At 55.2% G+C, this 113,822-nt stretch carries 115 protein-coding genes, 1 other RNA gene and 1 other annotated feature (2 of these 117 running past the window's edge); of the genes, 99 read left to right on the forward strand and 17 right to left on the reverse strand.

Features of this window, described 5'->3' with window-relative positions; translation table 11 throughout:
* A protein-coding gene (locus AB1S56_RS10560) for a DEAD/DEAH box helicase (RefSeq protein ID WP_340867915.1) crosses the window boundary here: on the reverse strand, window positions 1-1,108 show its 5' portion. 539 nt of this gene lie to the left of the window's left edge; 1,108 of the gene's 1,647 nt are visible here — the first part of the coding sequence; its start codon is at window positions 1,106-1,108; its stop codon lies off the left edge, out of view.
* A gap of 139 nt (window positions 1,109-1,247) precedes the next feature.
* Here AB1S56_RS10560 and AB1S56_RS10565 point away from each other — a divergent pair, with 139 nt between their 5' ends.
* From AB1S56_RS10565 to leuS, 4 genes are all read left to right on the forward strand, one after another.
* Window positions 1,248-1,433, forward strand: a complete 186-nt coding sequence (locus AB1S56_RS10565) for a YwbE family protein (RefSeq protein WP_340868020.1) — start codon at window positions 1,248-1,250, stop codon at window positions 1,431-1,433.
* A gap of 38 nt (window positions 1,434-1,471) precedes the next feature.
* Window positions 1,472-1,774, forward strand: a complete 303-nt coding sequence (locus tag AB1S56_RS10570; RefSeq protein ID WP_340867914.1) for a hypothetical protein — start codon at window positions 1,472-1,474, stop codon at window positions 1,772-1,774.
* A gap of 36 nt (window positions 1,775-1,810) precedes the next feature.
* Entirely contained in the window at window positions 1,811-2,593 is a 783-nt protein-coding gene (locus AB1S56_RS10575; protein ID WP_340867913.1) for a GNAT family N-acetyltransferase, read from the forward strand.
* Window positions 2,594-3,001: 408 nt separating this feature from the next.
* Window positions 3,002-3,232 (forward strand) — a binding site (T-box leader).
* Window positions 3,233-3,296: 64 nt separating this feature from the next.
* Entirely contained in the window at window positions 3,297-5,735 is a 2,439-nt protein-coding gene (gene leuS / locus AB1S56_RS10580) for a leucine--tRNA ligase (RefSeq protein ID WP_340867911.1), read from the forward strand.
* A gap of 42 nt (window positions 5,736-5,777) precedes the next feature.
* Here the strand turns inward: leuS and comER are convergent, their stop codons facing one another.
* Window positions 5,778-6,617: a late competence protein ComER gene (gene comER / locus AB1S56_RS10585; protein ID WP_340867909.1), complete on the reverse strand. Its 840-nt coding sequence runs from the start codon at window positions 6,615-6,617 to the stop codon at window positions 5,778-5,780.
* A gap of 112 nt (window positions 6,618-6,729) precedes the next feature.
* Here comER and AB1S56_RS10590 point away from each other — a divergent pair, with 112 nt between their 5' ends.
* The 7 genes from AB1S56_RS10590 (at window position 6,730) to holA (ending at window position 15,154) form a co-directional block, all read left to right on the forward strand.
* Window positions 6,730-7,350, forward strand: a complete 621-nt coding sequence (locus AB1S56_RS10590; protein ID WP_340867908.1) for a helix-hairpin-helix domain-containing protein — start codon at window positions 6,730-6,732, stop codon at window positions 7,348-7,350.
* Between the two features lie 81 nt (window positions 7,351-7,431).
* Entirely contained in the window at window positions 7,432-8,724 is a 1,293-nt protein-coding gene (locus AB1S56_RS10595; protein WP_340867907.1) for a homocysteine synthase, read from the forward strand.
* Window positions 8,725-8,778: 54 nt separating this feature from the next.
* Window positions 8,779-9,309: a deaminase gene (locus AB1S56_RS10600; RefSeq protein WP_340867906.1), complete on the forward strand. Its 531-nt coding sequence runs from the start codon at window positions 8,779-8,781 to the stop codon at window positions 9,307-9,309.
* A 119-nt stretch (window positions 9,310-9,428) separates the two neighbouring features.
* Window positions 9,429-12,068 (forward strand): ComEC/Rec2 family competence protein, encoded by a 2,640-nt coding sequence (locus tag AB1S56_RS10605; RefSeq protein WP_340867905.1) that lies wholly within the window; start codon window positions 9,429-9,431, stop codon window positions 12,066-12,068.
* Between the two features lie 165 nt (window positions 12,069-12,233).
* Window positions 12,234-12,782 (forward strand): sigma-70 family RNA polymerase sigma factor, encoded by a 549-nt coding sequence (locus tag AB1S56_RS10610; RefSeq protein WP_340867904.1) that lies wholly within the window; start codon window positions 12,234-12,236, stop codon window positions 12,780-12,782.
* Complete coding sequence (locus tag AB1S56_RS10615) at window positions 12,779-13,909, forward strand: zf-HC2 domain-containing protein (protein ID WP_340867903.1); 1,131 nt, start codon at window positions 12,779-12,781, stop codon at window positions 13,907-13,909. The genes AB1S56_RS10610 and AB1S56_RS10615 overlap by 4 nt, the downstream gene beginning before the upstream one ends.
* 213 nt (window positions 13,910-14,122) lie before the next feature.
* Complete coding sequence (gene holA / locus AB1S56_RS10620; protein ID WP_340867901.1) at window positions 14,123-15,154, forward strand: DNA polymerase III subunit delta; 1,032 nt, start codon at window positions 14,123-14,125, stop codon at window positions 15,152-15,154.
* A gap of 66 nt (window positions 15,155-15,220) precedes the next feature.
* Here the strand turns inward: holA and rpsT are convergent, their stop codons facing one another.
* The gene (gene rpsT / locus AB1S56_RS10625; protein WP_340867899.1) at window positions 15,221-15,493 is read right to left on the reverse strand and encodes a 30S ribosomal protein S20; all 273 of its coding nucleotides are present in this window, start codon (window positions 15,491-15,493) and stop codon (window positions 15,221-15,223) included.
* Between the two features lie 178 nt (window positions 15,494-15,671).
* On the opposite strand from rpsT, the gene gpr reads away from it, so the two are divergent.
* The 17 genes from gpr (at window position 15,672) to AB1S56_RS10710 (ending at window position 32,203) form a co-directional block, all read left to right on the forward strand.
* Complete coding sequence (gene gpr / locus AB1S56_RS10630) at window positions 15,672-16,676, forward strand: GPR endopeptidase (protein ID WP_340867898.1); 1,005 nt, start codon at window positions 15,672-15,674, stop codon at window positions 16,674-16,676.
* 198 nt (window positions 16,677-16,874) lie between these two features.
* Window positions 16,875-18,101, forward strand: a complete 1,227-nt coding sequence (spoIIP, locus tag AB1S56_RS10635) for a stage II sporulation protein P (RefSeq protein WP_340867897.1) — start codon at window positions 16,875-16,877, stop codon at window positions 18,099-18,101.
* Window positions 18,102-18,107: 6 nt separating this feature from the next.
* The gene (locus tag AB1S56_RS10640; protein WP_340867895.1) at window positions 18,108-18,512 is read left to right on the forward strand and encodes a hypothetical protein; all 405 of its coding nucleotides are present in this window, start codon (window positions 18,108-18,110) and stop codon (window positions 18,510-18,512) included.
* Between the two features lie 73 nt (window positions 18,513-18,585).
* Entirely contained in the window at window positions 18,586-20,403 is a 1,818-nt protein-coding gene (gene lepA, locus AB1S56_RS10645) for a translation elongation factor 4 (protein WP_340867893.1), read from the forward strand.
* Between the two features lie 62 nt (window positions 20,404-20,465).
* Window positions 20,466-21,641 carry a radical SAM family heme chaperone HemW gene (gene hemW, locus AB1S56_RS10650; protein WP_340867892.1) on the forward strand — a complete coding sequence of 392 codons (1,176 nt, stop codon included), beginning with the start codon at window positions 20,466-20,468 and terminating at the stop codon, window positions 21,639-21,641.
* A gap of 126 nt (window positions 21,642-21,767) precedes the next feature.
* The gene (locus AB1S56_RS10655) at window positions 21,768-22,244 is read left to right on the forward strand and encodes an N-acetyltransferase (protein WP_340867891.1); all 477 of its coding nucleotides are present in this window, start codon (window positions 21,768-21,770) and stop codon (window positions 22,242-22,244) included.
* A 157-nt stretch (window positions 22,245-22,401) separates the two neighbouring features.
* Entirely contained in the window at window positions 22,402-23,427 is a 1,026-nt protein-coding gene (gene hrcA / locus AB1S56_RS10660) for a heat-inducible transcriptional repressor HrcA (RefSeq protein ID WP_340867890.1), read from the forward strand.
* A 31-nt stretch (window positions 23,428-23,458) separates the two neighbouring features.
* Window positions 23,459-24,031 carry a nucleotide exchange factor GrpE gene (gene grpE / locus AB1S56_RS10665; protein ID WP_340867889.1) on the forward strand — a complete coding sequence of 191 codons (573 nt, stop codon included), beginning with the start codon at window positions 23,459-23,461 and terminating at the stop codon, window positions 24,029-24,031.
* 44 nt (window positions 24,032-24,075) lie between these two features.
* Entirely contained in the window at window positions 24,076-25,911 is a 1,836-nt protein-coding gene (gene dnaK, locus AB1S56_RS10670; protein WP_340867888.1) for a molecular chaperone DnaK, read from the forward strand.
* 104 nt (window positions 25,912-26,015) lie between these two features.
* The gene (dnaJ, locus tag AB1S56_RS10675) at window positions 26,016-27,143 is read left to right on the forward strand and encodes a molecular chaperone DnaJ (RefSeq protein ID WP_340867887.1); all 1,128 of its coding nucleotides are present in this window, start codon (window positions 26,016-26,018) and stop codon (window positions 27,141-27,143) included.
* A gap of 98 nt (window positions 27,144-27,241) precedes the next feature.
* Complete coding sequence (locus AB1S56_RS10680) at window positions 27,242-27,409, forward strand: YfhD family protein (RefSeq protein WP_340867886.1); 168 nt, start codon at window positions 27,242-27,244, stop codon at window positions 27,407-27,409.
* Window positions 27,406-27,615, forward strand: coding sequence for a hypothetical protein (locus AB1S56_RS10685; protein WP_340867884.1), 210 nt, complete (start codon window positions 27,406-27,408; stop codon window positions 27,613-27,615). Before AB1S56_RS10680 ends, AB1S56_RS10685 begins: the two co-directional genes overlap by 4 nt.
* Window positions 27,616-27,733: 118 nt before the next feature.
* On the forward strand, window positions 27,734-28,714 hold the full coding sequence (gene prmA, locus AB1S56_RS10690; protein WP_340867882.1) for a 50S ribosomal protein L11 methyltransferase: 981 nt from the start codon (window positions 27,734-27,736) through the stop codon (window positions 28,712-28,714).
* A gap of 10 nt (window positions 28,715-28,724) precedes the next feature.
* Window positions 28,725-29,411, forward strand: a complete 687-nt coding sequence (locus AB1S56_RS10695) for a site-2 protease family protein (RefSeq protein WP_340867880.1) — start codon at window positions 28,725-28,727, stop codon at window positions 29,409-29,411.
* A 62-nt stretch (window positions 29,412-29,473) separates the two neighbouring features.
* Complete coding sequence (locus tag AB1S56_RS10700; RefSeq protein WP_340867879.1) at window positions 29,474-30,253, forward strand: RsmE family RNA methyltransferase; 780 nt, start codon at window positions 29,474-29,476, stop codon at window positions 30,251-30,253.
* Window positions 30,254-30,258: 5 nt separating this feature from the next.
* Complete coding sequence (gene mtaB, locus AB1S56_RS10705; RefSeq protein ID WP_340867878.1) at window positions 30,259-31,659, forward strand: tRNA (N(6)-L-threonylcarbamoyladenosine(37)-C(2))-methylthiotransferase MtaB; 1,401 nt, start codon at window positions 30,259-30,261, stop codon at window positions 31,657-31,659.
* Window positions 31,660-31,768: 109 nt separating this feature from the next.
* Window positions 31,769-32,203: an NUDIX domain-containing protein gene (locus AB1S56_RS10710; protein WP_340867877.1), complete on the forward strand. Its 435-nt coding sequence runs from the start codon at window positions 31,769-31,771 to the stop codon at window positions 32,201-32,203.
* A gap of 14 nt (window positions 32,204-32,217) precedes the next feature.
* On the opposite strand, the gene AB1S56_RS10715 is transcribed toward AB1S56_RS10710, so the two are convergent.
* Window positions 32,218-33,198 carry a Na/Pi symporter gene (locus AB1S56_RS10715; RefSeq protein ID WP_340867875.1) on the reverse strand — a complete coding sequence of 327 codons (981 nt, stop codon included), beginning with the start codon at window positions 33,196-33,198 and terminating at the stop codon, window positions 32,218-32,220.
* A 60-nt stretch (window positions 33,199-33,258) separates the two neighbouring features.
* On the opposite strand from AB1S56_RS10715, the gene AB1S56_RS10720 reads away from it, so the two are divergent.
* The 29 genes from AB1S56_RS10720 to rnpB all read left to right on the forward strand — a co-directional run bounded on the left by AB1S56_RS10720 (window position 33,259) and on the right by rnpB (window position 65,820).
* On the forward strand, window positions 33,259-34,668 hold the full coding sequence (locus AB1S56_RS10720) for a class I SAM-dependent rRNA methyltransferase (RefSeq protein ID WP_340867874.1): 1,410 nt from the start codon (window positions 33,259-33,261) through the stop codon (window positions 34,666-34,668).
* Between the two features lie 39 nt (window positions 34,669-34,707).
* On the forward strand, window positions 34,708-38,208 hold the full coding sequence (gene addB, locus AB1S56_RS10725) for a helicase-exonuclease AddAB subunit AddB (protein WP_340867873.1): 3,501 nt from the start codon (window positions 34,708-34,710) through the stop codon (window positions 38,206-38,208).
* A 4-nt stretch (window positions 38,209-38,212) separates the two neighbouring features.
* On the forward strand, window positions 38,213-42,055 hold the full coding sequence (gene addA / locus AB1S56_RS10730) for a helicase-exonuclease AddAB subunit AddA (RefSeq protein WP_340867871.1): 3,843 nt from the start codon (window positions 38,213-38,215) through the stop codon (window positions 42,053-42,055).
* Window positions 42,056-42,083: 28 nt separating this feature from the next.
* Window positions 42,084-42,701, forward strand: coding sequence for a hypothetical protein (locus AB1S56_RS10735; RefSeq protein WP_340867869.1), 618 nt, complete (start codon window positions 42,084-42,086; stop codon window positions 42,699-42,701).
* Window positions 42,702-42,775: 74 nt separating this feature from the next.
* Window positions 42,776-43,084, forward strand: a complete 309-nt coding sequence (locus AB1S56_RS10740) for a hypothetical protein (RefSeq protein ID WP_340867868.1) — start codon at window positions 42,776-42,778, stop codon at window positions 43,082-43,084.
* A 116-nt stretch (window positions 43,085-43,200) separates the two neighbouring features.
* On the forward strand, window positions 43,201-43,554 hold the full coding sequence (locus AB1S56_RS10745; protein WP_340867867.1) for a histidine triad nucleotide-binding protein: 354 nt from the start codon (window positions 43,201-43,203) through the stop codon (window positions 43,552-43,554).
* Between the two features lie 85 nt (window positions 43,555-43,639).
* Window positions 43,640-43,813: a 30S ribosomal protein S21 gene (rpsU, locus tag AB1S56_RS10750; RefSeq protein ID WP_005547957.1), complete on the forward strand. Its 174-nt coding sequence runs from the start codon at window positions 43,640-43,642 to the stop codon at window positions 43,811-43,813.
* A gap of 15 nt (window positions 43,814-43,828) precedes the next feature.
* Window positions 43,829-44,272 (forward strand): GatB/YqeY domain-containing protein, encoded by a 444-nt coding sequence (locus AB1S56_RS10755; protein ID WP_340867866.1) that lies wholly within the window; start codon window positions 43,829-43,831, stop codon window positions 44,270-44,272.
* Between the two features lie 457 nt (window positions 44,273-44,729).
* Window positions 44,730-46,121, forward strand: a complete 1,392-nt coding sequence (gene ltrA / locus AB1S56_RS10760; protein WP_340867865.1) for a group II intron reverse transcriptase/maturase — start codon at window positions 44,730-44,732, stop codon at window positions 46,119-46,121.
* 521 nt (window positions 46,122-46,642) lie between these two features.
* Entirely contained in the window at window positions 46,643-46,921 is a 279-nt protein-coding gene (yqfC, locus tag AB1S56_RS10765; RefSeq protein WP_340867863.1) for a sporulation protein YqfC, read from the forward strand.
* An 87-nt stretch (window positions 46,922-47,008) separates the two neighbouring features.
* Window positions 47,009-48,202, forward strand: a complete 1,194-nt coding sequence (gene yqfD / locus AB1S56_RS10770) for a sporulation protein YqfD (protein WP_340867862.1) — start codon at window positions 47,009-47,011, stop codon at window positions 48,200-48,202.
* Between the two features lie 6 nt (window positions 48,203-48,208).
* Window positions 48,209-49,180 carry a PhoH family protein gene (locus AB1S56_RS10775; RefSeq protein WP_340868018.1) on the forward strand — a complete coding sequence of 324 codons (972 nt, stop codon included), beginning with the start codon at window positions 48,209-48,211 and terminating at the stop codon, window positions 49,178-49,180.
* A gap of 17 nt (window positions 49,181-49,197) precedes the next feature.
* A complete protein-coding gene (locus AB1S56_RS10780) occupies window positions 49,198-51,450 on the forward strand; it encodes an HDIG domain-containing metalloprotein (protein WP_340867860.1) in 2,253 nt (750 codons plus the stop codon).
* Window position 51,451: 1 nt separating this feature from the next.
* Window positions 51,452-51,949, forward strand: a complete 498-nt coding sequence (gene ybeY, locus AB1S56_RS10785; protein ID WP_340867859.1) for an rRNA maturation RNase YbeY — start codon at window positions 51,452-51,454, stop codon at window positions 51,947-51,949.
* Complete coding sequence (locus AB1S56_RS10790; protein WP_340867858.1) at window positions 51,949-52,314, forward strand: diacylglycerol kinase family protein; 366 nt, start codon at window positions 51,949-51,951, stop codon at window positions 52,312-52,314. Before ybeY ends, AB1S56_RS10790 begins: the two co-directional genes overlap by 1 nt.
* A gap of 14 nt (window positions 52,315-52,328) precedes the next feature.
* Window positions 52,329-52,766, forward strand: coding sequence for a cytidine deaminase (gene cdd, locus AB1S56_RS10795; RefSeq protein ID WP_340867857.1), 438 nt, complete (start codon window positions 52,329-52,331; stop codon window positions 52,764-52,766).
* Between the two features lie 3 nt (window positions 52,767-52,769).
* Complete coding sequence (era, locus tag AB1S56_RS10800) at window positions 52,770-53,696, forward strand: GTPase Era (RefSeq protein WP_340867856.1); 927 nt, start codon at window positions 52,770-52,772, stop codon at window positions 53,694-53,696.
* A 103-nt stretch (window positions 53,697-53,799) separates the two neighbouring features.
* Window positions 53,800-53,952 (forward strand): YqzL family protein, encoded by a 153-nt coding sequence (locus AB1S56_RS10805; RefSeq protein WP_340867855.1) that lies wholly within the window; start codon window positions 53,800-53,802, stop codon window positions 53,950-53,952.
* A gap of 34 nt (window positions 53,953-53,986) precedes the next feature.
* A complete protein-coding gene (gene recO, locus AB1S56_RS10810; RefSeq protein ID WP_340867852.1) occupies window positions 53,987-54,730 on the forward strand; it encodes a DNA repair protein RecO in 744 nt (247 codons plus the stop codon).
* Between the two features lie 329 nt (window positions 54,731-55,059).
* The gene (glyQ, locus tag AB1S56_RS10815) at window positions 55,060-55,947 is read left to right on the forward strand and encodes a glycine--tRNA ligase subunit alpha (RefSeq protein ID WP_340867851.1); all 888 of its coding nucleotides are present in this window, start codon (window positions 55,060-55,062) and stop codon (window positions 55,945-55,947) included.
* Window positions 55,940-58,021, forward strand: a complete 2,082-nt coding sequence (glyS, locus tag AB1S56_RS10820) for a glycine--tRNA ligase subunit beta (RefSeq protein WP_340867850.1) — start codon at window positions 55,940-55,942, stop codon at window positions 58,019-58,021. Before glyQ ends, glyS begins: the two co-directional genes overlap by 8 nt.
* Window positions 58,022-58,070: 49 nt before the next feature.
* Complete coding sequence (locus tag AB1S56_RS10825; protein WP_340867849.1) at window positions 58,071-58,892, forward strand: pyruvate, water dikinase regulatory protein; 822 nt, start codon at window positions 58,071-58,073, stop codon at window positions 58,890-58,892.
* An 81-nt stretch (window positions 58,893-58,973) separates the two neighbouring features.
* Window positions 58,974-59,447, forward strand: coding sequence for a YaiI/YqxD family protein (locus AB1S56_RS10830; RefSeq protein WP_340867848.1), 474 nt, complete (start codon window positions 58,974-58,976; stop codon window positions 59,445-59,447).
* A gap of 65 nt (window positions 59,448-59,512) precedes the next feature.
* Window positions 59,513-61,342 (forward strand): DNA primase, encoded by a 1,830-nt coding sequence (gene dnaG, locus AB1S56_RS10835; RefSeq protein WP_340867847.1) that lies wholly within the window; start codon window positions 59,513-59,515, stop codon window positions 61,340-61,342.
* A gap of 35 nt (window positions 61,343-61,377) precedes the next feature.
* Entirely contained in the window at window positions 61,378-62,508 is a 1,131-nt protein-coding gene (gene rpoD, locus AB1S56_RS10840; RefSeq protein ID WP_340867846.1) for an RNA polymerase sigma factor RpoD, read from the forward strand.
* A 105-nt stretch (window positions 62,509-62,613) separates the two neighbouring features.
* Window positions 62,614-63,456 (forward strand): hypothetical protein, encoded by an 843-nt coding sequence (locus AB1S56_RS10845; protein ID WP_340867844.1) that lies wholly within the window; start codon window positions 62,614-62,616, stop codon window positions 63,454-63,456.
* Window positions 63,456-64,214: a class I SAM-dependent methyltransferase gene (locus AB1S56_RS10850; RefSeq protein WP_340867843.1), complete on the forward strand. Its 759-nt coding sequence runs from the start codon at window positions 63,456-63,458 to the stop codon at window positions 64,212-64,214. Before AB1S56_RS10845 ends, AB1S56_RS10850 begins: the two co-directional genes overlap by 1 nt.
* Window positions 64,205-65,326 carry a Nif3-like dinuclear metal center hexameric protein gene (locus AB1S56_RS10855; RefSeq protein ID WP_340867841.1) on the forward strand — a complete coding sequence of 374 codons (1,122 nt, stop codon included), beginning with the start codon at window positions 64,205-64,207 and terminating at the stop codon, window positions 65,324-65,326. The genes AB1S56_RS10850 and AB1S56_RS10855 overlap by 10 nt, the downstream gene beginning before the upstream one ends.
* Window positions 65,327-65,411: 85 nt before the next feature.
* An RNA gene (rnpB, locus tag AB1S56_RS10860) (RNase P RNA component class A) lies at window positions 65,412-65,820 on the forward strand.
* Window positions 65,821-65,903: 83 nt separating this feature from the next.
* Here the strand turns inward: rnpB and AB1S56_RS10865 are convergent.
* Complete coding sequence (locus AB1S56_RS10865) at window positions 65,904-67,754, reverse strand: S8 family peptidase (protein ID WP_340867839.1); 1,851 nt, start codon at window positions 67,752-67,754, stop codon at window positions 65,904-65,906.
* Window positions 67,755-67,926: 172 nt separating this feature from the next.
* Between AB1S56_RS10865 and AB1S56_RS10870 the strand changes: the two genes are divergently transcribed.
* The 6 genes from AB1S56_RS10870 to helD all read left to right on the forward strand — a co-directional run bounded on the left by AB1S56_RS10870 (window position 67,927) and on the right by helD (window position 74,707).
* The gene (locus AB1S56_RS10870) at window positions 67,927-68,427 is read left to right on the forward strand and encodes a YpuI family protein (protein ID WP_340867838.1); all 501 of its coding nucleotides are present in this window, start codon (window positions 67,927-67,929) and stop codon (window positions 68,425-68,427) included.
* A gap of 55 nt (window positions 68,428-68,482) precedes the next feature.
* Window positions 68,483-68,695, forward strand: a complete 213-nt coding sequence (locus AB1S56_RS10875) for a DUF1540 domain-containing protein (protein ID WP_340867837.1) — start codon at window positions 68,483-68,485, stop codon at window positions 68,693-68,695.
* Between the two features lie 7 nt (window positions 68,696-68,702).
* Complete coding sequence (locus tag AB1S56_RS10880) at window positions 68,703-69,143, forward strand: hypothetical protein (RefSeq protein WP_340867835.1); 441 nt, start codon at window positions 68,703-68,705, stop codon at window positions 69,141-69,143.
* Window positions 69,144-69,241: 98 nt separating this feature from the next.
* Window positions 69,242-70,036: an ABC transporter ATP-binding protein gene (locus AB1S56_RS10885; RefSeq protein ID WP_340867834.1), complete on the forward strand. Its 795-nt coding sequence runs from the start codon at window positions 69,242-69,244 to the stop codon at window positions 70,034-70,036.
* The gene (locus tag AB1S56_RS10890) at window positions 70,021-72,369 is read left to right on the forward strand and encodes a hypothetical protein (RefSeq protein ID WP_340867833.1); all 2,349 of its coding nucleotides are present in this window, start codon (window positions 70,021-70,023) and stop codon (window positions 72,367-72,369) included. The genes AB1S56_RS10885 and AB1S56_RS10890 overlap by 16 nt, the downstream gene beginning before the upstream one ends.
* Complete coding sequence (helD, locus tag AB1S56_RS10895; RefSeq protein ID WP_340867832.1) at window positions 72,350-74,707, forward strand: RNA polymerase recycling motor HelD; 2,358 nt, start codon at window positions 72,350-72,352, stop codon at window positions 74,705-74,707. The genes AB1S56_RS10890 and helD overlap by 20 nt, the downstream gene beginning before the upstream one ends.
* A 2-nt stretch (window positions 74,708-74,709) precedes the next feature.
* On the opposite strand, the gene AB1S56_RS10900 is transcribed toward helD, so the two are convergent.
* Window positions 74,710-75,606, reverse strand: coding sequence for a helix-turn-helix transcriptional regulator (locus tag AB1S56_RS10900; RefSeq protein ID WP_340867831.1), 897 nt, complete (start codon window positions 75,604-75,606; stop codon window positions 74,710-74,712).
* Window positions 75,607-76,281: 675 nt separating this feature from the next.
* Here AB1S56_RS10900 and glgB point away from each other — a divergent pair.
* The 5 genes from glgB (at window position 76,282) to AB1S56_RS10925 (ending at window position 84,115) form a co-directional block, all read left to right on the forward strand.
* Window positions 76,282-78,192 (forward strand): 1,4-alpha-glucan branching protein GlgB, encoded by a 1,911-nt coding sequence (glgB, locus tag AB1S56_RS10905; RefSeq protein ID WP_340867830.1) that lies wholly within the window; start codon window positions 76,282-76,284, stop codon window positions 78,190-78,192.
* A gap of 16 nt (window positions 78,193-78,208) precedes the next feature.
* Complete coding sequence (locus AB1S56_RS10910; RefSeq protein WP_340867829.1) at window positions 78,209-79,375, forward strand: glucose-1-phosphate adenylyltransferase; 1,167 nt, start codon at window positions 78,209-78,211, stop codon at window positions 79,373-79,375.
* A complete protein-coding gene (gene glgD / locus AB1S56_RS10915) occupies window positions 79,372-80,484 on the forward strand; it encodes a glucose-1-phosphate adenylyltransferase subunit GlgD (RefSeq protein ID WP_340867828.1) in 1,113 nt (370 codons plus the stop codon). The genes AB1S56_RS10910 and glgD overlap by 4 nt, the downstream gene beginning before the upstream one ends.
* 218 nt (window positions 80,485-80,702) lie before the next feature.
* Window positions 80,703-82,166: a glycogen synthase GlgA gene (gene glgA, locus AB1S56_RS10920; protein WP_340867827.1), complete on the forward strand. Its 1,464-nt coding sequence runs from the start codon at window positions 80,703-80,705 to the stop codon at window positions 82,164-82,166.
* A complete protein-coding gene (locus AB1S56_RS10925; RefSeq protein ID WP_340867826.1) occupies window positions 82,148-84,115 on the forward strand; it encodes a glycoside hydrolase family 15 protein in 1,968 nt (655 codons plus the stop codon). The genes glgA and AB1S56_RS10925 overlap by 19 nt, the downstream gene beginning before the upstream one ends.
* Window positions 84,116-84,236: 121 nt before the next feature.
* On the opposite strand, the gene AB1S56_RS10930 is transcribed toward AB1S56_RS10925, so the two are convergent.
* The 5 genes from AB1S56_RS10930 to AB1S56_RS10950 are packed head-to-tail and all read right to left on the reverse strand — an operon-like array spanning window position 84,237 to window position 86,049.
* On the reverse strand, window positions 84,237-84,692 hold the full coding sequence (locus tag AB1S56_RS10930; protein ID WP_340867825.1) for a spore germination protein GerPE: 456 nt from the start codon (window positions 84,690-84,692) through the stop codon (window positions 84,237-84,239).
* Entirely contained in the window at window positions 84,658-84,888 is a 231-nt protein-coding gene (locus tag AB1S56_RS10935; RefSeq protein ID WP_340867824.1) for a hypothetical protein, read from the reverse strand. Before AB1S56_RS10935 ends, AB1S56_RS10930 begins: the two co-directional genes overlap by 35 nt.
* Before the next feature lie 6 nt (window positions 84,889-84,894).
* The gene (gene gerPC / locus AB1S56_RS10940) at window positions 84,895-85,572 is read right to left on the reverse strand and encodes a spore germination protein GerPC (protein ID WP_340867823.1); all 678 of its coding nucleotides are present in this window, start codon (window positions 85,570-85,572) and stop codon (window positions 84,895-84,897) included.
* Between the two features lie 40 nt (window positions 85,573-85,612).
* Window positions 85,613-85,819 (reverse strand): spore germination protein GerPB, encoded by a 207-nt coding sequence (locus AB1S56_RS10945; protein WP_340867822.1) that lies wholly within the window; start codon window positions 85,817-85,819, stop codon window positions 85,613-85,615.
* A complete protein-coding gene (locus tag AB1S56_RS10950; protein ID WP_340867821.1) occupies window positions 85,816-86,049 on the reverse strand; it encodes a spore germination protein in 234 nt (77 codons plus the stop codon). Before AB1S56_RS10950 ends, AB1S56_RS10945 begins: the two co-directional genes overlap by 4 nt.
* 138 nt (window positions 86,050-86,187) lie before the next feature.
* On the opposite strand from AB1S56_RS10950, the gene AB1S56_RS10955 reads away from it, so the two are divergent.
* From AB1S56_RS10955 to AB1S56_RS11000, 10 genes are all read left to right on the forward strand, one after another.
* The gene (locus AB1S56_RS10955; protein ID WP_340867819.1) at window positions 86,188-86,619 is read left to right on the forward strand and encodes an Hsp20/alpha crystallin family protein; all 432 of its coding nucleotides are present in this window, start codon (window positions 86,188-86,190) and stop codon (window positions 86,617-86,619) included.
* A gap of 146 nt (window positions 86,620-86,765) precedes the next feature.
* Window positions 86,766-86,966: a hypothetical protein gene (locus tag AB1S56_RS10960; protein WP_340867817.1), complete on the forward strand. Its 201-nt coding sequence runs from the start codon at window positions 86,766-86,768 to the stop codon at window positions 86,964-86,966.
* Between the two features lie 13 nt (window positions 86,967-86,979).
* Window positions 86,980-87,204 carry a hypothetical protein gene (locus tag AB1S56_RS10965; RefSeq protein ID WP_340867814.1) on the forward strand — a complete coding sequence of 75 codons (225 nt, stop codon included), beginning with the start codon at window positions 86,980-86,982 and terminating at the stop codon, window positions 87,202-87,204.
* 86 nt (window positions 87,205-87,290) lie between these two features.
* Complete coding sequence (locus tag AB1S56_RS10970) at window positions 87,291-87,728, forward strand: Fur family transcriptional regulator (protein WP_340867812.1); 438 nt, start codon at window positions 87,291-87,293, stop codon at window positions 87,726-87,728.
* Between the two features lie 20 nt (window positions 87,729-87,748).
* The gene (gene yidD, locus AB1S56_RS10975; RefSeq protein WP_340868016.1) at window positions 87,749-87,961 is read left to right on the forward strand and encodes a membrane protein insertion efficiency factor YidD; all 213 of its coding nucleotides are present in this window, start codon (window positions 87,749-87,751) and stop codon (window positions 87,959-87,961) included.
* Window positions 87,962-88,339: 378 nt separating this feature from the next.
* Window positions 88,340-90,325 carry a methionine--tRNA ligase gene (gene metG / locus AB1S56_RS10980; RefSeq protein ID WP_340867810.1) on the forward strand — a complete coding sequence of 662 codons (1,986 nt, stop codon included), beginning with the start codon at window positions 88,340-88,342 and terminating at the stop codon, window positions 90,323-90,325.
* A 109-nt stretch (window positions 90,326-90,434) separates the two neighbouring features.
* Window positions 90,435-91,481 carry a metal ABC transporter solute-binding protein, Zn/Mn family gene (locus AB1S56_RS10985; RefSeq protein WP_340867809.1) on the forward strand — a complete coding sequence of 349 codons (1,047 nt, stop codon included), beginning with the start codon at window positions 90,435-90,437 and terminating at the stop codon, window positions 91,479-91,481.
* A 63-nt stretch (window positions 91,482-91,544) separates the two neighbouring features.
* Complete coding sequence (locus AB1S56_RS10990; RefSeq protein WP_340867808.1) at window positions 91,545-92,369, forward strand: ABC transporter ATP-binding protein; 825 nt, start codon at window positions 91,545-91,547, stop codon at window positions 92,367-92,369.
* Window positions 92,353-93,159: a metal ABC transporter permease gene (locus AB1S56_RS10995; protein ID WP_340867807.1), complete on the forward strand. Its 807-nt coding sequence runs from the start codon at window positions 92,353-92,355 to the stop codon at window positions 93,157-93,159. Before AB1S56_RS10990 ends, AB1S56_RS10995 begins: the two co-directional genes overlap by 17 nt.
* A gap of 38 nt (window positions 93,160-93,197) precedes the next feature.
* Window positions 93,198-93,914, forward strand: a complete 717-nt coding sequence (locus AB1S56_RS11000) for a cytochrome c biogenesis protein CcdA (protein WP_340867805.1) — start codon at window positions 93,198-93,200, stop codon at window positions 93,912-93,914.
* Here the strand turns inward: AB1S56_RS11000 and splB are convergent, their stop codons facing one another.
* Window positions 93,915-94,985 carry a spore photoproduct lyase gene (gene splB, locus AB1S56_RS11005; RefSeq protein ID WP_340867804.1) on the reverse strand — a complete coding sequence of 357 codons (1,071 nt, stop codon included), beginning with the start codon at window positions 94,983-94,985 and terminating at the stop codon, window positions 93,915-93,917. It lies immediately after the preceding gene.
* A gap of 209 nt (window positions 94,986-95,194) precedes the next feature.
* Between splB and mntR the strand changes: the two genes are divergently transcribed.
* A complete protein-coding gene (gene mntR, locus AB1S56_RS11010; protein ID WP_340867803.1) occupies window positions 95,195-95,620 on the forward strand; it encodes a transcriptional regulator MntR in 426 nt (141 codons plus the stop codon).
* A gap of 159 nt (window positions 95,621-95,779) precedes the next feature.
* Here mntR and AB1S56_RS11015 read toward each other — a convergent pair whose 3' ends face one another.
* Together AB1S56_RS11015 and AB1S56_RS11020 are read right to left on the reverse strand one after the other, a co-directional pair.
* Window positions 95,780-96,112 (reverse strand): hypothetical protein, encoded by a 333-nt coding sequence (locus AB1S56_RS11015; RefSeq protein ID WP_340867802.1) that lies wholly within the window; start codon window positions 96,110-96,112, stop codon window positions 95,780-95,782.
* Between the two features lie 24 nt (window positions 96,113-96,136).
* Window positions 96,137-97,126 carry a DUF1385 domain-containing protein gene (locus tag AB1S56_RS11020; protein ID WP_340867801.1) on the reverse strand — a complete coding sequence of 330 codons (990 nt, stop codon included), beginning with the start codon at window positions 97,124-97,126 and terminating at the stop codon, window positions 96,137-96,139.
* A 206-nt stretch (window positions 97,127-97,332) separates the two neighbouring features.
* Here AB1S56_RS11020 and AB1S56_RS11025 point away from each other — a divergent pair, with 206 nt between their 5' ends.
* The 5 genes from AB1S56_RS11025 to AB1S56_RS11045 all read left to right on the forward strand — a co-directional run bounded on the left by AB1S56_RS11025 (window position 97,333) and on the right by AB1S56_RS11045 (window position 101,459).
* A complete protein-coding gene (locus AB1S56_RS11025; RefSeq protein WP_340867799.1) occupies window positions 97,333-97,845 on the forward strand; it encodes a YqhR family membrane protein in 513 nt (170 codons plus the stop codon).
* Window positions 97,846-97,936: 91 nt separating this feature from the next.
* On the forward strand, window positions 97,937-98,389 hold the full coding sequence (gene aroQ / locus AB1S56_RS11030) for a type II 3-dehydroquinate dehydratase (protein WP_340867797.1): 453 nt from the start codon (window positions 97,937-97,939) through the stop codon (window positions 98,387-98,389).
* A gap of 13 nt (window positions 98,390-98,402) precedes the next feature.
* A complete protein-coding gene (locus AB1S56_RS11035; RefSeq protein WP_340867795.1) occupies window positions 98,403-99,476 on the forward strand; it encodes a Xaa-Pro peptidase family protein in 1,074 nt (357 codons plus the stop codon).
* 28 nt (window positions 99,477-99,504) lie between these two features.
* Entirely contained in the window at window positions 99,505-100,062 is a 558-nt protein-coding gene (efp, locus tag AB1S56_RS11040; RefSeq protein WP_340867793.1) for an elongation factor P, read from the forward strand.
* Window positions 100,063-100,205: 143 nt separating this feature from the next.
* Complete coding sequence (locus tag AB1S56_RS11045; RefSeq protein WP_340867791.1) at window positions 100,206-101,459, forward strand: aspartate kinase; 1,254 nt, start codon at window positions 100,206-100,208, stop codon at window positions 101,457-101,459.
* Window positions 101,460-101,539: 80 nt separating this feature from the next.
* Here AB1S56_RS11045 and AB1S56_RS11050 read toward each other — a convergent pair whose 3' ends face one another.
* From AB1S56_RS11050 to AB1S56_RS11060, 3 genes are all read right to left on the reverse strand, one after another.
* Window positions 101,540-102,001 carry a DUF441 domain-containing protein gene (locus tag AB1S56_RS11050; RefSeq protein ID WP_340867790.1) on the reverse strand — a complete coding sequence of 154 codons (462 nt, stop codon included), beginning with the start codon at window positions 101,999-102,001 and terminating at the stop codon, window positions 101,540-101,542.
* Window positions 102,002-102,087: 86 nt separating this feature from the next.
* Window positions 102,088-102,810, reverse strand: a complete 723-nt coding sequence (locus AB1S56_RS11055) for a 2-phosphosulfolactate phosphatase (protein ID WP_340867788.1) — start codon at window positions 102,808-102,810, stop codon at window positions 102,088-102,090.
* 44 nt (window positions 102,811-102,854) lie between these two features.
* Entirely contained in the window at window positions 102,855-103,682 is an 828-nt protein-coding gene (locus tag AB1S56_RS11060; protein WP_340867786.1) for a phosphosulfolactate synthase, read from the reverse strand.
* A gap of 138 nt (window positions 103,683-103,820) precedes the next feature.
* On the opposite strand from AB1S56_RS11060, the gene AB1S56_RS11065 reads away from it, so the two are divergent.
* The 15 genes from AB1S56_RS11065 to nusB all read left to right on the forward strand — a co-directional run.
* Window positions 103,821-104,087, forward strand: a complete 267-nt coding sequence (locus tag AB1S56_RS11065) for a YqhV family protein (RefSeq protein WP_340867785.1) — start codon at window positions 103,821-103,823, stop codon at window positions 104,085-104,087.
* 110 nt (window positions 104,088-104,197) lie between these two features.
* Window positions 104,198-105,250 (forward strand): stage III sporulation protein AA, encoded by a 1,053-nt coding sequence (gene spoIIIAA / locus AB1S56_RS11070; RefSeq protein ID WP_340867783.1) that lies wholly within the window; start codon window positions 104,198-104,200, stop codon window positions 105,248-105,250.
* Window positions 105,247-105,762 carry a stage III sporulation protein SpoIIIAB gene (spoIIIAB, locus tag AB1S56_RS11075; protein WP_340867782.1) on the forward strand — a complete coding sequence of 172 codons (516 nt, stop codon included), beginning with the start codon at window positions 105,247-105,249 and terminating at the stop codon, window positions 105,760-105,762. Before spoIIIAA ends, spoIIIAB begins: the two co-directional genes overlap by 4 nt.
* Before the next feature lie 15 nt (window positions 105,763-105,777).
* Window positions 105,778-105,981, forward strand: a complete 204-nt coding sequence (gene spoIIIAC / locus AB1S56_RS11080; protein ID WP_119799452.1) for a stage III sporulation protein AC — start codon at window positions 105,778-105,780, stop codon at window positions 105,979-105,981.
* 9 nt (window positions 105,982-105,990) lie between these two features.
* Window positions 105,991-106,395, forward strand: a complete 405-nt coding sequence (gene spoIIIAD / locus AB1S56_RS11085) for a stage III sporulation protein AD (protein WP_340867779.1) — start codon at window positions 105,991-105,993, stop codon at window positions 106,393-106,395.
* Window positions 106,392-107,615, forward strand: coding sequence for a stage III sporulation protein AE (spoIIIAE, locus tag AB1S56_RS11090; RefSeq protein ID WP_340867777.1), 1,224 nt, complete (start codon window positions 106,392-106,394; stop codon window positions 107,613-107,615). Before spoIIIAD ends, spoIIIAE begins: the two co-directional genes overlap by 4 nt.
* Window positions 107,616-107,736: 121 nt before the next feature.
* A complete protein-coding gene (spoIIIAF, locus tag AB1S56_RS11095) occupies window positions 107,737-108,468 on the forward strand; it encodes a stage III sporulation protein AF (RefSeq protein ID WP_340867775.1) in 732 nt (243 codons plus the stop codon).
* A 21-nt stretch (window positions 108,469-108,489) separates the two neighbouring features.
* Complete coding sequence (spoIIIAG, locus tag AB1S56_RS11100; protein WP_340867774.1) at window positions 108,490-109,119, forward strand: stage III sporulation protein AG; 630 nt, start codon at window positions 108,490-108,492, stop codon at window positions 109,117-109,119.
* A gap of 39 nt (window positions 109,120-109,158) precedes the next feature.
* Window positions 109,159-109,776, forward strand: coding sequence for a SpoIIIAH-like family protein (locus AB1S56_RS11105; protein ID WP_340867773.1), 618 nt, complete (start codon window positions 109,159-109,161; stop codon window positions 109,774-109,776).
* A 174-nt stretch (window positions 109,777-109,950) separates the two neighbouring features.
* Entirely contained in the window at window positions 109,951-110,448 is a 498-nt protein-coding gene (accB, locus tag AB1S56_RS11110; RefSeq protein ID WP_340867771.1) for an acetyl-CoA carboxylase biotin carboxyl carrier protein, read from the forward strand.
* 44 nt (window positions 110,449-110,492) lie between these two features.
* Entirely contained in the window at window positions 110,493-111,866 is a 1,374-nt protein-coding gene (gene accC / locus AB1S56_RS11115; RefSeq protein WP_340867770.1) for an acetyl-CoA carboxylase biotin carboxylase subunit, read from the forward strand.
* 117 nt (window positions 111,867-111,983) lie between these two features.
* Window positions 111,984-112,391, forward strand: coding sequence for an Asp23/Gls24 family envelope stress response protein (locus tag AB1S56_RS11120; RefSeq protein ID WP_340867769.1), 408 nt, complete (start codon window positions 111,984-111,986; stop codon window positions 112,389-112,391).
* Between the two features lie 102 nt (window positions 112,392-112,493).
* Entirely contained in the window at window positions 112,494-113,048 is a 555-nt protein-coding gene (amaP, locus tag AB1S56_RS11125) for an alkaline shock response membrane anchor protein AmaP (RefSeq protein WP_340868014.1), read from the forward strand.
* A gap of 14 nt (window positions 113,049-113,062) precedes the next feature.
* Window positions 113,063-113,293 carry a DUF2273 domain-containing protein gene (locus AB1S56_RS11130; protein WP_340867768.1) on the forward strand — a complete coding sequence of 77 codons (231 nt, stop codon included), beginning with the start codon at window positions 113,063-113,065 and terminating at the stop codon, window positions 113,291-113,293.
* A 112-nt stretch (window positions 113,294-113,405) separates the two neighbouring features.
* A protein-coding gene (nusB, locus tag AB1S56_RS11135; protein ID WP_340867766.1) for a transcription antitermination factor NusB crosses the window boundary here: on the forward strand, window positions 113,406-113,822 show its 5' portion. 27 nt of this gene lie beyond the right edge of the window; 417 of the gene's 444 nt are visible here — the first part of the coding sequence; its start codon is at window positions 113,406-113,408; the stop codon falls past the right edge of the window.

Consider the following 113,822-nt stretch of genomic DNA (forward strand, 5'->3'; position numbering starts at 1 on the left):
CGATCGACTGATGCTCCAGACGGGCGTTGATGCTGCGCTCGATCGACGCGAGCTTGGAAGCGTCGTAAGGCGTGGCCAGCGTAACCGCCATGCCGGATTGTCCAGCTCGTCCGGTTCTGCCAATACGGTGAATATAGCTTTCGCCGTCAAGCGGCATATCGTAGTTGTACACATGCGTAACGCCTTCAACGTCCAGTCCGCGGGCGGCAACATCCGTCGCCACTAGAACCTGAAGCTTAGCTTCGCGGAATCTCTTCATCACCTGCTCGCGTTTCGCCTGGGTCAGGTCGCCGTGCAGCTCATCCGATTCGAAGCCGGCGTCTTGCAGCGCTTCGTTCAGCTTCTTGGCGCGTACCTTCGTCCGGCAAAAGATGACGGCCAGATAGGGGCTGTGCTGCTCCAGCAGCTGAATCAGCGCCCGCTGCTTGCCGCGGTCTGTCGTATCAATAACAAGCTGCTGAATGCTGTCGAGCGTCACGTTCGTGCTTCGGATCTGCACATCCTCCGGCTCGTTCATATACGCGGAGGCAAGTCTGCGAATGGCATCCGGCATCGTCGCGGAGAGAAGCATCGTCTGGCGCGCTCGCGGCGTCTGTGTTATGATGCTCTCCACCTCGGGGAGGAAGCCCATATGCAGCATTTGGTCCGCCTCATCCAGCACAAGCATAGACAGCTTGCCTAAGCTCACCGTGCCTCGCGTCATATGGTCGATGAGACGCCCAGGCGTCGCTACAACGATGTGCGGGGCGCGCTGCAGCTTGCGAATTTGCGCTTCGACATCCTGACCGCCATAAGCGGCAAGCACGTTCGCCTCGAAGGCCGGAGCGAGCTTCTTCAGCTCCATCGTGATCTGAATGGCCAGCTCGCGTGTTGGCGTCAGAATGAGCGCCTGCACCTGCTCCTTCTGCGTCTGGATACGCTCCAGAATCGGGAGCGCGAAGGCCAGAGTTTTGCCCGTGCCGGTCTGCGCCTGCGCGATGACGTCGTGCCCTTTCATTAATATAGGTATGGTCTGGCGCTGAACCGGAGTCGGCTCGCTGATTCCGTTCATTCTCAATAATTCGTTCAGCTCCTGGGATATGCCGAGAGCTAGAAAGGCGTTAGACATGCTTGAAATTCCTCTTTTCCTATGTTCATATGAAAGTAAGTATAACAGTTGTTGGCGGCATGTGCATCTTCGATATGCATATGCTATGCTTGTATCCAGCATCTAGGAGAAGAGGTATGAGGATATGAGCGGTAACGGAATGAATAGGGCCGACATTGCGCCGGGCAAGGAAGTGAACATCGTGCTGAAGGCAGACCAGAGAACGGGCAAGCTGACGCGCGGCATAGTCAAGGATATTTTGACCAATTCACCCCGCCACCCCCATGGGATCAAAGTGAGGCTGCAGGACGGCCAAGTAGGGCGCGTCAAAGATATATTGTCGTAGCCGCGCATGGAACGGCTTGTATATAGGGGGCGGTGAGCGTGGCTTTTGGCATTAACCGTACAGAGCTGAAGGAGTGGAAGGCGGCAGTCGCGAGAGGCGAGATCGCCTACCTGACACATTATTGGCTGGACCCGCGATTCCCTGGCATTCGCACGGTGACCAAGGTAGGCTGCAGCGATCTAGAGAAGCTGGCGGCTTGGTGCAGGGGGAACGGTCTGAATCCGGCTTATATTCATAAGAGAGAGCAATATCCGCACTTTGATCTGATTGGCGACAAGCAAGCGGATATTTTGAGAAAAGAAGGGCTGTATCGTCACATAGAGCGGTTCCATATGCAATAAACGCTTGGGAGAGCGGGAGACGGGGAGTGCTGAAGGATGGATTTGGCCAAAAGAATCGAGGAAATGAGCTTAAACGGCTGGCCTGCGCTGCAGACCATATTGTATGACGGCTGGCTGCTGCGGCTCGCGAACGGTTATACCAAACGCTCCAATTCGGTGCATCCCATCTATGCGCATACGTATGACCTGGAGCAAAAAATCGCTTATTGTGAAAGCTTTTATGCTTCGCACGGACTGCCCAGTGTTTTCAAGGTTACGCCGTTTGCCCAGCCCGGGAATCTCGACGCGAAGCTGGAGGAGCTGGGCTATGAGCTCGTGGATCATACAATCGTCAAAACAGCCTCGCTCGAGAACATCCGACCTTCCCATTATGAAGAATTCAAGCTTGAGACGGAGCTTAGTCCTGAATGGCTGGCTGCGCTGGCCGGCATGCAAGGGTTAAGCGAGAGCCAGCAGGAGACGACCCGCCGCATGATGGAGGGGCTGCCGCTTCAGAAGGCATTCGTCCTGCTTCGCAGCCAAGGGGTCCCTGTGGCCTGCGGCATCGTCGTGCTGGAGCAGGGCTACGGGGGTCTGTACGATATTGTGACGGAGAGCCGGCATCGCGGTCAAGGCTTCGGCGAGGAGGTGGTCCGTCATCTGCTGTGGTGGGCCAGAGGGCAGGGGGCTCGTAAGGGCTATTTGCTGGTTGTAAAAAGCAACGCCGCGGCGAACCGCCTCTATGATAAATTCGGATATCAGCCCTTATACGAATATTGGTACCGGGTAAAACGGCAAGGGGGTAGCTCCTCCGCCAAACGCCCGCTTCAGGGCAAATAGACGTATGTGGCACGTCTATTTTCTTCAAACCGTCTGTCTCAGCACAAATAGACGTATGTGGCACGTCTATTTCCTCAAACCACCTACCTCAGCACAAATAGACGTATGTGGCACGTCTATTTTGTCCAAACCGTCTGCCGCAGCACAAATAGACGTATGTGGCACGTCAATTTCCTACAAACCGCCTGCCTCAGGGCAAATAGACGTATGTGACACGTCTATTTCCGCCAGACCGCTTACCTCAGCACATTTGCCGGAAGGCGGCGCTGGGTGCGATAGCGACACCACGTGTCGCTGTAGAGCGCCAGAACGCGGCGCTGGGTGCGGTAGCGACACCTCATGGCGCTGTCCGCGCTTGACATGACGGCGATGAAGCTACTATAATCGTGTATAAATGTTTGACCATAAATGGAAGCTTGGAAGAGGAACAGTACTTGCGACGTGGAGGCCTAGAGAGCCGGCGATTGGTGGAAGCCGGACCTGACGCGTGAGGAAGCTCGCCTTGGAGCTGTGCGTGCACCGGTAAGCTGGGGAAGCGCAACGTCTCGTCCGCGATAAGGACGTCAAGTGAGCGCAGGGCAAAGCATGTCTGGCGCTAACTAGGGTGGTACCACGGGAGATTGACCTCTCGTCCCTAGCGTTAATCCGCTGGGGGCGGGAGGTTTATTGTTTTTTTTGCAGAGTGAATGAGGAGGAATTAGTTATGAGTCAGGAGCAGCAGCGCCACGGCTATAATCCGCTGGAGATCGAGCCGAAATGGCAGCAACACTGGGATGCCAATAAGACGTTCCAGACAAAAGAGGAGCCGAATAAACCTAAGTTTTACGCCCTGGATATGTTCCCATATCCATCCGGAGCGGGGCTGCACGTCGGCCATCCAGAGGGTTATACCGCAACAGATATCGTATCCCGCTACAAGCGCATGAAGGGCTTCAACGTCCTGCACCCGATGGGGTGGGACGCGTTCGGCTTGCCGGCTGAGCAGCACGCGCTGGATACGGGCCAGCATCCCAGAGACATCACGTTCAAAAATATCGATAACTTCCGCCGCCAGATCAAATCGCTTGGCTTCTCGTACGACTGGGATCGCGAGTTCAGCACAACCGACCCGGATTATTACAAGTGGACGCAGTGGATTTTTATCCAGCTGTACAAACGCGGTCTTGCCTATGTTGCTGAGGTGCCGGTGAACTGGTGTCCCGCGCTTGGCACGGTGCTTGCGAACGAGGAAGTCATCGATGGCAAAAGCGAGCGGGGCGGACATCCCGTCATCCGCAAGCCGATGCGCCAATGGATTCTGAAGATTACGGAATATGCGGATAGATTGCTGGAGGATCTGGAGGAGCTGGACTGGTCCGAAAGCATCAAGGATATGCAGCGGAACTGGATCGGCAAATCGACCGGCGCCGAGGTGACCTTCGACATCGAAGGCCATGACGCTTCGCTGGTGGTGTTCACAACCCGTCCTGATACGCTGTTCGGGGCTACGTATTGTGTGCTGGCGCCGGAGCATGAGCTGGTGGCAAGCATTACAACAGCGGATCAGAAGGCTGCCGTGGAGGCTTACCAGGACGCCGCGGCACGGAAGAGCGATCTGGAGCGCACGGATCTTGCCAAGGATAAAACAGGCGTGTTCACAGGCGCGTATGCGATTAATCCCGTCAACGGCGCCAAAACGCCGATCTGGATCGCGGATTATGTGCTGGCAGGCTACGGCACAGGCGCGATTATGGCTGTACCGGGCCATGACTCGAGAGACTATGAATTCGCCAAGCAGTTCGACCTGCCTATCATTGAGGTCGTGCAAGGCGGAGACTTGTCCAAGGAAGCATTCACGGGCGACGGTCCGCATGTCAATTCCGACTTCCTGAATGGCTTGTCCAATGAAGCCGCTATTCAGGCGATGATCCAGCGTCTTAAGGAGATTGGCAAAGGCAAGGCTAAAGTAACCTATCGTCTGCGCGACTGGCTGTTCAGCCGTCAACGGTATTGGGGCGAGCCGATCCCGATTCTGCATCTGGAGGACGGCACGATGAAGCCGGTGCCAGAGGAGCAATTGCCGCTCCGGCTGCCTGACGTGGACGCGATTAAGCCGTCCGGAACAGGCGAGTCACCGCTGGCGAACGTGACGGAGTGGGTCAATACGGTTGATCCGGAGACAGGCATGAAGGCGCGTCGCGAGACAAACACCATGCCGCAATGGGCGGGCAGCTGCTGGTACTACCTGCGGTTTATCGACCCGAAAAACGCTAATGAAATTTGTTCGCCGGAGAAGCAGAAGGAATGGCTGCCGGTTGACCTGTATATTGGCGGTGCGGAGCACGCGGTGCTTCACCTGCTGTACGCTCGCTTCTGGCACAAGGTGCTGTACGACATCGGCGTTGTGCATACGAAGGAGCCCTTCCACAAGCTGGTGAACCAAGGCATGATTCTTGGCACGAACAATGAGAAGATGTCGAAGTCGCGCGGCAACGTCATTAACCCGGATGACATCGTCAACGAGTTCGGCGCGGATACGCTTCGTATGTACGAAATGTTTATGGGCCCGCTGGAGGCAACTAAGCCATGGAACACGAACGGAGTGGAAGGCACGTACCGATTCCTCTCCCGCGTATGGCGCCTCTTCGTGAACGAGGACGGCACGCTCAGCGCCAAGATTGGCGACGGTGAGACGACAGACGCGTTCAAGCGTGTATGGCACCGTTCCATCAAGAAGATTTCGGACGATTACGAGAACCTGCGTTTCAACACGGTCATCAGCCAGCTGATGATTTTTGTGAACGAGGCTTATAAGACGGACTCGCTTCCCAAAGAAGCGATGGCGCAGTTCCTGCAGATGCTGTCGCCGATCGCGCCGCATATCACGGAAGAGCTGTGGGAGAAGCTTGGTTACTCCGAGACGATTACGTATTCGGCATGGCCAGCGTATGAGGAGGCTTGGACAGTCGACCAAGAGGTTGAAATCGTTGTCCAGGTGAACGGCAAAATCGTGGAGCGCGTATCCATCGCGGCTGATACGAACGAGGCCGACATGGAGGCGCTTGCGAAGGAGCTCGAGAAGGTGCAGGAGCTGATCGCGGGCAAAACGATTCGCAAGGTCATTGCGGTCAAAGGCAAGCTGGTTAATATTGTAGCCAATTAATTGGCAGCCCGAAGAGGTGGGCGGACATTAGCTGAAGAACAGCTATTGGCCGTTCACCTCTTCGCCGTAAAATGCGGTTGTGACCTTAATCAGATCTTCCTTGTACTTGTCATGCGTGGTGCGAATGAGCGCGTTGAACACGCCGTCCGTATCCCGGCTGAGCAGCTGAAGCGCTTTGGCGGTAATGCCGCCGGGCACCGCGACGCGCTGCTGGATTTCCTCCGGCGTCATTCTTCCCTCTGTCAGCAGCAGGCCGGTGCCCAGCAGCATGTTGCTGGCTACCTTCACCGCTTGGCTGCGCGGGATACCGGTTTCTTCAACGGCGGCGTCAATAAATTGCTGCAGCAAAAATGCCATAAAAGCAGGTCCGCAGCTGGACAGATCGGATACGACGCGCGTGTAGCCCTCCGCGATGCGAAGCGGCTCGCTGATATGAGTAAACAGCGACTCCAGCCGTTTTTTGTCCTTCTCCTCCATGCTGTCTCCGTAGATGCAGAGGGAAACACCGCTCCACACCCTGTTTGTGATGCTGGGTATGATTTTGGCGATTTTGCAAGGCAGCTCGCCCTCCAGATGAGAGACGAGAACGGGGCTCGTAATGGACACGACGATCTGCTCCGGTCTGATGGCCGGCTTGATGTCCTCCACGACATCAATAAATTCGTGAGGCTTCACGCACAAGAACAGGATGTCGCTCCCGCAAGCCGTCGCCGCATTTGTATATTCGGCCCTCATGCCGGGATACCGGTCGGCTAACGCCTGCGCCTTGGCGTAAGTGCGGTTGCTGACCGCGATCTCCGCTGGCGACAGGGCGCCGGATGCCAGGAACGCTTCAATTAATAAGGTCCCCATCGAGCCTGTGCCGATAAATCCTACATTCATGATAAGACCTCCCATACTGGCGTGCTCGAATGCTGTGCTCTTACATCCTATTCCGCGGGACTTGTTTCATATGTCATGAATTACCAATCTTTTTGTGGAGGAGGGGGTAGGCATGTATACACGTTATAGCAGCTCTCACAGAAGCTCGAAGAACTTCATCATTATGGCTGGCTTGATTGGCGGCGCCGTGCTGCTGCTGGTCGCTGCTATCCTTGGAGGCGGGAAGGAAGAGGGGGAGATGAGCGGCTGGATGCCGCTGAATGAAGCGGTAGAAGAGAAGCTGCAGGCATACGCAGCTAAGGCTTCAGAATCGACAGCCCATGAAACGTCCGCAAAGGAGCGGGACGGGGGGACGGAGCTGCCGAAGATGGGAGAAGGCGCGACTACGGGAACGAACGGCTCATCCGGGGCTGCGAATTCTCCGGAAGCTTCCAGCTCATCCCCGGCGGGTCAAGCTTCGCAATCGGAGACGTTGGAGGGAGACGGGAGTCAGTCGGAGGCTGCCGCTCCTGCGACTGCAAGCCAAGAGGCTTCGGGCAAGCTGGATATTAACCGGGCTACAGCCGAGCAGCTGGACGAACTGAAGGGTATTGGACCGGCGAAGGCGAAGGCCATTGTGGAGGACCGCGAGCGACATGGAGGGTTTGCCAGCATTGAAGACTTGCTGAGGGTTAAGGGCATTGGGGAAAAACTTTTTGCCGAATTGAAAGAAAGCGTTGTCGCTCTGCCGTAAATGTGAGAGAATGTCAACAAGTATACATATCATGATAGATTCCAGGCGCAGCCTGGAATCTGCCAAGGAGGAGCTTTATTTATGTCCGATCAACCACGCTTTTCGCTTGACACATTAGCCGTTCATGGCGGCCAATCCATTGATCCTACAACGATGTCCCGAGCTGTTCCCATCTACCAAACCACTTCCTACGGCTTCCGGGATACGGACCATGCGGCCAACCTGTTCTCGCTGCAGGAATTCGGCAATATTTATACACGTATCATGAATCCGACAACAGATGTATTCGAGAAGCGCGTAGCCGAGCTAGAAGGAGCGCCGGCTGCGCTGGCTGTCGCGTCTGGCCAGGCGGCTATTACGTATTCCATTCTGAATATCGCGGGATCAGGCGACGAGATTGTTTCTGCGACAAGCCTCTATGGCGGCACGTACAACCTGTTCTCGACCACGCTTCCGAAGCTGGGCATTAAGGTGAAATTTGTTGATCCCTCGAATCCGGAAAACTTCCGCGCAGCGATTACGGACAAGACCAAAGCCGTGTATGCCGAGACGATCGGCAATCCGAAGGGCGACGTAATCGATCTGGAGGCCGTTGCGGCTATTGCGCATGAGCATGGCGTTCCGTTTATTGTCGACAATACCTTCCCAAGCCCTTACCTGTGCCGTCCGATCGAGCACGGCGCTGACATTGTCGTGCATTCCGCAACCAAATTTATCGGCGGACACGGTACTTCCATTGGCGGCGTGATCGTGGACGGCGGTACATTCAACTGGAAGGAAAGCGGCAGATTCCCTGGCTTGACCGAGCCGGACCCGAGCTATCACGGCGTTGTGTACACAGACGCGGTTGGGCCTATCGCTTATATTATTAAAGCTCGCGTACAGCTGCTCCGGGACATGGGCGCGGCGCTGTCTCCGTTCAACTCCTTCCTGCTGCTGCAGGGTCTGGAGACGCTGCACCTTCGTATGGAGCGCCATAGCTCCAACGCGCTGGCGGTTGCGGAATATTTGGAGAAGCATGAAGCCGTGGAATGGGTGAACTACCCAGGCCTGAAGAGCCACGCTTCTTATGATATGGCACAGAAGTATTTGCCAAAGGGCAGCGGCGCTATTCTGACTTTCGGCATTAAGGGCGGTCTGGATGCGGGCAAAAAGATTATTAACGCCGTTCAGCTGTTCTCTCATCTTGCGAACGTAGGCGATTCCAAGTCGCTGATCATTCATCCAGCGAGCACGACGCATCAGCAGCTCACGGGTGAGGAGCAGACGGCTGCCGGCGTGGAGCCTGGCATGATTCGCCTGTCTGTCGGTACAGAAGGAATCGGCGACATTATTGCGGATCTGGAGCAGGCTATCGCGCGCAGCCAGCAATAATACGTACTACATCGTAGAAGCAACTCCGGGGGCAGCCCGAGACGGGAGGATGGTATGACGGCCGGCGTTCATGACACGGTCCGCAAGGACTGGGACACTTATTTTATGGATATCGCGTATATGGTATCGACCCGTTCGAGATGCCCCAGGCGTCATGTCGGGGCCGTTCTCGTGCAGGGCAAGAAGCTGCTAGGAACGGCGTATAACGGTGCGCCCATGGGCGCGCATGACTGTCTGGAGGCGGGCTGTATGATCTCGGAAGAGGCCGAGGTGCAGCTGGTGGACGGCCAGGAGCTTGTTATTCGCAAGCAGCGATGCATCCGCACAATTCACGCCGAGCAGAATCTGCTGCTGTTCACGGACCGCGCCGACCGTGAAGGCTCCGTTGTATATGTGACGGATCAGCCCTGCTGGACATGCGCGAATATGCTGGCGAACAGCGGCGTGCAGGAAATTGTCTTCCACCGGGCTTATCCGAAGGACAGCGAGAAGGTGTTCGCGCTAATGGCGCAGCAGGGCATTGTGTTCCGTCAGCTGGAGCTTTATTCGCCTCCGCCCCAAGCGCATATGGAGGTCACGCAATAAGCGGCAAGAATAAATCAATAGATTCAATTCGCGAGGGAGAACCTCCGGACGCATGGCTATCATGCGCCGGAGGTTCTTTTGCGTGCTGGAGAAGCACAAATGAGATAGGAGTGTGGGCTATGCCATGGATGGATAGACGGCCGCTCGTCTGGTTCGCGGCGAGCTTCGTTACGGGGAGCGCCGCGGCGGCCGGGCTGGGCGCACGCGGCGCGCTGCTGGCTGCGGCGGCCGCTGCGCTGCTGGCCGTCGCAGCCGTGCTTGGCAAGCAGGCGAGCCGATACGTTGCGATTGCCTGCTTGATCGGGTTATGCCTGGCGGCGGGGAGCCGGCTGTGGGCGGAGGCGCGGAATGTAACCGCGCTTCAGGAGCTTGCAGCCGCCGCCGAGGCGGACGGGCCGAGAGCGGCGTACAGCGCCGACGCTCTCGGCACGATTGTGAGCGCGGTCGAGCTCGACGGCGACCGCGTCACCTTCCACATGGAGGCGCATGCCATCCATGTGGCGGGGCGACAGCCGCTCGAGCGAACGCGCGAGCGGCTTCGCGTGGTGCTCCGACTAAGCGAAGCATCGGAGCTGGAGGTCGCCGCGGCGTGGCAGCGCGGCGACGAAGTGCGCGTCGCCGGCGAGCTGTCGCGGCCGGCGGAGGCGACCAACAGCGGCGGCTTCGACTACCGCCGCTACCTGCGCAGCCAGGGGATCCACTGGCTGCTGCAAGCGAAGGGCGCCGCCGCCCTCGACGTCTCGTCTCCTGCGGCGGAACGCTTGACCGCGACCGCTCTGCTCGGCCGCGTCGACGCCGCGCGCGCATGGCTGGGCGCGCGGCTGGGCGCCATGTATCCGGATGAGCAGTCCGGATACATGCAGGGGCTGCTCCTCGGCATCCGCGAGGAGCTTGATCCCGATCGCTTCCAGGCCTTCGCCCGGCTCGGTCTGACGCATATTCTCGCCATCTCGGGGCTTCACGTCGCCGTCTTTATGTATGCCGTCGGAGGGCTGCTGAAGCTGGCGGGGCAGCCGCGCGAGCGCGTGCTGACGGCGCTTATGCTCGCTGTGCCGCTCTATGTGATGCTCGCGGGCGCCTCGCCGTCCGTGCTTCGGGCCGGCATTATGGCCCTGCTGGGGCTGATTGCTGCCAGGCTCGGCAAGCTGAAGGACGGCCTGCATCTGCTGGCGGCGGCAGCGGTTCTGCTGCTGCTCGTGAATCCTTATTATATGGAGAGCGTCAGCTTCCAGCTCTCCTTCCTCGTTACGCTGGGGTTGATTCTCGGTGTGCCTCCCGTTCGCGCGCTGCTCCCGAAGCCGAAGCGGGGAGGCTGGCTGCTTGATCTGGCTGCGGTGACGGTTGTCGCGCAGCTCGTATCGTTCCCCGTTACGATTTATTACTTTAATCAATTCCATCTCCTGTCGCTGCTCGCGAACTTCGTGCTGGTCCCGTTCATCAGCTTCGTCGTGATGCCCTCCGGTGCGGCCGCGATGGTGCTTGGCTTGGTCTGGCCGCAAGGCGGGCAATGGCTCGCCGACTTGACATCGGCGGCCAATGCTTGGTCGTTCGGGCTTGTAGACGCAATGGCTGAGCTGGACGGGCTGCTTGTCATATGGGCTACTCCGCCTCTGTGGTGGGTGGCAAGCTGGCTGCTCCTGCTGGCGCTGCTGTTCCGTTATATCAGAAGCCGAGCCTCCTTGCTGCGATGGAATGGCAGCGGAGCCGAGCAGCCTGACGATGAAGCAACCAAGCCCCTTGGCGGAGTCCAGTCCCATTCCAGCATGCCTGATGCAGCCCCAATACAATACTCGGGGACCAGGCTTCCCTGGCTCCCTCTTGCGGGCTTCTTCGCTGCGTTTGCAGCGCTTCTGGTCTACGCTGCAGACCCGCATCGGCTCGACCGCTCCGCCACGGTCAGCTTCCTGGATGTTGGCCAAGGCGACGCGGCGCTCATACGAACCCCTGCCGGGAAGCATGTGCTGATCGACGGGGGAGGCACAATCTCATTCGCCAAGCCGGGGGAGGAGTGGAGGGAACGCCGAGATCCCTTCGAGGTCGGCCGGAAGGTTGTTGTCCCTTTATTAATGCAGAGAGGGGTCAGCGAGCTGGAGCTGCTCATCATCTCTCATCTGGACAGCGATCATATCAAGGGATTGCTGGCTGTGCTGGAGCAGATTCCCGTGCAAGCCATCTGGTGGAACGGCTCACTCAAGGGCTCTGAAGACGCGCTGGAGCTGATGGAGCTTGCGTTGTCGGAGGGCATCCCGCTGTATGCGCCTGCTGCGGGAGATACGCTGCAGCTGGAGCCGGACGCAGCCCTGAAGGTGCATTGGCCAGTAAAGGCAGCAGGTGAAGGCGCTGGTGCTGGTGCGATTCCTGAGGTGAAGGAGCAGAATGAACGAAGTCTTGTTTTCTCCCTAACGATGTATGGGCGTTCGGTTCTGTTCACCGGGGACATATCAACCGGGACGGAATCCCTTATTATGGAGAATGAACAGCAAAGGGCTGATGCAGAGGGGGAGGGTGCTGGCGGCCGGGTTGACTTGATGAAGGTCGCCCATCATGGCAGCCGTTATTCCACAAGCTCGGAATGGCTGGCCTTCTGGCAGCCGCAAGGCGCCATAGCCTCGGTGTCAGCGACCAATGTATACGGGCATCCTCATCCCGATACGGCTCAGCGTATCCAAGCTGCGGGAGCAAGACTATGGCGCACGGACCAGGATGGAGAGGTCCAATTCCGTGTGACGGAAGAGGGCGAGCTGTTATGGAAGGAATGAGCGTATATACGGAATTCTAAAATTTTGGTATTCTTGAGTTTGAAGTTTATAGACTCGTTAGACTCGTTCACATAAACATATAAAAAGATAAATGTTCCAGCAAATCATGTGCAACATTCGACGCAGCCAGTTCGTCAATAAGGTTGCAGGAGAGGAGGATCCTTCGTGGTGGAGCCGGACCTGATTAAAGCCGCCCAAGCGGGAGATCGAGACGCTTTAATCACTCTGTTGCGTGAGATTGAAACCCATGTTTATCGGACAGCCTATTATATATTAAACAACGAGCAGGATGCGATGGACGCGGCCCAAGAGGCGCTCATTCGCATCTATACGAAGATAGGCTCTTACGAGGAGAAGGCCCAATTCAAAACATGGATTCAGCGTATTGTAACCAATATATGTATCGACAAATTCAGAAGAAACAAACCGACGGTTTCGATAGACGAGCATGAGCTCGTATTCCGGGAGAAGCAGAACGTAGAGGAGGAAGTATTGTCCGCTTACGCCCTGCAGGATATTCGGAGCGCTATCGACAAGCTGCCGGAGCATCATCGGACAGTTGTTGTGCTGCGATACTTGCAGGATTTCTCCTACAACGAGATTGCGGATTCATTGGATTTGCCCCTTAACACGGTCAAATCCTATCTATTCAGGGCCAGGCAGCAGCTGCAAAATTTACTTCAAGATTATCAGAAAGGTGGTGTCCGGGGATGAATTGTCAAGAGGTGATGGAGCTCATGCAGAGACAGTTGGATGACGACCTCGACGATGAGGAAATGATCGTCCTGAATAATCATACCAGACAATGTCCGGACTGCGCGGCCGCGTTCGAGCGTCTGCAGCGCTTATCTGCCGAGCTGGCCAGCCTGCCCAAGGTAACGCCCAGCTTCAGCCTGGTGGACGCCATTATGCCGGAGCTGGAGAGAATCGATCTCGCGGCGAGGGAAGCCACTATGCTTGCGGGTGCGGCCGGCACCGCTCCTGAGCCTATGAAGGTCGACGGGGCCAGCGTCTCCCGCAGGGTGAAGCCGGCAAGGAGATGGCCGTCATGGAGCGCTGTAGGCAGCGTGGTGGCGGCGGGCGTCGTCGCTGGCGTGTTCCTGCTGAATGCGCCGAATTTCGACGGAGGCTCGGGCGCATACGATTCAGCCCAATATTCGGCGGATATGAATACGGCTGGCGAGGCGAGTGCGGGAGCTTCCGATATAACGAAGCTCAAGAAGAATGAAGGCGGCGACTTGTCCGAAGGTGACATTGAGCTGTATAGGTCAGGGGCGCCATCGCAAGGTGAGGAAGCGAACGATGCTCCCTCCAGCCCCGAAGCGGGAGGTGCGGCGCCGTCTGGAGCCGCGGTGAAGACAGCTCCGAGCATCGCCAGGGAAACCCGGGATGAGTCGCCTTCCGCTCCGGCGCCCGAAGCGGCTGTCGAGCCCTCGATGCCCCCTGACAATGAAGTGAAGGAAGAAAGGGGCTTGGAGAACGGCTCCGGAGGACCATTGTCGGATGATGCTGTGAATGAATCAGAGCCGCTCGCGGAGGAATCCGAGCGTATGGACAGCGTAGACCAGAAGGGCATGGAGATGGGCATTGCTTCGGCGATCTCTTATCCGTCGCCGGATGGAGCATACGTGGCTCGCGTCGAGGACTACAGCATTGTTATTACGGCAGCGGCTACAGGCGAGCTTCTGATGGAAACCGCGCGCAAGAACGGCCATCATGGAGGGCTGGTCTGGTCCGAGGATGGCAGCGAGCTCCTGTATGAGGTGCAGCTGGACTACGGAGCAACGGTGGCATATACGATATCGACGGACCAATGGACGGAGAAGAAGGCTTCGCATTAATTTGGCGGGTATGTGCACAAGTGGAGCCTATAGGGAGTATGATAAAGCATGAGAACAGTCTGCGACGTACCGGTGACGTCGTAAGACCATCTGTGAAGGCGGCGCCATGGAGCCGTCGGCAGATGTTAATATAAAGGCAAAGGGATGGCCAAACAGGCGCATCCCTTTGTTGCCATTGTGAAGCGACTGTAGAAGCGGAGTGAAACGAGAAGAATGGAAATGAAGGAGACGCTCAAGGAAATCAAGGCGGGAGCATACAAGCCTGTATATGTGGTGTACGGCAAGGATCGATATCGGATGGAGCAGTTTGTGGATACGTTGATTGACTCCATGTTCAGCCCAGAGGAGCGAGAGATGGGCGTTATGAAATTCGATACGGGCGAGACGCCGCTGGAGGAAGCTGTCATGGAGGCGGAGTCGCCTCCGTTCTTCCTGGAGCGCAAGCTGGTTCTGGTGCGGGACGCCTCTGTATTCGCAGCCGGCGGCAAGGAAAACGCGAAGCTGGAGCATCGTCCTGAGACGTTGCTGAGCTACTTGAATAACCCGCTGGAGACGTCTGTCATGTTGTTCGCCGTGCAAGCGGACAAGCTGGACGAGCGCAGGAAGCTGGTGAAGACGCTGAAGGATCGGCGCGCCCTGATTGCCTTTCAGGAGCTGGATGCCCCTGAGCTGAAGCGGTGGATGCTTCGTCGGGCGGAGTCGCAGCGACGCCAAATGACGGAGGAGGCGGCGGAGCTGCTGCTTGTCCGCGTAGGCGTCAACATGGGACAGCTTGCTCAGGAGGTGGACAAGCTGTGCCTGCATGCTGGCGAGGGCGGCGTCATTGGGGCAGAGCAAGCGGCGCTGCTGACAGCCGCTACCGTGGAGGAGGATGTGTTCGCGCTTGTAGACGCGATTGCGGAGTTGCGGGTTGACAAGGCGCTTACCCTGTACCGCCAGCTGCTCGTGCGCAAGGAGGAGCCCATCAAGATTGCGGCTCTCATCGCTAGACAGCTGCGCATCATGCTGCAGATTAAGGAGCTGGAGGCGCAATATTCGCCGCAGCAGATGGCCGGCCAGCTCGGTCTTCATCCCTACGCGGTTAAGCTTGCCGCGGAAAAAAGCCGCAAATTCCAGACGCCAAGGCTTGGGAGGCTGCTGTCGTCCCTTGCAGAGCTGGATTACGGCATGAAAACCGGCGGCATCGACAAAACCTTTGGGCTCGAGATGTACCTCCTGTCGCTGGCACAAGAAAAAAGAGCGTAGCCAACAAAAAAACGGATGCTTCTCCGCATGGGCGGAGAGCATCCGTTTTTTACCTGATTCTATGTCTTACGCTTGCGCTGACAAAGCATTCAGACGTTTTGCAAGACGAGATTTTTTGCGGGCAGCCGCATTTTTATGAATCAGGCCTTTCGTAACTGCTTTGTCCAATTTTTTCGAAGCAGTGATCAAAGCGGCTTTCGCTGCTTCAACATCAGTGCCGGCGATTGCTTGATCAGCAGTTTTAACGGCCGAACGAAGTGCGGATTTCTGGGAAGCGTTCAAAGCACGGCGCTTCTCGCTAGTTTTGACGCGTTTGATAGCGGATTTAATGTTTGGCATGGTATTTCACCTCCTACAAATAATCAGCGGAACAACACAACTTAAAATATATTAGCATGCGAGTGCCCAAAAAGCAATAGTAACCAATCTTCGGCTAGGCGACTGGAGGTCGGTATGAAAATACACGAGCTGTGAACACTAACGGAAGATGATCTGCTGAAGGGAGATAGGACACGCGATGAAGGATTTGGATCTGGAGCAATACAATGTGAGAACCGATTTGGCGCTGGAAGCGAAGGAGCTGGCTGAGAAGCCGGGAGCGGGACCAATTCCCGGCATTCAAGTTCAAACGGAAGAGGAGGACGGCATTACCATTACGGTGCTTCATGTTCAGAATGAACAGGGCTCGCAGGCGATCGGCAAAATGCCGGGGCATTACATTACGCTAGAGGTGCCTGGCCTTCGCAATGGCGATACCGGTCTTCAGGACCGCGTAACGACCAAGTTCGCCCAGCATTTCGAGCAGTTCCTGCAGCGGCTGCAAATTCCGAAGACGGCTCGCGTCCTCATTGTTGGACTGGGCAATTGGAACGTCACCCCGGACGCGCTGGGACCGCTGGTTGTGGAGAACGTTATGGTAACCCGACATTTCTTCGAGCTGATGCCGGATCAGGTGGCGCCTGGCTATCGGCCCGTCAGCGCGGTTGCTCCCGGCGTGCTTGGCATTACCGGCATCGAGTCCAGTGAGATCGTGCATGGCATTGTGGACAAGTCCAAGCCGGATCTGATTATCGCAATCGACGCGCTCGCCTCCAAGGCGCTGGAGCGGGTCAATACGACGATTCAGATCGCGGACACAGGCATTCATCCCGGCTCCGGAATCGGCAATAAGCGCAAAGGGCTGACGAAGGAAATATTAGGTGTGCCCGTCATTGCAATCGGAGTGCCAACCGTTGTCTACGCATCAACCATCGTCAACAATACGTTTGAGCTGATGCGCAACCACCTGGAGGCTCAGAACGGCGATACCAACCAGATATTCGGCCTGCTGAACGGCATGGAGGAGACGGAGCGGCTGCAGCTCGTTCGAGAGGTGCTGAGCCCTATTGGACATGATCTGCTCGTCACGCCTAAGGAAGTGGACGAATTTATCGAGGACATCGCCAATATTATCGCCAGCGGCCTGAACGCTTCGCTCCATGATGCGATTACGACGGACAACGTGGCGGCTTATACGCATTAGCGCGAGCATAAGCGGGGAACCGCTGTGCCTGCATCCCGGCGGAGCTTGGACGCTGCTTACGCGTCCGAGCCCGCTTTTTTTGCGTGCCTGCCTAACGACTCTACCTTCCTGGTTCTATGAACCGAGCTTGTCTCATAGATTGATAGTAGCTTAGGAAAGCTTAACTATCGCTTTGCGGATAACGGGAGGTATACCTATATGTTGAATCGTAAGCCTATGCGACGGAAGGATTGGAAGGATAGCTACAAAATTCGGCAGCTGCTCGTGACGGGCAAGGCGTTTTCACTGCTTTCGCTTAGCTCCATGCTGTTTTTTGTGATGCTCGGCATTGCCGGAATCGCACATCAGCAGTCGGAAAGCTCGCCGATTCATTCCATGAAGGGCTTTGCCGCTGCAGTACCGGGAGGTTTCTTTGGCGATATGCTGGAGATGGAGATGCCATCTTTCCAGAGCGGCATGCCGTCGGACTCCTTCACCTCGCAGGAAATCAGCGCTTTCATGATGCGGACGCTGACCAGCATCAATCCGAGCACGCCTGGGGGCCTGCTGGCCGCGGAGCTTCCCGGCATGGCGAACGATTCCTTCCTCATTCGCAAAGGCGTCGGAACGGACACCAACATCGGACCCAAGGATCAGCTGCCGATCGTAGATTCGGACGGCGTCCAAGTCCCGGACAACGGCGGGAAGCCTGAGGAGCCTGGGGCAGAGCCAGATAACGGGCCAAGCGGGGAAGGCGGGGAGGAGCCCGAGGTGTCGGCGGCTCCGCAGCCGGAGGAGCCTTCGACGGGCGACGCCAAAATTGCGTTTATCTATCATTCTCATAATAGAGAGTCCTGGTATCCGGAGGTGGACGCCAAGGATGCGAACTCCAGCACCAAAAACATTACGTTGGTGGGCAAGCGGCTTGCCGAGAAGCTGGAGGAGGAGGGCATCGGCGCCATGCATTCTGATACGGATTATCCCACAGCTATAAAGGGATATCGATGGGAGCTCAGCTACAAATATTCCAAAAAAACGGTGCAGGAGGCGCTCGCCAGCAGCAACGACTTAAAGTTCATCTTCGACATTCATCGCGATTCGCAGAAGCGGAAATATACGACGGTAGACATTAACGGCGTGAGCTATGCCCAGGTTTATTTTATCATCGGCCACAAAAACCCCAACTGGAAGGAAAACGAAGCATTTGCTACCCAGATTCATGAGGCGCTGGAGAAGAGGTATCCTGGTATCTCCAGAGGGATATGGGGGAAAACAACTGCTACAGGCAATGCCGAATATAACCAGTCGCTCGCTTCGGAGAGCGTGCTGCTGGAAATTGGCGGCGTAGAAAATACGCTGGAGGAATCGTACCGCACGGCAGACGCGCTGGGCGAAATCATAGCGGAAATTTATTGGGAAGCCGAGAAGGTAAGCGGAGAGGGGTAGAGCGGAATGAAGGGACACGCATGGAAGTGGCTGATTATAGGCGGCGCGCTTGCGATTGTTGTCATGTTCGGCTTGGAGATGACGTCATCCGGCATTGAACGCATATATGGGCCTATTGAGGGCGAAGGGGGCTATTCCAATCCATATGGCTATGAAACGGGCGGGGCGCAGGAGCCCCAGCGGGAGAGCTACGAGTCCGAGACGGAGAAGCGGATCGCGCAGCTGGAGAAGGAGCTGGAGGAAATACGCCGCGCTTACGGCTACAACGGGGAAAGGCTGCCCGGCATGCCGTACGAGGACGGTCAGCCCGCCGTCAACAAGATAGCCGATTCTACGTCGGGCATGCTCCAATCGGCGTCGAGCAAGGGCATCCGGCTCGTGGCGGACTTGTTCGACGGCCTGATGCACTAATTGCTGTCACTCCTTCAAGCTGATATAATAGGAGGAATGATTGGAATTATTGGAATGTGTGGGGGCCTAGTGCATGACTGATGTTCGCGACCGACAGAAGAAAATAAGAAATTTTTCCATTATTGCTCATATCGACCATGGCAAGTCGACGCTTGCCGACCGAATCTTGGAATATACGGGAGCGCTCAGCTCCCGGGAAATGCAGGCTCAGGTGCTGGATCAGATGGATCTGGAGCGCGAGCGCGGCATTACGATCAAGCTGCAGGCGGTCAGGCTGAGCTACCGCGCTGACGACGGCGAGGAGTATTTGCTTAATCTGATTGACACGCCGGGGCATGTCGACTTCACGTACGAGGTATCCCGAAGCATGGCTGCCTGCGAAGGCGCTCTGCTGGTCGTTGACGCCGCACAGGGCATTGAAGCCCAGACGCTGGCTAACGTTTATCTGGCGCTTGACAACAACCTTGAGGTGTTGCCGGTTATTAACAAGATCGATCTGCCAAGCGCAGAGCCGGAGCGCGTCAAGGGAGAGATTGAGGACGTTATCGGCCTTGACGCCAGCGAAGCGGTGCACGCTTCCGCGAAAGCGGGAATCGGCATTAAGGAAATACTGGAGCAGGTTGTCACGAAGGTGCCGGCTCCCAATGGCGATCCCGATCAGCCTCTGAAGGCGTTGATCTTCGACTCCCATTACGACGCGTACAAAGGCGTTATCGTCTATGTTCGGGTAATTGACGGCCATATAAAGGCGGGCAAAAAAATCCGGTTTATGGCGACGGGCGCTGAATTCGAGGTTATCGAGGTGGGCGCGTTCAAGCCGCGTATGACCATTGTAGACGAGCTGTCGGTAGGGGACGTAGGTTTTGTTGTGGCGGGCATTAAGAACGTCAAGGACACGCGCGTCGGCGACACGGTCACGGATGCCAAGAAGCCTGCGCCGGAGCCGCTCCCGGGCTACCGCCGCATTAACCCCATGGTATATTGCGGTCTGTACCCGATCGAGACGCAGGATTACAACGATCTTCGCGAGGCGCTGGAGAAGCTGGAGCTGAACGACGCTTCGCTCCGCTATGAGCCGGAGTCCTCAACAGCGCTGGGATTTGGATTCCGCTGCGGCTTCCTGGGCCTGCTCCATATGGAGATTATCCAGGAGCGGATTGAACGGGAATTCAACATTCCGCTTATTACGACCGCGCCAAGCGTTATTTACAAGGTTACATTGACGAACGGGGAGCAGATGGACATCGACAACCCGTCCAACTATCCGGAGTCCGGACGACTGGATTACGTGGAGGAGCCTTATGTGAAGGCCTCCATTATCGTTCCGAACGACTTTGTCGGCACGATTATGGAGCTTTGCCAGGGCAAGCGCGGAGAGTTCATCAATATGGAATACCTGGACTCGAACCGCGTAACGCTGACCTACGAGATGCCGCTGTCGGAGATCGTATACGATTTCTTCGATCAGCTGAAATCCCGCACAAAGGGCTATGCTTCGTTTGATTACGAGGTGTCGGGGTATCGCAAGTCCAGTCTGGTCAAAATGGATATTATGCTGAACGGCGAGCAGGTCGACGCGTTGTCCGTTATCGTGCACCGCGATCGCGCGTACGCTCGCGGACGCATTATTTGCGAGAAGATGAAGGAGCTTATTCCGCGTCAGATGTTCGAGGTGCCGGTTCAGGCATCTATCGGCACAAAGGTTATCGCGCGGGAGACGGTCAAGGCTATGCGCAAGAACGTTCTTGCCAAATGCTACGGCGGCGACATCAGCCGGAAGCGGAAGCTGCTGGAGAAGCAGAAGGAAGGCAAGAAGCGGATGAAGCAGGTCGGCAGCGTAGAGGTGCCTCAAGAGGCGTTTATGGCGGTGCTGAAAATCGACGAGGACTAACAAGCATGACCAGGGGGAGAGCGACGCTCTCCTTCCTTTTTTGTAAGAGAGGGGCTACCATTATGCATCCATTCATGGCGTCGCCGAAGGCGCTGTATATTCATATCCCGTTCTGTACGAACAAATGCCATTATTGCGACTTTACTTCTTATGTGCTGAAAGGGCAGCCCGTGGATTCCTACCTGGATGCTCTGGAGGAGGAGATGAAGCGAACGGTGGCGGAGCTTCCGCCGGACCGTATCGACACGGTGTTCGTGGGCGGAGGCACTCCAACTGTGCTTACGCCGCCTCAGATGAAGCGATTCCTGGAGTCGGTATTCCGGCACTTCCCCATCGCGGAAGGGGCGGAATTCACAATGGAGGCCAATCCAGGCACGACGGACGCCGATAAGCTGGCCGCGATGAAGGCGGGCGGCGTGAATCGCATCAGCTTCGGCGTGCAGTCGTTCGACAATGGCCTGCTGGAGCGGATCGGCCGCATACACAATGTGGACGATGTCTATCGGAGTCTGGAAAATGCCCGCAGCGCCGGCTTTCACAACCTGTCGATCGACCTGATGTTTGGTCTGCCTGGACAGACGCTGGAGCTGCTGTCCGATAGCGTGGATCGGGCAATGGCGCTCGGCCTGCCGCATTATTCGCTCTACAGCTTGAAGGTAGAGGAGAATACGCTGTTCCATAAGCTGTATGAGCGGAATGAGCTTCCGCTGCCTGCGGAGGAGGAGGAGCTTGGGATGTTCCTGCTGCTCATGGAGAAGCTGAAGGCTGGCGGCTACCGCCATTACGAGATCAGCAACTTCGCCAAGCCGGGCTACGAGAGCAGACATAACTCCACCTATTGGCGCAACGAGCCTTATTATGGGCTGGGAGCCGGAGCGCACGGCTATGCTCGAGGACAACGCCATGTGAATCTGAAGGGCGTGCAGCCTTATATCGATGCGAGCCAAGCGAAGCTGCCGCGGCTGGAGAGCTATTCGATACCGGAGCATGAAGCGATGGAGGACTTTATGATGGTAGGACTGCGGCTGCTGGAGGGTGTGCAGGCCTCCCGATTCGCCATGCAGTTCCCGGGACATCGACTGGAGGACCATTACGGCGCGGTGCTGGAGAAGCAAATTCGCGACGGCTTGCTGGAACGCCTTGACGCTGGCGGCGACACCGTATATCGGCTGACGGAGCGCGGCGTTCTGCTGGGCAATGAGGTATTTGGGGCGTTTCTTGGCGTGGAGCAGGGATAGAACCGCTAGCGAGACCGATCAGGAATCTTTTGGTGAAAAAGAGACTTGAGAATTCATTCATTATGATGTATATTTATTCATATTCTTATAACGAATGATTCGGAACTCGCGGGGGTGCAGGCGGCGATGCAGGCATTGGATGTATTATGCAGGACGGCAAATGAGCAGGACGTAGAAACGTTGTTTCAATTAATAAAGGGCTACGCTGAGCAAGGGATTATGTTACCCCGATCCCGCGAGGCTCTCGCACATATGATCGACACGTTTGTTGTAGCGGAGGTTGGCGGCGTCGTCGTTGGCTGCGGCGCTCTGACGAAGCTTGGAGAGAACTTGGTCGAGATTCGTTCGCTTGGCATTACCGAAGGTTACAAGAGCTACGGAATCGGCAGCAAGCTGGTGGAGAAGCTGCTGGAGCAGGCTAAGGAGCAGGGCATCACGAAGGTAATGGCGCTGACTTACGCTGACAAATTTTTTGAACGGAACGGCTTCTCGATTGTAGACAAGGAGATATTCCCCGAGAAGGTATGGAAGGACTGCGTCAACTGCCCGAAGCAGCATGCGTGTGATGAAATTGCGGTGCTGCGGACCTTGTCGCTGGATTGAGCTGATGGAGCAACAAAAATGATACCTATAGGGCCAAACCGACTTGACAACGACAAAGTTGGTTTGGTATTTTTGTATTAGCGATTAGCACTCATATGAGTTGAGTGCTAACGAAGGACCGAATCTTACATTTTCCTAAGAATATGGAGGGGTCGAAATGCTGACAGATCGACAGCGTATGATATTAAATGCCATCGTAGATGATTATATTCGTTCAGCCGAGCCGGTTGGCTCCCGCAGCATTTCGAAGAGGGGCGACGTTGCCTTCAGCCCAGCCACCATTCGGAATGAAATGGCGGATTTGGAGGAGCTGGGCTATCTGGAGCAGCCGCACACCTCTGCCGGACGCGTACCCTCCACCAAGGGCTACCGTTATTATGTCGATCATCTCGTGCAGCTGAAGCAGCTGACGGATGAGGATATGAATCAGGTCCGTTCCATGGTGACGGACAAGATGAATCAGATGGAGCAGGTGATTCAGCATACGGCGAGCATTTTGTCCAGTCTGACGAATTATACGTCCATTCTGCTTGGACCGGAGCTGTTCCACACCTCGCTGAAGCACTTCGGCCTTGTGCCGCTGAACGCGACATCCGCGGTGGCGATTATTGTCACGAACACCGGCCATGTGGAGAATCGGACGATTACGATTCCGCAGGACCTGAATATGGACGATATGCAGAAGGTTGTTAACATTCTGAATACGAAGCTTGTTGGCGTGCCGTTGATTCGGCTGAAGGCAAAGCTGTATTCGGAGGTGGGCCAGGAGCTTGAACGGCATGTGGATCACTATGAGGGTCTAATTAATGTGCTGGAGAGCGCGCTTCAGAATGACGAGGAGCAGCGCATCTTCTTGGGCGGCGCGACGAACATGCTGACACAGCCCGAGTTCAAGGATGTAGACAAGGTGAAGACGATTCTGGATATGCTTGGCGAAGCGCCGACCATTATGAAGATGTTCGCGTCGCTGCCTTCAGGCATACAAGTGCGAATCGGAACAGAAAATGATCATAAGGCCATCAGCGACTGCAGCCTGATTACCGCCACTTATTCCATTGACGGCGAGCCGCTCGGCACCATTGGCATACTGGGGCCTACGCGCATGGAGTATGGCAAGGTCATCAGCTTGATTGATTTGATATCCAAGGATATGGGCCATATGCTCAGCCGTTGGTATAAATGAGAACCCAGCATTACGTTTAGGAGGTGAACAGATGAGTGCCAAGGAACAACAGAATGAAGCAGTGGATACAGTAGTAGAAGAGCAAGCGTCGGATTCGATGCAGGAGGCTGCTGAGAGCCAGGACGCTGCCCCAGAAGCCGAGCAAGCGGCGACGGATTCCCGTTACGACGAGCTAGTGAAGCAGGCAGAGGAAGCGCAGCAGCGATACTTAAGAGCACAGGCGGATTTCGACAACTTCCGTCGCAGGACGATGAAGGAGAAGGAAGAGCTTGGACAATACGCCTCCATGAAGCTGGTTGGCCAGCTATTGCCTGTCGTGGACAATTTCGAGCGCGCGATGGCGGCTGCTTCCAGCAACAGCGATTATGAGTCGCTGGCGAAGGGCGTAGACATGATATTCCGCCAGCTCAGCGGGACGCTCGACGCGGAAGGGCTGAAGCCGATTCAATCCGTCGGTGAACCATTTAATCCCGAATTCCATCAAGCTATTATGACGGTGGAATCTGATGAATATGAAGAAGGCATCGTAGTGGAGGAAGTTCAGAAGGGCTATATGCTCAAGGAGAAGGTACTCCGTCCCGCGATGGTGAAGGTTAGCGGCTAATGGGCCGAGATATAGAATAACTAATTATTTGGGAGGACTCAGTCATGAGCAAAGTTATCGGTATTGACTTAGGAACAACTAACTCCTGCGTAGCCGTTATGGAAGGCGGCGAAGCCGTCGTCATTCCCAATCCGGAGGGCAATCGCACGACCCCATCCGTTGTCGGCTTCAAGAAGGACGGAGAGCGTATTGTCGGCGAAACGGCAAAGCGCCAGGCTATTACAAACCCTGATCGCACGATTATCTCCATCAAGCGCCATATGGGCACAAACCATAAGGAAAAAATTGACGACAAGGAATTTACGCCGCAGGAAATTTCGGCAATCATTCTGCAGAAGCTGAAGGCTGACGCTGAAGCTTACCTGGGCCAAACGGTTACACAGGCTGTTATTACAGTGCCAGCTTACTTCAATGACAGCCAGCGCCAAGCAACGAAGGACGCGGGCAAAATCGCGGGCCTTGAGGTTCTGCGTATCGTCAATGAGCCTACAGCTGCTGCGCTTGCTTACGGTATGGAGAAGGCTGAAGACCAGACGATCCTCGTCTATGACCTTGGCGGCGGCACATTCGACGTGTCGATCCTGGAGCTGGGCGACGGCTTCTTCGAGGTGAAGGCGACCAGCGGCGACAACCAGCTTGGCGGCGACGACTTCGACCAAGTCATCATCGATTATCTTGTAGCGGAGTTCAAGAAGGAGCAGGGCGTTGACCTCTCCAAGGACAAAGCGGCAGTGCAGCGCTTGAAAGACGCCGCTGAGAAAGCGAAAAAAGAGCTGTCCGGCGTTATGACCTCCACCATTTCCCTGCCGTTCATTACAATGGTAGACGGAGTGCCTCAGCATTTGGAGATGAATCTGTCCCGCGCGAAATTCGAGGAGCTGTCCGCAGGTCTCGTAGAGCGTACGCTTGGTCCAACTCGCCAGGCGCTCAGCGATGCTGGCATGACAGCTAATGATATTGACAAGATTGTATTGGTTGGCGGTTCGACGCGTATTCCTGCTGTGCAGGAAGCGGTGAAGAAGCTGACAGGCAAAGAGCCTCACAAAGGCGTTAATCCGGATGAGGTTGTCGCTCTGGGCGCAGCTGTTCAAGCGGGCGTGCTGACAGGCGACGTCAAGGACGTGGTTCTGCTTGACGTTACGCCATTGTCCCTGGGTATTGAGACAGCAGGCGGCGTATTCACGAAGATGATCGACCGCAACACGACGATTCCGACAAGCAAATCGCAGGTGTTCTCCACGTATGCGGACAATCAGCCGGGCGTTGAGATTCACGTCTTGCAGGGCGAGCGCTCCATGGCAGCCGGCAACAAGACGCTGGGACGCTTTACGCTTAGCGACATTCCTCCTGCGCCGCGCGGCGTACCGCAGATCGAAGTAACCTTCGATATCGATGCCAACGGCATTGTGAACGTATCCGCGCTGGACAAAGGCACAGGCAAAAGCCAAAAAATTACAATCACTTCCTCCGGCGGTCTGAGCGAGGCGGAAATCGAGCAAATGATGAAGGACGCGGAGCTGAACGCTGAAGAAGACCGGAAGCGCAAAGAGCTTGTTGAAGCTAAAAACGCGGCTGACCAGCTCGTCTACTCAACAGACAAAACGTTGAAGGACCTTGGCGACAAGGTGGACCCTTCCGAAATCGAGAAAGCAAACGCGGCCAAAGAAAAAGTAACTGCTGCCATCGCAACAGACGACGTGGAGCAAATTAACGCTGCCGTCGAGGCGCTGACAGAAATCGTGCAGCAGCTGTCTGTCAAGCTGTATGAGCAGGCTTCCCAAGCGCAGGGGGGCGAAGCTCCTGAGGGTGAGGCTGCCGAGGCTAGAGGCAAGGACAATGTAGTGGACGCCGACTACGAGGTCGTCGACGACAAGAAGTAAGCGGAAACGGCGAGAGGTCAAAGAGGGGCTTGCCCTGTCTTTGACCTCCTTTCATGCGTTGCGTGGAACAGGGGAAAACAAGTGATCAGCGGGGGTGAGATCGGTTGGCTAACAAACGCGATTATTATGAGGTGCTAGGCGTCGGCAAGGATGCCTCCGCGGAGGATATCAAGAAGTCGTACCGCAAGCTTGCACGTCAGTATCATCCGGACGTCAACAAAGAGGCGGACGCGGAAACGAAGTTCAAGGAAGTGAAGGAAGCCTACGATGTGCTCAGCGATGACGGGAAGCGCTCGACATACGACCGTTACGGGCATGTCGATCCCAATCAAGGCATGGGCGGAGCGGGCGGCCAGGATTTCGGCGGCTTCGGGGATATATTCGATATGTTCTTCGGTGGGGGCGGCTCTCGCCGCGATCCTAATGCACCGCAGCGAGGCAATGATCTGCAATATACGATGACCATTGATTTTAAGGAAGCCGTATTCGGCAAGGAAGCGGAAATTACGATTCCTCGTACGGAGTCCTGCGATACTTGCCATGGCAATGGGGCAAAGCCGGGCACCAAGCCAGAGGCCTGCTCCACGTGCAAAGGAACGGGTCAACAGGAGGTTGTGCAGAATACGCCGTTCGGACGTATGGTCAACCGCCGCGCGTGTACGAATTGCTCCGGCACTGGACGTATTATCCGCGAGAAATGCGTCACGTGCCATGGCGCGGGCAAAGTGAAGAAGCAGCGCCGCATCAAGGTCAACATTCCGGCGGGCGTGGACGACGGCGCTCAAATCCGGATGTCCGGCGAAGGAGAAGGCGGTCTGCGAGGCGGACCGGCGGGCGATTTATATATCGTGCTTCGCGTGAAGGCCCATGAGTTTTTTGACCGGGAAGGCGACGATATCTATTGCGAGGTTCCGCTTACCTTCGTGCAAGCGGCGCTTGGTGATGAGATCGAAATTCCGACTCTGAGTGAAAAGGTGAAGCTCAAGGTGCCGGCAGGCACACAGACGGGCACTTATTTCCGTCTGAAGGGCAAGGGCGTGCCGAAGCTTCGCGGCTATGGCACAGGCGATCAGCACGTTAAGGTGACGATCGTTACGCCAACAAGCCTGACCGACGAGCAGAAGGACCTGCTGCGCCAATTCGGCGGCTTGACAGGGGAAACCACAAGCGAGCAGGGCGAGAATCACGAATCCATCTTCGAACGGATGAAGAAGGCGTTCCGCGGCGATTAACGCGCGGAACGTCTTTTTTTTTGAATAATGCTGAAGAAGTTCGCGCATTCTACCCTAGAAGGAACAGGCATATGGCCTTGTCGAGGAGGTAGCATGGCATGGACAACGATATGAAGAAAATCAACTTCGGAGAGCTTCCGGTCGAGGAGGCTGAGTTCCATAACGGCAAAGCCGAGGATGTGGAGTTTGCGGAGGAGCTTGCCGACGACGCGGATCGCGCTGCGATGAAGCGGGCAGCCGAAGCGGATCGCCGCAACGAGACATGAGGCCGATCGAAATTCAGGCCTCGTTCAAGTCCGAGCGGGAAGCGCAGGAGGCGCTGCATAAGCTGCAGGCGCTTCGAGCGGCCGCTGTCAGCGGCTATGAGGAAGGCGGAGGCATATTGACCGCAACGGTGGATGAGTCAGTGGCGGAGAGGGCGCTGCACCTCATTCAGCAGGTCGGAGGCAGTGTGGATACGACGCTCAGTTAAGTGTGGCATCGGGATGGCGCAAGAGACGAAAGTCTTTTTTGCGCCATTTTTTTGTGCTTGGAAGCAAGTCTGTTGTACAATAGAGGATAGGCAATTTGGAACCTGGGAGGCAATATGAATGAAATGGCATGAAATTACGATAGCAACGACTGAAGAAGCAACGGAGATGATCTCCAACTTCCTCCATGAGATGGGCGCCGGCGGCGTCTCAATTGAAGAATCGGGCTCGCTGAACAAGCCGCGCGATACTTCTCTGGGGCAGTGGTATGAATTTCCGCTTAACGATATTCCGGAGGGTCAGGCGGTTATTAAGGGCTATTTTCCCGAAGGAACAGATACGGGTGAATTAATCGAAGCGCTGAAGCCGCGCGTTGACGAGTTGAAGGAATTCGATATTGATACGGGCGATGTGTCCTATTCCGCGAAGGAAGTGGACGATGAGGACTGGGCAACGGCCTGGAAGCAATATTTTAAGCCGCTGCGCGTGTCCGATACGCTGACGATTAAGCCAACCTGGGAAGCTTACGAGGCGAGCGAGGGCGAACGAATTATTGAGCTGGATCCCGGCATGGCGTTCGGCACGGGGACCCATCCCACCACAGCTCTCTGCCTGCAGACACTGGAGTCGGTGGTGCAGGGCGGGGAAGAGATGATTGACGTCGGCACAGGCTCCGGCATTCTGGCTATCGGCGCATGCCGTCTAGGCGCGAAGAGCGTCCTTGCGCTGGATTTGGATCCCATAGCGGTATCCAGCGCCACGGAGAACGTCCGTCTGAACGACTTGTCCCAGCAGGTGGAAGTGAAGCTAAGCGATTTGCTGGGCGTGTTGCGCGAGGAGCAGGCGGGAGAAGAGGATAGCAGTGCTCTGCGGGTGACGGTGCCGGTCGATCTGGTTGTCGCTAACATTCTGGCCGAGATTATTCTGCTGTTCATCGACGATGTATACGAGGCGCTGAAGCCTGGCGGCATCTACATTGCATCTGGTGTGTACAAGAACAAGGAGGACGATGTGGAGCGTGGTCTCCAGGCGTCCGGATTTGTTATTGTGGAGAAGCGCCGCGACGAAGACTGGATCGCTTTTGTCGCCAAAAAACCTTAAGGAGGCTTAAATGGAAAACTTCCTGTGGTATCCGCTGGAGCATCTGCCGTTTGTCGTTATCGTTATTATGATTGTCTTCACGGTGCATGAATTTGCCCACGCCTACAGCGCATATAAATTCGGGGATGACACGGCTTATCGAGAGGGCCGAGTGACGCTTAATCCCATGGTTCATCTCGACATCTTCGGTACGATTCTGCTGCTTATTGCGGGATTTGGCTGGGCGAAGCCCGTGCCGGTCAACGCGAGCCGGTTCAAGCATCGCCGGACGATGAGCGTCATCGTATCCGCAGTCGGCCCGCTCAGCAATTTGCTTATGGCCTTTATCGGCATGCTGCTGATTTATATTTTATATGGCACGGGTCTCATGCAGGCTGCTTCGACTGGCGTACAGTCCGCTCTGCAAGTGTTTTTCTTTTATTTCGTCACCATTAATCTTCTGTTGTTCGTATTCAATCTGATCCCGCTGCCGCCTCTGGACGGATACAGGATCGTCTCGGAATTTCTGCCGCTTCGGATTCGTTATAAGGTTGAACAAAATATTCAGTGGGGCATGTTCCTCTTTTTATTATTTGTGTTTATACCGCCGCTGCGGGCCGTTACGCTGGACCCCATACTGGGACTGCAGGTCCCGCTGTATACTGGAATTAATCGTATGCTCAGCTCCCTGTTCGGCTTCCAGATGGTCTGGAGCTAGAAATCATTCCAATAGATTTCACAAGGCCATACATGCTAAGATGAAGGATGGATTGTAAGGATATGCAGCGATACTTTGTGGCGCCGGAGCAAATCAAGGAAGGCGTTGTTACGATAACGGGCGAGGATGCCCATCATGCCGTTCGCGTCATGCGGATGAAGCCGGAAGACCGGTTGATCGCCTGCGACGGACAAGGCTGCACGGTGCTTGCCTCCGTTGTGGACGCCGCGCCGCAGGAGGTGCGTGCTGAAGTGCTGGAGAAGCTTGCCCCGGACAGTGAGCCAGCTTGGCGGATCACGATTGCGCAGAGCTTGCCCAAGGGCGACAAAATGGAGCTTGTGATACAGAAGGGGACGGAAATCGGCGCCGCCGCTTTTCTACCCTTTGAATCCCAGCGTATGGTCGTGCAATACGACGGCAAGAAGGAAGCGAAGCGTCTGGAGCGGTGGGGCAAAATCGCCAAGGAGGCGGCCGAGCAATCGCATCGGCATTGCATTCCTGCGATCCAGCCGTTCCTTACCTGGAAGGGCTTGCTGAAGGAAATCGGCCAATATGACCTTGCGTTGTTCTGCTATGAGGCCGAGGGCAAAGATGCGCATGGGATCGGTATCGCCGATGCCGTCCGGCAATGGAAGCGGGAGCAGGGCGATGGAGCCTCTGCGCCGCGCGTGCTGCTGATCGTTGGCTCCGAAGGGGGCTTTACCGAGCGGGAGGCGAAGGAAGCAAGCGAGGCCGGGGCGAGACTGATTGCCCTGGGCAGACGCATATTGAGAACGGAAACGGCAGGCTTAGTTGGGCTGGCCTGTCTATTATATGAATCCGGAGAAATGGGAGGAGCGTGACCATCATGCCATCAGTCGCGTTTTACACATTAGGCTGCAAAGTGAACTTCTACGATACGGAAGCGATCTGGCAGCTGTTCAAAAATGAAGGTTACGAGCAAGTCGATTTCGAAGCGTCGACGGCCGACGTCTATGTGATTAATACCTGCACGGTGACCAATACAGGCGACAAGAAGAGCCGCCAGATTATTCGTCGCGCCATTCGGCGCAATCCAGACGCCATCGTGGCGGTGACCGGCTGCTACGCTCAGACCTCGCCAGCGGAGATTATGGCAATCGAAGGCGTTGATCTTGTGATCGGGACACAGGACCGCGATAAAATCATGAGCTTCGTCAAGCAAATCCAGGACGATCGCCAGCCCGTCAACGCGGTTCGCAATATTATGAAGACGCGCAGCTTCGAGGAGCTCGACGTGCCGGATTTTGCAGAGCGGACGCGCGCCTTCCTGAAAATTCAAGAGGGCTGCAATAACTTCTGCACCTTCTGCATTATCCCGTGGTCGCGCGGACTGTCGCGCAGCCGCGATCCGCAAAGCGTGCTCCAGCAGGCCAGAGCGCTGGTAGACGCCGGGTACAAGGAAATTGTGTTGACCGGCATTCATACAGGCGGGTACGGCGACGATATGGAAAATTATAATTTGACCAGCCTGCTTTGGGATTTGGACAAAGTGGAGGGGCTTGAGCGCATTCGCATCAGCTCCATCGAAGCCAGCCAAATCGACGACGCGATGATTGAGGTGCTGAACAAATCCAGCAAAATGTGCCGCCATCTGCATATTCCGCTTCAAGCGGGCGAGAATGCTGTGCTGAAGCGCATGCGCCGCAAATATACGACAGAGGAGTTCGCCGCCAAGATCAAGCGTCTGCATGAAGCGATGCCAGGCGTGGCGATCACAACGGATGTCATTGTGGGCTTTCCCGGCGAGACGGACGAAATGTTCGAGAACGGATACCGCTATATGGAGGAGCTGGGCTTTGCCGAAATGCACGTTTTCCCGTATTCCAAGCGGACGGGTACGCCTGCCGCTCGCATGGAGGACCAGGTCGACGAGGAGATCAAAAACGAACGTGTGCATAAGCTGATCGACCTGTCGGAGAAGTTGCAGCTTCAATACGCGCAGCAATATGTGGGAGCTGTGCTGGACGTTATACCGGAGCGCGATTACAAGGGAGCCCCGGGACAAGGTCTTGTCATGGGTTATACCGACAACTATTTGCAGGTTGTGTTCGACGGAACGGAGGATATGATCGGCAAGCTGTGCCGCGTGAAAATAACGGAGGCGGGCGTCAATGAATGCCGGGGCCAGTTCCTTCGTGTGCTGGAGCCGCATATTCCCATTGCCCAAGCGGAATCAAAGCCGTCCAGGGCGTTCGCTTTGCCTTCGGCAGAGGCGGTACAAGCGTAAAATCGGGAAGCACAACGCAGGATTCCTGCATCATTTCGCCTATGAGCGGAAGATGAAGGAATCCTTTGCTGCATATACTAATGCGTAAATGTTGCAGGGGGGAAGGCGCATGTTGGAAATTTCGGCTGGCGGTGTTGTATACCGCCGCAACGAACAAGGTGAGCTGCAAATTCAGCTCATTCAGGACCGCTATGGCAAGGTTTCCCTGCCGAAGGGCAAGATGGAGGCGGGCGAGACGGTGGAGCAGACCGCGCTTCGCGAAATTGCGGAGGAAACCGGTCTAACCGGTGTCATTATTGCGCCTATCGACCAGATCAAATATCAATATGAGCATCATGAATACGGCACCGTGAACAAAGAGGTGCATTATTATCTTGTAGAGGCCGTTGGCGGGAAGCATCAGGCGCAGGTGGAGGAAATTCGCGGCGTCGACTGGTTCGAGCCGCTGGAGGCCTGGCGCAAGCAGAAGCAGTCCGGCTACGACAATAATCATCGCATCGTAGCCGGTGCGCTGCAGCTGCTGGGTATTGCTGTTCAGCCGTAAGGCGTTCATTCTCCCTATCTGAGCTCTATGGAATCCAAGCGACGGAACACGCTCATATAACAGAAGGGCAGCGCGAGCAGGGAGCAAGCGATATTAAATATCGTCTGGGCGTGAGCGATTTGCGAGGCGGGTGAATGGGACAGCCAGCCCGCGAACGCTGTCAGCTCGCCGGTAAGCGGCAGGAAAAGAAGAGCCCCAAGCAGGTTGAGGAGCGTATGGGCATAAGCAACGAATTGACCGGCCCGCGAGCCTCCGATGGACGCCAGAAGGGCCGTTACACAGGTGCCTACGTTAGAGCCGAGCACAAGAGCGACGCCGAGCTCCGGAGACATCGCTCCGATGCTGACGAACCCCATGACGAGGCCAATCACTGCGGCGCTGCTATGAATGGCAGCGGTCAATATGGCTCCAGCCGCAAGTCCCCACCATATACCGGCGGCCGCTTTCTGGAGGAACCAGTCGAACATGGGGCTTTGCTGCACAGCCGGCCCGATCGACTGCATCATCGTCAGGCCATACAGCAGTAGTCCGAAGCCGCATAACGCCACGGATACAAAGCGCACATACTCCAGCCATCTGGGAGCGCCCAGACGGGGAATGAGCCCAGCCTCGCCGAGCAAGGCGGTCAGAAGCCAGATCGCGGTAGATATACACAGCAGCGGTACAGCAAGGTCATGGATATGCAGAGCGATAAGCTCGGTTGTCACCGTCGTGCCGATATTTGTACCCAGAATGATGCCCAGCGTGCGCGGGAAAGTAAGCAGCCCCGCATTAACGAGACCTATCGAAATAATCGTTACCGCCGTGCTGCTCTGCAGGACAGCGGTCGTTGCTGTGCCCACGGCTAGTCCGTGCAGCGGCGTTCGTGTGGAGCGTTGCAGCGCTCCTGACAGATAAGGGCCGGCCAAGCGGTGCAGCGCCAGCTCCATCAGCTTCATGCCGCACATAAACACGGCGAAGCCAAGCAGCATGGGGACCAGAATCGTATGTATCATTTGTAATATCTCCTTTATTATCTATCCATGACTTATAGGTATGCCTAGGTCCAAACCGTCATGACAAGCCCGTACATAGAGAGGAAGTATGTCAAGTTGAGCGAGCAAGCCAAAATCGTGCTGAACAAGGCGCGCAAAAAAAGAACGGAGCAGGGGCACCCCTGGATATTCGGGAGTGAAATCGACAGGCTGGAGGGACAAGCCGAGCCAGGCGGTCTGGTGGAGGTTGTGAATCATCAGGGCAAATATTTGGCTACGGGCTACTGGAATCCGAAATCGCAGATTACGGTGCGCATTGTTTCCTACGAGCCTATCCCCGTAATGGGTCAGTCATTCCTGGCGGAGAGGCTGAAGCGCTGCAAGGAGCACAGGGAACGCTTTGTCGCGGATCGGGACTGCCGCCTCGTATACGGAGAAGCAGACTTTCTGCCGGGGCTGATCGTAGACCGTTTCGGCGACGTGCTGGTGGTGCAAATTCTGACCTTAGGCATGGAGGTTGTGAAGGCGGCGCTGATTGACGCGCTTGTGGAGGTGTTCCAGCCAGCCGGCATCTATGAGAGAAGCGACGTCAGCGTCCGCGGCTTGGAAGGGCTGGAGGAGCGGAAGGGTGTGTTGTACGGGCAATGCGAGCCGATCGTCATTATCGAGGAGAATGGCTTGAAGCTGGAAGTGGATATCGTGGATGGTCAAAAAACAGGCTATTTCTTCGATCAGCGCGAGAACCGGGCTTCCATTGCGCCGTTAATGCAGGGCTGGGGGGCGCGAAGCGGCATACGGCTGTCCGCTCATCCGGAGCATGAGGAGGCCGGTCTTGTACCCGTCAACGCCAATGGCAAGGCCGTCACCTTCCCCTACTGGGATGGCGCAACGGTGCTGGAATGCTTCGCCCACACAGGCAGCTTTACGCTGCACGCTTGTCAATACGGCGCCAAGAAGGTTACCTGTCTCGATGTGTCTCAGCATGCCATTGACACTGCGAAGCGGAATGTAGAGCGCAATGGCTTCTCCGAGCGCGTGGAGTTCGTCGTTGCGGACGCGTTCCAATACTTGCGGGAGCAAGTGAAAGGGCTGGAGGAGCGTAAGAGCAGAGCGGCTGGCGGCGGGGATACGTCGAAGAAGCTGGCTTCGGCGGGCCGGACCTGGGATGTGGTTATTCTGGATCCTCCCGCGTTCGCCAAGACAAGAAATGCGGTGCAGGGGGCGTGTCGAGGCTACAAGGATATTAATCTGCAGGGCCTTAAACTGGTCAACGAGGGCGGATACCTGGTGACAGCGAGCTGCTCCTATCATATGCGGCCCGACTTGTTTCTGGAGACCATCCAAGAGGCGGCGAACGATGCCGGCAAGCTGCTTCGCCTAGTGGAGTGGCGCGCAGCCGGCAAGGATCATCCGCAGCTGCTTGGCGTCAATGAGGGCCATTATTTGAAATTTGCGATATTCGAGGTTCGCAGCAAAACTCAAACTCATTAAATTCACGCGATGTTCAAGCTCGGGAGAGGAGAGCGAACAATGCCGCTTCGATTTATTATTGGACGGGCAGGCTCAGGCAAGACGAGCTATTGCCAGATGGAGATACGAGAGGAAATGCGGAGAGACCCGGGCGGTCCTCCGCTCATTATGCTTGTGCCGGAGCAGGCGACCTTCCAGACCGAATATTCGCTCCTGAAGGGCGGCGGTCCAAGGGGCTCGCTTCGGGCTCAGGCGTTAAGCTTCCGGCGACTGGCGTTCCGGGTTATGCAGGAGTCGGGAGGCACGGCGCTCGTGCCGATCGGCGACACGGGCAAGTCGATGCTGCTGTACAAAATCGTGCATAAGCTTGCCTCCGAGCTGGAGCTGTTCCGAGGCAGCGGGGAGCAAGCGGGCTTTATCGAGCGATTGTCGGAGCTGCTGACGGAGTGGAAGCGGTACGGCGTCCAGTCGGACGGCATTCGCCAGTTCGCCGGTGCGTCGGAGGGGAGCAAGAGCGGGCTGTTGAAGCGTAAGCTGCATGATCTGGGCCGCATATACGAAGCGATGGAAGGCGAGCTGGAAGGCAAATATGTGGACGCCGAGGATTACTTGGAGCGCCTGAAGACTGGCTATGGAGCCGCGTCGGCCATGAAAGAGGCTCGTTATTGGGTGGACGGCTTCCATGGCTTCACGCCGACGGAAATGGAGGCGCTCGGCACACTGCTTGCCTCCGGCGCGCATGTAAGCGTGACGCTGACGCTGGATCGGCCGTACCGGTCAGACGAGAGACCGCATGAGCTGGAGCTGTTCCATCCTACGGCGGAGACTTGTGTGAAGCTGGCGGAGCTGGCAGAGAAGCTTGGCGCTGATGTGCTGGAGCCCGTCGATCTGAACAAGCGGCCTGCTCCCAAGTTTGCGCAGAGTCCTGTTCTGGCGCATCTGGAGCAGCATTACGGCCAGCGCGTCCCGTTCCTGATCCCTGGAGGCGGGAGTGATGCCGCCTACAATGGCGCCATTCGCCTGGCTTCTGCCCCGAACCGGAGAGCGGAGGTCGAGGCTGTAGCGCGAGACATGCTCGTGAAGGCGCGCGACGGCGTCAGGTGGCGCGATTTCGCGATTCTTGTAAGAAATGCCGAGGATTACGCCGATTATATATCCGTTATATTCAACGATTATGAGATACCGTATTTCATTGACCAGAAGTCGAAGGCGACCCATCATCCGCTGGTTGAATTTATCCGCTCCGCGCTGGAGTCGGTGCTTCACGGCTGGCGTTACGACGCCGTGTTCCGCTGCATCAAGACAGAGATGCTGAATCCGGCTGATGGCAGCCTGCCTCGCGAGTGGTTCGACCGATTGGAAAACTATGCGCTTGCCGCAGGGATTGATGGCTGGAAGTGGCTGGATGAGCGAAGCTGGAGGCCGCTTGGCAAGCCCTCGCTGGAGGACGACGAGGAGCTGGAGGCATCCATCACGGCCAGCGCGCGCCGCGAGTTCGAAATGGTCATGGCGGCCCGCGACACCGTGGTCCCTCCACTGAAGTCGTTCGGCGACGCCCTGCGCAGGCCAGGCAACGTAAGAGGAATGTGCGAGGCGCTGTATCGTCTGCTGGAGCAGGCGGAGGCGGCGGATCGTCTGGACCTCTGGAGCGCTGAGGATATGGCAAACGGCGATCCGCGGCGCAGCCGGTCGCACCGTCAGCTGTGGGATAATGTGATGGCCATGTTGGATCAGCTCGTGGAGCTGGCCGGCGATCAGGAGCTGACGCCCGAGCTGTTCGCCGGTATGGTGGAGGCGGGCTTGGACAGTCTGAATCTGGCCTCTGTGCCGCCTTCGATAGACGAGGTGCTAATCGGCAGCATGGAGAGGACGAGGTCGGGACGCATTCGCGTCTGCTACGTGCTTGGAGCTAATGATGGCGTTATGCCCATGAGGGTGAAGGAGGACGGCATTCTGACGGAGGCCGAGCGTGACGAGTTGGGCGCGAATGGCTTCGAGCTGGCGCCCAGCGTGAGCAGGAGGCTGCTTGACGAGCGGTTCATGATCTACAACGCGCTGACGACGCCCAGCGAATCGCTCTGGATTAGCTGGTCCGCGGCGGATGAGGAAGGCAAGACGCTGCTGCCATCGGAGATTATTCGGGGCATTCGGGCGTTGTTTCCGGGAATTGCCGTACAGGACGCATCTGCGGAGCCAGCGCCTGGTATGTCGCCCGACACGCAGCGGACCTTCGTGCAGCATCCAGAGCGTACGGTGTCGCATCTGATTAAGGCGCTGCGCGATTGGCGGCAGGAAGGCGAAATGGCTCCGTTCTGGTGGGACTTATACAACTGGTACGCCGTTCGACCGGAATGGCAGGGACAGCTTCAGCGTCTTGTCCGATCCTTGACCTATCACAATCAAGAGGAGGCGCTGCCCCGGACGCTCGCGAGAGAGCTGTACGGCGACCGGCTATCCGTCAGCGTATCCCGAATGGAGCGCTTCGTCGCTTGTCCGTTCCAGCATTTTGCCGTACACGGCCTTAAGCTTCGCGAGCGCAAGCTCTACCGTCTGGAGGCGCCGGATGTCGGCCAGCTGTTCCATGCCGCGCTTAGCAAGCTTGCGGGCAAGCTGGAGAGCCGCTGGGGCAAGCTGACGCGCCAGGAGATTAGGCAAGAAGCGTCTCATACGGTAGATGAAATTGCGCCGAAGCTGCAATCGCAGATCCTGCTGAGCAGCGGAAGATTTCAATATATTGCGCGGAAGCTGAAGGAGATTGTCGCGCAGGCAGCCATCATATTAGGCGAGCATGCCAGACGCGCGAAATTCCAGCCAGTCGCAACGGAGGTGGACTTTGGCCCTGGCGGAGCCATTCCGGCGCTGGTTCTGCCGCTGGATGGCGGTGCCGAGCTGGAAATTGTAGGCCGAATTGACCGTGTCGACGCTGCGGAGACGGAGCAGGGCCTGCTTCTGCGCGTGCTGGATTACAAATCCAGCTCCACCTCGCTGAAGCTGGAGGAGGTCGTGCATGGCTTGTCGCTGCAGATGCTCACTTATCTCGATGTGCTCATAACGCACTCAGAGCAGTGGCTGGGCAAGCCTGCGCAGCCGGCAGGCGTGCTGTACTTTCATGTCCACAATCCGCTGCTGCAGCTTGCGAATCGTATCGAGCCCCACGAGGTGACATCGAAGCTGCTGAAGCGATACAAGACCAAAGGGCTGCTGACGGCCGATTCTGAGGTGGCCAGACTGATGGACGGCGAGCTGGATACGGGCTACTCCGATATTTTGCCCGTTGCGCTCAAGAAGGACGCGAGCTTCTACAGCAGCTCCTCTGTTGTGACGGAGGAGCAGTGGAGCTCGCTGCGTCGTTCCGTCAGAGATATGATCGGCCGAATTGGGAACAGCATTCTGGAAGGCGAGGTATCGATTGAGCCTTATCGGCTGGGTCCCAAGTCGCCCTGCCAATTCTGCGATTACAAGCCAGTATGCCAATTCGACGCGCTGTTCGAGGGGAACGTCTACCGGAAGCTGGGGAAACCATCCAGGGAAGAGGTTTGGCGGCAGCTAGAGGGGGAGTGAGAATATGTTGAATCCATTCGTGCCGAAGCCGGCAAACAGCACATGGACAGACGATCAATGGGAAGCGATTGTAACGGAAGGGGAGAATGTGCTGGTAGCGGCCGCGGCAGGGTCCGGCAAGACAGCCGTGCTGGTAGAGCGAATTATTCGCAAAATATCCTCCCGCACCGATGTGGATCGTCTGCTTGTTGCAACGTTCACCAAGGCCGCGGCGGCGGAGATGAAGGATCGCATCCGGCTCGCTCTGGAGAAGGAGTTGGAGCGCCAGCCGGATTCGGAGCATCTGCGGAAGCAGCTTGCTCTGATGGGCAAAGCATCCATTACGACACTGCATTCGTTCTGCCTGGATGTCATCAGGCGTTATTATCCGCTGATTGGTCTCGATCCGGGCTTCCGAATCGCCAATGAAACGGAGAGCGAGCTAATCAGGCTGGATACATTGGATGCTTTGTTCGAGGAGAAGTATGGCGGACAAGGCGAGGCGGACGGAGCGTTCCTGCAGCTGGCGGACCGCTATGGCGGCGAACGCGGCGACGAGCCGCTCTATCAGCTTGTGCTGAGCCTGTATGACTTCGCGCAAAGCCATCCCTGGCCGGAGCAATGGCTGCGGGAGACAGCCGCAGCCTATGAGGAGGCGACCGTGGAGCACCTGGAGGGTAGCGAGTGGATATCGACGCTCCGCGCTGACATGACGCTCGATCTGGAAGGCGCTGCGGATCAGCTCCGTCAAGCGCTGGAGCTGGCTCGCCAGCCAGCGGGGCCTTCCCCGTACGCGGAAGCCTTCAGCGACGATCTTGCGCTGGTGGAGGGTTTGCTGGACCATGTGCGATCCACTTCGTGGCGTCATTGGGCCGAGCCGTTCCGCCAGGCGGCGTTCGGTAAGCTGAAGGCGCTGCGCGGCGAGGATTACGACAAAGGGCTTCAGGAGCAAGCCAAGGAGCTCCGCGAAGGCGCGAAGAAGCTGGTGTCCGGACTCGCCGACGAATTGTTCGGCCGTGACGCGGAGCAGTTCGCGGAGGAGCTCGCCGAGCTTGCGCCGCTGATGCGCACGCTGGCTGAGCTGGTTATCGCCTTCGGGGAACGATTCGAGTCGGCGAAACGGACCAAAGGGCTTCTGGATTTCGGCGATTTGGAGCATTATTGCCTCCGCATATTGCGAGACCCCGCGTCTACCCCTGGCGAGATGCTGCCTTCCATAGCGGCATTGGACTATCAGGCTTTGTTCGACGAGATCCTGTTGGACGAATACCAGGATACCAATATGGTGCAGGAGGCGATTGTGTCGCTGATCCAGCGCCCCGGCGGTGGCAATCGCTTTATGGTTGGCGACGTGAAGCAAAGCATCTACCGCTTCCGCCTTGCGGAGCCCAATCTGTTCCTGGCCAAATATAAGGTCTACCGCAGCAGAGAGGAAGCAGCCGATGCTGCAGAAGAGGGCGCTCCAGGCAAACGAATCGATCTTGCGCGCAATTTCCGCAGCCGCCAGGAGGTCGTCGACGGGGTGAACGACGTGTTCCGCGGCATCATGCGGGAGAAGGTTGCGGAGATGGACTACGACAGACGGGCGGAGCTGGTATGCGGCGCTTCCTATCCGGAGCCGCTCGTTCCTGGCGGCTGCACGGTGCGGTTTGCGGTGCTGGATCGCGGAACCGGCAAGGAGGATGAGGAGGACGGTGTTCCTGAGGATTCCGAATTGGGGTCTGAGGATACGGCGGAAGGAGCATCAGGAGCTGAGGAGCTCTCAGAGCTGAAGGTCGCACAGCTTGAAGCCCGATGGATCGGGGCACAGCTGAGAGGGCTGGTCGACGGAGGCTGCCAGGTGTTTGACGGTAAAATAAAAGCATACCGCCCTATGCAGTGGCGAGACGTCGTTATTCTGCTTCGGGCGACTCAGGCCTGGTCCCCGGTTATCATCGAGGAGCTGCAGCTGATGGGCATACCGGCTTACGCCGAGCTTAGCAGCGGTTACTTCGAAGCGACTGAGGTCGAGACGATCTTGTCCATGCTGCGCGTGATCGACAATCCGTTTCAGGACATACCGCTGGCTGCCGCGCTTCGCTCCCCGTTATTCGGGCTTGATGCGGAGGAGCTGGCGCTTATTCGGCTTGCGGCGCCTCAATCGTCGTATTATGAGGCAGTGCTGCAGGCTGCCGGCTCCGAGCGGCTGGGAGATGAGTCCAGGCTGAAGCTGGCCGGCTTCCTGGAGAAACTGGACCGGTGGCGGAACGAAGCGCGTCAGGGCTCGCTGACGGAGCTTCTATGGCGCATTTATCGCGAGACGGGCTATTACGACTTTGTCGGCGGCTTGCCTGGCGGCGCGCAGCGCCAGGCGAACCTGCGCGCGCTGCACGACCGGGCGAGGCAATATGAGGCGACATCGTTCCGTGGTCTGTTCCGGTTCCTGCGGTTCATCGAACGGATGAGGGACAGCGGCGGGGATCTTGGGACCGCGGGAGCCCTTGGAGAGGGCGAGGATGTTGTCCGCATCATGTCGATTCACAAGAGCAAGGGGCTTGAGTTTCCCGTTGTGTTTGTCGCCGGTCTAGGCAAGCGGTTCAATGAGCAGGATACAAGAAGCGCGTTCCTGAAGCACAAATCGTTGGGCTTCGGTCCTCGTTATGTGGATCCTGAGCTTCGCGTCAGCTGTCCGTCGCTGCCGTTTCTGGCGATACGCCGGAAGCTGCGCATGGAGATGCTGGCGGAGGAGATGCGCATCTTGTATGTGGCGCTCACCAGACCCAAGGAGATGATGTTCCTTGTCGGTACTGCAGCTGACGCCCGCAAGGCGCTGGAGCGATGGTCCCGCGCGGGAGACGGAGGCCGAGGCTTATCCGACTATAAGGTCGCATCCGCACGCGCCTTTATCGACTGGTTAGGCCCCCTTGCGTCGGACAGGCTGGCCCGAGGGGAGGGCTCCATGGCATGGGAGGCCGGGATCGAGCCCGCAGAGCTGTTCGTGCGCGAGGCGGCGGCATCTGCCGAAGAAGCGCTCGATGAGAGTGCCGAGCATGCGCGCGAGCGTCTCCAGGCGATTACGTCGCTGGCATTGCTTGAGGATGCGGGCCAGGACCTTGAGCTACGGGAGCGGCTGGAGTGGCGCTACCCGCATTGGGCTGCCCTAGGCATGCCCGCCAAAACGTCCGTCACTGAGATGAAGCGGCTTCACGCGGAAGTGCCTGAGGATGCCGTTCAATGGGAAGCCTCCGGCGGCGCATGGAGCTCGGAGGAAGCATCTCATATCTCATATGACAGCTTCCATGGCGAAGGAACGGAGCCAGCGTTCACGCTTCGGCTTCGCCGGCCGGCCTTTATGGGGGAGAAGTCGCTTACGGCAGCCGAGAGAGGCTCCGTCCATCATCTCCTCATGCAGCATATTCCGCTTGACGGCCCCATCTCGGAGGATGGGATACGCCATACGCTGCAAGGCATGGTCGATAAGCAGCTGCTGACGGACAGCCAAGCGAAGGCAATCGACCCCGCTTCTGTACTCGCTTTCTATGACAGCGAGCTCGGCAGGCGGCTTCTGAAGGCCGATTGGGTCAAACGGGAGGTGCCGTTCAGCTGCATGTTTCCCGCGGGCAGAGTGTATGCTCGACGGGACGAGGGGCTTGCGGAAGAGCCTATTCTTATTCAAGGGGTTATCGACTGCCTGTTCCAGGACGAGCAGGGTTTGACGCTGCTTGATTACAAGACGGACCGAATATGGAACGGCAATTGGGAAGAAGCGGCGGAGCGCCATCGCTTCCAGCTGGAGCTGTACGGCGAAGCGATCGCCACAACGCTGGGCCGCCGCGTGGACGAGCTTATCTTATATTTTTTTGACGGCGCTGTATTCATTAGGCTGTAAGCGCCGCGATAATGGAGGAAGGATCATCTTGGAACAGGACAACCAAAGGAAAAAACGGACTATCCTGCAAGCTGCCGTATTGTTGTTGCTTGTGATGAGCCTGATGGGCAATGTGCTGCTGTACACGAAGCATATCGAGCATACACGCGGCAAGGCTGTGGACACGGGGCAATCGATCTTCGACAGCTTCAAGGACGGCCAAAGCGAGTTGGAGTATTGGAGCGGCATCGCTGGGCAAATTGGGGAGCTTGCGTCTTCCGACGGTACTGCAGCCCGGCTGTCTGCGGGACATCTGGGCGATGCCCTGCTTCAAAGCAGGCATAGCGGCATGGCCGCGATCATGCAGCATGCAGCGGCCATTGGCGGCGAAGCGTTCAGCGATGCGCCTGCCGAATACGTCGCTGCTATAGAAGGGTGGCGCGGCAGCTTGCTCGCCATCGAGGAGGGCGAAGGCCCGCTTCGCCCGGAGGAGCTGTCAGACATCACGGCATTGCTCGATGTATTTATCGCCCTGAAGGAGCCGCTGGACAGCTTCCCTTACGTCATTGAAGAGAGCCGCAACGCGCTGTACCGCCTGTCGGGGGGCCACGAATGGCTGGAGCTTGCCCAACGCATTCAAGCCCTGCTGCAAGAGACCACGCCTTAACGATAAAAGATGAGGCGGCAAAGTAGCCAACTGCCCATACCTGCATATGATGAGGTGACAGGAGGCTGATCAAGATGGAAATGATGGGTCAACAAACCATGGATCTTTCAGAGAAGAAGGGTCATTGCGAGAAGCATATGCACCGTTATGTCATGGTGCAGACCAGCGACGGTATGCTTCAGGATGGCTTCATTGAGCATGTGGATGACAATATGGTGTACTTAGCGGTGCCCTATTGCGCCGGTGAAATCGATGATCGCGCGTTTTTTCCCGGCGGTTTCGGCTATGGCGGATATCCGTATTTCCCGCGCCGCAGATTTTACCGCAGAGGCTTCCCGCTGGCTGGGCTTCTGGCTTTGTCCTTATTGCCTTTTTATTTCTAATTGCCGAACGCCGAGCTGGGGGAGCGCTTCCCTGGCTCGGCGTTCTTCTATTGGACGAGCGGTCCCATTTTCGCTATGATAGAGGTTAGGACAAGGGTGAGGGGGGAGAAGTGAAAATGGACTGCATTTTTTGCAAAATCGTTGAGGGCTCCATCCCGTCCCAAAAGGTGTTCGAGAACGATTCCGTTCTGGCCTTTCGGGACATTCAGCCGGCAGCGCCCGTACATATATTAATCATTCCGAAGAAGCATATTCCGACGATGAACGATGTCGCGGACGAGGATGCCGAGTTGGTCGCAGAGCTGTTCGCAGCGGCGCGGCAGATCGCCAAGGAGCAAGGAATCGCGGAGTCGGGATACCGGTTGATCAACAACGTGAACAGCGATGGCGGACAGGTTGTATACCATCTTCATATCCATTTGCTTGGCGGAGAGAAGCTGGGCGGATTGCTGCCAAAGAGCGGAAGTTGACACTGGGATTCTCTTTACTCTATAATGAAATTTGATAAACCGTGTTATAGCTCTGGACGGTCTGTTTCGGAGGGAGGGAAAACTGGTGTCTGAAACGAAAGTTCGCAAAAACGAAACTATTGATGCTGCGCTTCGCCGCTTTAAACGTTCCATCGCTAAAGACGGTGTCCTCGCTGAGGTGAAAAAACGCAAGCATTATGAGAAGCCAAGCGTAAAGCGCAAGAAGAAGTCCGAGGCTGCGCGTAAGAGAAAGTTTTAGGAGGAGCCTTGCATAATGAACCTGAGCGAACGATTGACCGACGATATGAAGCAAGCCATGAAGAGTCAGGACAAGTTCAAGCTGACCACCATTCGTATGATGCGTGCGTCCGTTAAGAATATGGAGATTGAGCTTAAACGTCCCCTGGAAGATAATGAAGTGCTTAATATTCTTAGTCGCGAGATCAAAATACGTAAAGATTCCCTCCAAGAATTTCAAAAAGCCGGCCGCGATGACCTGGTAACAGGTCTTGCAGCAGAAATTGAAATTATTAGTCAATACCTTCCCGAGCAGCTGACTGAAGAAGAGATTCAAGAGATAGTAAGGCAGACCATCCATGAACTCGGTGCTTCTTCCAAAGCCGATATGGGGAAAGTGATGAGCGCTCTAATGCCCAAAACAAAGGGGCGCGCAGACGGTAAACTAGTAAATCAAGCGGTTCAGCAATTTCTGCAATAGCATACGATCCGGACACAAAACACCCCTGAACAGGGGTGTTTTTTTGTTGGGTACGCCCAGCATGGGCGTTATCTTTAGGGTGAAAGTCCCGAACGGGGGCTGGCGAGCGCCTACCGTAGCCAAGGGCAAGGGTGTCCACCGCGAGGCGGAATCTGAAGGAAGCCGGAGGCAAATGCACGGGCCAAGGTACACGAACCTAATTTGAGGCAGTGACAGCCGGATGAGTCTCCACACCAAGACGAAATCCAAAGCCGCCAAGGGCTGGCGCTGTAGACTTAGGTGGTCACGGGCAGAAAGATGACGTTCTTATCTGGGGAGGCCTGCGGAAAATGCGAAGTTACTTCGTAACCGCGGCTGAGAAGCCGCGCTGAATCCGCAGGAGTCAGCAGAGGCCATAGTACGGGAGTACGGGACGCCGGAAACTGGAAGGGCTGAACCGAAAGGAGAGAGGAAACCGATGCGTTCGCATGAAGAGCAAAGACAGCAGAAAATCTCGCAAGAGAGCTCGCGGCAAAGAGAAACGGTGAAGCCGTCAGGGTATGCCGGAGCGCCGAGTTCTTCGTCGGCACAAGTCGCCCCTTCCTCTCGCGAAGCGAATAACGACTTGTTAGAACGAATGCTCAGAGGAGATAACCTCAGGCTCGCCTACAAGCGAGTGGTACAGAACGGAGGAGCGCCCGGCGTGGACAGCGTAACGGTAGCGAATCTACAAGCTTACCTGAAAACACACTGGGAGACGGTGAAGACCGAGCTCCTTGCGGGAACCTACAGACCCATGCCCGTCAAACGGGTGGAAATCCCCAAACCCGGAGGCGGCGTGAGGCTGCTTGGCATCCCGACCGTGATGGACCGCTTTCTTCAACAAGCCCTTCTGCAAGTGATGAACCCGATCTTCGACGCGGACTTCTCAAGGCATAGCTATGGCTTTCGCCCTGGGAAGCGAGCGCATGACGCGGTAAAGCAAGCTCAACATTACATCCAAGAAGGGTTCCGCTGGGTCGTAGACATGGACTTAGCGAAGTTCTTTGACCGAGTAAACCACGACATGCTCATGGCAAGGGTGGCAAGGAAAGTGACGGACAAATATGTGTTAAAGCTCATTCGTGCCTACCTAAATGCAGGAGTTATGGCAAATGGCGTGCTCGAGAAAACGGGAGAGGGTACGCCGCAGGGCGGACCATTGAGTCCGCTCTTAGCGAACATTCTGTTGGACGACTTGGACAAAGAGCTAACCGAACGAGGATTGCGATTCGCCCGCTATGCGGACGACTGCAATATATTCGTTGCGAGTAAACGTGCGGGAGAACGCGTCATGGATTCGGTAACACGCTTCGTAGAAGGGAAGCTGAAACTGAAAGTGAATCGAGAGAAAAGCGCGGTAGATCGCCCTTGGAACCGTAAGTTCCTCGGATTCAGTTTCCTGAGGGATAAGAAAGCGACGATTCGATTAGCCCCACAAACCATCTCACGATTCAAAGAGAAGGTGCGAGAGCTGACGAACCGAACGCGATCGATGTCTATGGAAAACCGGATTATGCAACTAAACCGCTATCTCATCGGCTGGATTGGCTATTTCCGGCTAGCCTCAGCAAAAGGTCACTGCGAGAAATTCGACCAGTGGATTCGGCGCAGGTTACGCATGTGTCTCTGGAAGCAATGGAAACGGGTACGTACTCGTATCCGAGAACTCCGAGGACTCGGGGTCCCAGAATGGGCATGTTTCGTCATGGCTAACTCCAGACGCGGAGCGTGGGAAATGTCTCGAAACACAAACAACGCCCTTCCAACTTCCTATTGGGAAGCAAAAGGGCTGAAAAGTTTGCTTTCTCGTTATTTGGAGCTTTGTTAACCTATTGGAACCGCCGTATGCGGACCCGCATGTACGGTGGTGTGAGAGGACGGAGGCTAGGCGCCTCCTCCTACTCGATCAACTGTCAAGGCGGCGCAGCAGCGAGTCCCTAGTGCCGCATTTGAACGAAATATCGTTCAAAGGGGCGCAGCAGCAGGTCCCGAGTACTGAATTTGAACGAAAAATCGTTCAAATCGGCGCAGTTAGCACACGCCTCGCTTGTACTGCTGCTTCCTTCACTTGATTCAGAGGAAATCGCCTGCCCATAACCCCAAGCAGCTTGCTGGGCTCGTACAGCTCTTCCAGGCCAGGGCAAGCTTGTTTATTTCAACGCCCCGACATCCCCGGAGGTGAAGCCGGCGCGCCGCAGCCATGCGGAGCGCCGGCTATTGGTGTTTTTGAGCCTGCGTCACATAAAGTGCTGGCGCTTAGCATATTTTGGTATAGCACACTTCAAACCATGCTCCAATTAAACGAATTGCTTGAACTACCTTCATCGCCAAGGAGGTCAAAGCCCGTCTATGCGCCACCTGAAACGCAAATTCCGCAAGCTTACGGCAGAGCTTCTTGATATGCCGCAGGATGTTGTGTATGACTTGCCTCGGCTCACCATGATTGGAGACCGTCAGCTATATATCGAAAATCATCGGGGCGTCGTTCAGTTCTCCAGCGAGCGTCTTCGTCTCGCGCTTAGCAAGGGACAGCTGGAGGTGACCGGAAGCTCGCTTGTCATACGGACGATATGGACCGAAGAGGTATTCATAGAAGGCGTGATCACCAATATTCAGCTGCTGAGCTGAAGCCTTGTCAGGGAGCCGCACGCCGCTTCCTGATTCATTGCACCCAAGGCTTGTTGAGCTGTTAACAAACGTTAGGAGGAGAAGCTGTTGAAGGGACAAGGGGCATTATGGTTCCAGGGAGTCGTTGTTGTGCAAGCGCGGGGCGGTGCGCCGGAGCGGTTCGTGAACCGGGCTTTGGAAGGAGGGATCGCTTTGTCCGGCATTCGTTGGACAAGCCAGGGACTTCTTCAATTCGAGGTGTCGGTGAGTGATTTTTTTCGGCTTCGTCCTTTTTTGAAGGAGACAGGCTGCCGTATTCATGTCAAGCAGCGCAAAGGCTTGCCGTTCTGGCTGGTCAAAGCGGAGAAGCGCGTCTGGTTTACGGGCGGAATCGCATTGTTCTTCGCCATCATATTTATGCTGTCTTCCCTGGTCTGGTCGGTAGAGGTGGAGGGCAACGCAAAGCTGTCTGACGAGCAAATCTTGCGGGCTGCCAAGGCCGAGGGCTTATACCCCCTTCAATGGTCGTTCCGCCTGCAGAGCCCGGATACGCTGTCCAAGCGGCTGGTAAGCTCGCTACCGGGAACAACCTGGATCGGCGTGGAGAAAAAAGGCACCAAGGTTACCATACAGGTGGTGGAGATGACGCTGCCGGACGTGCCAGAGCTGCAGAGTCCAAGACACCTGGTTGCCTCTGCGGACGGTGTGGTTACACAAATTATCGCGGAGGCTGGAAAGCCCGTTGTGAAAAAAAATACACGCGTTAAAAAAGGACAAACGTTAATTTCCGGTCTGATTGGCAATGAAACGAATGCTCGCGCGGTTGTCGCCAAGGGCTCGGTGAGAGGGCTTGTATGGTACGAGTTTCTTGTGGAGACGCCTCTTACGCAGAGGGTTAAGGTATATACCGGCGAAAAAAAGAGCAAATGGTACGCCGTGATCGGCTCGCGCGCCCTTCAGGTCAGCGGCTATGGCTCGGACGGCTACGAGTCTTCCGAAACGATCGACCGTCTTGAAAGATTTTCTTGGAGGGGGCTGGAGCTGCCGCTCGGCCGCATGAAGGAGACGGTGCTGGAGACGACGCTACAGGAGAGAACGCTGTCGCAGGACGAAGCGAAAGCGGTCGGATTGATGCAGGCCAAAGCGGATGTGATCGAAAAAGCGGGTCTCGACGCTGTCGTCAGAAGCGAATTTGTTTTGCATGAAAAGGCTGAGAATGGTAAAGTTTATATGAAAGTTCTTTTTGAGGTGGAGCAATCGTTAATTCAAGAAGTGCCCATAGTCCAGATGCAGGGAGACTGAGTATTGTTGCCAATCGAAACGAAAACAATTAAAGTTCCGCTAGAAAGCGCCGAAGAAGGATTGGCGGTATTCGGACCGCGGGATCGATTTTTGAGATTAGTAGAACAGGAAGTGGAGTCGTCTATATCCTCTCGCGAAGCGGAAATTGTCATCTCCGGACCGGTCAAGGAAGCAGAGTCGCTGGAGCAGCTATACCAGGTATTGCTCCAGCTCGTCAGAGGCGGGTACACTCCCTCCGAGCGGGACGTCGCTTATGCGCTTGAGCTGGCGCGCACGATGCAGGCGGACGAGCTTCTGGATCTGTTCAAGAAGGAGATTGCAACAACCTACCGCGGCAAGAAGATAATGGTCAAAACCATTGGCCAGCGTCATTATGTGAAGACGATTCGCCGCAAGGATATCGTATTTGGCATTGGGCCCGCAGGCACGGGCAAAACGTATTTGGCGGTTGTGCTGGCCGTGGCCGCGCTGAAGGAAGGCTCCGTGAAACGAATCGTATTGACGAGGCCAGCAGTCGAAGCCGGAGAAAATCTAGGTTTTCTGCCCGGCGATCTGCAGGAGAAGGTGGACCCGTATCTGCGTCCGCTGTACGATGCGCTGCACGACGTCCTTGGGCCGGATCAGACGGTGAAGGCGATGGAGCGCGGTCTGATCGAGATCGCCCCTCTGGCGTATATGCGGGGACGCACGCTGGACGATTCCTTTATCATATTGGATGAAGCGCAGAACACAACGCCGGAGCAGATGAAGATGTTCTTGACACGTCTTGGCTTCGGCTCCAAGATGGTAGTGACGGGTGACGTTACCCAGATCGATTTGCCAAGGGGCAAAACCTCCGGTCTCATCGAAGCGCAGCGCATACTCAAAAATATCGAGGAAATTGGCTTAATTTATTTCACCGAAGGAGACGTCGTTCGCCACTCCCTGGTTCAAAAAATCATTATGGCTTATGATTGGGATGCCGAGAATAAAGCCTAGAGAGGAACGAGAGCCGCATGAATCTGAACGGGACAAGCAAAAAAGGGAACACGGGCACGGCAAAAGCACATAAGCCGGGCTGGAGGCAAAGTCCCGCCGTTAGATGGCTGTTATTCATGCTGTTCGTGCTCCTGTTCTACTTTAGTCTGTCTCCGCACGTCATTCCGGAAACCTACGACATCGCAGAAGGCGCCGTCAGCGAGAAGGACATCAAAGCGCCTTATCAGATTCGCGACGAGAAAGCGACTCGGCAGGCGGAAGAGGCGGCGGCAAATCGAATTGAGGATATATACAGCAACGTCTCGCTCCGAAACGAAGCTCTCGTGGAGCAAATCATGTACCGGATCGACCAGCTGAACATGGACGATGAGGTCACCACCGAAAATAAAATCGAAATTTACCGTTATGAAATTCCAAAGCGGTATACGGAGCATATAGAGCAGTTCATCGAGTCGAACAGAGGCAAGGGGCTGTACAGCGACTCGCTGCTGGATGAGATGGCCGAGGTCGCTTCGAAGCAGCAATACGCGATCCCGGAGGAGACCTTCTACAAGATGCCGCAGCTGACCTCCACGCAGCTCCAGGAGATGCGGACCGTCGCGCGCGAGATTGTGCGCAAGCTGATGAGCGAGCAGCTGAGAGAAGCGGAGACGGCGCGCATGCAAGTGGCCGAGCTGGTCAACGCGAGCTCGCTGTCCAGCCGGACGGAGAGGGAAATTGTCCAGGAGCTGGCCAGATTCTCCATCATGCCGAACAAGTTTCTGGACACGGACGCGACAGAGGAAGCCAAGGTGCAGGCGAAGCAGAACACTCCTCCCGTCGTGTATAACGAGGGGGACGTCATCGTCAAGCGGGGACAGACGATTACAGCGGATATGTACAAGCTGCTGTCTGATTCCAACCTGCTGCAGGACAAGCGTCATTATTGGCCGCAGGCCGGCTTGCTGGTGCTGGCTCTTATGTTTGTTGTTCTCATCTACGCCTATCTGCATCAGTCCGGCGGCTTGGGCGGCGCACGGCCCAAATACGGCAATGCCCAGCTTCTGATGTTATGGCTGATCTTCTTCATCAATATGCTGGCGATGCAGATTATCTCATTTACACAGACTGACACTGCGCCATACGCAGGCTACCTGGCGCCTGTCGCGCTGGGCGCCATGCTGATTACGCTGCTGCTGGATATGCATCTTGCTATTATCAGCTCCTTCCTGTTCACCATCATGGGCAGTGTTATCCTGAATACGCAGCCGAACATGCTGTTTGATTTCAAATTCGGATTTTTTGTTATCGTGGTGTCGCTGGCCGCGATCTTCTCCATCCATCGAGCCAGCCAGCGATCTGCGATTCTGAAAGCGGGCATTATGGTCAGCCTCTTCGGGTCGGCTTCGGTTATGGCTATTCTGATGCTGACGGAGCAGCTGGATCGGATGCCGTTTATGTATTCGGTTGCTTTCGCCTTCGCGAGCGGCTTGCTGACAGCTGTGCTTGTTATCGGCCTGATGCCGTTCTTTGAGGTTACCTTCGGTATCCTGTCCGCGCTTAAGCTGGTGGAGCTGTCCAATCCGAACCATCCGCTGCTGCGCAAGCTGCTGACCGAGACGCCGGGCACTTATCATCACAGCGTCATGGTGGGCAATTTATCGGAGGCGGCGGCGGAATCCATCGGAGCGGACGGGCTGCTGTGCCGAGTCGGTTCGTTCTACCATGATATCGGGAAGACAAAACGTCCCAATTATTTTATCGAAAACCAGACCAATATCGAGAACCCGCATGACACCATCGATCCCAAGCTGAGTAAATCCATTATCGTGGCTCATGCCCGGGACGGGGTTGATATGCTGAAGGCGCACAATATTCCGAAGCCGCTTCGCGATATTGCGGAGCAGCATCATGGCACAACCTCTCTCAAGTACTTCTATCACAAGGCGGTCAAGCAGGCTGAGGAGCAAGGAATGGAGCCGACGTTCACGGAGGATGACTTCCGTTATCCCGGCCCGAAGGCGCAGTCCAAGGAGGCCGCTGTCGTCGGTATTGCAGATTGCGTGGAAGCGGCCGTACGCAGCCTTCGCAATCCCACCGTGGAGCAGGTGGAGGCGATGATTCACAAGATCATTAAAAGCCGTCTCGACGACAATCAATATAACGAATGTGACCTAACCTTGAAGGAGCTGGACAAGGTGGCGCAATCCCTGAAGGAAAGCGTAATTGGCATATTCCACTCCCGCATTGAATATCCGGACGACGCGAAGACAAAGGAGCGTACGAATTAGCATGAGCCTGCAATTGGATTACAGCAACGAACAAGATAAAGTCAACATTCCAGACGCCTGGATCGAGAAGCTGCAGGAGCTGCTTCGTCTGGCCGGAGAAGCAGAGGGTATGTCGGAGGGCGAGGTGACGCTGACCTTCGTCGATGATGCCGCCATTCACGAGCTTAACCGCGAATATCGCGGCATCGACCGTCCCACTGATGTGCTGTCGTTTGCGATGCAGGATGATGGCACGGAGGAGTTGGATATCATCTTCGAGGTCGAAAGCGAGGATGAGCTGGATCCCATCTCGGGCATGCTGGGCGACATCATTATATCTGTTGAAAGAGCCGTGTCACAGAGTCAGGAATATGGTCATTCCCTGGAACGTGAAATCGGATTTCTGTTCGTGCACGGCTATCTTCATCTGATCGGCTATGATCATCAGGATGAAGCATCCGAAGCCATTATGACAGCCAAGCAGGAGGCTGTGCTGCGGCAAGCGGGACTGACGCGATAATGGCGTCCTATTTGCGAAGCGTGAGGTTCGCGCTGTCGGGCATTTCATTCGCCCTCCGAACAGAAAGAAACATGAGGTTTCATTGTGTGGCGGGGGCTGCTGCCATTGCATTGGGGTTATGGCTGTCGCTTACGGCGCTGGAGTGGTGTCTGATTCTGTTCGCCATAGCGCTTGTGATCTGCCTGGAGCTTGTGAACACGGCGATTGAGCAGACGGTCAATCTCATCAGCCCAGAACGGCATCCCGTGGCCAAAGCAGCCAAGGATGTTGCTGCGGGAGCCGTCACGACGGCGGCTGTATTCGCCATTGTGATTGGTCTCCTGGTGTTTGGTCCGCCGCTATGGACTATAGCGACGCAGCGTTAGGAAGGGGAACGGTTATGGCAAATAAGGAGCTATCAGAACCATACGTCGAGTTGTTGCGCGCCGCAAGGGAAGCTATGCGGCGCGCTTACGTGCCTTATTCGGGCTTTCAGGTAGGTGCGGCGCTCCTGGATCGGGACGGCGTCATTCATTATGGGTGCAATGTGGAGAATGCGGCATATGGACCAACCAATTGCGCGGAGCGCACCGCCTTGTTCCGGGCGATCGCCGACGGACATCCCCCTGGGCAGTTCCAAGCGATTGCTGTCATGGGAGACACGGATGGTCCCATCACTCCATGCGGTGTATGCCGGCAGGTGCTCGTTGAACTGTGTGCGCCGGATATGCCGGTTATTATGGGCAACTTAAAAGGAGAATGGACAATGAAATCGGTGGCGGAGCTGCTGCCGGGCGCTTTCACACCATTGTCGCTGCATAAGGAGGAGCAAAGCTAAGCTATGAATCAGAAGCAAACCAATGACGCAAAAGAGGACAAGCCGTTCCGTTCAGGCTTTGTTGCGATTATAGGAAGACCAAACGTAGGCAAATCTACACTTATGAATCATCTGATCGGACAGAAGATTGCGATTATGTCGGATAAGCCGCAGACGACACGCAACAAAATCCATGGCGTCTATACAACCAACGATACGCAAATCGTGTTCCTGGATACGCCGGGCATTCATAAGCCGCAATCCAAGCTGGGCAATTATATGATGCAGACGGCTGAGAGCGCGTTGAGAGAAGTGGAGGCCGCCCTGTTCCTGGTGGATGTATCAGAGGGAATCGGCGGCGGAGACCGATATATCATCGAACAGCTGAAGAAGGTCAAGACGCCTGTATTCCTGGTTATGAACAAGATCGACAAGGTTGAGCCGGAGAAGCTGCTGCCGATGATTACGCAATACAACGAGCTGTATCCCTTCGCGGAAATCGTGCCGATCTCCGCGCTGAACGGGAATAATGTGACGACGCTGCTGGAGCAGCTGTCCCGATATTTGCCGGAGGGGCCGCAATATTACCCCGCTGATCAGATTACTGATCATCCCGAGCAGTTCGTCTGCGCGGAGCTCATTCGTGAGAAAATTCTTCATATGACTCGCGAGGAGGTGCCTCATTCCATTGCCGTTGCGATTGAGGATATGCGTGTGCAGGACAATGGCGTTGTCTATATCGGTGCGGTCATCTTCGTTGAACGCGACTCGCAGAAGGGTATTGTGATTGGGAAGCGCGGCGAATTTCTGAAGGAGGTCGGCAAGCAGGCGCGCAAGGATATTGAGGCGCTGCTGGGCTCGCGGACGTTCCTGGAGCTGTGGGTAAAGGTGAAAAAGGATTGGCGCAATCAGGATCGCGTGCTGAAGGATCTGGGCTTCCGTAACGAATAACGGAGCGGGAGGCTTACAGTTTTTCTCACGGATATTATTGTACAACTATCACATCCTAATACCGTCTTGAGCTGCATTTCCGAGGCGGAAAGGATGAATACGAATGCGAGATTTTTCGTGGAAGTATTTTACGTTGACCGGGGATGTCGAATCTTTCATGCTGTATAAGGAAATGGATCAATATGGTTCGTCTGCCGATTCGGAAGCCGTGATGGACGCGGAGGATGAATGGGCTTCGGCGGACGACAGGCAATAAGGAATGGGCATTGTTTCATGGGGGAGATGCCAATATGCTGTATCGCGTGGAAGGAATCGTAGTGCGTTGTATGGACTACGGTGAAAGCAACAAAATTGTGACGCTGCTCACGAAGACGAATGGCAAAGCAGGCGTTTTGATTAAGGGCGCCAAAAAGGTAAGAAGCAGGCATTCATCGTTGGCCCAGCCATTTACGTACGGAGAGTATCAATATTTCCGGGGATCGGGACTCGGGACGCTGAATCATGGTGAGATTATCGAATCTCACCATGATTTGCGTATGCAGCTTGATTTGTCTGCTTATGCCGCTTATGCGGCTGAGCTGACAGATCGCACCCTGCAGGAGGACGAGCCCAGCGTTTTTTATTTCGAGCAGCTGAAAGCTTGCCTGGCCGCGTTAAGCGATGGCAAGGATCCTCAGATCGTTATTCATCTGTATGAGATGAGAGTGCTGGATCTTGCCGGCTACGCGCCAGAGCTGGAGGAATGTGTGTCCTGCGGCAACAGGGTGGGACCCTTCAAGCTGTCGGCGCAGGCCGGCGGCATCCTGTGCGCCAGATGCGGCGGGCGTGATCCATCCGCTGCGGCCATAAGCGAAAGCGCGCACAAGCTGCTGCGGCTGTTCAGGCGAATGGATATGAGAAGGCTGGGCGCCATCTCGGTGAAGACGGATACCAAGCTTGAGCTGAAGCGGCTCATGCGGTCGCTTATGGATGTTCAGCTGGGGCTGCAGCTGAAGTCGCGCCATTTTCTCGATCAGCTTGACAAATTGGTTTGACTTTTGGCATGGATTTGCATACAATATGAAATTATGAATAGAAGACTATGATGGAGAAAGTAGTCGTGACACGTCGACAGACACAGCGAATCGGGGGGAGTGGAAGCCCGGTAGGACGATTGCGATGAAGGGCGCTCCGGAGTCTGACGAAACAAAGCGGGTTGTCCGTAAGGGGATAACCAAGTAGGGTGGAACCGCGGGAGCAAGCTCTCGTCCCTATGTCTGAATGGGCAGACGTAGAGGCGGGAGTTTTTTGTGTGCCAACGCCGATACATACATGCTCGACAAGGAAGCAACACCAAACCCCAAAAAAGAAGGAGTCGAACGGAATGAATTTTCAAGGCATGATATTGACGCTTCAGCAGTTCTGGGCGGAACAGAATTGTATTCTGGTGCAGCCTTACGACGTGGAGAAAGGCGCCGGAACGATGAATCCCATGACCTTCCTGCGCTCCATTGGACCGGAGCCATGGAACGTCGCTTATGTAGAGCCTTCCCGACGTCCCGCTGACGGCCGTTATGGGGAGAACCCGAACCGCTTGTATCAGCATCATCAATTTCAGGTTATTCTAAAACCGTCGCCAGACAATATTCAGGAGCTGTATCTTGAAAGCTTGAGTCGTCTCGGCATTGATGCCAAGGATCATGATATCCGTTTTGTAGAGGATAACTGGGAATCCCCTACACTTGGCGCGTGGGGACTGGGATGGGAAGTATGGCTTGATGGTATGGAAATAACACAATTCACCTACTTCCAGCAAGTCGGAGGTATTGATGCGAATCCGGTTGCTGTTGAAATCACTTATGGTATGGAGCGATTGGCTTCATACATCCAACAGAAAGAAAATGTGTTCGATCTGGAATGGGTGGAGGGCGTCACCTATGGCGATGTGTTCCTGCAGCCTGAGTTCGAGCACTCCAAATATACGTTCGAGACATCGGATACTGCAATGCTGTTCTCTTTGTTTAACATGTATGAGGAAGAAGCTAAGAAAACGATGGAGCACCATCTTGTTTTCCCGGCATACGACTACGTGCTGAAGTGCTCCCATACATTCAACCTGCTTGACGCACGCGGTGCCATTAGTGTAACGGAACGTACCGGTTATATAACAAGAGTTCGAAATCTGGCTCGGCAATGCGCAGCGACATATCTGGAGGAGCGCGAGCGTCTCGGATTCCCGTTGCTGAAGAAAGGAGAGGGGCACAATGGCTAAGGATTTATTGCTGGAGATCGGTCTTGAGGAGGTGCCTGCGCGATTCGTGCGGGGCGCTATTCAACAGCTGAAGGAAAAAACGGAGAAGTGGCTGACGGAAGCTCGCGTAACGTATGGCGCTGTTGAAGCCTACGCTACTCCCAGACGTCTGGCCGTGCTTGTTCGAGATGTGGCGGATAAGCAGACGGACAGCAACGAGGAAGCCAAAGGCCCTTCTCGCAAAATCGCGGTTGACGAGGCCGGCAACTGGAGCAAAGCCGCTCTGGGCTTCGCGCGCAGCCAGGGCGTAGAGCCGGAGCAGCTGTATTTCCAGGAGCTTGCGGGTGTCGAATATGTGTATGCCAGAAAAAGCAGCATTGGAGCGGAGACGCGCTCCATCGTGGCTGAGGGCTTGATGGGTCTGATTACGTCTATGTCCTTCCCCAAAAATATGCGTTGGGGCGCTTATGAGCTGAGGTTCGTACGTCCGATTCGCTGGCTGGTTGCCATGTTGGGAAGCGAGATTATTCCGTTCGAGATCGCGGGAGTTGCGACAGGCAATGTGTCCAGAGGCCATCGCTTCCTGGGCCAGGATGCCATAATTACGGAGCCTGCTCACTATGCAGACGCGCTTCGCGAGCAGCACGTCATCGCTGATATTGCGGAACGCGAGGCACTGATTCTGAAGCAGCTGGATGAGCTGAAGGCGGAGAAGGGCTGGACGATCGCGATTAAGGAGGACTTGCTGGAGGAGGTTCTCTTCCTGGTGGAATATCCTAACGCGCTGTACGGCACATTTGATCCTTCGTTCCTGAACATTCCGCAAGAGGTGCTGATTACGTCGATGAGAGAGCACCAGCGCTACTTCCCGGTGCTGGACGACAGCGGCAAGCTGCTGCCTTACTTTGTAACGGTGCGCAACGGCGATCGCCGCTCCATCGAGCTGGTATCCAAGGGCAATGAGAAGGTGCTTCGCGCCAGACTGTCCGACGCCAAGTTCTTCTATGAAGAGGATCACAAGCTGACGATTGAGCGTGCGCTGTCCAAGCTGGAGAATATCGTGTATCACGAGGAGCTTGGCACGGTTGCCGACAAGGTGCGCCGTATCGTGTCCGTGGCCGACTCCATTGCGAGCGAGCTGGGGATAGACTCACAGGCTGCGGCTCATGTGTCGCGTGCAGCGGCTATATGCAAGTTCGATCTTGTCTCGCAGATGGTGTATGAATTCCCTGAGCTGCAAGGCATTATGGGCGAGGACTACGCTCGCAAGCTGGGTGAAAGCGATGAGGTCGCCAAGGCGATCAACGAGCATTATCAGCCAAGATTCTCGGGTGATGCCGTGCCTTCCGAGCTGACGGGAGCCATTGTAAGCCTGGCGGACAAAATCGATACGATCGTCGGCTGCTTCTCGATCGGCATTATTCCTACCGGCTCGCAGGATCCATACGCGCTGCGCAGGCAAGCGGCCGGCATTGTGCAAATATTGCTCGCGTTCGATCTCAAGCTGGGTCTTAACGAGCTGTTCCAAATCACGTTGGGCGTTCATGAGAAGCGGGGCTTGAAACGTTCCGCGGACGATATTCGTAAAGAGCTGCAGGACTTCTTCTCGCTGCGCGTGAAAAACTGGTTGTCGGAGCAAGGCCACCGTTATGACGTGGTGGACGCGGTTATGGCGCCGGGCATTCATGATCTGCGCTTGACAGCGAATCGTGCGGCAGCTGTAGGCGCTCTGGCCTCCGGTGACGGCAAAGCGGAGTTTAAGCTGGTTGTCGAGCAATTGTGCCGCGTATGCAACTTGGCTTCCAAGTCATCCGGCGGCGCTGTTGATCCAAGTCTGTTCGCGGAGCCAGCCGAGGCTCAGCTGTATGAAGCATGGATGAGCCAGCGGGCAGCCTTCGCCGATGCGTCTTCCGAGCGGAATATGACCGCTGCACTTGAGCTGTTGGCGGCGCTCAAGCCGTCGATACAAGCGTATTTTGACAGTGTAATGGTTATGGCTGAGGACGAGAAGGTTCGCGCCAACCGTCTGGCGACGCTTAAAGTCGTCGCGAAGGACATCCATTCTGTGGCGGATTTGTCCAAGCTTGTTTGGTAAAGCTGTATCCCTGTGTAAATATGAGTGCGCGCAGAAAGGATGATGGAGCATGACGCAAGCCTTGGGCAAAAACGAAGTGATCGTGTATGTGGTATCAGACGCGGCCGGCGATACCGGCGAGCTCGTTGTCCGCGCGGCGATCGCGCAGTTCCATCCGATCAGCGCGGAAATCCGGCGAGCGCCGTTCGTAACAGACGAATCGGCGCTGGTCCGGATTACCGAGCTCGCCAAGCTGTCGCAGGCGATTGTCCTCTACACCTTGGTGCTGCCGCAGCTTCGGGAATCCATGAGGCGGCTGTCGGAGGAGAACGGGATTGTGGCAATCGACCTGCTGGGACCGTTCATCGAGACGCTGGAGCATCGTACTGGCCGCAAATCTAGGCAGGAGCCGGGGCTCAATCATGTGCTTGACGCAGATTACTTCCGGAAGGTGGAGGCGGTTGAGTTTGCCGTCAAATATGACGACGCTAGGGATACCTCAGGCGTGCTTAAAGCGGATATCGTATTGGTGGGGGTGTCGCGAACGTCCAAGACGCCGCTCTCCATGTATCTGGCCCATCAGAAGTACAAGGTGGCCAACGTGCCGCTTGTGCCTGAGCTGAAGCCTCCGACAGAGCTGTTCAGTCTGCCGAAGCAGAAGGTCATTGGCCTGACGATCAACACGGCCTATTTGAATGTCATTCGCAAGGAACGTCTGAAGGCTCTTGGTTTGCCGGACACGGCCTCTTATGCTACAACGGATCGGATCGAGCTGGAGCTGAACTACGCGGCTGACATCATGAAGAAGCTGGGCTGTGTTGTCATAGACGTCTCGCACCGCGCGGTGGAGGAGACGGCAAGCCTCATTATGGAGTATGTTCGGGGGCAGTAGCGGCAGGATTTTTTTGATGGATCGCCGTATATAATAGTAAGGCAATCCAATCCCAACCTATTCAGACAAGCGGTGAAGGTGATGACAGCATCCAAACAGATGACGATTGTTGTCGACGCGGACGCGTGTCCCGTCAAAGCGGAAATCGAGGAAACGGCCAAAGCGTTCGGCATTGCCGTCTGTATGGTCGCCTCCTACGATCATCGCATGGAGGCCAAGGAGGGCGTACGCGTCGTGCAGGTGGACAGAGGCAGCCAATCCGCGGATCTGTATATTATGAATCATATTGCCTCCGGCGACGTGCTGGTCACGCAGGATTTCGGACTGGCCTGCATGGCGCTTGGCAAGGGCGCGATTGTGCTGTCGCCAAGAGGCGAGCAGTACACGAACGGCAACATCGATTATTTGATGGAGCGCAGGCATGAAGGCGCTAGACTAAGGCGAGCCGGCGGCCGTACGAAAGGGCCCAAAGCGATGACTGCCGAAGATCGTATAAGTTTTCAACAAAAGTTGACAAAAGTTTTGCGATCGGAGCAGGAGAAACTGGACGTTTAGCGAATATTATTAAAAATCTGAACGAGACTTTCGTTATTAATTGCTGAGATGTTGGTGATGGAACGATGACAAACGGTAAAATACCGGATGAGGTCATCGACGCGGTTCGCAAGCGTCATGACATCGTAGAAACGGTCGGGAAATACGTTCACCTCACGAAACAGGGCAAATATATGAAAGGGTTGTGTCCGTTTCATTCGGAGAAAACGCCTTCGTTCACGGTAACGCCGGAGCTTCAAATTTTTCATTGCTACGGCTGCGGGAAAAGCGGCAATGTTATTCGCTTTTTGGAATACAAGGAAGGTTATACGTTTCCCGAGGCGGTCAGAATTCTCGCTGAGGAAGCGGGTATGCCGATTACCTGGGCTCCGGACGGCGGGAAGGAAACGCCCCAGGATCCCAATCGACAGAAGCTGATTGAAGCGCATGAGTTGGCCATCAAATTTTACCATTATTTGTTGAATAACACGAAGCAGGGTGACAGGGCCAAACAATATTTGCGTGACCGCGGCATGTCGGATCGCTTGATCGACCATTTTATGATCGGCTATGCACCGGACGAGTGGGATGTGCTGACCCGATTTCTTACGGGGAGAGGCTATGATCCCGAGCTGATGGAGAAGGGCGGGCTATTATCCGCCAAAAGCGACGGCAGCGGATACGTCGACCGTTTCCGCGGCAGAATTATGTTTCCGTTGTGGGACGCAAGCGGGAAGGCGGCCGCATTCGCTGGGCGTATCATCGGCGAGGGCAACCCCAAATATTTGAATTCTCCGGAGACGATGCTGTTCACCAAAAGCAGGACGCTCTACAATCTGCATTATGCTAGGCCTGCCATCAGGAAGAGCAAGCAGGTTGTCCTGTTCGAAGGCTACATGGACGTCATCAAGTCCTGGAACGCCGGCGTTCATAACGGCGTGGCTACGATGGGAACGGCTTTGACGGAGGAACACTGCTCCTTGCTTCGCCGGCTGGCGGAGGAGGTGCTGCTCTGCTACGACGGGGATGAGGCGGGGCAAGCGGCGGCGCACAAATCCATACCGATGCTGGAGGCAGCGGGTCTCAGGGTGTACGTTGCCATGCTGCCTAAGGGCAAGGATCCTGACGAATATATAAACGAGCATGGACCGGAGGCTTACATGCGCGATGTGATAGACGAGCCGGTCTCCGTTACAAAATTTAAGCTTATATATTCAAGAAAAAACCATATACTGCTAAAAGAAGAAGGTCGTAAAAACTACCTGATGGAGGCAGTCGCCATTGTGGCTGGCTTGGATTCTTCCACGGAGCGCGAGGTTCATCTGAAGGAGCTGTCCCGGGAGTTCGACATCTCGCTTGACGCACTCAAGCAGGACTGTCACAGCATCCGCCAGGAGCACCAAAAAAAGAGGCCTCAAGGGGATAATAACGATAATTCGTGGAATAATGGTAGGAATGAAAAGCGCCGTACGTCCCGAGCGCCGAGCATTCTGCCGGCCTACACGTACGCGGAGCGGAGATTGCTGCACGTGATGATGCGTGATCGCGAGATTGCGGAAACTGTGCATGAGAGAATTGGCGATGCGTTCAATGCTCAGGATCACGCAGCGCTTGCTGCTTATTTATACGCCTATTATGCGGGTGGGTATGAACCGGACGCCGCCAAGTTCATTGAAACCTTGCATGATGACCGTCTGGAGGAGACGGCTTCGACCATCCTGCTGATGGACGGAGACTTTCCGTTCGACGAGACGCTCCTTGAGGCATATATGGAAACGATCCTCAAGGTGCCCAGGCTGCGGGAGATCGAGAGGAAGAAGGAAGATATGGTGCGCGCCGAGCGCGCCGGCGATGCATTGGAAGCAGCGCGGTTAGGTCTTGAGATTATTACCCTAGAGAGACAGCTGAAAGCTTGACTTCATGATGGATTCTAGGGAGGAGGGAGTCGGAAATGGCGAACGATCAACATACTGAATTAGACACCGAACAAAAGCTGGATCAGGTGAAGGATCAGCTTATCGAGCTTGGCAAAAAAAGATCCTCCTTAACGTATAAAGAAATTATGGAGAAGCTTTCTCCGTTTGATCAAGATCCCGAGCAAATCGACGAATTTTTTGAGCAGCTGGACGATCATGGTATCGAGGTGCTGAACGAAAGAGACGAGGATCATCCTATGCGTGCGTCGAACGACGAGGCAGAACGGGATAGCGACGAATTCAACTTCGACGATGATCTGGCTCTCCCGCCAGGCATCAAAATCAACGACCCTGTCCGGATGTACCTGAAGGAAATCGGACGAGTGCCGCTATTGTCGGCGGATGATGAGATTGAGCTTGCGATTCGTATCGAGAACGGCGACGAGGAAGCGAAGCGCAGACTGGCAGAGGCGAACCTGCGTCTTGTTGTCAGTATCGCCAAGCGATATGTCGGACGCGGCATGCTGTTTCTGGACTTGATCCAGGAAGGCAATATGGGTCTCATCAAAGCGGTGGAGAAGTTCGATCATCAGAAGGGCTTTAAATTCAGTACGTACGCAACCTGGTGGATTCGTCAAGCGATAACGCGCGCGATTGCAGACCAGGCGAGAACGATTCGGATCCCTGTTCATATGGTGGAGACGATCAATAAGCTGATTCGCGTGTCCCGTCAGCTTCTTCAAGAGCTGGGGCGCGAACCGACACCAGAGGAAATTGCGGTGGAGATGGAGCTGAGCACGGAGAAGGTTCGGGAAATTATGAAGATTGCCCAGGAGCCCGTGTCTCTGGAGACGCCAATCGGTGAAGAGGACGATTCCCATCTTGGCGATTTCATCGAGGATCAAGAAGCGCTTGCACCTGCGGACGCCGCAGCATACGAGCTCCTGAAGGAGCAGCTGGAGGACGTGCTGGACACGCTTACCGAAAGGGAAGAGAACGTGCTTCGTCTACGGTTCGGACTGGATGACGGCCGTACGAGAACGCTGGAGGAAGTAGGCAAGGTGTTCGGCGTGACGCGTGAGAGGATCAGACAGATCGAAGCGAAGGCGCTGCGGAAGCTTCGGCATCCAAGCCGCAGCAAGCGGCTTAAGGATTTTCTTGAATAATGGCAGCACCCATGACCTTTCTGCGCAAGCAGCGAGGTCTTTTTTCCAAATATAAGAAACTTGAAACGATGCGCGCGCTTGGGAGAGCGGAAAGGACAGCATGCCATGAATCAAGAACGCAGGCAAACGATTGTTCGCGAAATCGAATATTGGCGAAGGGGCAAGCTGCTGCCGGATCAATACTGCGATTTCTTGCTTAATTTGTACGCGGACCCGGAAGTACAAGGCGCCGATCGCGCGGAGTCGCCCACCCATGCAGTGGGTAAAGCTATAGCCGCGGTGCAGAAGGCAACAGGCAAGCAGTGGCTCCTTACTTTTGGCACTTTTACCTTAATTTCCTTCGTTGTGCTTTATTTTAGCCGTTTTCATCCTGTATTGCAAATAGGGATTGTATTAAGCTCCGTGCTTGCTTTTCTCTGGATCGGGACTCGGATGCGCCCAAGAAATGAATCGCTTGGTTTAACGCTGATTAGCATGGGGATGCTTCTACTGTTAGGCGGAGGCTTGCACCTGCTCCAGCTTCATGAGCTGACCGCTTGGGGCTGGAGAACGGGAGTGCTGGCCCTCTGCGCGGTCTTCTGGGTCGTCTATGGCATCATGGCTCGCGTACATATTCTGCATCAATGCGGGTGGCTGACAGGGCTGCTCGTATACGGCTGGCTTCTGTCTCGCTTTGCGGAGTCGCCGCAATGGTTCGAGGTGCAGCTCTTCTGGCTGCCGCTAGCTATCTTGTTTGCTTGGAGCAGCTGGTTCTTCCATCGGTGGAGCAAGCCTGTAGCGGCTGTTCTATTCCTGACAAGCGCTATGGCATGGTTTATGCCAGAGCTGTATACGATTGTGATTGTGAAGGATACAACGTGGCTGCAATTGCAGCTTCTTATCAAAATCGCAGTTGGCGGAGGACTTCTCTTCGGCCTGCGAAAGCAATGGATGGTGTGGGTGGCTTAATGATGAAATTGTCAAAACGTCTGCTGCAAATCGCAGACTACGTAACGGCAGGCGGCAGGGTGGCGGATATTGGATCCGATCATGCGCTGCTGCCCGTGTATTTGCTTCAGAGCGGGAAGGCGAGATCCGCTATAGCCGGCGAGCTGAACGCAGGGCCATATAGGGCGGCAAGGAAGCAGGCGCAGGACGCCAATCTAACGGAGCTGCTGCAGGTGAGACAGGGAGACGGCTTGAGCGTACTCCAGCCTGGCGAAGTGGATACCGTCACCATAGCGGGCATGGGCGGATTGCTCATGCGTGAAATATTGGAGACAGGCCGTCAGGCCGGCAAACTGGAGGATGTGCGTGAGCTTGTGCTGCAGCCGAACGTCGGCGAGGACGCGGTTCGAATCTGGCTGCTGGAGCAGGGCTGGCATTTGGCCCATGAGTCCATCCTGGAGGAAGATGGCAAAATCTATGAGGTGCTTCATGCCGTCAGGCGCAACGATGCCGAGGCGCTGAACGCCGAGCTGTATAACGGATCGTTTCTGCCCCTGAGCTGGAGCCCTTCCGAGCTCAAGGGTCTGCTGATCCGAATGGGGCCTCATCTGCTTCGAGAGGGCAGTCCCACGCTGGCAGACAAATGGCGCGGAGAGATTCAGAAGCTGGAGCGAATCCGCCAGCAGATGAGCGCTTCGGATTTGCCGGAGGCTGCCAAGAAGCGGGAGCAATTCCAATGGGATATCGAACGAATCGAGGAGGTGCTGCAATGCATATAAACGGCGCAGCGTTGATTCAGCTGATGGAGCAGCTTGCTCCCAAGCATTATGCGGTAGAGAATGACAAGATTGGCTTGCAGCTTGGAACACTTCATAAGACCATTACCAAGGTTCTGGTAGCGCTTGATGTGACGGATGAAGTGGTGGACGAGGCGATCGAAGCCGGGGCCAACCTCATCATTGCGCACCACGCCATTATTTTCCGGCCAATTGCCAAGCTCGATACGTCCACGCCTGCGGGCAAGCTGTATGAGAAGCTGATCAAACATGATATTGCCGTCTATATTTCCCATACGAATCTGGATGTGGCGGACGGCGGCATCAATGACTGGCTTGCGGATCAAGTCGGCATCGAGGAGAATAATCGGCAATGTCTGGAGGAGGTGCATACCGACAAGCTGTACAAGCTCGTCGTATTTGTGCCAGAAAGCCACCATAAGGCGGTGCTTGAGGCGATCTGGAGAACCGGCGCCGGCGATATCGGCCAATACAGCAGCTGCAGCTTCAACATTCGGGGACAAGGCACGTTTATGCCCGGTGAAGGCGCGGAGCCTTTTATAGGGGAAAAGAATAAGCTGGAGACCGTGGACGAGGTGCGAATTGAAACTATTGTGCCGCACAGTATTTATCGGAAGACGGTGTCCGCCATGCTGAAGGCGCATCCATACGAGGAGGTTGCATACGACCTGTACCCTGTCGATCTGAAGGGCCGCTCCTTCGGTCTCGGGAGAGCGGGCAAGCTGAAGCAGCCTGCTACGCTGGGCGAGCTTGCCGAGTCGCTTAAGGCAGCCTTCAGCGTGCCTATGCTCCGTGTTGTGGGACCGCTGGACAAGCCGATACGCAAAGCAGCCGTTCTAGGCGGCTCCGGCGCCAGATATGTCCGCCATGCCATGTTCGTCGGCGCCGATGTGCTGGTAACGGGCGATATCGATTACCATACGGCCCATGACGCGCTGGCGGCAGGCATGACGATTATCGATGCCGGACACAACATCGAGAAGGTAATGAAGGAGAAGGTCGCAGCCTGGCTGAATGACCGTCTTCAGGAGAGCAAGTGGGATACGACCGCGGTTGCGTCGGGTCTGGATACAGAGCCATTCCGTTTCATCTAACGGGCTGGAAGCAGCTGTATCCTTAGACAGGACTTACAGGGTTGAGCTTTCGGGGGAAACCTTGTATACTAAATCGTGCGAACGGAAAGTTTGACAGACAATCGCTGGCAGCGCAAGCTGCGAGAGGAAAGTCCGGGCTCCACAGGGCAGGATGCTGGATAACGTCCAGTCAGCGCGAGCTGAAGGATAGTGCCACAGAAATGGACCGCCGATGGCTGCCGGCTTGCCGGCAGATCAGGCAAGGGTGGAACCGTGGTGTAAGAGACCACGAGGAGCACAGGTGACTGCGTTCCTGGTAAACCCCATCCGGAGCAAGACCGAGAGGACGCCGCAGCTTTCGCAGCTGCAGCCTTAGCCCGAGGCGCGTCCGGGTTGGTTGCTGGAGCCGTGCAGCAATGTACGGCCTAGATAGATGATTGTCGCTCCACAGTGGGAGGGTCGTTCCCGATTGCACCACCAGGAGTACAGAACCCGGCTTACGGCAAACTTTCCGCACGGTTACGAATAAGACGATTCACCAATAGAAGGGCGTCCGGCCATGATTGTCATGGCCGGACGCCCTTTGCTATTGATGCCGTTACTGGAGCCTGTCCAGCTTGCGCTTCACTTGCTTGGGATAGGTCTGCAGCGCGCCGGTATAATTAGCGGCAGCAGATAACGCCCCGATAACGTCGATTTCGCCGTATCCAAAATATTTGTCTCTGCCTTCCTCACCCAGATCGCGAGCGGAGGAGCGCATAAGCTCCATCACCTCTTCATTTGTCAGATCCGGATTGACGGAACGGATAAGACCCGCTAAAGCCGCCACATGAGGGCTTGCCATAGAGGTGCCTGACAATGCGGCATACTGGCTGCCAGGGTAGGTGCTGGCAATGCTGTCGCCTGGCGCCGCAACATCAATATAGCTGCCATAATTGGAGAAGGACGCCTTCTCCTTATTATTGTTAGTAGCGGCAACGGCAAAAACCTCGGGATATGCGGCAGGGTAGCCTGGACGCTCGGTATTGTCATTGCCGCTGGCTGCGATCAGCACGACATCCCGCTCATAAGCGTATTTGATCGCATCGTGCAGGAACTCGGCTTCTGCATAATTGCCGAGACTCATGTTGATGACCTTAGCTCCGTGGTCCACCGCCCATATAATGCCTTGAGCGACAGCGTACGTTGAGCCCGCGCCGCTGCTGTCAAGCACCTTGACGGGCATAAGCTTGTTGAACCATGACACGCCGGCAACGCCTTCTCCGTTGTTGACGGCAGCGCCGATGATGCCGGCGACATGCGTGCCATGGCCTACGTCATCGCTTGGCTCGCTGTTCTCCTTCACAATATTGACCCCGTCAATAAGCCTGCCCTGCAGATCGGGATGATTCAGCTGCACGCCGGTATCCAGCACGGCGATGATGACACTTTCGTCGCCCTTGGAGACGGCCCAGCCCTTCTCAGCTTCAATTGAAGGCAAATTCCATTGGTATTGTGAATATAGAGCGTCATTCGGCACGTTGCCAGACGCTTCGTTCATTCCCTCGTTTGTTAAATACAAGTAGTTCGGCTCCGCGAAGCGCGGCTTCCAGTTGGTCTGAAAATAGTGCAGCAGTTCCTTTGTTTCCATCGTTCGGGATCGGAACAAATAGTTGTCGCCCTGCTTCTGAACGGATTCGGCATCAATATCTGACTTTATCCTGTTCATATCCTCCTCCGTAAGCTCCTGATCGATATGAACAACGACGTCGCGGATATAATAATGGCTGGCGTTGCCATTGTCCTCACCCGTTCGGACTGTAGTGTCCGTAGTGGAATTGGGCTTAACCGATTCAATATGGTATTTGCCCTCTGCGGGATATGGAACGATGCGCAAATTTTGCTTCTGATGCTGCTCAACGCTTTTCATGATGTCTTGCTTAACAAAGCCGATCACACCGTCGCCCTGCTCCGAGCCGGGCACCCCCAGCACAATATAACGGCTTCCGCTGGTGGATTCGAAAGCGGGGGACTGGTACGCTTGTCCCTTCTCCAGACAAACGCTGGCCTCTTGTACATAGGCCTCTTCAAGATGGTTATCCGTATGCGGCATCTCGCCGCGATGCTGCACCCGGCCGTCGGAATGCCAGCTCACATAACCAATGTGGGTATGCTCCTGCATCAGCGAGTCGATCTCAGCCAGCGCTTTCCCGTCGGAGTGTCCGCTTTGGAGCAGCACGTTGCGGAAATCCTTCTGCGTTTCCGCATTCATAAGCAGCGCTGTGGCGTTCATATCATTCTGCAGCGCCGTCAGCTTTTGCTTCTGCTCTGAGCTCGCCGAGAGGGGCGACGTTCGGCCATGCTCCTCTGTAAGCTCCGCCCCTTGCTGCGGCACTAAGATGCGGGAGGCGGGAATAAGAAGACCAACCAACGTTAATACCGATATGGCGGTGACCCAAAATTTGCGCATGCTGCTTAATCCTCCAATAGCTCGGGTAATGTAATCATGTTTAGAATCCGATGGATCGTAACAAATTATGCGGTCAATTGATGAATCGCCAGTACCGTTTCGGAGCAATATGTGGTACGATGTTCATGTTTATAGTTTTTTTGTTTGCAATTAGGAAAGGGGATCTACCAACATGCCATCAACGAATGTTAAAGCGTTAGCGGAATCCACTCGTGAAAAATTGAAAGGAGCGGTCGCTCAGCTGGAGCCGTTCCTCAATCAGTACGCCTTGTCCCAGCTGACAGAAGACCAAGCAGGCGAAGACGCTGTCCTGTTCTACAAGGGATTGCTGTCTGATCTCAGACATCTTCTTGTATATTCGGAAGTATCGGTGGAAAAGCTGGGTGTTCTGCTCAGAAGACCCAATTTCGATATGGAATTCGGAGAGCGCGCTCTGTACGAGGTTTACCACCATTGCGTGAACGCCTTCTTCTACCCGAAAAATGAATGTTATTCCGAGGACGGCCGCTACGCGTATACGGGACAAGATGCCATCCGCTTCCGCTTCAAACCGGTTCGCGAGGCGCGCAATGTCGTGCTGGGCGTCTCCAAGGTATTCGAGGAGCTTCGCGACGATCTGTCCTATTATGAAAGCGACTATATGACGCAGCGTCGTATGCAAGGACAAAAATAAGGCAGAATGAATCACCTCCGCTCGAGAAACAATGAGTAGCGGAGGTGATTTTTTTATGCCAAACGGCGTAACCTGCAGCGTGTCGAATTGCAGCTTCTGGAAGGAAGGCAATCAGTGCGCGGCGAGCCAGATTCAAATCGAAATTGATCAGCATTCAGGAGGTTCTTTCCAAACGGAATTCGCGGGCGATGAGCTCGGACTGTTCCATCAGGATCTGGCAACAGAGTCTGCTGCCACCTGCTGCCACACCTTTAAACCAAAGGAGTGATTAGGAAATGAACGACAACAGGGACAATGAAATCCAATACAAACGCGACTCCCATGAGGAGACCGAACCCAGCTTTGCGGCTACCAACAGCGGCATGCCGAACCAGCTTCCGAACGTCAACGAGGAGATGGGCGCGGATTTCGCTTACGGGATGCCATCCACCCATATCGAACGCACCAACACTCGCGCGGAGGACAATGACTCAGGACGCGAGGAGGAGGGTGAAGGAGTCCGCTCCGGCGGCTATGCGCTGGGCTGGGTATCGCTTATCTTTGCTATCGCCTCTTGGTTTATATGGCCTGTTCTGCTTGGGGCGTCGGCGGCTGTTATGGGTTATATTGCTTACCGCCAAGGCGCCAGAGGCATCGGGGGCTGGGCAATGGCAATCGGCCTTGTCGCCATCGCACTTAATTTAGTCATCGTACCCTTCTACTATGCTTTGACCTGATGCTGCGGGCCCTTCCTTCGGGAGGGGCTCTTTTTTTACATGCGTGCCAATCGGTTGTATGATAGAATAGATTGCCAATTGTCGCGGGAGGGGAAACGATGATTATCGAGGTGTCGAATGTGTCATGGGAGCGGGGCCAGGACAGCATTCTGAAGGATATAAGCTGGAGGGTTGGCCAACATGAGCACTGGTGTCTGCTTGGCCTGAACGGCTCCGGCAAAACGACGCTGTTGAATATGCTCAATGGCTACATATGGCCCACAAGCGGGAGTATCAGCGTGCTCTCGCACAGGTTCGGCGAATACGATTTGAGGGAGCTCCGCAAAAGCATTGGCTGGGTCAGTACCTCGTTGCAGCAACGCTTGTATGGAAGTGAATCCGCGCTGCAAATTACGCTTAGCGGCAAATACTCCACTATTGGGGTGTACGACCGAATGGAGGCAGCGGACGAGGAGAGGGCAAGAGCGCTGCTGCAATCCTTAGGCTGCGACAGCCTGATGGACCGCGCTTACCAAACCCTGTCGCAGGGCGAACGACAGCGCGTCTTGATCGCGAGAGCGCTTATGAGCTCTCCCAAGCTGCTGATTCTAGATGAGCCCTGTACAGGCCTGGACGTCTTCGCTCGCGAGAGCCTGTTGTCCATGATTGAAAGGCTTGCCCAAGAGGAGCAAGCTCCGACGATGATTTATGTTACGCATCATATTGAGGAAATTATGCCATGCTTCCAGCATACGCTGCTGCTTAAGCAGGGGGAGGTATTCGCAGCGGATCGGACAGAGAAGGTACTGAATGGAAGTCGAATGAGTCAGTTTTTCGACGTGCCTGTTCATATTGACAAGCGGGACGGAAGGTATTGGCTGTCGGTCAAGGGGGAAATATGGAGGAGCAGGTAGAAGCAATCGCGGGGCAGCCTGCCAGTGACGCAGAGATGCATCCAGTCAGGCCGTCCAGATGGCGAGCAATGGGCCAATGGGTGCGCTGCCGATACAGGCAACGTCTGGCGCGCGATAGCCGAAGCTCCACCTTCGCCTGCGGCGGCTTGGCCCTGTTCAGCGCGGCCGCCATGGGGACCGCGGGGCTTGGCATGCCTACGGGACTTGGCCTGTGGCTGGACATGCTGCTGTTTCAGCTCGTAAATGCGATATTATGGATGATCGTCGGATTTGTGCTGAGCTGTCTTCTTGCCTTTGCTTATGTGCCGCTGCCAAGGCGATTGGCTGCTGCGTTCCTGTATACGACTGCGCAAGGCGCCGTCATTTTGTATTTTACTGAAATCGGAACGAGCTTTGCTATTATTCTCAGTTTCCTGTATACAGGGATCGGCTTGCTGCTGAGCTTGCTTCTTGGGGCGATCAGGACAAGCGCATATCGAGTGGTAACAAAGGCCTCGTTATATGGCGGGCTTGCTATTGCCGTGGCTGTAACGTCCTTCGCTGCTGGCTGGCCTTCGCCACAGAGACTGCCCCTAAGAGAAGCCGCGCATACCGTCCAGGCTGAGGTCGCCGTACAGGCACAGCCATCATCCCCCCTAAGCGACCCCTCACTGCCAGGTCCTTACGGGTTCCGCTCCTTCACTTACGGCAGCGGGGAGGACAAGCATCGCGCAGGCTTCGGTGCCCATACGGATGTCATAACCGAAACGGTGGACGCTTCCGCTTATATAACCAGTTGGTCCAGATTGAAGACGATGTTCTGGGGCTTCGACCAGCGAGAGCTGCCGCTTAACGGTACGGTATGGATGCCTGAGGGGGACGGACCTTTCCCGCTGGTGCTGATTATGCACGGCAATCATCTGATGGAATACTTCTCGGACGGCGGGTATGCCTACCTGGGCGAGCTGCTGGCCAGCCGAGGGATGATTGCCGTGTCGGTCGATGCCAACTTCATGAATTATTCCGTCTGGTCCAGTCTGCCGAATGATGATATGAAGATGCGGGGCTGGCTGCTGCTGAAGCATCTCCAGCAGCTTCAAGCCTTCTCCGGCATGGATGGGGGGGACAATCCGTTCGGAGGACGGATTGATTGGGAGAAAGTAGGGCTGATCGGCCATTCCAGAGGCGGTCAAGCCATTGCCGTCGCGGCGGACCGTGACAGCTGGTTCGCGGACGATGCCTCACTGGAGGGGCTCGACGAGCTGAAGCTTCAAGCGTTGATCGCGATCGCCCCAACGGACAAAGTAATCGATAAGAAATCCGCCAAGCTGAAGGATGTCCATTATTTGACGATCCAGGGGGCGATGGACGGCGATGTCAATCAGTTCAGCGGCGAGCGGCAATATCATAGGGTTACGTTCGGAGCGGGCTCAGAGGCGTTCAAGGCGGCTATCTATCTGTCCCAAGCGAATCATAGTCAGTTCAATACGGCTTGGGGACATAGGGACGAGAGGCTGCCTGGAGGCCTTCTGCTTAACCTTGAGGGCTTGATGCCCGCCCAGGAGCAGCGGCAGGCGGCAAAGGTGTTTATCAGTGCCTTCCTGGAGGCGTCGCTTCACGGGCAGGCGGGCTACAAGGCTCTCTTCCAGGATTATCGCATAGGCTCAGGCTGGCTGCCGCAAGGTTCAACGTTTTATACGGTACGTTATGACGATGCTGGAATGGCCTCCATTGCCGATTTTGAAGCTTCCCGATCCCCGGTTACGGAGACAAGCGGCATGAAGGCTGCTGAGAGAGTCCAGGCCAAGGACCGCGATGATCACAATAAAGGAACATGGGGCATGGCGCTGGAATGGGAGAGGCCGGGCGCGGAGCTGAAGATTGTGTTGCCCAAGGGAAGAAGCGCCTTGCCCCTTGAAGGGGTCGATGGCCTGGCGTTCTCGCTGTCGAATCTGGAGTGGGAGCTGTCAGAGGGCTCCTACGACGCTCTGCTCCCTCCGCTGCCGGAGCTTGAGCTGATAGCGGAAACTCATAGCGGCGCCGAACACTCGCTGCGGCTTTCATCATTCATGCCAGCGCCTGAGCCGGCATACACTTCATTTCTAAGAATAGGGAAGCTGGAGGCCAAAGCCAAAAACAATAAATATAAAAATCCAACGGAGGCTGTAGCCCAGTCTTATCTCATTCCGCTTGCGTTGTTCGAGCATACTAACGCAAAAGCGGAGGCGGAGCCGTTATTGGCATCGGATATAGCCGCGATCACCTTTCGTGTCCACAGTGAACGCGGCAAGGTGATGTTGGACGATATCGGATGGATGCCCAAAGGAGGAGCATATGTCAATTATCGAGAATGAACGTGAAGAAGAGCAAAAAAGAGTAGATCGGCTGACTGCCATTATTGCGCGGCGAATCGAAGGCCTGAGGGTTCGGACGGGCGGCATTCACGGAGAGATTGTCGATATTCGGCGAAACTTCTGGGATGACGTCACCGTCAACTTCGAGGATGCCGCGGAAACAGCGGAGACCTTTGCCAGCATGAAGCAGCAGGCCGAGCTGCTGAATGAGCGAGAGCGCAGCCATCGGCACATGGTGGAGCAGCTATCGACGCTGAATCGACTGCAGGCCTCCCCCTATTTCGGCCGGATCGATCTGCTGGAGGAGGACGCCCCGGAGGGCGCGCAGCCGGATCGCATCTATCTGGGCGTCGGCTCGCTGCTTGACGACAGCGGCGATCAGTATTTGATCTATGACTGGCGCGCGCCTGTATCCAGCCTGTATTACGATTACGGGCCAGGCCCCGTTGTCTATGAGACTCCCGCCGGCGAGGTTCGCGGCGAGATGACGCTGAAGCGGCAATATATCATTCGCGGCGGCGTCATCAAAAGCATGTTCGATACAGGCGTGACGATTGGCGACGAGCTGCTGCAGGAGGTGCTGGGCAAGGGCTCGGACGCGGCTATGAAAAGCATTGTGGCGACGATCCAGCAGGAGCAGAACCGCATCATCCGTAACGAACGCGCGAAGCTGCTGATCGTGCAAGGAGCCGCGGGCAGCGGGAAAACCTCTGCTGCGCTGCAGCGTGCGGCCTACTTGCTGTACCGCTTTCGCGGCTCCTTGACTGCGGATCAGATTGTGCTGTTCTCTCCGAATCCCATGTTCAACAGCTATATTTCGACGGTGCTGCCGGAGCTGGGCGAGCAGAATATGAATCAGACAACGTATCAGGAGCATCTGGAGAGAAGGGTGGGTCAGGAATTTGAGGTGGAGGATCTCTTCGCCCAAATGGAGTATTCCCTAAGGTCACCGGGCACAGCTGAGCATGACATTCGAATGCGAGGCATCAGGGCGAAGGCGAGCGCGGATTTTATCCGGCTGATTGACGATTACGCGGCATCGCTTGGAGAGCGCGGACTTCGCTTCAAATCCATTATGTTCCGGGGACGTCCCCTTATTCCGCATACGGCTATCGCCCGGCGATTCTATGAGCTGGATCGCGGCGTATCGATAGCCAATCGCTTGCGCGAGCTGAGGGGATGGCTGCTGAAGGAGCTGGTGCGGCTTGGCAAGCTGGAGCGGAGCAAAAAATGGGTGGACGAAGCGATCGAGCTTCTGGATAATGAAGCCTACGCGCGCGCTTATGAGGAGCTTCAGCGAAAAAACAAGTTCTCCGAGCAGTCGTACGACGACTTTGCTTCCGAACGCGACTTTCTGGCGGCAGGTGTCGTCCAGGAAAGGTTCAAGAAGCTAAGGAGCCGTGTGAAGCGAGGGCTGTTTTTTGATTTTCCGGCGATATACAAGGCCTTGTATGAGCCGAGGGGAGATAAGGCTTGCCCATGGGGAGCTCCGGGGGAGCTGACGGCCGAGGAGTGGAAGTCGGTGCAGAGCGATACATTGCAGCGGCTGGAGCAGGGCCAGCTGCCTTATGAGGACGCGACGCCTTATTGCTATTTGAAGGAGAAGCTGGAGGGCTTCCATACCCATACGACGGTCAAATACTTGTTTGTCGACGAAGCCCAGGACTATTCTCCCCTTCAATTTCATTATTTGCGCCGTATCTTCCCGAACAGCCGAATGACGCTGCTGGGTGATTTCAATCAGTCCGTCTTCATCCATTCCGGATCGGGCAATGTCTTTCATTCGCTTGGCGAGCTGTTCTCGGAAGAAGAGACAGAACGTATTACGCTGCATAGGAGCTACCGCTCGACGAAGCAGATTATTCGTTTCGCGAGCTCCATCATAGAGGGCGGTGAAGAGATCGAGCCGTTCAACCGGAATGGGGAGGAGCCGAGCGTAACACGCGCTGAACAGGCAAGCGCGATACTAGCGCTTGTTGCCGCGAAGCTTAAGGAGCTGCAAGGGCCAGGCGGCTATATGTCTGTCGCCGTTATCTGCAAGTCTGCTGAGGAGAGCAGGACGTTGTACGGAGAGCTGTCGGGACTGCTGCCCCAAATTCGGCTTATTGAGAAGGAGACGGTCACCTTCGAGAAGGGGCTTGTCGTTATTCCGTCTTATTTGGCCAAGGGTGTCGAATTCGACGCGGTTATTATCGCGGACGCCTCAGAGAATGCTTATCGAAGAGAGGAAGAGCGGAAGCTGTTCTATACGGCTTGCACAAGAGCGATGCATGAGCTTCACCTTTTCTATCACGGCGAGCTCACGCCGTTCCTGCAAGGCCGTAAAGTGGCACATTAACGCTATTTGCGCGTTTCTGGCCAAATTTCATTCATATCTATATCAAGCTCCGAGGCGATCAGCTCAGCTGTGAGTCTCTGGGGCTTGTTTATTTTGCCATTACGCAGCTTGGATATCGTCTGTAGAGATATGCCTGTTGCTTGCGATAGCTGTCCTGCCGAAATATCCCGTTTGGCCATCCATATCTTCAGCTTCATCGATGGATCGATGCTTTCTTCGCTGACTGGCCTGAAATCCCAGATCACAAACGCCATGATGTTGCATTTGCCGGAGCCGTTGCGAATGGGGGAAAACGTCAGGTTGAGCTCCAGCTCGATGCCGCTGAGTTTGCTCGTGTGGAGCGTGATGTTCTTCTCCTCAAAGCGCAAGCAGGCCTCCTCCATCAGCCCGACAATACGCTCCCGTTCGTTCTCCGCAATGAACTGCAGCAAGGTTTCGTCCTCCATCGTCTGCTCCGGCTCCAGCAGAAGCGGCGCCAGGCTGTCGCGAAGAATACGGATGTGCAGGTGCTTGTCGATCATGCCGCTCATGAGCACCTTCCCGCGTTCAACCTGCTGCTGGATCCAGTTGTAAGCGGTCAAATCCTCCGCAATAATGAGCGCTCTTCGGCAGTCCTCCTCAGGCATCTGGGGAAGCGGCAGCTGCTCGATCCGCAAGCATAGCTGCACCTTGGCTTTTGTCCGGATGCGTATTTCGCTTTTGAGAATCCGTTTGGAGAGGTCAATGTTGAAGCGCTCGGCAAGCTCCCGGCCTTCCTTTGCTTTCAGATAGGATAACGAATATCCGATCAGGTCCAGAAAAGCGGGATTGGCGTCCTCTATTAAAACTTCTCCGTTCCTTTGCTTCAATACGATCATCGGCTGATCGAGCACCTGAAAGATTTGCTGATGTAAAGTCAACGATGAGCCTCCTTTATTCCCGTTCTTTCAATTATAATAGACAATTAGCGCAAAAGTCTCTCCATAATTCCATAATTCGACATCGGGATTGTCAGATTTGTTTAGTCCATTTCATTTTTGGTTTAATAATTTAAACTTCAAGGCAGAAAGGAGGGGGATTGTCAGCCTGCTGGCAAAACAGGTCCTGTTCAATCGATATTATGAGCGTACAGCCAACTTTATTGTGCGCCTGTTTCCCGTTAATATTAAGGCGTTATGGGAATAGCCGCAATAACGCTAAAGAACAGGGAGGCGACTCAAATGGATCATTGCAGCATGGAGAACTGTTTAAAGCCGATAAAAGCCAAAGGCTTGTGCGCTATGCATCATCAACGCATGCTTCGTCACGGAGATCCAAACACGGTTCGGCCGAGACGCGTGAAGAAGGTTATCGTGTGCAATTGGGTGAATTGCACCAACAATGCGGTATCCAAAGGATTTTGCGCCAAACACTATTATATTCATAGAGTGTTGAAGGATGGTTGGATTAAGCTTTCATGAATTTCACTTAATGATGTTAAGTAAACTAACGTTTGAATGCCGTTTGCAGACATAATCTATGAAACTGGGGTGTTTCTTTTTCACCGAAACATGTATAATGGGCTTAAATACTATTCCGAAGAGGTGAACCTGCGAATGCTGGCAACGTCTACTCTTTTCGGACTATCCGAAGAGGATATTTACTTGTTCAATCAAGGCTCTTCGTATCACAGCTACCGATTTATGGGCGCGCATCCTATGAAATTCGAGGGCAGATTCGGCGTACGCTTCGCCGTATGGGCTCCGAATGCGCGGGAGGTTCGTGTCATCGGCGCCTTCAACGACTGGGATGGGTCCGCTCACCGCATGCTGCCTATCGGCACGACCGGCGTGCATGCGCTGTTTATCCCCCGGCTGAAGCAAGGCGAGCTGTACAAATACGAGATCGTCGCCGAGGACGGCTCGGTTATACGCAAGGCCGATCCATATGCATTCTTCTCGGAAAGACGCCCTGGCACGGCCTCCATTGTGACCAAGCTGAATGGGCACAAGTGGAAGGACGCCAAGTGGATGCGCTGGAAGAAAAAAAACGCGTCCTATCATCGTCCTCTGCTTATTTATGAGGTTCATGCCGGATCATGGAAGATTAAAGGCAAGGAAGATTTTTATACATACGACGAGCTGGCGGATGAATTGATCCCCTACGTCGTCGAAATGGGATATTCCCATATCGAGCTTATGCCCCTTGCAGAGCATCCGCTCGACCAGTCCTGGGGCTATCAGGTAACGGGCTTCTTCAGCCCTACCAGCCGTTACGGGGATCCGAGCGGACTTAAGCGGTTCGTCGACAGCTGCCATCAAGCCGGCTTGGGCGTTATTCTCGACTGGGTGCCCGGCCATTTCTGCAAGGATGATCACGGCCTTCGCCGCTTTGACGGCACTCCCCTGTTCGAGAGCTCCGATCCCAATCGGGCCGAGCTTCCGCTGTGGGGCACGCTGGCCTTCGATTTCTCTCGCAGAGAGGTGCTAAGCTTCCTGATCTCCAACGCAATGTACTGGATGGACGTCTTCCATATGGACGGCTTCCGGGTTGACGCCGTTGCCAATATGATTAATCTCCACATGGATAAGCCCGAGCATATGCGAGCTTACAACGAGCTCGGCGGCAAGGAAAACCTAGACGCCCTGCGCTTCCTCAAAGCCTTAAACGAAACCTTGTTTCGATATTACCCCGACATCTTGATGATCGCAGAGGATTCCTCCGCCTGGCCCGCCGTTACTTCGCCTACCTATCAGGGAGGCCTTGGCTTCAACTTCAAATGGAATATGGGTTGGATGAATGATTTGCTTCGCTACATGAAGCTTGAACCTAATGACAGGCAACATCACCATCATCTGCTTACTTTTTCGCTATTTTACGCCTTCTCTGAAAACTATGTGCTGCCCCTGTCGCACGACGAGGTTGTACACGGCAAACGTTCCTTGCTGAACAAGCTGCCAGGCACCTATGAGGATAAATTCCATCAGCTGCGGCTGCTCTACGGCTATTGGATGGCCCACCCCGGCAAAAAGCTGCTGTTCATGGGCGGGGAGTGGGGGCAATTCGACGAATGGAAAGACGCCGACATGCTGGACTGGATGGTTCTGGAGTATGAATCCCACCAGCGCATGCACACCTTCGTGCGAGAGCTGAACCACATGTACAAGGAAACGCCGTCGCTATGGGAGAGGGATCGGGATCCCGAAGGCTTCCAATGGATCGACGTTCATAATGCGCAGCAATGCGTCATATCCTTTATCCGTCGCGGTCGATCAAGCTTCACCGTCACCATCGCGAACTTCTCCTCGCACGATTATCGCGATTATCGCGTTGGAGTTCCCGAGCCTGGACGCTATGCCCCTCTCATCCATACCGCAGACGCGCGTTTCGGGGGCAGTCTGGAGAACGCGGCAAAGACCTGCTTCACCAGTGACGACATCAAGTGGCATGGCCTGAGTCAAAGCATCTCGATTCATCTCCCCCCCTACACCTTACTGCTGCTGACCTGCTTGGGGGATACACAATAACAAGGAGTTGGTGTCCATGGGCCGTAAAGAAATGATAGCTATGCTGCTCGCAGGCGGCGAAGGAAAACGATTGGGCGTATTGACAAGAGACCTGGCCAAGCCGGCCGTCTACTTCGGAGGGAAATATCGCATCATTGATTTTACGCTTAGCAATTGCGCGCATTCCGGCATCGATACGGTCGGCGTGCTTACGCAATACCAGCCGCTTGAGCTCAATCGCTATCTTGGCATCGGCAGTCCATGGGGACTGGACCGCAGAGACGGCGGCATGGCGATTCTGCCGCCTTACGTCAAGCAGAAGGGCGGTGTCTGGTACAAGGGCACAGCAAACGCCATCTATCAAAACATGGCGTTTATTGAACGCTACAATCCGGAATACGTGCTTGTGATATCCGGCGATCACATCTATAAGATGGATTACGAGCTGATGCTGAATCATCATAAGCAATGCGGAGCGGATGTCACGATCGCGGGCATTGAGGTGGATTGGAAGGAAGCCAGCCGCTTCGGCGTTATGCACGTCGACGATGAGGACCGAATTACCGCGTTCGAGGAGAAGCCAAAAAACCCAACCAGCAACATTGCCTCGATGGGCGTCTACATATTCACCTGGCGAGCGCTGCAAAAATATTTGATCTACGATGAAGCCAATCGGAATTCCAGCCATGACTTCGGCAAGGATGTTATTCCGGCGATGATGCGGGATGGACTCCGCATGCATGCCTATTCCTTCAAGGGTTATTGGAAGGATGTCGGCACCATCGAATCGCTGTGGGAGGCCAATATGGATCTGCTCGCTGACGAGCCAGCGCTGTCCCTGTATGATCCGGAATGGCGCATCTACTCCGTAAGCGCGAACAGACCGGCTCAGCTGACAACGGATACGGCGGAGGTGACATCCTCGCTGGTGACGGAGGGCTGCATTGTCGAGGGCATCGTCGACAAGTCGGTGCTGTTCTCAGGGGTGCACTCGGAGATCGGCAGCCTCGTGACGGAATCCGTCATTATGCCGAACGTTCGGATTGGAGCTGGAGCCCAAATTCATAGGGCCATTATCGGAGAAGGGGCAGTTATTCAAGCCGGCGCGACGATCGGAGATCCCCATTCCGATGCCATCACCGTTGTTGCCGTTGATCAATTTGTTGCCGTCGATCATCAACTACTGGAGGTGGAGCCGTCATGAAGCATAACGTCCTTGGTGTCATTAATCTCATTCACGAAACCGACGAGCTGGAACGCCTGACGCAAAGCCGCTGCCTGGCGACAGTGCCCTTCGGCGCCAGATACCGCCTCATTGATTTTGCGCTGTCGAGTATGGTGAATTCCGGCATCAACAAGGTGGCGGTGTTCGCTCACACCAAATACCGCTCCTTGATGGATCATCTGGGCTCCGGCAAGCACTGGGACCTGCAGCATCGGCAAAGCGGCTTGTTTATTCTGCCGCCCGCAACGGACGACATTCAGGAGATCAGCCGCGGCGACCTGTATCACTTCTATCAGCACCGGGATTATTTCCAGCGTTCCTCGCTGGAATACGTGGTGATCACTCGCAGTCATATGGTGTGCAATGTGGACTTCGACGATGTGATCCGCTGCCATAGAGAGCAGGGCTCCGATATTACGGTCGTGTGCAAGAGGGAGCCGAACCATACGCATGGCAAAGCCCGCAAGGTCAGAATGGACAGCGACGGAAGGATTACGGCGATCCAGGACCACTTCGGAAGAATGATCAGCGACGTGATATCCATGGAGATGTACGTGATGCGCAAGGAGCTGCTGATGGAGCTGGTCGAGACTTCGCTGGCGCAAGGCCAGGATCATCTTGTGCGTCATGCGATATTTTCCAGGCTTGGGGAGCTTCAGGTGCGAGGCTATATGTACGATGGGTATCTCGGCGTCGTTAACACGATTCCCAGCTACTTCGAGCACAGCATGAGACTGCTGGAGCCGGCGGTATGGAAGGAGCTGTTCTTCAAGCCGGGCCTTATCTATACCAAGGTTAAGGATGAGCCTCCGACAAGGTATTCCACCACCTCCAAGGTGACCAATTCCATGATCGCGAACGGCTGCCGGATTGAGGGAACAGTCGTGAACAGCATTCTGTTCAGGGGTGTGCATGTCGAGAAGGGCGCTATAGTCAAAGACAGCATTATTATGCAGAATGGCCATGTCGGCGAGAACAGCTTTGTCTACAACAGCGTGCTGGACAAAGACGTTGTCGTGGAGGGCGATCGGGATATTCGGGGCGCGGCGGGCGCACCGTTCCTCGCCGGCAAGAGGAAAATTATCTAGGGCGTGTCTGAAAACCCGTTCAGTGGCACCTTTCACCGCCTTTTCGCCCCCTGCTTCGTTCCGTTTGCTTGACGTACCCCCGGGTACGCCTTCACAAACGCGCCTTGCATGGAACAAAAATTCGGCAAAATTTGCTGCCCTCAGAGTTCTCAGACACACCCTAATAGAGAATCGGCGTATAAGCCGTAAGCAAGAATTGGATAGGAGGCTGGAGATCAATGAATATACTGTTCGCAACCTCAGAAGCGGTGCCGCTGGCGAAGACGGGAGGTCTCGCCGATGTGGCCGGGGCGCTGCCCAAAGCGCTGAATGGGAGGGGAGCCGATGTCAGAGTCGTGCTGCCCAAATACGAAGAAATTGCGGAAGCCTACATCGGGGAATTTCAATTATTGGCGGAGTTTCAAGTCAGCTTCGGCTGGCGCAACCAGTATTGCGGCCTGCTGGCCGCCCGAATTGACGGCGTCATGTATTATTTGATCGACAACGAATTTTATTTCCGCAGGAGAGGTCTTTACGGCTACGGCGACGATGCGGAGCGCTTCGTGTTCTTCTGCTTTGCGGTGATGGAGGCTGTTCGTTATATGGGCTTCCATCCCAGCATTGTGCACTGCCATGATTGGCAGACCGGACTTATTCCATTTCTACTGCGCACCCGTTACGCCTTCGATCCGGCCTGGGCTTATACGAAATCCGTATTTACCATCCATAATCTGAAATATCAAGGCATCTTCGGCATGGAGCTTATGAAGGAGCTTACGGGCGCGGGCGATGATATGTTTGTTCCGGACAAGCTGGAATACCACGGCGCAGCCAGCTGCATGAAAGGCGGGCTGGTGTACGCGGACAAGCTGACCACGGTTAGTCCCACCTATGCCAGCGAGATTCAAACCGCTTATTTCGGCGAGGGGCTGGACGAGCTGCTCCGATTCCGTTCAGGAGATCTGGTCGGCATCGTCAACGGCATCGACACGGAGCTATTCGATCCTATGAATGATGCGGCGCTTCACACGCCTTATCGCGGCTCCTTGTCACGCAAGCGCAAGAACAAAACGGATCTGCAGAGGGAGATGGGACTGCCGGAAGCGGCGGATGTGCCGCTGATCGGGATCGTATCCCGATTGGTGGAGCAGAAGGGCTTCGACCTCATCGCGGCGACGCTGGATGAGCTGCTGCAGGACGAGGTTCAGCTGATCGTATTGGGCGCCGGCGAATGGCAATACGAGGAGCTGTTCCGGAGCGCGGCCTCCAGGTATCCGGATAAAGCAGCCATGTGGCTGGGCTACAGCGATCGGATGGCCAGACGCATCTACGCGGGCTGCGACATGTTCGCAATGCCCTCCAAATTCGAGCCTTGCGGGCTGAGCCAATTAATAGCGTTAAGATATCGAACCGTGCCGATTGTAAGAGAAACCGGCGGCCTGCGGGATACTGTTCAGCCATTCAATGAATATACTGGTGAAGGGAACGGCTTCAGCTTCGCCAATTATAACGCGCATGAATATTTGGATACGGTGAGGAAAGCGATCGCTGCCTATAGGCGGGAGGAGGTATGGAAGCGGATCGTCGAGAACGGAGCGCGGGCGGATTATAGCTGGAGCAGCTCCGCCAAAGCTTATATGGACGTTTACTCGCAATTGTTGTCTGATCGAAAGGAGAGCGAACCATGGCCCGTCATCTCGTAATCGGCAATGGCAAGATGCTGCTTAATCTCGACCAGCACTGCTATATCCGCGATATTTATTATCCCTTTGTTGGTCAGCTCAATCATGTAGGAGGGCACTATTGCCGCTTCGGTATATGGGTAGAGGGTGTATTCTCGTGGCTGGATGAGCCGGAATGGCGATTCGAGCTGGATTATATCGACGATTCTATGGTGACCAACATAACGGCCAGGCATGAGAGGCTTGGAATAGAGCTGTCCATGAACGACGGCATTCATCAACGGGAATGTATCTATATCAAGCGGGTAGTGGTTCATAACCACTTCCGCGACGCCCGCGAAATTCGTCTTTTTTTCCATCAGGATCTGATGATTGAGGGCTCCGAGGTCGGGGATACGGCCGTGTATTATCCCGATAATCATACGCTGTATCATTACAAGCGGTCGAATTACTTTATGTTCAACGGCTCCTCCGACGAAGGCGGCATGATGCAATATTCCACCGGGATCAAGCGATTCCAATCGGCAGAAGGGACATGGCGCGACGCGGAGGACGGCGTGCTGATGGGCAATACGATTGCCCAAGGCTCCGTCGACAGCACGATCAGCTTCCGCTCGCGGATTGAGCCGCATGGGGAGAAGACGTTCTATTACTGGATGTCGATCGGCAAAAACCTGGAGGAGGTCAAGGAGCTCGATCATTACGTGCAGGAGAGCCACCCGGAGAAGCTGCTCAGCCGAATGGTCGTCTATTGGAATCATTGGCTGCGCAGAGCCGAAACGGATCTCGGCGATCTGCCTCCGCAGGTTGTGAAGCTGTTCCGTCAAAGCCTGCTGCTCGTCCGTACGCAGGTGGACGAACGAGGCGCGATTCTGGCGGCGAACGATACGGATATTCTGCAATATAATCGCGACCATTACAGCTATATGTGGCCCCGAGACGGCGCATTGATCGCCGAAGCGATGTCTATGGCGGGCTATCAAAGCGTCATTGCGCCATTCTTCCATTTCTGCGCGACCGCGCTGGCGCCTGACGGCTATCTGTATCACAAATATAATCCGGACGGAACGGTCGGCTCCAGCTGGCATCCGTATATTGTTCAGGGCAGCAAGCGATTGCCGATTCAGGAGGATGAGACCGCGCTGGTGTTGTTCGCGCTGTGGAAGGATTATACCCGCAACGGCGTCATCGAGCTTCCGCAATCGCTCTACAGCAATCTGATTCGCAAATCCGCATCATTCCTGAGCGAATATATGGAGCCCGCGTTGTCGCTGCCGAAGCCGAGCTATGACCTGTGGGAGGAGCGCTACGGAATCTGGACGTATACAGCGGCTTCCGTCTACGGCGGTCTTATGGCTGCAGCGTTCTTCACGGATTTATTCGGCGATTATGAACGAAGCGATCATTACAAGAGTGTGGCTGGCGTGATCAAGCAGGGGATGCTGACGCATCTGTGGGATGAGGAAGCGGGGAGATTCGCTCGCGGACTGATTCAGAAGGACAATCGCTGGGTAAAGGATATGACGCTGGAGAGCAGCATGTTCGGCGTATGGGAATTCGGCGTGCTGCCGGTTGACGATTACCGAGTGGCCAGTACGATGAATGCCATCAAGGAAGGGCTGCGGGTCAAAACGGAGATCGGCGGCATCGCCAGGTATACGAATGATTATTACTTCCAGCAGACAGGCGATATCGACAAAGTGCCTGGCAATCCATGGATTATATGTACACTGTGGGTCGCCAATTTCGAGATTGACTCCGCTAAGTCACTGGCGGATCTGGAAGGGCCCAAGCGGACGCTTGAATGGGTAGCGAAGCACGCGCTCCAGAGCGGCATGCTGCCAGAGCAGCTGAATCCCTATGACGGAGCTCCGTTGTCTGTCGCGCCGCTTACGTGGTCGCATGCGACAATCGTGCAGAGCGTATGCAAATACGCGGCGAAATACCGGGAGCTTAGCCGCGAGGCATAGACTGGAGAGAAACAAAGGCTGCTTGCAGCCGCGGTATTTGCCGCGGATGCAGGCAGCCTTTGTTAAAATTTAAGAAGGTATAAGTGTTCTCTATACTGGGCTTATATTAAGCTTCCATTCTTCACTTTATAGCGTCATCGGGAAGAGGAGCAGGCTGCTGCTTTGGAAATTGGCGAATGTGCTTAATACGGGAGTCGCCGCCTACCAGTCTGCTGTTGCCCAGTTGAACGCTGGCTGCACTGCCCGCCGCGATGATTCGGATATAGCCGACCCGGATGCAAGGCTCGGCATGGCTGAAGGCCGCTGGCATATCCTCCTCATCAGCCGTAGGATCTACTAGGATCGCATAGGGCTTGCTGAAGATGGAATACGATTCGAAATAGACATTGCCGGCCTCCGTATGATCCTCTTTGCGCTGAACGGCAAGCGCCCTGAGTGTTGCGCGCGTCTCTCCTCGGTCCCCGATCTGTATCGCCGCTGAGGAGGCGGCGCTGATTATGCATAATGCTCCCACCTGAGAGGTGCGATACGGATAAGCGGCGTCAGAGAGTCTGGACACTTGACTCTCCAATCGCATCGTCTGCGCCCTCAGGCGTCGGGAATGGGGCGAGAGGTCCTACGATGACAGACTCCGGGGGCGTGTCGAACATCGAATTTAATTGGATGCGGTCTGTATCGCCGATTTGAAGCATGGAAGCGCTGGAAACGCCCAGCACTTCAATTTGACCTACGGCTAACGTGTGATTCGTTACATGAAGCTGAATGGCAGGCATCTATCGTTAACCTCCTATATCCGCATTGCCTTGCTTGAGCCTCTTCATATAGGCGCTGATGGCCGCTTCTGCGTCTCTTCTTGTCTTGTCATAGATGCGGTTCGCAATCAGATCGGGGTACAGCGCGGCGGAATCCTGAGCGCTTGCTTGCGAAGCTTGCATATAATATTGAATCCGCGACGGCATCTGCTTGCGGATGTCTTCGACGATGATTCTGCGATGATAGGGATCCAGAGGAAGCTCCAGCTCCTGCTCATGGTTTAATATAAGCCCATGAGCCTCGGAGTCCAGGAAGCTGTTCAGCCTGGCCAGCACGTCCTGGAACGGAGCGCCTGGCTGGCTCTGGACCGCATTGGCGGCAGGGTACACGTTGCCTTGGCCCAGCGAGAGCTGTCCAACGCTGTCCATCGCTTCCCCCTGTTCGTTTTTTTCCACAGCATCAAGCTCGGGGGCGGACATGCCGATATTCAGCGTGCCCTCCAGCTTCTCGACCTTCAGCTGATCGAAATGATATTGGATGTTCTCAATCGTATATTTCGGTTTCTCTTCCAGCTTCTTCAGACGCGCGGTGAGCTCAACGACCGTCTCCTCCAGAGCGGCGATACGGTTATCCTGGGCCTGAAGCTTCTGCTGCACCTGATAAGACCATACCTCCCAGGGGGATAGCTGGCTGTCGTCCTTCATCCTGTCACGCTCCTCTCGTTCGCCGGAGACTTGCCCGGTGCTATGCGGGGTTAGGCAGAGGCACGAAGGACAGCGGGTTATCCTCTCCCGTAAGCTCGGGAGCAGGACCCGTGAAGCCTCCCGTATTATACAGCTGCGATAAGGAGCGAATCGAGCCGGCGCTGCCGACCTGCAGAACTGAGCTGTTCGCCACGCTGTCAACCCGCAATTGCTTGATTGTGATGGTCTGATAAATGGTCAGGCTCATACGATATTCGCTCCGTTCGGCACATTCACATTGTCCTGAAGGTCGGGATCCAATGAGTTGGTAGCGCTGACGGCGTTATTGGAATTCGTCAGGCTGCCCGTCAAAAAGGAGCCGGAGCCCGCATATGTCTTGGAGTTGCTGGAAGGCGAAACCTGGAGCGTGTCGCCGAACTGGACGATGGAGCCTGATCCTACGCTTACGACTTTGACAAAACCGACTACGGCTGGCATAGCGTATCACTCCCATTCATGTCATCTCTCCTATAGTCTATGCGGCATTCGCCCAGAGGTGACTTCCTGGTAAGTATCGTAACGCTGGGCATTCGCATATGCTGGCTTATGAGCGCCGGGAGGGTGGTGAACGCGTGTATGTCTTCGAATTGGGATGACCTGGAGAGATGGATGGAGGGGCAGCAGCTGCCAAGAGGCTTTGAGGTGCTGCGCGAGCCGGATTGGGTGGAGCGATTCGTCAGAAGAATGATGACCAAATCGCTGCCCGAAATCGCTGGCCGTATAACCGGCACGGGAGCCGCCGCAACCAAGGAATCCAAACAATATATTAGCGTCACGCTGAAGCTGCCGCCCGGCACGGAGCAAGGATCGCTTCGCGTATTGGTGAGAGAGGACGCTCTGCGTATTGAAGGCCTGCCAGGCGGCAAGCATGAGCTTGTCAGATTGCCTAAGCTGGTGAAGCCCCGGGTTTGCCGGGCAAGTGTCAGCGAAGGCACCCTTCACGTGAAGCTGCGGAAAAGAGCAGGCTCGCGAATGTTCCATGAGCATGCGGTTCATTGGTTGAAATAGGCAGGGTGCGGCGAGCCACCTGCCTATTCATGCTGGAATTGTCACATAATCGACGGAATTCGAGTCGCGTAAAGCTGGATAATAAGCGGGGCTTCCCTTATAATGGCTAGTGGAGTGTACCTATTGGGACTAAAGGGGTGTCGTTCGTGTCATTGGTAGATGTAAGCAGTGTGTCTGCTTCGTTATTTATACTTGGCGTCGTTTTTTTGTTGCTTATATTCGGACTTCTAAGTCTGGGCATTCTGCGTATGTTCCAGCAGAAATTCAGGACAGGCTGGTTCTGCTTCGCCGGAGCGATCATCAGCTTCAGCGTGTTTATGTTTATTTTGAACAAATGGTACGTATAGCGGAGGTTTGAACATGTTCTGGACTGCGGTGTGGTTTGTTGTCAACATGCTGTTCGTCGCGTCGCTGATCATATGCTTGTTCATGCAGAGAGCGGTTACGATCGGAAGGCTGCAGGAGGCATCAGAGGATCGGGTGAAGACGCTGAAGGGCAGACGAAATGTGATGGCGGCAATCGCTGTGCTGCTATTCGCGGCGATGTGCGCCAGCATCGTTATTAATATGAAAGTGAACGGTTAACAGGCTGTTCATACCGGCTCTCATTGACGAGAGCTTTTTTTTTGGGCATTATGAGAATAGAATCTATTCAATTCGGAGGATCTGCTATGCAAACTGTAGAAGAAATCGTCGGGCGAATGTCGAGTCGCGGCTTGCGCGTAACAGACCAGCGGAAGACGCTCGCCAAGCTGTTCGCGGATACGCCAGGCTATCTGTCACCGAAGGATGTCTATGAATATATGGGGAAAACGTATTCTGGTCTCAGCTTCGATACGGTGTACCGGAATTTGCGCGTGATGGAGGAGCTGGGCGTCCTTGAACAGATTATGTTTGAGGATGGCGTCAAATTCAAGCTGCACTGCCGGGAGGAGCATCATCATCACCATATGATTTGCCTGCAATGCGGCCATACGTATCCCATCACCTTCTGCCCCATGGAGCAGACAGCCATTCCGCAGGACTTCCGCGTCGTTAAGCATAAATTCGAGGTATTCGGCTATTGCAAGGATTGTGCCCAGGAAGAAGCGGCAGCGCCGCAGGCATGACGGAGCGGGGCAGAAGCGTAATGGTTCGCCGGGTTGTCCAGGCGCCGATTCATGTTTACCGCAAAGTGATCTCGCCCATCCTGCCGCCCTCCTGCCGGTTCTATCCGACATGCTCCGCATACGCGCTGGAAGCCATTGAACGCCATGGCGCGGCGAAGGGTACATGGCTGGCGGCGAAACGAATCGCGAGATGCCATCCCTTCCATCCGGGCGGTTATGATCCCGTGCCGTAGAGCTCGCCTTGACAGCGGGGCGCCGGATTCGGTATATTTTATTCAATATAGTTGCCAGTGAATGGATGAGTACAGCGGAGAGCCCTTCGCAGAGAGCCGGGCAGTACGGTGAAAGCCGGCAAGGGATGAAGCTGGAAGATGGTCCGGGAGGCACTCTGTTCGAGCCAGGCGCTTCAGGCGCAGGGTAAGGATGGGGCGTATCGTCCGCGTTAAGGACGCTGCCGTCGACGGACGGCGCATGAAGCGGCAACGCGAGCAGTAAGCGCGGCCGGAAGTTGGGTGGCACCACGTGAGCTAAGCGCTCTCGTCCCATGATGGACGGGAGCTTTTTGTGTTTTCTGGAACATTTGACTCTATTTGATCCTGGAGGGAATTGAAATGGCTGAAGAGAAATCGTTTTATATTACAACTCCGATTTATTATCCCAGCGACAAGCTGCATATCGGGCATGCCTACACGACGGTAGCCGGCGACGCGATGGCTCGTTACAAGAGGCTTCGCGGCTACAAGGTATGGTACTTGACCGGAACGGACGAGCATGGCCAGAAGATCGAACGCAAGGCCAAGGAGAATGACAAAACGCCGCAGCAGTTCGTCGACGATATTGTGGTTGGCATTAAGGAGCTGTGGAGCAAGCTCGAAATTTCGAATGATGACTTTATCCGGACAACGGAGGAGCGGCACAAAACGGCTGTCGAGGCTATATTTCAAAGGCTTCTGGAGCAGGATGACATCTATAAGGGCGAATACGAGGGCTGGTATTGTACGCCATGCGAATCCTTCTTCCTGGAGCGCCAGCTGGCTGACGGTAAATGCCCGGACTGCGGGCGCGCCGTCGAATTGGTGAAGGAGGAAAGCTATTTCTTCCGCATGAGCAAATACGCGGACAAACTGCTCCAGCATTACGAGCAGTATCCGGGGTTCATTCAACCGGAATCCCGCAAGAACGAAATGATCAACAACTTTATTAAGCCGGGTCTGGAGGACCTGGCGGTGTCGCGGACAACGTTCGACTGGGGCATAAAGGTTCCCGGAGATCCCAAGCATGTTATCTATGTTTGGATCGACGCGTTATCGAACTACATCACAGCACTCGGCTATGGCCAAGAAGGCGGCGATAGTCTGTACAAGCAGTTCTGGCCTGCCGACGTCCACCTGGTGGGCAAGGAGATCGTTCGCTTCCATACGATCTACTGGCCGATTATGCTGATGGCCTTGGACTTGCCGCTGCCGAAGAAGGTATTCGCGCATGGCTGGCTGCTGACGAAGGAAGGCAAGATGTCCAAATCCAAAGGCACAGTTATCGACCCGGTGGTGCTGATCGACCGCTTTGGTCTGGATGCGCTTCGTTATTACTTGCTGCGCGAGGTGCCGTTCGGCGCGGACGGCGCGTTCACCCCGGAAAACTTCGTAGAGCGGATCAACTTCGACCTGGCGAACGATCTTGGCAATCTGCTGAACCGTACAGTCGCTATGATTGACAAATATTTTGACGGCCTCGTACCGGGCTATGCCGGTCCAGTCACGCCGTTCGACGCGCCGCTCGAGACGCTGGCGAACGAGACGGTGACGATGGTGGAGGACGCGCTTGAACGGATGGAGTTTTCGGTGGCGTTGTCCGCTCTGTGGCAATTCGTCAGCCGCACGAACAAATATATCGACGAGACCCAGCCATGGGCGCTGGCGAAGGATGAAGGCAAAAAGAAGGAGCTTGCTTCGGTTATGCATCATCTGGCCGAATCGCTGCGAATCATCTCCATCATGCTCCAGCCGTTCCTGACCCATGCTCCCGTGGAAATGTGGAGACAGCTGGGCATCAAGCCTGGAGAGCTGACCACTTGGGAAAGCATGCAAGCATTCGGACGTCTTCCCGGCGGAACGAAGGTGGTAAAAGGAGATCCCATCTTCCCAAGACTGGATATGGAGGCGGAGGCAAGCTTTATCGCTTCGTCGATGAGCGGCGGCGTGAAGCCGGCTGCTGAAGCCGCAGCGCCAGCGGCTGAGAAGAGCGCTGAAGCCGCTCCCGCACCGTCGGACAGGGAGGAGATTGGCATTGACGACTTCGCTAAGGTGGAGCTGCGCGTTGCCCAGGTGCTGGCAGCGGAGCCGGTGCCGAAGGCGGATAAGCTGCTGAAGCTGCAGCTGGATCTTGGCTACGAGCAACGCCAGGTTGTGTCCGGCATCGCCAAGTTCTACAAGCCGGAGGAGCTGATCGGCCGCAAAGTCATTTGCGTTACGAATCTGAAGCCGGTGAAGCTCCGCGGCGAGATGTCGCAAGGCATGATATTGGCCGCCTCGCACGGCGACCAGCTTGACCTTGCCACAGTGCCTGACAGCATGCCGAATGGCGCCGTTGTGAAATAATCACAAGGAGCAATTCCAATATTTATCGTTGACAGGCTGTTGTATCCATCATATAATTCGAAACGTAATCATAACGATTACTAAAAAGATAGTATCGGAGTGTATGGAGATGCGACATCAAATAAACGCGGCCATTGCGGCTGCAATTCTTATGTTGCTGCTTGCGGGCTGCGGCGGTTCCAATAACGACAATAACTCGGCTGCTGAGGGTACAGCCAATGCGACGGCTTCGCCGACGACAGGCGCAACCACAGCCCCGACTGCCGCAACGGAGGAGCCAACGCCTGCCCCAGAGCCTGCCCTGAAGGTGGTTACAAGCTTTTACCCGCTTTATTTCCTAGCGAGTGAAATCGGGGGAGAGCGAGCTGAGGTTGTGAACCTCATTGCCGCAGGCATCGAGCCGCATGATTGGACGCCGAAGAGCCGTGATTTGACGGTGGCGTCTGAGGCTGAGTTGCTGCTGTATCATGGGGTAGGCCTGGAGCAGTGGATGGATAACTTCCAGAAGGGACTGTCCAAGGACAGCAGCGTAGCGATCAAGGAGATGAGCGTCGGCATTCCGTTACTGGACGCAGACGAGGAGAGCACCTCGCATGATGAGCACGCTCATGAGCACGAGCATGGACATGACCATGCGATTGATCCCCATACCTGGGTCAGTCCCAAGTCGGCCATTATTCTTGCCGGCAATGTAAAAGACGCGCTGATCGAAGCCGATGCCGACAACCGGGAATATTATGAAGCTAACTATGAAGCGCTGCTTGGCAAGCTGCAGAAGCTGGATGCGGATTATGAATCGGCCCTCAAGTCCGTTACGCAAAAAAACCTGGTTGTGTCCCATCAAGCGTTCGGCTACCTGGCCCATGATTACGGCCTTAAGCAGGTCGCTATAATGGGTCTAAGCCCAGAGGCGGAGCCAAAGGCGCAGGACCTGCTCCGTATCGCGAAGTTCGTGAAGGAAAACGGCGTTCGTTATGTGTTTTTCGAGGAGCTGGTGTCTGATCAGCTGGCCAAGACGCTCGCGAGCGAGGCGGATGTGGACACGATGGTGCTGAATCCGCTGGAAGGCTTGACCAAGGAGCAGGAGAAGGCGGGAGAGACCTATCTGTCTCTTATGGAACGAAACTTGCAAAATTTGATTCAAGGCTTACAATAAAGAGGATTGCGAATGGCGGAGCTGACCCACAGCTCCACTTTTTGCTGTAAGGAGGGAAAGTCCATGCCAGAGCTTCAGACAATGAAAAACGTCGATGCAAGCTGCCATCGCGAGGTCATAAGCGTGGAGGGAGTGTCGTTCTCGTACCAGAACAAGCTGGTGCTGCAGGATGTCAGCTTCGGCGTCAAGGAGCGGGATTTCATTGGCTTGATCGGAGCCAATGGCGCCGGCAAGACGACGCTGCTCCGTATGATCGTTGGACTGCTTAAGCCAAGCGCGGGACAAATTCGTTTGTTCGGACAGCCCCTGCAGTCGTTCAAGGATTGGGAGCGAGTGGGCTATGTGCCACAGAAGAACGCGCTGAACCCGCAATTTCCGGCGACGGTGCGAGAGGTGGTGCTGTCCGGCTTATACGGGAGCAAAGGCTTGTTCAAGCGACTGTCCAAAGCGGATCACACCAAGGCGGAGGACGCTCTGGACGCGATGGGCATTATGGATCTGCACGAGAAGAAGATCGGCCAGCTGTCCGGCGGACAGCAGCAGCGGGTATTTCTGGCGCGAGCGCTCATTAACAATCCATCGCTTCTCATACTGGACGAGCCCACTGTCGGCATTGATGCCGAAACTCAGGAAAGCTTCTTTCATATGATCAAGCATATGCATCAGCATCATAATATGACGTTCCTAATGGTTACACACGATATGGAGATGATTCGCAATTATCTGGGCCAGGAGCCTGCGTCTTCCGCAGGCAAGCTGAAGTTTCATATTCGCCATTCGCATGACACCCAGAACTGCGTCGAAAGCGATTTGGCGCATAGTCTCAAGGAGCTGAGGGAGCAGATGGACAGCGGGAGAGAGGTTGTTTTGGTTGGAGATCGTAACTAGCGAGTTTTTTCAAAGAGCGCTGCTTGGCGGCCTGCTGATTGGCATTACAGCGCCGCTTATGGGATTTTTCCTTGTGCTGCGCAGGTTGTCCATGATTGGAGATGCCTTGTCTCATGTAGCCATTGCGGGAGTGGCGCTTGGTTTTCTAACCAATCTCTACCCCATTGCTGTGGGATTGCTGTTCGCGATTGCGGCATCCTTCGCGATTGAGAAGCTGCGCAAGGCGTACAAGACCTACGCCGAGTTGTCCCTGGCTATTATTATGGCGGGCGGGATTGGCCTGGCATCCATTCTATTCACCGCTGGGGACAGCATGATGGACGTCAACAGCTACCTGTTCGGCAGCATCTATACGCTGGACGGGACGGATTTGTATACAATTGGCATTGTGACGGCAATCGTGCTTATTGTAATGATCTCGCAATCCAAAGCGCTGTTCCTGCTTACCTTCGACGAGGAGGCGGCTTCTGTCAGCGGCTTGCCCGTCCGATACTATAATGTTATGATTAGCGTGCTTACGGCTCTGGTCATAAGCGTGGCCATCAAGATTGTCGGGGCGCTGCTGGTGTCAGCCTTGCTTACCATACCTGCTGCCTGCAGCCTGATTATCGCAAGAAGCTTCAGGTCAGGCATGATGATCGTTATTGCTGTTGGGGAGCTGGCCGTCATTGCCGGACTTATGATTGCCGGCGTCTGGAACCTGGCTCCGGGAGGCACCATTGTCCTGCTGCTTATTGCAATGCTGCTGCTGCTCCTGCTGTTCAAACGAAGCTTCCGCGCAGGCGGGTAGTCGGCGACACGAGACACGCCAGAGAGAGGTGTTCAAGCTTGACTGACGTTAATATGTGGCTGGCATTCGGAGCGGGATTCGCTTCCTTCGTTTCCCCCTGCTGTCTGCCCTTGTACCCGTCTTATTTGTCCTACATAACCGGCATATCCGTCGCAGAGCTGAAGGACGCCCAGCGTATGACCGCCAAAAAACGCATGCTCATGATGACGCATACGTTGTTTTTTGTGCTGGGCTTCTGCACGGTCTATTACACGCTTGGATACGGAACAAACGTATTCAGCGAGTTTTTCAGCGAATATAACGTCCTTATTCGGCAATTATCGGCTATTCTGATTATATTGATGGGCTTGTTCCTTATGGGTATATTCCAGCCGCGTCTGCTGATGAAGGAGCGCAGAATGGACTTTGTGCCCAAAAAAGCGAGCTACGTTGGCTCATTCATATTCGGAATTGGCTTCTCCGCGGGCTGGACCCCATGCATCGGTCCGGCTTTGACAGCCATCCTTGGCCTTGCGGCTTCGGAGCCAGGCACATGGTTTACCTTGACTACCGCTTATGCTCTCGGCTTTGCGATTCCTTTTTTTGTGCTTGCTTTTTTCCTGGGCACGGCCAAGTGGATTCTTCGCTACTCCTCGCTCGTGATGAAAATCGGCGGCGCCGTAATGATTCTGATGGGCATTCTTCTCTTCACGGATCAAATGACCAAAATTACGATTTGGCTTAACCTGATTACGCCGGAATGGATGAAGTTTTAGTCATGTGAAGTATTCGATTCGCGATTCTGGAAAACGCTCGAAGACGTGCTCCGATATAAACATGCGGAGCGCGTCCGCTTGTTCGTCGGGATACACATATTTGCCTTGCCCCCAGCGTCCCCATTTGTATTTGCGCTTCTCGATATCCATCTCAAGCTTTGTTTTGGGATACCGTTTTTCGATCACGTTTTTGGCTGTTTTAGTGAAGCGGTGCTGGATCAGCTCGAAGGTCAGATCCCCTCTCGCGTCATGAGGCAGCGCTTGATCCAAGGACTCCAGCAGCTCGGCGTAACCTTCCTGCCAGCCCTCGTGCCAAATAATGGGCGCAATAATGAAGCCGATGGGGTAGCCTGCAGCGGCGCATTTGGCAGCCGCTTCGATCCGCTGCTCGAAACGCGACGTTTTGGGCTCGAAATGCTTGATGACGTATTTGCTGTTCACGCTGAACCGAATTCGCGTATGTCCGTTATGCTTGGCATCCAGCAACGAATCGACATGATGGAATTTCGTGACAAAGCGCAGCCTGCCCAAGGACTGATTCCCCATAAATTCAATGACCTCCCGCAAGCTTCCCGTAATGGGCTCCAGTCCTACAGGGTCCGAGGTGCAGGCGGCTTCAAACCGAGTGATTTCAGGCGCTCTTTCATCCAGATATCCCTGTGCAGCCTCCAGAATGTCGTCCATGTTAACGTAAACCCGAATATAAGGCTTCGCTCCCAGGGTGGTCTGCAGGTAGCAATAATGGCAATGGGCCATGCAGCCGGTTGCGATAGGGATCGCATATTCCGCTGAGGGCTTGGAGGTGTCAAATTTCAACGTTTTGCGAAGCCCTACAACTAATGTTTGCTTGGCGATCTTGTATTGCTCAAGCTCGGTGTCGCCCGGCAAATTGGTAATGCGGTTGTGGGAGGTGGTCATACGGTAAGGGATGCCTTCTCGGGTGACCCAATCGAAGATTTGGCGTCCCTTGGGATAATCAAGTGATGCCGGCTCGAAATACACAAGCTCAGGGACAAAGGAAAGTGACGAACGATCGACGCGAGGCGGCCGTTCTTGCAGCTGTTGAACCATGTGGGCGACCCCCTTGTAGGCTGTAGTGGCAATGAGTGCTCCTGTGCTGTTAGTATGCTTGCGGGCTGCCCTGTATAGTCTGGAAACTTCAAGCTTGGCCCCCGATAAGCGGCCGCTGTTCCCACTTCGGGTTGCAGACTGCAGGAATTACAGTGTATGATACTTAGAGCAACGCCGAGGCGTAGTAAGAATGGTTAGGAGGTTCTAAGGTGCCGACTCCGAGCATGGAAGACTACTTGGAACGAATCTATAAACTGATTGACGAAAAAGGATATGCTCGTGTGTCCGATATTGCGGAAGGGCTTGAAGTGCATCCCTCCTCCGTTACAAAGATGATTCAGAAGCTGGATAAGGACAACTACCTCATCTATGAGAAATACAGGGGGCTTGTTCTCACCAATAAAGGCAAGAAGATGGGGAAGAGGCTTGTTGACCGACATCACTTGCTGGAGTCGTTTTTGACAACAATCGGCGTCCAGGAGGAAAATATTTATAAGGATGTTGAGGGAATCGAGCATCATCTGAGCTGGGATTCCATTACCTGCATCGAAACGCTTGTCGAATACTTCAGAAGAGACAGCGCCAGATTGGACGAGCTGAAGGCTCTGCGCTCGCTGATGGATGAGACGGAATAATACATACCACCAAGCGTAAACGGCTGCACCGTCCTTTGGCGGAGCAGCATACGTTACGCGTTGAAATATAAGCCCAGTATAGAGAAAACGTATACTTTCTTATATTTGCACAAGGAAGGTCAGCGGAGCATCATGCTCCGCTGACCTTCTTTGCGTTCTCTAATGATATTTGGGGGTATCGTCGTCGTCCTTGCCGCCTTCGATAACTCGGAAGGGCACGTTGCGGGACTTGGGACGATTACCTTTGGGCTTCTGCTTCGGCGCGGCGGACGCCGAGGCGCTGTGCTTCACATAGCTCGGACCCCTGCGCTTGCCCCCCAGAAAGGACGGTGGATACTTGTACAGAAGGAAGATTCCTCCCAGTATAACGATGGGCAGCAGGAAGCTTATAAGATTGTCCATAAGTCCTACAATCAATCCGATGACGAATAGGGCGACTAGAATAATGGCCCATACATCCCATTTGCCGGGACGCTTCGAGCGATTGAACATCGTAAATCACGCCTTTCGTTCAAATTACGAGGTTGTGGTCATTTGACGGTCAAGCTCTCTCATTCTATTGAAGGAAGCGATCGATACGGCTACCTGGTCATCCTTGGGCTCCTTGGTCGTCAGCAGTTGCAGCCATAGACCGGGGTATCCCAAGTAACGCAGCACGGGCAAATCCCGCATTGCGTTAGTGACGCGCAGAACTTCATACGAAACGCCAAGCACGACGGGCAGCAGGGCAAGCCGGATGACAACGCGCTCCCAAATCGTGTCCCAAGTGAAGAAGGGCAGCGAATAGATAACAACGCCGACAAGGACTGTGAATACGATAAAGCTGGAGCCGCAGCGGTAATGGAGTCTGCTGTACTTCTGCACATTGCTAACCGTCAGCTCTTCGCCGGCTTCATATGCGCTGATCACCTTATGCTCGGCTCCGTGGTATTGGAACAGCCGCTTAATGAGCGGCGTGAGCGAAATAAAATACAGGTAAGCCAGAAGCATAATGATTTTGATAAGACCCTCTATTAAATTATGACCGATGGTGCTTTCGAATAACCCCTCGAACAGCAGCGATTCCAGAATGGCGGGAACGCCAGTGAAGATGACTTTGCCCGCTATAAAAGAAAGAACGCCTGCGACCGCTACGCTAACAATCATGCCTGCGCTGAAGCCGCTTTTTTTGTCCTCCTGGGGTGCCGCCGCAGCCGTCTGCGCCTTGGCTTCGTTCGAGCCGGAGGCGGCTTCCTCCTCCGCGGCTTCGTCCTCCGCATATTTCTCCATCGAAAAATTTAAATGCTGAGAGCCCTTCGCGCTGGAGTCCAGAATGCCGGCAACGCCTCGGACAAACGGAATTTTTTTGAGCGGCTGCATCCAGCGGCTGGTTTTGCGAGGAACCTCGTAAAAGACGATTTCGTCGTTCTTGCGCCGAACGGCCGTAACGTTCACATGTTTCCCGGCGAACATGACGCCTTCAATGACGGCTTGTCCGCCATAAATGTTCCGTGGATCTTGAGACAAGTGAGTGCCACCTTCCTTGATAGTTCTTCTATTCCGATATACTGCTATTGTACTTGATCTGATTCGCAAATGCACGCGAGGAGAACCAATCGAGGCAGGATGGCAAACGGTTAGGTTCGGCGGGATTATCGCATACTAGCGGTAGAGCTTCGGAAGCCCTTCCCATGGGATTGAAGACAAGAAGAGCGAATAAAGGAGAGAGCAGCATGCATAAGCAAGCGGGTTCAAAGTCGCATGACAAGGAGAAGAGGCATCGCACCAGTCCGTGGCTGTTCCCCATGAGAATTGGCCTCTTTGCGGGATTGTTTTTTGGCGTATTGCGGTGGATTTGCTACGAAATGAATTTTACGAGAGTGATTCCAGGCTTTCTGCTGGACAATTTCCTGGATCAGGCCTTCCTGCTCACAGGCTGGGGCATCCTGATCAGCATCATTGGATTTATGGTATTCTCCGTTTTGATGGCGCTGTTGTACAAGGTGATCCTGGGCAAGCTCAAGGGACCTTGGGCCGGCATCTTCTATGGCCTCGCTTGGTGGGCGATCATCTTCGCCGCTGTCGGTCCGCTTCTCGGCATGACGGGGTGGCTCAATGAAATCGGCTGGAATACCATCTTCACAGAGGCCTGCATCTTCACGATTTGGGGACTGTTTATCGGATTTTCCATCGCGTTCGAATTCACGGATGAGGCGTCGCGGGAGCCGATGGGAGCGAAGAGTTGACTTCTTACTTCTCAAGCGGAGGGCATTTGTGGTAAAATGTCTAATGATCTTGGAGAAGACCGGGATATAACGAAGCTTGGGGGGTTCAGGCATGCTCAGAATCGCAGTGCTTAACGGTCCTAACCTGAACATGCTGGGCATCAGGGAGCCTGGTGTATACGGCAGCGAGACGCTGGCGGGCATCGAGGCCATGGTGAAGTCTCGGGCGGACGAGCTGGGCGTACAGCTGTCGTTCTTCCAGACCAATCATGAAGGAGCGATGATTGACCGCATACAGGGCGCTTATGGCCAGGAGGACGGGATCATCATCAATCCCGGCGCATGGACGCATTACAGCTACGCCATTCGCGACGCCCTTAGCGCGGTCGCGCTGCCTGTTGTTGAGGTTCATTTGTCCAACATTCACAAGAGAGAAGCATTCAGGCATCATTCGGTGGTAGCCGCAGTGGCTGTCGGCCAAATTGCCGGTTTTGGCGCCCAGGGCTATCTCATGGCGCTGGATGCGCTGCACCGTACGCTGGGACGCGATAGCAGCAACGATTGAGAGGGAGAACCATATGACCATGGAGCGAGTACAAAGGCTGCGCGGGCTTCTGGACGAGAACGGCCTGGAGGCGCTGTTAATCGCAAGCCCGTACAATAGGCGGTACATAACGGGATTTACAGGATCTGCAGGTTATGCGCTCATCACTTCTGGGGCCAGCTATTTCCTGACCGATTTCCGATATCGGGTGCAGGCGGCGGAGCAGCTTCAAGGCTTTCAGGTCATTGAGCACGGCACAAGTCCGCTTGGCGACATTCGGTCGCTGCTGGAGAAGGCGGGCATTCATAAGCTTGGCTTCGAGCAGGAGCATGTAACCTACGGCGAATACCTGCAGTGGGGCGGAACGCTTCGCGGCATCGATTTGAAGCCGGCTGCTGGTCTTGTGGAGAAGCTGCGTATGATTAAGGATGACTCGGAGCTTCAGGTGATGCAGGAAGCGGCCGAGCTGGCCGACCGCACATTCAAGCATATTACCGGTGTGATTGCGACCGGGATGAAGGAGACGGACGTTGCGCTTGAGATGGAAGTGTTCATGCGCAGTCACGGAGCGACGAGCTCCTCCTTCGATACGATTGTCGCCTCCGGCGAACGATCGGCTCTGCCGCATGGCGTTGCCAGCAGCCGCCGCATCGGTACGGACGAATTCGTGAAGCTGGACTTCGGTGCGTATTACAATGGCTATTGCTCGGATTTAACGCGGACTGTCGTAATTGGCAAGCCGAGCGACAGACACAAGGACATCTACAGCATTGTCCTTGAGGCGCAGCTGCACGCGCTTGCTCACATCAAGCCAGGCATGACAGGCTTGCAAGCCGATGCTCTATGCAGGGATATTATTACGAAGTACGGCTACGGCGACAACTTTGGCCACGGCACGGGACATGGTCTCGGCATGGAAATTCATGAGGCGCCGCGCTTGTCCAAGCTTAGCGACACGATTTTAACCCCCGGCATGACTGTAACGGTTGAACCTGGCATCTACATCCCCGGCTTTGGCGGCGTGCGGATCGAGGATGACATCGTTATAACGGAATCCGGTATTAAAATATTGACCTCATCCCCGAAGGAACTTATCTGCCTGGGATAGGCACAACTTATTCAGGAGGGAATCAGCAATGATTTCAGTAAACGATTTTAAAACAGGCTTAACCGTACAAGTAGACAACGACATCTTCACCGTTCTGGACTTCCAGCATGTGAAGCCGGGCAAAGGCGCAGCATTCGTGCGTTCCAAGCTGAAAAACCTCCGCAACGGCAACGTCGTCGAAAAAACCTTCCGCGCCGGCGAAACGATCGGCCGCGCCCAAATCGAGAACCGCGCGGTTCAATATTTGTACAACTCCGGCAGCGAATACACGTTTATGGACAACGAGACGTTCGACCAGTTCAATCTGGACAAGAACCAGCTGGAGTGGGAGCTGAACTTCCTCAAAGAAAATATGAACGTTAATATCAGCAGCTACCAGGGCGAAATTCTTGGCATCCAAATGCCGAACAGCGTAGACCTGAAGGTTGTGGAGACGGAGCCAGGCGTGAAAGGCAACACAGCGCAGGGCGCTACCAAAAATGCCAAGGTCGAAACAGGCCTGAACGTGCAAGTGCCGCTCTTCATCAATGAAGGGGACGTTCTGCTCATCGACACTCGCGAAGGCAAATATATTTCCAGAGCGTAATCCATTTGGGCTCATAAGCCGCCGCACCTTGCCGATTCCGGTGAGGCCCGGCGGCTTTTTTGGTTAAATCTATACCCGTTTCCGGGCTCCTGTGCTATAATATTTACTTGTATGTAGATGTCAAGGTTGGGAGTGAGGCAGCTTTGTCTTTGATCGTGATGAAGTTTGGCGGCAGCTCTGTCGGTACGCCGGAGAGAATGCAGCGCGTGGCAAGACGCATATTGGAGCGTCAGCAGGAAGGTAACGATATTGTAGTCGTCGTCTCCGCTATGGGCGATACGACTGACGATCTGATTGATCAATCCAAGGGACTGAACTTAAACCCGCCTACCCGGGAGATGGATATGCTCATGACCGTCGGCGAGCAAATTTCGATTTCGTTGCTTGCGATGACTATACACCAGCTGGGCGGTAAAGCGATGTCATTTACAGGCTGGCAGGCTGGTATGCAGACGGACAGCGTGTTTGGCAAAGCCAAAATTACGGATATTCAGCCGCAGCGCATTAACAGTGCGCTTGAAGACGGCAACATTGCGGTAGTCGCAGGGTTTCAGGGCATGAGTCCGGAGGGTGAAATTACGACGCTTGGCCGTGGAGGCTCGGATACGACTGCGGTCGCGCTTGCAGCCGCTCTGCAGGCGGATGTATGCGAAATCTATACGGACGTGGACGGCGTCTATTCAACAGATCCGCGCGTAGTTAAAAACGCGCGCAAGCTGAATGAAATTTCGTATGATGAAATGCTGGAGCTGGCGAATTTGGGAGCGGCTGTGCTGCACCCTCGCGCGGTGGAGTACGCGAAGCATTATAACGTAAAGCTCGTTGTTCGTTCGAGCTTCACCCAAAATGAAGGTACAAGTGTGAAGGAGGATGCGGTCATGGAGCAAGGGGTTGTCGTACGCGGCATCGCATTTGACAAAAACGTAGCAAGAATTAGCATTATGGGCGTCGAGGACGTGCCGGGAGTGCTCGCCAACGTATTTGGCGCCCTGGCCCAAAACGGCATCGACGTGGACATCATTGTGCAGAGCGGAGTGCAGGACGGCAAGGCTGATTTCTCCTTCACTGTGTCGGGCGATGATCGGGAGAAGGCGATTGGCGTGATTGAAGGCATTCGTGGGGCTGTGCCTTATCGGGAGACAACCTCGGAGGCGGGTCTCGTGAAGGTATCCATTGTCGGCGCTGGCATGGTCAGCAATCCGGGCGTTGCGGCACAGATGTTCAATGCCATCTCCGGGCTAGGAGTCAGCATTAAGATGGTAAGTACCTCGGAGATTAAGTGCTCCTGCGTAATCGACGCGCAGCCTCTGAATGATGTGGTTAGAGCGCTGCACACAGCTTACGGGCTGGATACAGCGGAGCAGGCGTTTGTCGGCGGTCCTTCCGAACGCAGATAACCCAGTATAGAGAAAACTTATACTAACTTATATTTGAACAAAGGGTGTCCTCCGGGACACCCTTTGTTTGCGGATTGGCGTTATAATGGGCCGCCCAGCATTTTGAACAGCTTGTACAATATCGCTGTAATGCCGGCTGCCATAAGCGGACCAACGGGGATGCCGCGCAGGCACACGATGCCGGCTATGGAGCCGAGCACCAGACCCACGACGATCTGGGGATCGAACTTCAGCAGGTCCAACCCCTTGCTGTTAATATAGGTGGCGAGCGCGCCGCCCATTAACGCCAGAATGCCTGGCCAGGATGTCAGGACAGCAGTAAAATCCTTGAGCTGAATTTTGCCGGAGGCAAATGGGACAAGCACGCTGAGCGTCAGAAAGAGCAGGCCGAGCTCAAGTCCGCGGCGTTCGATCGTCGGCAAATATCGCTCCAGATGAACGAGCTTCACAGCCAGCAGCAGACAAGCTGCCGTCGCCAGGATTGGAGATCGGCCAATGACGCCTATCACAATGAGTACAACAAGAATGATTTCACCTATCATGGGGCAGAGCTCCTGTCTTGGATTAAGACGGCGAGCCCTTGGGGCCGCCTACGCTCATTATATGGACGAGGTCTCTGCATTATGTCTTAAGAGATAGACCGCCTCACTATGATTTGTTCCCCATTCAAGCATGGCACGATTGGCAGCGAATCCACATTCGCGCAGTCGTCGATATCTCCCTTCGACCCCAGCTTCTGCAGCCTTCTGCCGGATTGGCCGGAGCGCAGCGTCTCCAGAATGCGCGAAGCGCGTTCCCGGTACATGGCATGCATCGCAAACCCAAAATCGTCGCATTCAATAGGTGCCGGGCTGATTGCTTTCATATGCTCCACAAGCAGACCCGCGCATAAGCCGTCTTCGATGGCGAAGTCGTCATGGCTGCCGGCGCATAATATAACGACGTCCCGCTTCAGCTCCACAGCAGCGCGCGCGCATGCTTCTGCGTTCAGCAGGGACGCGGCGAGGACATAGTCCGCTCGCATCGATTTGTGAATGGCTCTTGTGCCATTCGTTGTCGTCAGGATGACTCTGCGTCCCTTCACGGCGAGCTCGGAATATTCCTTCGGGGAATTGCCTAGATCAAAGCCGGCGATCTTGCGGCAGAACCGCTCTCCGCCCATCACGTCGCCAGGCCGCTGCATCGCCCGGGCATCCATAACTGTTTCCGCGGGAACAATGCTGGCCGCCCCAGCCGATAGTGCGGTCACGATCGTGCTGGTGGCACGAAGCACATCGATGGCGATTGCCGTTTTTTGCGTAAATTTAGCCGAGCAGGCTTCCTTCACGCTGGATATGACTTGGACCTGCATGATCTGTTTCCTTCCTTCTCCAAAAAGGTCAATCCCATATGGATTTAAATCATATAATCGGTGAAAGCCGGGCGCTGCCCGAAGTGGAAGGTATCGGACCTTAAGCCTCTGCGCATGGCTTCAAGGGATAGCGCATCCGCGGGCGCGATATTGCCCAGATGCACGGAAGCTCCGAACTGGAGCAGCAGCTCCGCTTGCTGGCTCTTGAGGGGGGCCTCCCACATGAGCGCGCCGCTTTGCCCGATTTTTTGCAATACCTCATCCAGTACATCGGTCCTGCACTCGCCATTCTTGTCGAATAAGCCGACATTAGTCCCCGATTCTCTCGCTTCTACCGTCACCAGCTCCGCTCCGGCTTCCCAATCGCAATGTGCGGTGAAGGCCAGCTCCTCGGGGTCGATGAGCGAGCCCGCGGCTTTTTTGCCATATTCGGTAGTGACCGTCAGGTCCCGCCTTGCGCATTCCTTGATCAGCCTCGTTCTCCGGATACGGTCGATCTCGATGGTGCCGTCCGACACCTCTACGCCGGTGAAGCCAAGCGAGCATATCGTATCCAGAAAAGAGCCAACGGCGCCTTGCTCTATCGCAGCCTCCAGCAGCGTGCCTCCCGGCATGGTAATGACGCCGCGGGCGGTCGCCAGCTGCAGCTTCTCGCGAAGCAGCTCCTGGTCATACAGCACGGCCGTACCAAAGCCCAGCTTTACAATATCGACGTAAGATCCGGCGACCTCCAAAAAATCCTTGAACGCATAAAGTCCCATGCCTTTGTCGATAACCATCGTTTTGCCAAGTCCTTGGCTTCGAGCTTGGCCGCGCTTGCAGCTAGGGTCTTGCAACAGCGGATGCCAGTTGTCCAGTTCGGCAATTCTCATCTTTCCCATTCTCCCCGCATGCTTGATGAATGTACCCTTCACTATATGCAGCCCTCGCTGGGCTGGTGTCCGTCATGAAAGGAAGACAAGCAAGCATATAGATAAGCATGACGTTAAGAACGAAGGGGGGTGACGGGATTGCTGAACAAAATTGTCCTGAGCATGGCGATGCTTCGTTTGCTGTCGGGCAGCATTGAGATATGCGCGGCACTCATCATGCTCCGCTTCAATCAAATTGACAAGGCGCTCCTCGTCAATTCATCGCTGGCGCTTGTCGGTCCGCTTGTCCTGCTCGCAACAACGACGATTGGGCTGGTAGGGCTGTCAGATAAGCTCTCCGCCTCCAAATTCATATGGGTGGCTGTGGGCGTTACTTGTCTCATGATCGGCATATTAAAAAAATAGTAGAGTTCCTATTCTATCGATTTCATTCATAAATTCATAAGACAAGCATACATATGTAACGACATCAGACTTTGCGTAACAACTTAGACAAACGTCGGGGGTGAGGATAAATGTTGTCCCATGTTTCCCATTTGCTGCCGCTGGAGCTGAAGAGGCTGCTGGAGGATCTGCCTGCGGAGGTTAAAGGGTCACTGGAGGAAATACGCATACGAGAGAACCGTCCCCTGGAAATCGCGTACCGGGGCGGCTTCCGATTTATCGCGCCGGACGGGAGCTTGAAGCTGCACGCCGAAGGGGCGGTCAGGCCTACACCGGAGCAATGCCGCAAGCTGCTGGAGCGCATTACCAACTATTCCTTATACGCAATGGAGGAGGAGCTCCGAAGAGGCTATATTACCGTATCCGGCGGCCATCGAATTGGACTGGCCGGCCGGACGATATTGGACGGCGGCATGGTCAGGGGCATCCGCGATATTGGCGGCTTCAACATTCGAATCGCGCGCGAGGTCATCGGAGCCGCCTCCCATCTGCTGCCGAAGCTTATGGACTCCGGCAAAGGCACCATCGGCTCCACACTCATTCTTGCACCGCCGCAGCAGGGGAAGACGACGCTTGTGCGGGATGTCGCACGATCGCTCAGCTACGGCTGCTCAGGCGTGCTGGAGCCGTTCTCGTTTCTGGGCAAGAAGGTTGGCATTGTAGATGAGCGTTCCGAGATTGCCGCATGCGTCCGAGGCATCCCGACCTTCGATATCGGTCCGCGAACGGATGTAATGGATGCCTGTCCCAAGGCGGAGGGCATGATGATGCTTCTGCGGTCCATGTCGCCTGAGGTGCTGATCGCGGATGAAATCGGCAGGCCGGAGGACGCGGACGCCATACGTGAAGCGAGCCATGCGGGAGTAAGCGTGGTGGCGACCGCTCACGCGTACGATGTGCAGGACGCCAAGGGTCGTCCCGAGCTGGCGAAGCTGATTGAGAGCGGGACGTTTACTCATCTGGTTGAGCTGAGACGAACGGCGGACGGCATCATGCATCGCATTACGAATGCGGGAGGCGTCTTGTCATCCCAGCCATCCGGGGCAAAGGGAAGAGATCAGCCGCAAGGCTTCGGATTGCTTGGCCTCACAGCCGCGGCGCGAAGCCGGGCGGGAGAGCCATGAAGCTGCTGGGAGCGATGCTTATCCTGATAGCGGGGACGCTGATTGGCTTCCAGCAGGCGGCCCGGTTCGCGGATCGGCCCAAGCAGATCAGGATGCTTGTGCACGCGCTGCAGCGGCTGGAGACGGAGATCGGCTATGGCCATACGCCATTGCCGGAAGCGCTGGAGCGTACGGCCCATGCCACTGAGGAACCGGTTGCGGCCATGCTGAACGAGACGGCGCTATTGCTAGCGCAGGCGGAAGGCTTGACCTTCCAGCAGTGCTGGGAGAAAGCGATCAAGCTTCGCTGGAAGGAAACCTCGCTACGGCCCAGCGAGCAGGGCGTGCTGCTTAGGCTCGGCTCAACGCTTGGCATTAGCGACAAGGAGGATCAGATGAAGCATCTGCGATTGGCAGTCATGCAGCTGCAGGCAGAAGAAGAGACGGCAAGAGACGATCAAAGGCGATATGAGAAGATGTGGAAGAGTCTCGGAGCATTACTCGCTGTGCTGATCATCATTTTGATGGTGTAAGAGGGTGCGCTACTTATGAATATGGATGTCAGCGCCATCTTTCAAATCGCTGGAATCGGCATCATTATCGCAATGATTCATTCCGTTCTGAAGCAGATGGGGAAGGAAGATATGGCGCATTGGGTAACGGTTATCGGCTTTGTAGTGGTGTTGTTTATGGTTGTTCGGCTGCTTAATGACTTGTTCCAGGAAATCAAAACGATCTTTCTCTTCCAGTAGGTGAGCGCGGTGGAAATCATTCAAATCGTCGGTCTCGGCCTTATGGCAACCGTGCTTATCCTTGTTGTCAAAGAGCAGAAGCCGATGTTCGCTTTTCTTCTGGCGGCATTTACGGGCTTATTCATATTCCTGTATGTCATTGGCCAAATCGAGGCTGTTATCGCGGTGCTGGAGGATCTGGCGAACAGAGCGGGCATTCCTTCCATCTATCTGCAGACGGTGCTCAAAATAATCGGCATCGCCTACATTGCCGAATTCGGCGCGCAGATCGTCAGGGATGCGGGGCAGGAGAGCATCGCCTCCAAAATCGAATTTGCCGGCAAAGTGTTTATTCTGGTGATGGCGATACCGATCATTAACGTCATCGTGGAAACAGTCATCGGGCTGCTGCCTTCGGGAGGAGGCGGAGCATGAGGGCGCTGAGCCGTGGACCAGACCGCTTTTCCAAGGCCAGGCTGTATCTGTTTCTCTGGATTTGCTTCGCCATATACACCATCTCGCCAGTGAATGCCGGGGAGACGAATGCGCCGGAAGCTGGCGTGCAGGTCGAGAAGATGATGGAGGAGCAGGCGGAGCTGGCCGGCATGGAGCCTGTCGAAAGCTACTGGAATCAGCTGCGCGATGAATACGGCGGGTTTTTCCCGGATCGGCAAATGCCGGGCTTTAAGGACATGCTGATGCCGGGCGGCGGCTTCAAAATGGCGGATGTGCTGGAGGGGCTGCTCCGCTATCTCCTGCACGAGATTTTGTACAATGGCAAGCTGCTTGTGACGATCGTTATGCTGTCGGTATTCAGCATGGTTCTGGAGACGCTGCAGAACGCGTTCGAGCGCAATACGATCAGCAAGGTCGCTCACTCCATCACATTTATGGTGCTTGTTATTATCGCTGTCAACAGCTTTCATGTTGCGATTGGCTACGCCAGAGAAGCGATCGAGGACATGATGACCTTTATGCTGGCCATGGTGCCGCTCCTGCTGACGCTGCTGGCTTCCATGGGCAATTTGGTAACAGTGTCCGTGCTGCATCCGCTCATTATATTTATGATCCACGTGGTTGGCACCGCCATTTATACGGTTGTATTCCCGCTGCTGTTCTTCTCTGCGGTGCTTCATATCGCAAGCTCGCTGACGGACAAGTTCAAGGTGACGCAGCTGGCCAACCTGCTCCGCACGATCGCGGTGGGAACGCTTGGCGTTCTCCTCACCATATTCTTAGGGGTCATATCCGTTCAGGGAGCGACGGGGGCGGTAACGGATGGCATCACGCTGCGCACGGCAAAATTCGTCACAGGAAACTTCGTTCCTGTAGTTGGGCGGATGTTCTCGGACGCGGCGGATACAGTCATATCGGCATCGCTGCTGGCCAAAAACGCGATTGGACTGGCCGGCGTCATCATCTTGTTGTTCCTATGCGCCTTTCCCGCGCTGAAAATATTGACGCTGGCGCTCATCTACAATCTGTCTGCGGCAGTCATGCAGCCGCTGGGCGATTCGCCGATCGTATCGTGCCTGCAGACGATCGGGAAAACGATGATCTATGTATTCGCCGCTCTGGCAGCCGTCAGCCTCATGTTTTTCCTGGCGGTTACCATTATATTGACGGCGGGCAACGCGGCCCTCATGGTGCGTTGATGGCTTACGAAGTGAGTTTTCCTTTGGAAAACTCTGAGTCCATGCTTACGAAGTAAGTTTTGCTCCGGTTGCTTACGAAGTGAGTTTTCCTTCGGAAAACTCTGTAGGAGGTGAGTTGAATGTGATCGGTTGGTTGAGCGACTGGCTGAGGGATATTATAGCCGTTATCCTGCTTGCGGTGCTGGTGGAGCTGCTGCTCCCGAACAAGGCAATGCAGCGATATGCGAGGCTGGTGGTTGGCCTGTTCATCCTGCTGACCATTCTCTCGCCTCTGCTGAGGCTGCTGCAGGAGGATATCGGCGATCGATTGGAGGCCGGCATGCAGCTGTGGGATGAGCGGACGGTCCGTCAGGAGATTAAGATGCCAAGCCTGGAGGAGATCCAGCAGCGAGCGGAAGCGATTCAGGCGGATCGCATCGAGGAAGCTGGCAGAATGACTGCCGCCGCCCTGGAGCAGTCCATGGAGCGGGCGATCGAGCAGGAGACGGGGGCAGTCGTAGATGCGGTCCAGGTCCAATTACGGTGGGACGAGGTGCGAGGCGGCGAAAAAATGCCGGTAATCGAGAGCGTGTCGGTTACGCTGGAGGCAGCTCCCCCGCAGACCTTCGGAGCACAGGAGGAGCGGCGGGCGGAGGTCGAGGCGATCGCTCCAGTCGATATTCAAGTGCGAGCCGGATCAGAAGCTGAGCAGAAGGAGCCAATGCCTGCTGGCAGCGGGGGGAAGCGGATTTATGTAGAGGCGGGCGGCGGATTATCCAGTGAGGTACAGGGTCTGCTGGCCAGAAACTGGGGAGTGAAGCCAGGCCAGACTACCATTCGAATAGCGGCAAGCGACGAGGCTGCCGGCAGCTGATCAGAGAGAGGGGGCTTATCAATGGCGAAATGGCTGGACGGGCTGGAATCGGCCTTAGGCGGAGGGCCTGGCGGTCCCAAGCGGATCAGGACGCTGAGGCTGCTGCTTCTCGTCGGCGGAATCGGAGCGGCGCTGATGCTCATCAATTCCTTCCTGCCTTACAAGGAGATCGACACGCCGGCCCAAGACCCTAATCCCCCTCCCGGCGCCGAGCAGGCATGGAGTCAATCCACGTCGCCGAGCTCGCCGTTTGAGGCAATCGAGGGGAAGCTGGAGTCGAGGCTTAAGGATATTTTGGAGAAAATTGTGGGCGTGGGCGGCGTTGACGTGATGGTGACTGTAGAATCCACTGAGGAAATCGTGGTGGAGAAGGAGAAGTCGGAATCGCAATCCATTACCGACGAGAACGATCGGAACGGGGGGGTGAGGCATATTACCTCCATCAGCAAAGATGGCAAGGTCGTCTTGTACGAGGTGTCCGGGGACCAGAAGCCGATTATAACCAAAACGCTCAATCCCCGAATCAGAGGGGTCATCATCGTCGCCGAAGGCTCGGAGAACGCGACGGTGAGACAATTGATCATCCAGGCGGTGGAACGTGGTCTCAGCGTATCGACGAACCGCATTTCCGTTATTCCGAGCAAGCAATAATAAGGGCTTTACTAAACCATTTATTAGGAGGAAATAATAATGAATACGAAAAGACAAACGATTTGGCTTGTATCGATGCTTAGTCTGATGGTCGTTCTCTCCGCTTATTATTTGTTCACACAGGATCTGGACGATGTCGATAAGCTGTCTGGCAGCAATCAGCCCAGCTCGAATGTAACGGAGGTAGTGGGAGGCAGCGGCGAGGTTGTGCCGAGCGAGGTTGTTCAGGCTGGCGACCAAAGCGCGGACGGAATGACGGAGGAGGAAATTCTGAAGGAAATCGAGCGTCAAGGCCTAGCAGAGAGCGGTCTGTTCAGTGAATTGATGGCCAAACGCGACCAGCAGAACGAGGATGAGCTGAATCGCTTGCTGGCGCAGGTGACCAATCTGGACAACGATGCAGAGGAATCGGCCGCCGCGATGGCCGGCGTGGATCAGCTTGAAGAGAAAAACGCGAAAATCATGGAGCTGGAGGCAGCGCTCAAGGAGCAATACAATATGGCGGTAATCTCCCAGGAGGACGACCGTTACAAAGTGATTGTAACGAGCCAAAGCCTGGAGAAAAAGGATGCTGCCCATATTATCGATCAAATCATGACGGCAATGGAGGTCGGCGCGCATCAGGTTTCGGTGCAGTACGTGCCGGAAGCGCGCTAAGTCGGGTTAAGTCTTGAGTGGGAAGCTCCGTCTGTCTCCGGTCGATGCCGGAGAGACGGAGTTTTTCCGGCTTGCGGGGAGGAGTTCCAAGACTTGCGCAAAAAATGATTCGTGTTCACGCCTATTTATGGTATAATACAAAACGTTATGTGACGAAGAGGAGTGATTACGTTCATGTTCAAGTTGAGCGAGATTAAAGAGTTGGTCAAGCTAATCGACCAGACATCCGTTCAGGAGCTCGAAATTGAAAACGAAGGCGCACGCCTGCATATCCGCAAACCCGTTAAAACCGAAGTGGTGAATGTGCAAGCGGCTCCAATTACGCATACATATTCGCAACCCCCTGTTGCAGCGGTTGTGCAGCAGGCTGCAGCGCCGGCCGTACAGGCCGCTGCTCCGGAAGCGGTTCCGACCAAAGCTCCTGCAGCCGATCTGCATCAAATCGTATCTCCGATGGTGGGCACATTCTACAGCGCGCCGTCCCCGGACGCTTCGAATTTCGTGAAGGTCGGAGACCGTGTGCAGGAGAAATCCGTTGTATGTATCCTCGAAGCGATGAAACTGATGAACGAGCTGGAAGCCGAAGTAAGCGGAGAGATCGTCGAAATTTTGGTAACCAACGGTCAATTGGTTGAATACGGACAGCCGCTCTTCCTTGTGAAAGCGGACTAACGCAACCGCCCGCTGGGGCAATTGTCTTCGAAAGGGGTCCCTACGTGAAATTCCAAAAAATATTAATCGCTAACCGCGGGGAAATCGCAGTTCGGATTATTCGCGCATGCCGTGAGCTGGGAATCAGTACGGTTGCGGTGTATTCCGAGGCGGATCGCGATTCTCTGCATGTCCGCCTTGCGGACGAGGCCTATTGCATCGGGCCGACGCTGTCGAAGGACAGCTACTTGAATTTAACCAATATTATGAGCGTTGCCACACTTACAGAGTGCGACGCCATTCATCCAGGCTATGGCTTCCTGTCCGAGAACGCGGACTTCGCCGAAATTTGCGAGTCTTGCAACATAACGTTCATTGGACCATCTCCTGACGCGATCAGCAAGATGGGCGATAAGGCGGTTGCGAAGCTGACGATGAAATCCGCCAACGTGCCTATTATTCCAGGCTCCGACGGCCTCATCGAAAGCATGGACGAAGCGATTATGGTCGCCCGCGATATCGGATATCCCGTTATTATTAAGGCGACTGCAGGCGGAGGCGGCAAAGGCATCCGTATCGCGGAGGACGAGGAATCGCTGATCAGCCAGATTACAACCGCCCAGCAGGAAGCGCAGAAGGCGTTCGGCAACGCGGGCGTGTATCTGGAGAAATATTTGACGGGCATGAAGCACGTCGAAATTCAGATCATGGCTGACAAGCATGGCAATGCGGTGCATCTGTTCGAGCGTGACTGCTCCGTGCAGCGCAGACGCCAGAAGCTTGTTGAGGAAGCGCCGTGCCCGGTTTTGTCGCCGGAGCTTCGGGAGCAAATGGGGCAGGCGGCCGTTCGCGCGGCGCTGGCCGTTCAATATTCAGGAGCCGGCACATTGGAGTTTTTGCTTGGACCGGACGGCAAGTTTTATTTTATGGAGATGAATACGCGCATACAGGTTGAGCATCCCGTTACCGAGATGATCACGAATGTAGACCTGATCAAGGAAATGATCAGCGTAGCAGAGGGTAATCCGCTGTCGTTCCGCCAAGAGGATCTGCGCATTAATGGCTGGTCGATCGAATGCCGAATTAACGCTGAGGATTCTGAGCGGAATTTTATGCCGTCGGCTGGACACATTCCGTTTTATTTGCCGCCGGGCGGCGCGGGTGTTCGCGTAGACAGCGCGGTATACCCTGGCTATACCATATCTCCACATTATGATTCCATGATCGCGAAGCTCATTGTATGGGGAGCAACACGCGAGGAGGCCATTGCGCGCATGAAGCGGGCATTGTCCGAATTCGCAATTGAGGGCATTCGTACGACGATTCCATTCCATATGAAGCTTCTGAACCATCCCAAGTTCGTGAAGGGCGATTTCGACATTAAATTTCTGGAGGAGCATGACATTAACGCTCCGACCGCTGCAAGAAGCGCGGAATAAAACAAGCGTGCTTGGTTTGTCATATTTCGGGCTGAATGTTATAGTATAGAGATAAGATGCGGAACAGGGCTTGGCAAGAGCCGAGCTCACGCGAAATTAGGGAGGTGTACTGCGAACATGAGTACGATAGCTGCGGAGTATGAGAAAACAGAAATCGGTACGATTCAGATTGCACCTGAAGTCATCGAAGTGATTGCCGGTCTCGCGACTGTTGAGGTGAAGGGCGTTGCTGGAATGAGCGGCGGTTTTGCCGGCGGGATCGCAGAGCTGCTGGGCCGCAAAAACCTGTCCAAAGGCGTGAAGGTGGAGGTCGGACAGCGTGAAGCTGCTGTTGACGTATCCGTCATCATCGAATACGGGAATAAGATTCCTGGGATCGCTGCCGAGGTTCAACAGAATGTGAAGCGCTCCATCGAAATGATGACAGGCCTTCATGTTGTGGAAGTGAACGTTCATATCCATGACGTGCATTTCAAGCAAGCGGAGCGTCTGGAAGAGGAAGACGCCCAACATCGGGTGAAATAATACAATAAGCACAATTTGAATTTAGTACAACCCCCTCGTGATTGGGCATGCCGCTCGGCGCAAGGGGGTTTTATTCAGCCTTCGGGAGGTATGCTTACGTTGATGAGAGTTGTGGACAAGCTGCTGCTGTTTCTATACAGCATCGTGATCGGCGTGATCTCCGTTATCCTCGTATGCCTAGGCTTTAACTGGCTCCGAATCGAAATGGCGGCGGATGCCCTGCGAGAGATATATCAGAGGGATGCCGTCTCCATCACAGTTGGTGTGATTGGCATAGTGCTGTTCCTGATGAGCCTGCGCTTCTTCTATGTGTCGTTGGCTCGCGGCGCGGCGAACTCGCAATCGATTGACCAGAGGACAGAGTTCGGAGATATACGCATTTCTATGGAAACGATTGAAAACCTGGCTTTGAAGGCGGCAGCCAAAGGCAAGGGCATCAAGGATCTGCGCGCGCGGGTTCGCGCTTCAGACGAGGGACTCGAAATTATTCTTCGCGCCGTAATTGATGGAGAGCATGCCATTCCGGCTTTGACGGAGGAAATTCAACGGGTTGTCAAAACCCATATTGAGGATATTACGGGCATTCCGGTGATGAACGTTGCCGTGTTTGTCGCCAATGTTATTCAGACGAACACGATCAAGAGCCGCGTGGAATAGAGGTGGTGGACTAGATGTGGAGGGAGATCTGGAACACGTATTGGAAACGGCTGATCGGCGTAGCCGCTGGTCTGTTGGCCGCAATCGTCTATTTGGCGTTTGGATTCTGGGACATGATGTTTGTAGCGCTTCTTGTGTTCCTCGGTTATTGGTTTGGCAAGCAGAAAGAGCTTTCGGATGGCCCCGTTATCCCTTGGCAGCGGATTTGGTACGCGCTGCTGGAGCGGTTCCGGCCATACCGGTAATGCTGTGGTCTCCTCCGTACTCCGGATTTCGGACAGCCGCTATTCGGGGCAGGGAGGAGATCATAGTTTTTTTCTGATCAAAATATTGGGCAAGAACGGATGTGGAGGACACATGAAACGGAGATTGGCAAGAGAAATTGCAGTATCGAGTCTATATCAGATGGAAATGAACGAGGTGTCAGCTGCCGAAGCGGTAGACATGCTGATGGACGAGCTTCGCCAGGATAATGAAATCGGCGCGGATCCCAAGGAGATTGGGAGCACAGACGAGTTCGCGAGAGAGCTTGTGTTCGGAGTGCTGGAGCGCAAGCAGGCGATTGATGGCATGCTTCAACAATTTCTGACGGGCTGGCAGGTGGACCGGCTGTCGCGTGTTGATCGTCAGGTGCTCAGACTGGCCTGCTATGAAATCGTATTCCGGGATGATGTGCCGCCGAAGGCTGCCATTAACGAAGCGATTGAGCTGGCGAAGCATTTCGGCACAGAGGAATCCGGGAAGTTCGTCAATGGGGTGCTGGGCAAGCTGCTG

The sequence above is a fragment of the Paenibacillus sp. PL2-23 genome (assembly GCF_040834005.1).
Lineage (GTDB): Bacteria > Bacillota > Bacilli > Paenibacillales > Paenibacillaceae > Pristimantibacillus.

What these genes read in the sequence shown, in the direction of transcription:
- AB1S56_RS10565 (WP_340868020.1), top strand. Translation starts at nt 1,248, where the DNA reads ATGAATAGGGCCGACATTGCGCCGGGCAAGGAAGTGAACATCGTGCTG.
- AB1S56_RS10575 (WP_340867913.1), top strand. Translation starts at nt 1,811, where the DNA reads ATGGATTTGGCCAAAAGAATCGAGGAAATGAGCTTAAACGGCTGGCCT.
- leuS (WP_340867911.1), top strand. Translation starts at nt 3,297, where the DNA reads ATGAGTCAGGAGCAGCAGCGCCACGGCTATAATCCGCTGGAGATCGAG.
- comER (WP_340867909.1), bottom strand. Translation starts at nt 6,617, where the DNA reads ATGAATGTAGGATTTATCGGCACAGGCTCGATGGGGACCTTATTAATT.
- AB1S56_RS10590 (WP_340867908.1), top strand. Translation starts at nt 6,730, where the DNA reads ATGTATACACGTTATAGCAGCTCTCACAGAAGCTCGAAGAACTTCATC.
- AB1S56_RS10595 (WP_340867907.1), top strand. Translation starts at nt 7,432, where the DNA reads ATGTCCGATCAACCACGCTTTTCGCTTGACACATTAGCCGTTCATGGC.
- AB1S56_RS10600 (WP_340867906.1), top strand. Translation starts at nt 8,779, where the DNA reads ATGACGGCCGGCGTTCATGACACGGTCCGCAAGGACTGGGACACTTAT.
- AB1S56_RS10605 (WP_340867905.1), top strand. Translation starts at nt 9,429, where the DNA reads ATGCCATGGATGGATAGACGGCCGCTCGTCTGGTTCGCGGCGAGCTTC.
- AB1S56_RS10615 (WP_340867903.1), top strand. Translation starts at nt 12,779, where the DNA reads ATGAATTGTCAAGAGGTGATGGAGCTCATGCAGAGACAGTTGGATGAC.
- holA (WP_340867901.1), top strand. Translation starts at nt 14,123, where the DNA reads ATGGAAATGAAGGAGACGCTCAAGGAAATCAAGGCGGGAGCATACAAG.
- rpsT (WP_340867899.1), bottom strand. Translation starts at nt 15,493, where the DNA reads ATGCCAAACATTAAATCCGCTATCAAACGCGTCAAAACTAGCGAGAAG.
- gpr (WP_340867898.1), top strand. Translation starts at nt 15,672, where the DNA reads ATGAAGGATTTGGATCTGGAGCAATACAATGTGAGAACCGATTTGGCG.
- spoIIP (WP_340867897.1), top strand. Translation starts at nt 16,875, where the DNA reads ATGTTGAATCGTAAGCCTATGCGACGGAAGGATTGGAAGGATAGCTAC.
- AB1S56_RS10640 (WP_340867895.1), top strand. Translation starts at nt 18,108, where the DNA reads ATGAAGGGACACGCATGGAAGTGGCTGATTATAGGCGGCGCGCTTGCG.
- lepA (WP_340867893.1), top strand. Translation starts at nt 18,586, where the DNA reads ATGACTGATGTTCGCGACCGACAGAAGAAAATAAGAAATTTTTCCATT.
- hemW (WP_340867892.1), top strand. Translation starts at nt 20,466, where the DNA reads ATGCATCCATTCATGGCGTCGCCGAAGGCGCTGTATATTCATATCCCG.
- AB1S56_RS10655 (WP_340867891.1), top strand. Translation starts at nt 21,768, where the DNA reads ATGCAGGCATTGGATGTATTATGCAGGACGGCAAATGAGCAGGACGTA.
- hrcA (WP_340867890.1), top strand. Translation starts at nt 22,402, where the DNA reads ATGCTGACAGATCGACAGCGTATGATATTAAATGCCATCGTAGATGAT.
- grpE (WP_340867889.1), top strand. Translation starts at nt 23,459, where the DNA reads ATGAGTGCCAAGGAACAACAGAATGAAGCAGTGGATACAGTAGTAGAA.
- dnaK (WP_340867888.1), top strand. Translation starts at nt 24,076, where the DNA reads ATGAGCAAAGTTATCGGTATTGACTTAGGAACAACTAACTCCTGCGTA.
- AB1S56_RS10680 (WP_340867886.1), top strand. Translation starts at nt 27,242, where the DNA reads ATGGACAACGATATGAAGAAAATCAACTTCGGAGAGCTTCCGGTCGAG.
- AB1S56_RS10685 (WP_340867884.1), top strand. Translation starts at nt 27,406, where the DNA reads ATGAGGCCGATCGAAATTCAGGCCTCGTTCAAGTCCGAGCGGGAAGCG.
- prmA (WP_340867882.1), top strand. Translation starts at nt 27,734, where the DNA reads ATGAAATGGCATGAAATTACGATAGCAACGACTGAAGAAGCAACGGAG.
- AB1S56_RS10695 (WP_340867880.1), top strand. Translation starts at nt 28,725, where the DNA reads ATGGAAAACTTCCTGTGGTATCCGCTGGAGCATCTGCCGTTTGTCGTT.
- AB1S56_RS10700 (WP_340867879.1), top strand. Translation starts at nt 29,474, where the DNA reads ATGCAGCGATACTTTGTGGCGCCGGAGCAAATCAAGGAAGGCGTTGTT.
- mtaB (WP_340867878.1), top strand. Translation starts at nt 30,259, where the DNA reads ATGCCATCAGTCGCGTTTTACACATTAGGCTGCAAAGTGAACTTCTAC.
- AB1S56_RS10710 (WP_340867877.1), top strand. Translation starts at nt 31,769, where the DNA reads ATGTTGGAAATTTCGGCTGGCGGTGTTGTATACCGCCGCAACGAACAA.
- AB1S56_RS10715 (WP_340867875.1), bottom strand. Translation starts at nt 33,198, where the DNA reads ATGATACATACGATTCTGGTCCCCATGCTGCTTGGCTTCGCCGTGTTT.
- AB1S56_RS10720 (WP_340867874.1), top strand. Translation starts at nt 33,259, where the DNA reads ATGACAAGCCCGTACATAGAGAGGAAGTATGTCAAGTTGAGCGAGCAA.
- addB (WP_340867873.1), top strand. Translation starts at nt 34,708, where the DNA reads ATGCCGCTTCGATTTATTATTGGACGGGCAGGCTCAGGCAAGACGAGC.
- addA (WP_340867871.1), top strand. Translation starts at nt 38,213, where the DNA reads ATGTTGAATCCATTCGTGCCGAAGCCGGCAAACAGCACATGGACAGAC.
- AB1S56_RS10740 (WP_340867868.1), top strand. Translation starts at nt 42,776, where the DNA reads ATGGAAATGATGGGTCAACAAACCATGGATCTTTCAGAGAAGAAGGGT.
- AB1S56_RS10745 (WP_340867867.1), top strand. Translation starts at nt 43,201, where the DNA reads ATGGACTGCATTTTTTGCAAAATCGTTGAGGGCTCCATCCCGTCCCAA.
- AB1S56_RS10755 (WP_340867866.1), top strand. Translation starts at nt 43,829, where the DNA reads ATGAACCTGAGCGAACGATTGACCGACGATATGAAGCAAGCCATGAAG.
- ltrA (WP_340867865.1), top strand. Translation starts at nt 44,730, where the DNA reads ATGCGTTCGCATGAAGAGCAAAGACAGCAGAAAATCTCGCAAGAGAGC.
- yqfC (WP_340867863.1), top strand. Translation starts at nt 46,643, where the DNA reads ATGCGCCACCTGAAACGCAAATTCCGCAAGCTTACGGCAGAGCTTCTT.
- AB1S56_RS10780 (WP_340867860.1), top strand. Translation starts at nt 49,198, where the DNA reads ATGAATCTGAACGGGACAAGCAAAAAAGGGAACACGGGCACGGCAAAA.
- ybeY (WP_340867859.1), top strand. Translation starts at nt 51,452, where the DNA reads ATGAGCCTGCAATTGGATTACAGCAACGAACAAGATAAAGTCAACATT.
- AB1S56_RS10790 (WP_340867858.1), top strand. Translation starts at nt 51,949, where the DNA reads ATGGCGTCCTATTTGCGAAGCGTGAGGTTCGCGCTGTCGGGCATTTCA.
- cdd (WP_340867857.1), top strand. Translation starts at nt 52,329, where the DNA reads ATGGCAAATAAGGAGCTATCAGAACCATACGTCGAGTTGTTGCGCGCC.
- era (WP_340867856.1), top strand. Translation starts at nt 52,770, where the DNA reads ATGAATCAGAAGCAAACCAATGACGCAAAAGAGGACAAGCCGTTCCGT.
- AB1S56_RS10805 (WP_340867855.1), top strand. Translation starts at nt 53,800, where the DNA reads ATGCGAGATTTTTCGTGGAAGTATTTTACGTTGACCGGGGATGTCGAA.
- recO (WP_340867852.1), top strand. Translation starts at nt 53,987, where the DNA reads ATGCTGTATCGCGTGGAAGGAATCGTAGTGCGTTGTATGGACTACGGT.
- glyQ (WP_340867851.1), top strand. Translation starts at nt 55,060, where the DNA reads ATGAATTTTCAAGGCATGATATTGACGCTTCAGCAGTTCTGGGCGGAA.
- glyS (WP_340867850.1), top strand. Translation starts at nt 55,940, where the DNA reads ATGGCTAAGGATTTATTGCTGGAGATCGGTCTTGAGGAGGTGCCTGCG.
- AB1S56_RS10825 (WP_340867849.1), top strand. Translation starts at nt 58,071, where the DNA reads ATGACGCAAGCCTTGGGCAAAAACGAAGTGATCGTGTATGTGGTATCA.
- AB1S56_RS10830 (WP_340867848.1), top strand. Translation starts at nt 58,974, where the DNA reads ATGACAGCATCCAAACAGATGACGATTGTTGTCGACGCGGACGCGTGT.
- dnaG (WP_340867847.1), top strand. Translation starts at nt 59,513, where the DNA reads ATGACAAACGGTAAAATACCGGATGAGGTCATCGACGCGGTTCGCAAG.
- rpoD (WP_340867846.1), top strand. Translation starts at nt 61,378, where the DNA reads ATGGCGAACGATCAACATACTGAATTAGACACCGAACAAAAGCTGGAT.
- AB1S56_RS10845 (WP_340867844.1), top strand. Translation starts at nt 62,614, where the DNA reads ATGAATCAAGAACGCAGGCAAACGATTGTTCGCGAAATCGAATATTGG.
- AB1S56_RS10850 (WP_340867843.1), top strand. Translation starts at nt 63,456, where the DNA reads ATGATGAAATTGTCAAAACGTCTGCTGCAAATCGCAGACTACGTAACG.
- AB1S56_RS10855 (WP_340867841.1), top strand. Translation starts at nt 64,205, where the DNA reads ATGCATATAAACGGCGCAGCGTTGATTCAGCTGATGGAGCAGCTTGCT.
- AB1S56_RS10865 (WP_340867839.1), bottom strand. Translation starts at nt 67,754, where the DNA reads ATGCGCAAATTTTGGGTCACCGCCATATCGGTATTAACGTTGGTTGGT.
- AB1S56_RS10870 (WP_340867838.1), top strand. Translation starts at nt 67,927, where the DNA reads ATGCCATCAACGAATGTTAAAGCGTTAGCGGAATCCACTCGTGAAAAA.
- AB1S56_RS10875 (WP_340867837.1), top strand. Translation starts at nt 68,483, where the DNA reads ATGCCAAACGGCGTAACCTGCAGCGTGTCGAATTGCAGCTTCTGGAAG.
- AB1S56_RS10880 (WP_340867835.1), top strand. Translation starts at nt 68,703, where the DNA reads ATGAACGACAACAGGGACAATGAAATCCAATACAAACGCGACTCCCAT.
- AB1S56_RS10885 (WP_340867834.1), top strand. Translation starts at nt 69,242, where the DNA reads ATGATTATCGAGGTGTCGAATGTGTCATGGGAGCGGGGCCAGGACAGC.
- AB1S56_RS10890 (WP_340867833.1), top strand. Translation starts at nt 70,021, where the DNA reads ATGGAGGAGCAGGTAGAAGCAATCGCGGGGCAGCCTGCCAGTGACGCA.
- helD (WP_340867832.1), top strand. Translation starts at nt 72,350, where the DNA reads ATGTCAATTATCGAGAATGAACGTGAAGAAGAGCAAAAAAGAGTAGAT.
- glgB (WP_340867830.1), top strand. Translation starts at nt 76,282, where the DNA reads ATGCTGGCAACGTCTACTCTTTTCGGACTATCCGAAGAGGATATTTAC.
- AB1S56_RS10910 (WP_340867829.1), top strand. Translation starts at nt 78,209, where the DNA reads ATGGGCCGTAAAGAAATGATAGCTATGCTGCTCGCAGGCGGCGAAGGA.
- glgD (WP_340867828.1), top strand. Translation starts at nt 79,372, where the DNA reads ATGAAGCATAACGTCCTTGGTGTCATTAATCTCATTCACGAAACCGAC.
- glgA (WP_340867827.1), top strand. Translation starts at nt 80,703, where the DNA reads ATGAATATACTGTTCGCAACCTCAGAAGCGGTGCCGCTGGCGAAGACG.
- AB1S56_RS10925 (WP_340867826.1), top strand. Translation starts at nt 82,148, where the DNA reads ATGGCCCGTCATCTCGTAATCGGCAATGGCAAGATGCTGCTTAATCTC.
- AB1S56_RS10930 (WP_340867825.1), bottom strand. Translation starts at nt 84,692, where the DNA reads ATGCGATTGGAGAGTCAAGTGTCCAGACTCTCTGACGCCGCTTATCCG.
- AB1S56_RS10935 (WP_340867824.1), bottom strand. Translation starts at nt 84,888, where the DNA reads ATGCCTGCCATTCAGCTTCATGTAACGAATCACACGTTAGCCGTAGGT.
- gerPC (WP_340867823.1), bottom strand. Translation starts at nt 85,572, where the DNA reads ATGAAGGACGACAGCCAGCTATCCCCCTGGGAGGTATGGTCTTATCAG.
- AB1S56_RS10945 (WP_340867822.1), bottom strand. Translation starts at nt 85,819, where the DNA reads ATGAGCCTGACCATTTATCAGACCATCACAATCAAGCAATTGCGGGTT.
- AB1S56_RS10950 (WP_340867821.1), bottom strand. Translation starts at nt 86,049, where the DNA reads ATGCCAGCCGTAGTCGGTTTTGTCAAAGTCGTAAGCGTAGGATCAGGC.
- AB1S56_RS10955 (WP_340867819.1), top strand. Translation starts at nt 86,188, where the DNA reads ATGTCTTCGAATTGGGATGACCTGGAGAGATGGATGGAGGGGCAGCAG.
- AB1S56_RS10965 (WP_340867814.1), top strand. Translation starts at nt 86,980, where the DNA reads ATGTTCTGGACTGCGGTGTGGTTTGTTGTCAACATGCTGTTCGTCGCG.
- AB1S56_RS10970 (WP_340867812.1), top strand. Translation starts at nt 87,291, where the DNA reads ATGCAAACTGTAGAAGAAATCGTCGGGCGAATGTCGAGTCGCGGCTTG.
- yidD (WP_340868016.1), top strand. Translation starts at nt 87,749, where the DNA reads ATGGTTCGCCGGGTTGTCCAGGCGCCGATTCATGTTTACCGCAAAGTG.
- metG (WP_340867810.1), top strand. Translation starts at nt 88,340, where the DNA reads ATGGCTGAAGAGAAATCGTTTTATATTACAACTCCGATTTATTATCCC.
- AB1S56_RS10985 (WP_340867809.1), top strand. Translation starts at nt 90,435, where the DNA reads ATGCGACATCAAATAAACGCGGCCATTGCGGCTGCAATTCTTATGTTG.
- AB1S56_RS10990 (WP_340867808.1), top strand. Translation starts at nt 91,545, where the DNA reads ATGCCAGAGCTTCAGACAATGAAAAACGTCGATGCAAGCTGCCATCGC.
- splB (WP_340867804.1), bottom strand. Translation starts at nt 94,985, where the DNA reads ATGGTTCAACAGCTGCAAGAACGGCCGCCTCGCGTCGATCGTTCGTCA.
- AB1S56_RS11015 (WP_340867802.1), bottom strand. Translation starts at nt 96,112, where the DNA reads ATGTTCAATCGCTCGAAGCGTCCCGGCAAATGGGATGTATGGGCCATT.
- AB1S56_RS11025 (WP_340867799.1), top strand. Translation starts at nt 97,333, where the DNA reads ATGCATAAGCAAGCGGGTTCAAAGTCGCATGACAAGGAGAAGAGGCAT.
- aroQ (WP_340867797.1), top strand. Translation starts at nt 97,937, where the DNA reads ATGCTCAGAATCGCAGTGCTTAACGGTCCTAACCTGAACATGCTGGGC.
- AB1S56_RS11035 (WP_340867795.1), top strand. Translation starts at nt 98,403, where the DNA reads ATGACCATGGAGCGAGTACAAAGGCTGCGCGGGCTTCTGGACGAGAAC.
- efp (WP_340867793.1), top strand. Translation starts at nt 99,505, where the DNA reads ATGATTTCAGTAAACGATTTTAAAACAGGCTTAACCGTACAAGTAGAC.
- AB1S56_RS11050 (WP_340867790.1), bottom strand. Translation starts at nt 102,001, where the DNA reads ATGATAGGTGAAATCATTCTTGTTGTACTCATTGTGATAGGCGTCATT.
- AB1S56_RS11055 (WP_340867788.1), bottom strand. Translation starts at nt 102,810, where the DNA reads ATGCAGGTCCAAGTCATATCCAGCGTGAAGGAAGCCTGCTCGGCTAAA.
- AB1S56_RS11060 (WP_340867786.1), bottom strand. Translation starts at nt 103,682, where the DNA reads ATGAGAATTGCCGAACTGGACAACTGGCATCCGCTGTTGCAAGACCCT.
- spoIIIAA (WP_340867783.1), top strand. Translation starts at nt 104,198, where the DNA reads ATGTTGTCCCATGTTTCCCATTTGCTGCCGCTGGAGCTGAAGAGGCTG.
- spoIIIAB (WP_340867782.1), top strand. Translation starts at nt 105,247, where the DNA reads ATGAAGCTGCTGGGAGCGATGCTTATCCTGATAGCGGGGACGCTGATT.
- spoIIIAC (WP_119799452.1), top strand. Translation starts at nt 105,778, where the DNA reads ATGAATATGGATGTCAGCGCCATCTTTCAAATCGCTGGAATCGGCATC.
- spoIIIAE (WP_340867777.1), top strand. Translation starts at nt 106,392, where the DNA reads ATGAGGGCGCTGAGCCGTGGACCAGACCGCTTTTCCAAGGCCAGGCTG.
- spoIIIAG (WP_340867774.1), top strand. Translation starts at nt 108,490, where the DNA reads ATGGCGAAATGGCTGGACGGGCTGGAATCGGCCTTAGGCGGAGGGCCT.
- AB1S56_RS11105 (WP_340867773.1), top strand. Translation starts at nt 109,159, where the DNA reads ATGAATACGAAAAGACAAACGATTTGGCTTGTATCGATGCTTAGTCTG.
- accB (WP_340867771.1), top strand. Translation starts at nt 109,951, where the DNA reads ATGTTCAAGTTGAGCGAGATTAAAGAGTTGGTCAAGCTAATCGACCAG.
- AB1S56_RS11120 (WP_340867769.1), top strand. Translation starts at nt 111,984, where the DNA reads ATGAGTACGATAGCTGCGGAGTATGAGAAAACAGAAATCGGTACGATT.
- amaP (WP_340868014.1), top strand. Translation starts at nt 112,494, where the DNA reads ATGAGAGTTGTGGACAAGCTGCTGCTGTTTCTATACAGCATCGTGATC.
- AB1S56_RS11130 (WP_340867768.1), top strand. Translation starts at nt 113,063, where the DNA reads ATGTGGAGGGAGATCTGGAACACGTATTGGAAACGGCTGATCGGCGTA.